General features: G+C 66.1%; 78 protein-coding genes, 2 tRNA genes, 1 rRNA gene and 1 pseudogene (1 of these 82 running past the window's edge). 49 read left to right on the top strand and 33 right to left on the bottom strand.

The features are described from left to right. Positions 1-3 precede the first annotated feature (3 nt). From rrf to CFB50_RS12385, 4 genes are all read left to right on the top strand, one after another. Positions 4-116, top strand: a 5S ribosomal RNA gene (gene rrf / locus CFB50_RS12400). A 255-nt stretch (positions 117-371) separates the two neighbouring features. Beyond that, entirely contained in the window at positions 372-776 is a 405-nt protein-coding gene (gene cueR, locus CFB50_RS12395) for a Cu(I)-responsive transcriptional regulator (RefSeq protein ID WP_069248450.1), read from the top strand. Positions 777-991: 215 nt separating this feature from the next. Further along, the gene (locus tag CFB50_RS12390; protein ID WP_006478295.1) at positions 992-1,138 is read left to right on the top strand and encodes a DUF3563 family protein; all 147 of its coding nucleotides are present in this window, start codon (positions 992-994) and stop codon (positions 1,136-1,138) included. 115 nt (positions 1,139-1,253) lie between these two features. After that, positions 1,254-1,622 carry a hypothetical protein gene (locus tag CFB50_RS12385; RefSeq protein WP_174945519.1) on the top strand — a complete coding sequence of 123 codons (369 nt, stop codon included), beginning with the start codon at positions 1,254-1,256 and terminating at the stop codon, positions 1,620-1,622. A 15-nt stretch (positions 1,623-1,637) separates the two neighbouring features. Here the strand turns inward: CFB50_RS12385 and CFB50_RS12380 are convergent, their stop codons facing one another. Together CFB50_RS12380 and CFB50_RS12375 are read right to left on the bottom strand one after the other, a co-directional pair. Then, complete coding sequence (locus CFB50_RS12380; RefSeq protein WP_069248449.1) at positions 1,638-2,483, bottom strand: 23S rRNA (adenine(2030)-N(6))-methyltransferase RlmJ; 846 nt, start codon at positions 2,481-2,483, stop codon at positions 1,638-1,640. Between the two features lie 111 nt (positions 2,484-2,594). After that, entirely contained in the window at positions 2,595-3,566 is a 972-nt protein-coding gene (locus tag CFB50_RS12375; protein WP_089446017.1) for a potassium channel beta subunit family protein, read from the bottom strand. A gap of 164 nt (positions 3,567-3,730) precedes the next feature. On the opposite strand from CFB50_RS12375, the gene CFB50_RS12370 reads away from it, so the two are divergent. After that, positions 3,731-4,519: a 3-hydroxybutyrate dehydrogenase gene (locus tag CFB50_RS12370; RefSeq protein WP_089446016.1), complete on the top strand. Its 789-nt coding sequence runs from the start codon at positions 3,731-3,733 to the stop codon at positions 4,517-4,519. A 119-nt stretch (positions 4,520-4,638) separates the two neighbouring features. On the opposite strand, the gene CFB50_RS12365 is transcribed toward CFB50_RS12370, so the two are convergent. Beyond that, positions 4,639-5,838, bottom strand: coding sequence for an amino acid aminotransferase (locus CFB50_RS12365; protein WP_089446015.1), 1,200 nt, complete (start codon positions 5,836-5,838; stop codon positions 4,639-4,641). Positions 5,839-6,105: 267 nt separating this feature from the next. Between CFB50_RS12365 and uvrB the strand changes: the two genes are divergently transcribed. The 5 genes from uvrB (at position 6,106) to CFB50_RS12335 (ending at position 11,650) form a co-directional block, all read left to right on the top strand. Further along, on the top strand, positions 6,106-8,196 hold the full coding sequence (gene uvrB, locus CFB50_RS12355) for an excinuclease ABC subunit UvrB (RefSeq protein WP_089446014.1): 2,091 nt from the start codon (positions 6,106-6,108) through the stop codon (positions 8,194-8,196). A 219-nt stretch (positions 8,197-8,415) separates the two neighbouring features. Beyond that, positions 8,416-8,967 carry an iron transporter gene (locus CFB50_RS12350; RefSeq protein WP_021163417.1) on the top strand — a complete coding sequence of 184 codons (552 nt, stop codon included), beginning with the start codon at positions 8,416-8,418 and terminating at the stop codon, positions 8,965-8,967. A gap of 55 nt (positions 8,968-9,022) precedes the next feature. Beyond that, the gene (locus tag CFB50_RS12345; RefSeq protein WP_089446013.1) at positions 9,023-9,355 is read left to right on the top strand and encodes a cupredoxin domain-containing protein; all 333 of its coding nucleotides are present in this window, start codon (positions 9,023-9,025) and stop codon (positions 9,353-9,355) included. Positions 9,356-9,413: 58 nt separating this feature from the next. After that, positions 9,414-10,256 (top strand): FTR1 family iron permease, encoded by an 843-nt coding sequence (locus CFB50_RS12340; protein ID WP_069248444.1) that lies wholly within the window; start codon positions 9,414-9,416, stop codon positions 10,254-10,256. Next, positions 10,253-11,650, top strand: a complete 1,398-nt coding sequence (locus CFB50_RS12335) for a 4Fe-4S binding protein (RefSeq protein ID WP_089446012.1) — start codon at positions 10,253-10,255, stop codon at positions 11,648-11,650. Before CFB50_RS12340 ends, CFB50_RS12335 begins: the two co-directional genes overlap by 4 nt. 273 nt (positions 11,651-11,923) lie before the next feature. On the opposite strand, the gene hemP is transcribed toward CFB50_RS12335, so the two are convergent. The 3 genes from hemP to CFB50_RS12320 all read right to left on the bottom strand — a co-directional run bounded on the left by hemP (position 11,924) and on the right by CFB50_RS12320 (position 13,768). Next, complete coding sequence (gene hemP, locus CFB50_RS12330) at positions 11,924-12,175, bottom strand: hemin uptake protein HemP (protein WP_089446011.1); 252 nt, start codon at positions 12,173-12,175, stop codon at positions 11,924-11,926. A gap of 138 nt (positions 12,176-12,313) precedes the next feature. Continuing rightward, complete coding sequence (locus tag CFB50_RS12325) at positions 12,314-12,796, bottom strand: SRPBCC family protein (protein ID WP_089446010.1); 483 nt, start codon at positions 12,794-12,796, stop codon at positions 12,314-12,316. 99 nt (positions 12,797-12,895) lie between these two features. Then, a complete protein-coding gene (locus CFB50_RS12320) occupies positions 12,896-13,768 on the bottom strand; it encodes a pirin family protein (RefSeq protein ID WP_089446009.1) in 873 nt (290 codons plus the stop codon). Between the two features lie 122 nt (positions 13,769-13,890). Here CFB50_RS12320 and CFB50_RS12315 point away from each other — a divergent pair, with 122 nt between their 5' ends. Next, positions 13,891-14,865 carry a LysR family transcriptional regulator gene (locus tag CFB50_RS12315; RefSeq protein ID WP_069248441.1) on the top strand — a complete coding sequence of 325 codons (975 nt, stop codon included), beginning with the start codon at positions 13,891-13,893 and terminating at the stop codon, positions 14,863-14,865. A 390-nt stretch (positions 14,866-15,255) separates the two neighbouring features. On the opposite strand, the gene CFB50_RS12310 is transcribed toward CFB50_RS12315, so the two are convergent. The 9 genes from CFB50_RS12310 to CFB50_RS12270 form a co-directional block, all read right to left on the bottom strand. Further along, complete coding sequence (locus CFB50_RS12310; protein ID WP_089446008.1) at positions 15,256-15,684, bottom strand: ExbD/TolR family protein; 429 nt, start codon at positions 15,682-15,684, stop codon at positions 15,256-15,258. 13 nt (positions 15,685-15,697) lie between these two features. Further along, positions 15,698-16,429 (bottom strand): MotA/TolQ/ExbB proton channel family protein, encoded by a 732-nt coding sequence (locus CFB50_RS12305; RefSeq protein ID WP_089446007.1) that lies wholly within the window; start codon positions 16,427-16,429, stop codon positions 15,698-15,700. 36 nt (positions 16,430-16,465) lie between these two features. Continuing rightward, positions 16,466-17,197 carry an energy transducer TonB gene (locus tag CFB50_RS12300; RefSeq protein WP_069248438.1) on the bottom strand — a complete coding sequence of 244 codons (732 nt, stop codon included), beginning with the start codon at positions 17,195-17,197 and terminating at the stop codon, positions 16,466-16,468. A 218-nt stretch (positions 17,198-17,415) separates the two neighbouring features. After that, positions 17,416-17,652 carry a (2Fe-2S)-binding protein gene (locus CFB50_RS12295; protein WP_039370093.1) on the bottom strand — a complete coding sequence of 79 codons (237 nt, stop codon included), beginning with the start codon at positions 17,650-17,652 and terminating at the stop codon, positions 17,416-17,418. A gap of 150 nt (positions 17,653-17,802) precedes the next feature. Beyond that, on the bottom strand, positions 17,803-18,663 hold the full coding sequence (gene murI, locus CFB50_RS12290) for a glutamate racemase (RefSeq protein ID WP_089446006.1): 861 nt from the start codon (positions 18,661-18,663) through the stop codon (positions 17,803-17,805). A gap of 38 nt (positions 18,664-18,701) precedes the next feature. Then, entirely contained in the window at positions 18,702-19,178 is a 477-nt protein-coding gene (gene bfr, locus CFB50_RS12285; protein ID WP_039370101.1) for a bacterioferritin, read from the bottom strand. 194 nt (positions 19,179-19,372) lie between these two features. After that, on the bottom strand, positions 19,373-20,896 hold the full coding sequence (locus CFB50_RS12280) for a fumarate hydratase (RefSeq protein WP_069248436.1): 1,524 nt from the start codon (positions 20,894-20,896) through the stop codon (positions 19,373-19,375). A 34-nt stretch (positions 20,897-20,930) separates the two neighbouring features. Then, positions 20,931-21,554: a TIGR00645 family protein gene (locus CFB50_RS12275; RefSeq protein WP_039370107.1), complete on the bottom strand. Its 624-nt coding sequence runs from the start codon at positions 21,552-21,554 to the stop codon at positions 20,931-20,933. Between the two features lie 112 nt (positions 21,555-21,666). Beyond that, positions 21,667-22,560, bottom strand: coding sequence for a DMT family transporter (locus CFB50_RS12270; RefSeq protein WP_011352649.1), 894 nt, complete (start codon positions 22,558-22,560; stop codon positions 21,667-21,669). A gap of 316 nt (positions 22,561-22,876) precedes the next feature. Between CFB50_RS12270 and acs the strand changes: the two genes are divergently transcribed. The 3 genes from acs (at position 22,877) to CFB50_RS12250 (ending at position 27,306) form a co-directional block, all read left to right on the top strand. Next, positions 22,877-24,859: an acetate--CoA ligase gene (acs, locus tag CFB50_RS12260; protein ID WP_089446005.1), complete on the top strand. Its 1,983-nt coding sequence runs from the start codon at positions 22,877-22,879 to the stop codon at positions 24,857-24,859. Between the two features lie 83 nt (positions 24,860-24,942). Beyond that, the gene (locus CFB50_RS12255) at positions 24,943-25,287 is read left to right on the top strand and encodes a DUF4212 domain-containing protein (protein ID WP_089446004.1); all 345 of its coding nucleotides are present in this window, start codon (positions 24,943-24,945) and stop codon (positions 25,285-25,287) included. Positions 25,288-25,290: 3 nt separating this feature from the next. Next, positions 25,291-27,306 (top strand): sodium:solute symporter family protein, encoded by a 2,016-nt coding sequence (locus tag CFB50_RS12250; RefSeq protein ID WP_089446003.1) that lies wholly within the window; start codon positions 25,291-25,293, stop codon positions 27,304-27,306. Positions 27,307-27,371: 65 nt separating this feature from the next. On the opposite strand, the gene CFB50_RS12245 is transcribed toward CFB50_RS12250, so the two are convergent. Next, positions 27,372-27,974 carry a hypothetical protein gene (locus tag CFB50_RS12245; protein ID WP_089446002.1) on the bottom strand — a complete coding sequence of 201 codons (603 nt, stop codon included), beginning with the start codon at positions 27,972-27,974 and terminating at the stop codon, positions 27,372-27,374. A gap of 384 nt (positions 27,975-28,358) precedes the next feature. Then, positions 28,359-28,449 (bottom strand) — tRNA-Ser (locus CFB50_RS12240). Positions 28,450-28,635: 186 nt separating this feature from the next. Between CFB50_RS12240 and CFB50_RS12235 the strand changes: the two genes are divergently transcribed. The 13 genes and pseudogenes from CFB50_RS12235 (at position 28,636) to CFB50_RS12175 (ending at position 44,038) form a co-directional block, all read left to right on the top strand. Continuing rightward, positions 28,636-29,265 (top strand): LysE family translocator, encoded by a 630-nt coding sequence (locus CFB50_RS12235; protein ID WP_069248425.1) that lies wholly within the window; start codon positions 28,636-28,638, stop codon positions 29,263-29,265. Between the two features lie 45 nt (positions 29,266-29,310). Next, entirely contained in the window at positions 29,311-29,724 is a 414-nt protein-coding gene (locus CFB50_RS12230; protein WP_089446001.1) for a hypothetical protein, read from the top strand. Between the two features lie 242 nt (positions 29,725-29,966). After that, entirely contained in the window at positions 29,967-32,744 is a 2,778-nt protein-coding gene (locus CFB50_RS12225; RefSeq protein ID WP_089446000.1) for a type VI secretion system Vgr family protein, read from the top strand. 23 nt (positions 32,745-32,767) lie between these two features. Continuing rightward, complete coding sequence (locus tag CFB50_RS12220) at positions 32,768-35,014, top strand: T6SS effector phospholipase Tle3 domain-containing protein (protein WP_089445999.1); 2,247 nt, start codon at positions 32,768-32,770, stop codon at positions 35,012-35,014. Further along, positions 35,011-36,489 carry a virulence factor gene (locus CFB50_RS12215; RefSeq protein WP_089445998.1) on the top strand — a complete coding sequence of 493 codons (1,479 nt, stop codon included), beginning with the start codon at positions 35,011-35,013 and terminating at the stop codon, positions 36,487-36,489. The genes CFB50_RS12220 and CFB50_RS12215 overlap by 4 nt, the downstream gene beginning before the upstream one ends. A 9-nt stretch (positions 36,490-36,498) precedes the next feature. Beyond that, complete coding sequence (locus CFB50_RS12210) at positions 36,499-36,762, top strand: PAAR domain-containing protein (RefSeq protein ID WP_089445997.1); 264 nt, start codon at positions 36,499-36,501, stop codon at positions 36,760-36,762. Between the two features lie 128 nt (positions 36,763-36,890). Then, a pseudogene (locus CFB50_RS12205) lies at positions 36,891-38,226 on the top strand (virulence factor). Positions 38,227-38,656: 430 nt separating this feature from the next. Beyond that, on the top strand, positions 38,657-39,760 hold the full coding sequence (locus tag CFB50_RS12200) for a toxic anion resistance protein (RefSeq protein ID WP_089445996.1): 1,104 nt from the start codon (positions 38,657-38,659) through the stop codon (positions 39,758-39,760). Between the two features lie 20 nt (positions 39,761-39,780). Then, a complete protein-coding gene (locus CFB50_RS12195; RefSeq protein WP_089445995.1) occupies positions 39,781-40,527 on the top strand; it encodes a VWA domain-containing protein in 747 nt (248 codons plus the stop codon). A 44-nt stretch (positions 40,528-40,571) separates the two neighbouring features. Next, positions 40,572-41,588 carry a DUF475 domain-containing protein gene (locus tag CFB50_RS12190; RefSeq protein WP_089445994.1) on the top strand — a complete coding sequence of 339 codons (1,017 nt, stop codon included), beginning with the start codon at positions 40,572-40,574 and terminating at the stop codon, positions 41,586-41,588. Between the two features lie 100 nt (positions 41,589-41,688). After that, positions 41,689-42,345 carry a TerD family protein gene (locus tag CFB50_RS12185; RefSeq protein WP_039369378.1) on the top strand — a complete coding sequence of 219 codons (657 nt, stop codon included), beginning with the start codon at positions 41,689-41,691 and terminating at the stop codon, positions 42,343-42,345. Between the two features lie 51 nt (positions 42,346-42,396). Then, complete coding sequence (locus CFB50_RS12180; RefSeq protein WP_089445993.1) at positions 42,397-43,275, top strand: hypothetical protein; 879 nt, start codon at positions 42,397-42,399, stop codon at positions 43,273-43,275. A 142-nt stretch (positions 43,276-43,417) separates the two neighbouring features. Further along, entirely contained in the window at positions 43,418-44,038 is a 621-nt protein-coding gene (locus CFB50_RS12175; protein ID WP_069248418.1) for an HAD family hydrolase, read from the top strand. Between the two features lie 9 nt (positions 44,039-44,047). Here the strand turns inward: CFB50_RS12175 and CFB50_RS12170 are convergent, their stop codons facing one another. After that, on the bottom strand, positions 44,048-45,157 hold the full coding sequence (locus tag CFB50_RS12170) for a fatty acid desaturase (RefSeq protein ID WP_089445992.1): 1,110 nt from the start codon (positions 45,155-45,157) through the stop codon (positions 44,048-44,050). A gap of 205 nt (positions 45,158-45,362) precedes the next feature. Between CFB50_RS12170 and CFB50_RS12165 the strand changes: the two genes are divergently transcribed. After that, positions 45,363-46,400 carry an AraC family transcriptional regulator gene (locus CFB50_RS12165; RefSeq protein ID WP_089445991.1) on the top strand — a complete coding sequence of 346 codons (1,038 nt, stop codon included), beginning with the start codon at positions 45,363-45,365 and terminating at the stop codon, positions 46,398-46,400. Positions 46,401-46,461: 61 nt separating this feature from the next. On the opposite strand, the gene CFB50_RS12160 is transcribed toward CFB50_RS12165, so the two are convergent. The 5 genes from CFB50_RS12160 to cysD form a co-directional block, all read right to left on the bottom strand. Continuing rightward, positions 46,462-47,511 (bottom strand): lactonase family protein, encoded by a 1,050-nt coding sequence (locus tag CFB50_RS12160; RefSeq protein ID WP_089445990.1) that lies wholly within the window; start codon positions 47,509-47,511, stop codon positions 46,462-46,464. Beyond that, a complete protein-coding gene (locus tag CFB50_RS12155) occupies positions 47,498-48,865 on the bottom strand; it encodes an MFS transporter (RefSeq protein WP_089445989.1) in 1,368 nt (455 codons plus the stop codon). Before CFB50_RS12155 ends, CFB50_RS12160 begins: the two co-directional genes overlap by 14 nt. 301 nt (positions 48,866-49,166) lie before the next feature. Continuing rightward, a complete protein-coding gene (locus tag CFB50_RS12145; protein WP_069248413.1) occupies positions 49,167-50,354 on the bottom strand; it encodes a helix-turn-helix transcriptional regulator in 1,188 nt (395 codons plus the stop codon). A 129-nt stretch (positions 50,355-50,483) separates the two neighbouring features. Continuing rightward, positions 50,484-52,388: a sulfate adenylyltransferase subunit CysN gene (gene cysN / locus CFB50_RS12140; RefSeq protein ID WP_089445987.1), complete on the bottom strand. Its 1,905-nt coding sequence runs from the start codon at positions 52,386-52,388 to the stop codon at positions 50,484-50,486. Further along, positions 52,388-53,284 (bottom strand): sulfate adenylyltransferase subunit CysD, encoded by an 897-nt coding sequence (cysD, locus tag CFB50_RS12135; protein ID WP_089445986.1) that lies wholly within the window; start codon positions 53,282-53,284, stop codon positions 52,388-52,390. Before cysD ends, cysN begins: the two co-directional genes overlap by 1 nt. A gap of 213 nt (positions 53,285-53,497) precedes the next feature. Between cysD and CFB50_RS12130 the strand changes: the two genes are divergently transcribed. From CFB50_RS12130 to CFB50_RS12115, 4 genes are read left to right on the top strand one after another with little or no spacing between them, the layout of a single operon-like run. After that, positions 53,498-54,607 (top strand): DUF1214 domain-containing protein, encoded by a 1,110-nt coding sequence (locus tag CFB50_RS12130; protein WP_089445985.1) that lies wholly within the window; start codon positions 53,498-53,500, stop codon positions 54,605-54,607. Next, a complete protein-coding gene (locus CFB50_RS12125) occupies positions 54,604-55,797 on the top strand; it encodes a sulfotransferase family protein (RefSeq protein WP_089445984.1) in 1,194 nt (397 codons plus the stop codon). Before CFB50_RS12130 ends, CFB50_RS12125 begins: the two co-directional genes overlap by 4 nt. Before the next feature lie 41 nt (positions 55,798-55,838). Beyond that, positions 55,839-56,630, top strand: coding sequence for an SDR family oxidoreductase (locus CFB50_RS12120; protein WP_089445983.1), 792 nt, complete (start codon positions 55,839-55,841; stop codon positions 56,628-56,630). 17 nt (positions 56,631-56,647) lie between these two features. Continuing rightward, the gene (locus CFB50_RS12115) at positions 56,648-57,628 is read left to right on the top strand and encodes an acetyltransferase (protein WP_089445982.1); all 981 of its coding nucleotides are present in this window, start codon (positions 56,648-56,650) and stop codon (positions 57,626-57,628) included. A gap of 70 nt (positions 57,629-57,698) precedes the next feature. On the opposite strand, the gene CFB50_RS12110 is transcribed toward CFB50_RS12115, so the two are convergent. Both CFB50_RS12110 and CFB50_RS12105 read right to left on the bottom strand, forming a co-directional pair. Next, positions 57,699-58,151 carry a nuclear transport factor 2 family protein gene (locus CFB50_RS12110; RefSeq protein ID WP_089445981.1) on the bottom strand — a complete coding sequence of 151 codons (453 nt, stop codon included), beginning with the start codon at positions 58,149-58,151 and terminating at the stop codon, positions 57,699-57,701. A 13-nt stretch (positions 58,152-58,164) separates the two neighbouring features. Continuing rightward, complete coding sequence (locus CFB50_RS12105) at positions 58,165-58,644, bottom strand: SRPBCC domain-containing protein (protein ID WP_069248406.1); 480 nt, start codon at positions 58,642-58,644, stop codon at positions 58,165-58,167. Between the two features lie 334 nt (positions 58,645-58,978). Between CFB50_RS12105 and CFB50_RS12095 the strand changes: the two genes are divergently transcribed. Continuing rightward, a complete protein-coding gene (locus CFB50_RS12095) occupies positions 58,979-60,457 on the top strand; it encodes a cryptochrome/photolyase family protein (RefSeq protein ID WP_089445980.1) in 1,479 nt (492 codons plus the stop codon). A gap of 22 nt (positions 60,458-60,479) precedes the next feature. Here CFB50_RS12095 and CFB50_RS39970 read toward each other — a convergent pair whose 3' ends face one another. From CFB50_RS39970 to CFB50_RS12085, 3 genes are all read right to left on the bottom strand, one after another. Then, positions 60,480-60,602: a hypothetical protein gene (locus CFB50_RS39970; protein WP_046546101.1), complete on the bottom strand. Its 123-nt coding sequence runs from the start codon at positions 60,600-60,602 to the stop codon at positions 60,480-60,482. Beyond that, positions 60,593-61,822, bottom strand: coding sequence for an MFS transporter (locus CFB50_RS12090; protein WP_089445979.1), 1,230 nt, complete (start codon positions 61,820-61,822; stop codon positions 60,593-60,595). The genes CFB50_RS39970 and CFB50_RS12090 overlap by 10 nt, the downstream gene beginning before the upstream one ends. A 188-nt stretch (positions 61,823-62,010) precedes the next feature. Further along, positions 62,011-62,952 (bottom strand): LysR substrate-binding domain-containing protein, encoded by a 942-nt coding sequence (locus CFB50_RS12085; RefSeq protein ID WP_089445978.1) that lies wholly within the window; start codon positions 62,950-62,952, stop codon positions 62,011-62,013. Between the two features lie 197 nt (positions 62,953-63,149). Between CFB50_RS12085 and CFB50_RS12080 the strand changes: the two genes are divergently transcribed. Both CFB50_RS12080 and CFB50_RS12075 read left to right on the top strand, forming a co-directional pair. Continuing rightward, a complete protein-coding gene (locus CFB50_RS12080) occupies positions 63,150-64,190 on the top strand; it encodes an alpha/beta hydrolase family protein (RefSeq protein ID WP_089445977.1) in 1,041 nt (346 codons plus the stop codon). A 157-nt stretch (positions 64,191-64,347) separates the two neighbouring features. Next, on the top strand, positions 64,348-65,103 hold the full coding sequence (locus CFB50_RS12075; protein ID WP_089445976.1) for a 4'-phosphopantetheinyl transferase family protein: 756 nt from the start codon (positions 64,348-64,350) through the stop codon (positions 65,101-65,103). 21 nt (positions 65,104-65,124) lie between these two features. Here CFB50_RS12075 and CFB50_RS12070 read toward each other — a convergent pair whose 3' ends face one another. Beyond that, positions 65,125-66,045 (bottom strand): glutamate/aspartate ABC transporter substrate-binding protein, encoded by a 921-nt coding sequence (locus tag CFB50_RS12070; RefSeq protein WP_089445975.1) that lies wholly within the window; start codon positions 66,043-66,045, stop codon positions 65,125-65,127. Between the two features lie 213 nt (positions 66,046-66,258). On the opposite strand from CFB50_RS12070, the gene hutH reads away from it, so the two are divergent. The 10 genes from hutH (at position 66,259) to CFB50_RS12015 (ending at position 78,688) form a co-directional block, all read left to right on the top strand. Continuing rightward, positions 66,259-67,782: a histidine ammonia-lyase gene (gene hutH / locus CFB50_RS12065; RefSeq protein ID WP_089445974.1), complete on the top strand. Its 1,524-nt coding sequence runs from the start codon at positions 66,259-66,261 to the stop codon at positions 67,780-67,782. A gap of 4 nt (positions 67,783-67,786) precedes the next feature. Beyond that, positions 67,787-68,482: a histidine utilization repressor gene (gene hutC, locus CFB50_RS12060; protein ID WP_089445973.1), complete on the top strand. Its 696-nt coding sequence runs from the start codon at positions 67,787-67,789 to the stop codon at positions 68,480-68,482. 39 nt (positions 68,483-68,521) lie between these two features. Beyond that, positions 68,522-70,210: a urocanate hydratase gene (gene hutU / locus CFB50_RS12055; protein WP_089425798.1), complete on the top strand. Its 1,689-nt coding sequence runs from the start codon at positions 68,522-68,524 to the stop codon at positions 70,208-70,210. Between the two features lie 2 nt (positions 70,211-70,212). Further along, positions 70,213-70,824, top strand: a complete 612-nt coding sequence (locus CFB50_RS12050; protein WP_089445972.1) for a HutD/Ves family protein — start codon at positions 70,213-70,215, stop codon at positions 70,822-70,824. Between the two features lie 4 nt (positions 70,825-70,828). Further along, positions 70,829-72,052, top strand: coding sequence for an imidazolonepropionase (gene hutI / locus CFB50_RS12045; protein WP_089445971.1), 1,224 nt, complete (start codon positions 70,829-70,831; stop codon positions 72,050-72,052). Between the two features lie 4 nt (positions 72,053-72,056). After that, on the top strand, positions 72,057-73,433 hold the full coding sequence (locus CFB50_RS12040; RefSeq protein WP_089445970.1) for a formimidoylglutamate deiminase: 1,377 nt from the start codon (positions 72,057-72,059) through the stop codon (positions 73,431-73,433). 59 nt (positions 73,434-73,492) lie between these two features. Next, a complete protein-coding gene (gene hutG, locus CFB50_RS12035) occupies positions 73,493-74,290 on the top strand; it encodes an N-formylglutamate deformylase (RefSeq protein ID WP_089445969.1) in 798 nt (265 codons plus the stop codon). Between the two features lie 758 nt (positions 74,291-75,048). Beyond that, on the top strand, positions 75,049-75,855 hold the full coding sequence (locus tag CFB50_RS12025) for a gamma-glutamyl-gamma-aminobutyrate hydrolase family protein (protein WP_089445967.1): 807 nt from the start codon (positions 75,049-75,051) through the stop codon (positions 75,853-75,855). 12 nt (positions 75,856-75,867) lie between these two features. Next, positions 75,868-77,205, top strand: coding sequence for a glutamine synthetase family protein (locus tag CFB50_RS12020; RefSeq protein ID WP_089445966.1), 1,338 nt, complete (start codon positions 75,868-75,870; stop codon positions 77,203-77,205). A gap of 37 nt (positions 77,206-77,242) precedes the next feature. After that, a complete protein-coding gene (locus CFB50_RS12015; protein WP_089445965.1) occupies positions 77,243-78,688 on the top strand; it encodes an aspartate aminotransferase family protein in 1,446 nt (481 codons plus the stop codon). Positions 78,689-78,776: 88 nt separating this feature from the next. Here CFB50_RS12015 and CFB50_RS12010 read toward each other — a convergent pair. Both CFB50_RS12010 and CFB50_RS12005 read right to left on the bottom strand, forming a co-directional pair. Further along, positions 78,777-78,851: transfer RNA gene (locus tag CFB50_RS12010), tRNA-Val, on the bottom strand. 94 nt (positions 78,852-78,945) lie between these two features. Then, on the bottom strand, positions 78,946-79,848 hold the full coding sequence (locus CFB50_RS12005; protein ID WP_089445964.1) for a LysR family transcriptional regulator: 903 nt from the start codon (positions 79,846-79,848) through the stop codon (positions 78,946-78,948). A 173-nt stretch (positions 79,849-80,021) separates the two neighbouring features. Between CFB50_RS12005 and CFB50_RS12000 the strand changes: the two genes are divergently transcribed. From CFB50_RS12000 to CFB50_RS11990, 3 genes are all read left to right on the top strand, one after another. Further along, positions 80,022-81,773 carry an acyl-CoA dehydrogenase family protein gene (locus CFB50_RS12000; RefSeq protein ID WP_089445963.1) on the top strand — a complete coding sequence of 584 codons (1,752 nt, stop codon included), beginning with the start codon at positions 80,022-80,024 and terminating at the stop codon, positions 81,771-81,773. Further along, positions 81,770-82,972: a CaiB/BaiF CoA transferase family protein gene (locus CFB50_RS11995; protein WP_089445962.1), complete on the top strand. Its 1,203-nt coding sequence runs from the start codon at positions 81,770-81,772 to the stop codon at positions 82,970-82,972. Before CFB50_RS12000 ends, CFB50_RS11995 begins: the two co-directional genes overlap by 4 nt. 141 nt (positions 82,973-83,113) lie before the next feature. Next, the gene (locus CFB50_RS11990; protein WP_089445961.1) at positions 83,114-84,529 is read left to right on the top strand and encodes an MFS transporter; all 1,416 of its coding nucleotides are present in this window, start codon (positions 83,114-83,116) and stop codon (positions 84,527-84,529) included. Between the two features lie 136 nt (positions 84,530-84,665). Here the strand turns inward: CFB50_RS11990 and CFB50_RS11985 are convergent, their stop codons facing one another. Together CFB50_RS11985 and argA are read right to left on the bottom strand one after the other, a co-directional pair. Next, a complete protein-coding gene (locus CFB50_RS11985; protein ID WP_006478357.1) occupies positions 84,666-84,941 on the bottom strand; it encodes an oxidative damage protection protein in 276 nt (91 codons plus the stop codon). Positions 84,942-84,992: 51 nt separating this feature from the next. Then, entirely contained in the window at positions 84,993-86,372 is a 1,380-nt protein-coding gene (gene argA, locus CFB50_RS11980; protein WP_069248380.1) for an amino-acid N-acetyltransferase, read from the bottom strand. Positions 86,373-86,395: 23 nt separating this feature from the next. On the opposite strand from argA, the gene hrpA reads away from it, so the two are divergent. Further along, positions 86,396-88,170, top strand: partial view of an ATP-dependent RNA helicase HrpA gene (hrpA, locus tag CFB50_RS11975; protein ID WP_089445960.1) — the beginning only. The gene runs 2,434 nt beyond the window's last position; 1,775 of the gene's 4,209 nt are visible here — the first part of the coding sequence; it begins with the start codon at positions 86,396-86,398; the stop codon falls past the right edge of the window.

The raw sequence follows: 88,170 nt of genomic DNA, 5'->3' as shown, positions 1-88,170 counted from the left end.
TTGCCTGATGACCATAGCGAGTCGGTCCCACCCCTTCCCATCCCGAACAGGACCGTGAAACGACTCTACGCCGATGATAGTGCGGATTCCCGTGTGAAAGTAGGTAATCGTCAGGCTCCCTAAGCCAGAAACCCCCGCCCGAAAGGCGGGGGTTTTTGCATTTCAGCGGCGGAAATGCATGGATGGTGGAGAGAAGAGCGCTCCATCCATCACATCCCGACGGCACACCCGCCAGATCAATCAGCCGCCATCCTGCAGTCAATCCTCACCCCGGGAGCGAAATCACACGATTTGATACGATCGACGTGCCGTCGGCGATTGCACACGTCGACGTTCATGTTCGAAACCAGGGCTTGATGGAGAGGGCGGGAATGAATATCGGCGACGCGTCGCGCGAATCCGGAGTCAGCGCAAAGATGATCCGGTACTACGAACAGGTCGGTCTGCTTGCGCCAAGCAAGCGTACTGATGCCGGCTACCGGATCTACGGCGCAGACGAGATCCATATCCTGCGCTTCATCCGTCAGGCGCGACGCCTTGGCTTTCTCGTCGAGGACATCCGCAAGCTGCTGATGCTCTGGCAAGACCGTTCCCGCGCGAGCGCCGAAGTGAAGTCGATTGCCCTCGAGCATGTGGCCGAACTCGACAAGCGCATCGCCGAGCTGAGCGACATGCGCGACACACTGGCCGATCTTGCTGCGCACTGTCATGGTGACGGGCGGCCAGAATGCCCGATATTGGCGCGTCTGTCCGACCCTGTCGATGAACCAAATTAGTGCGCCCGCTCGACGTCCAAATCAGGCCTCGACTCGATTTTCATAAAAATCAATGGGTTATGCGATGTTGGCGGCCAGCCATTCCGATTAGGAATGGTTTCCATGCAAGTATTTCACTAGCATCTTGGTGCGGCATCGCTATAATTCGGGATAACCCTATACGGGAAATCCCTGAACACCGATTCACCAGGGGTCCCCCTTCCTTGGAGAATGTCATGATCGCCTACATCGTCGAAAAGCTGAGCAACTGGTTCGAATCCGCAGAACGTGAACGCCGTGAGGCCTACCTTGCCACGTCGTCGGACATCGTCCAGCTCGAGAGCCGCATCCGCTCGCTGGAAACCAACGGCTACTCGCTGTAATCGGAGTCGCCGTCAGGTGCCACGTGGCACCGAACGATAAGCAAGCCCCGTATTTGTCGGGGCTTTGTCTTTTTGTGCGCCGGATCTGGCGCAATCGTCAGTGCAGCGCTATGGTATGCACCTGCTTTTCATCCTGAAGGACACGATCATGCGTTTGCGTCTCGATGTGCGTCGAAGTGCCCGCGCGCGTCTCGTTCTGGGGGCGGCGGTGCTTGTTCACGGACTCGCGGCTGTTGCCGCGACGCCGTCCAAGCCGCTGATTCTCGATACGCAACGCGGTATCCAGGACGGCAAGGGCGGGCTGGTGCTGCAAACGGCACCGTTGTCTTCCGAGCCGATCGTCGAGCCCGCAGGGATGCGGGCTCCGGCCGGGCAGGCGCCGAACACGTCGGTTCCGCTGTTCGTCGCGCCGTATATCAATGTCCCCGCATGGGGTGGGCAGCCGGCCAACCAGCCGAGGCTCGCGCCGAGACCTCAGCCGTAACGGCCAGTCGCCCGATCAGTTTCCGCGGTGCTCGATCTGGCAGCGGGCGCCGCTATCCTGTCCGAGCATCTCGACTAGGTAGGGCAGTGCCTCGTTCATGCTCTGGGCGAGCGTATACGGCGGATTCAGAATGAACATCCCGCTGCCGTAGAGACCCAACCCGTCAGTCGGCGGATTCGACACCGTCAGTGTCAGGTGCAGCCAGTTGTTCGGTTGCAGGCGCTTCAACTGCTCGGGAAAACGCTGCGATTCCGTCCGGGTCACCTGCGGGTACCAGACTGCATAGCATCCCGTCGCGAATCGCTTCAGACACTCCGTCACGCAAGCCACTGTGCGCGCGTAATCCTTCTTGTCCTCGTAGGACGGGTCGATCAGCACGAGTGCGCGTCGCGGCGGCGGCGGCAGCAGCGCCTTGATGCCTTCGAAGCCGTCGCCGGCGAAGATCATCGCGCGTCGCCCTGCATCGCGAAAATTGTGGCGCAGCACGTCGATTTCTGTCGTGTGCATTTCGAACAGGCGCATGCGGTCCTGCTCGCGCATCGATCGCCATGCGATGTAAGGGGAACCCGGGTAGAAGCGCAGTTCACCGTCGTCGTTCAGCGCGCGCACTTCATCCACATAGTCGCCCAGCGCCTCCGGCAGGTTCTTTTCGTTCCACAGCCGGCCGATGCCGGTGTCGAATTCCGACGTCTTCGCCGCGTAGCCGTCGCGCAGCGAGTACACGCCGGCACCTGCATGCGTGTCGATGTACCAGTAAGACTTGTCCTTCTTGTTCAGGTAGCGCAGCAGCTGGACGACGACGGCGTGCTTGAGCACATCCGCGTGGTTGCCTGCGTGAAAACCGTGACGATAACTGAGCATGGCGGGCTGCCTGAAACGAAAGGTGAATCGATGAAAGCGATCGATCGTGCGCGGCCGTCAGGCCAAGCGCCGATGCGGGCCGCTATTGTACGCGAGTGGTCGCGCATCGCCTTACTCGTACGCGTCGCCGACCACCTCCTCGATGCGTTGCTTCACATCCGGCGTCAGCTTCACGGCAACGTCGAGCGCGCGCATGTTGTCACTGATCTGCTCGATCCGCGACGCGCCGGTGATGACTGAACTCACACGCGGATTTGCGAGTACCCACGCGATCGCGAGCTGGGCCGTGCTGCAGCCGAGCTCGGCTGCAATTGCGCCGAGCCGTTCGACGATGTCGTTGGCGGCCGGATTGGTCAGGCGGTCGCGCATCCAGTCGTAACCCTGCAACTGTGCGCGGCTGCCGGGCGGCACGCCGTTACGGTACTTGCCGGTGAGCAGGCCCGATGCCAGCGGGCTCCAGGTCGTGAGGCCGAGACCGTAGTCTTCGTAGAGCCGCGCATATTCCTGTTCGACCCGCGTGCGGTGGAACAGGTTGTACTGCGGCTGCTCGACGACCGGCTTGTGCAGGTGATGCCGCTCGGCGATCTCGCACGCAGCACGGATCTCGTCGGCACTCCATTCCGATGTGCCCCAGTACAGGGCCTTGCCGCGCACGATCATGTCGCTCATCGCCCAGACGGTTTCCTCGATCGGCGTGTTCGGGTCGGGGCGATGGCAATAGACGAGGTCGACATAGTCGAGTTGCAGCCGGCGCAGCGAGCCGTCGATGGCGTTCAGCAGGTATTTCCGGTTCAGCGTGTGATATTGATTCGGCGCTTCGGCGAGCCCCCAGAAGAATTTCGTGGACACGATGTAGCTGATGCGCGGCCAGTCGAGCGCCTTGATCGCGTGGCCCATGATTTCCTCGGACTTGCCGCCGGCGTAGACCTCGGCGTTGTCGAAGAAATTGACGCCCGCGTCGCGCGCCGCAGCCAGGCATTCGCGCGCGACCCGCTGGTCGACCTGGTTGCCGTACGTCACCCACGAACCGAGCGAAAGCTCGCTGATCTGCAGGCCGGAGCGGCCTAGCCGTCGATAGTGCATGCGAATCTCCTGCGTGACAGAACCGACCTTAAGCTTAGACGTTTTGCGCGCGAACGGCGGGGCCGATCGTGCACAATGACGGCTGGCCCGCCAGCACGATCACGCGACGGTAGCGGATTCGGCGGGCGCGTGTTTTATCGATCCGACAACGGGAGGAGACGGACATGGCAGCACATCTGAACGGCAAGACCGCAGTCGTCACGGGCGCCGCGAGCGGCATCGGCAAAGAAATCGCACTCGAGCTCGCGAAAGCGGGCGCGGCCGTCGCGATCGCCGACCTGAACCAGGACGGCGCGAACGCGGTCGCCGACGAGATCGTCAAGGCGGGCGGCAAGGCGATCGGCGTCGCGATGGACGTGACGAACGAGGACGCCGTGAACAGCGGTATCGACAAGGTGGCCGAGACGTTCGGCTCGGTTGACATCCTCGTGTCGAACGCGGGCATCCAGATCGTCAACCCGATCGAGAACTACGCGTTCTCCGACTGGAAGAAGATGCAGGCGATCCACGTCGACGGCGCGTTCCTGACGACCAAGGCCGCCCTCAAGCACATGTACAAGGATGATCGCGGCGGTGTCGTGATCTACATGGGTTCGGTGCACTCGCACGAAGCGTCGCCGCTGAAGTCGGCGTACGTGACGGCCAAGCACGGCCTGCTCGGCCTGGCGCGCGTGCTGGCGAAGGAAGGCGCGAAGCACAACGTGCGTTCGCACGTCGTGTGTCCGGGCTTCGTGCGCACGCCGCTGGTCGACAAGCAGATTCCGGAGCAGGCGAAGGAGCTCGGGATCAGCGAAGAGGAAGTGGTGAAGAAGGTGATGCTCGGCAATACGGTCGACGGCGTGTTCACGACCGTTCAGGACGTCGCGCAGACGGTGCTGTTCCTGTCGGCCTTCCCGAGCGCCGCGCTCACGGGCCAGTCGGTCGTCGTCAGCCACGGCTGGTTCATGCAGTGATGCGGATGCGGGCGGGGTCGCTGCCCGCCGGTGAATGGCATAAAAAACGCGCTCCACGGAGCGCGTTTTTCATTTTGGCAGGGCGGGGCCGATGACGGCTGCCGCCTGCTCGAGCCGCATTACTTCAGGACGGCTGCGACCGCATTGGCGACCGCGTCGAGGTTGCGCGTGTTCAGTGCTGCGACGCAGATCCGGCCCGTGCCGACTGCGTAGATGCCGAACTCGTCGCGCAGGCGATCGACTTGCGCCGAGGTCAGGCCCGAATACGAGAACATCCCGCGCTGCTCGTTGATGAAGCTGAAGTCGCGATCGACACCGCTTGCCTTCAGGCGCTCGACGAGACCATTGCGCATTGCGCGAATGCGATCGCGCATTTCACCGAGTTCCTGCACCCACGAAGCGTGCAGTTCCGGCGAAGCGAGCACTGCTGCGACCACGGCGCCGCCATGGGTCGGCGGGTTCGAGTAGTTCGTGCGGATCACGCGCTTCAGTTGCGACAGCACGCGCGTCGCTTCTTCCTTGCTCGACGTGATGATCGACAGTGCGCCGACGCGCTCGCCGTACAGCGAGAACGACTTCGAGAACGACGACGACACGAATGCGTTCAGGTCAGCTGCGGCAAACAGGCGCACGGCAGCAGCATCGGCCTCGATGTTCTCGCCGAAACCCTGGTAGGCCATGTCGAGGAACGGCACGAGGTTGCGCGCCTTCACGACGTCGACGATCTGTTGCCATTGTGCTTCGGTCAGGTCCACGCCGGTCGGGTTGTGGCAGCATGCGTGCAGCACGACGACCGTACCCGCTGCGTAGCCGTTCAGTGCCGACAGCATGCCTTCGAAGTTCACGCCGTTGGTGGCAGCGTCGTAATACGGGTACGCAACGACTTCGAAACCGGCTGCTTCGAACAGCGCGCGGTGGTTTTCCCAGCTCGGATCGCTGATCGCGACCTTCACGTTCGGGTTCACGGTGCGCAGGAAATCGGCGCCGATCTTCAACGCACCCGTGCCGCCCAGTGCCTGGGCCGTGACCACGCGACCTGCTGCGATCAGCGGCGAGTCGTTGCCGAGCAGCAGCTTCTGCACGGCCGCATCGTAGGCGGCGATGCCGTCGATCGGCAGGTAGCCGCGGGGCAGGCCGGCCTCGACACGCGCCTTCTCTGCTTCACGAACCGCGCGCAGCAGCGGAATCTTGCCTTCTTCGTTCGTGTACACACCGACGCCGAGGTTGACCTTGGTCGGACGCGTATCGGCGTTGAAGGCTTCGTTCAGGCCCAGGATCGGGTCGCGGGGAGCAAGCTGGACAGCGGAGAAGAGCGACATGATGATTCGGCAGTAGTGAAAAGAGGGTCAGGCTTTCAACGGGCGGGGCGGGCGCGGTGGATGAACCGCGCGCTGGCAGGCACGACGCCGGAAAGCGCAGCAGCCTGACATTGTAGCGAATTCACGCAGGCGGGGGCGGCGTTTCGGCGGCGAAATTCGGCCGGGGAGCGCGATTTCGGGCGGCCGTCGCGCGTCAGGAGCCGACAGCAGTTCGCGAGGCCGCGAAGCGCTAGAATGCTTTCTTTGCCCTCGCTCCGGCCGCATTCCATGTCCGAACATAAAGCCGAAACCGGCGACGCGCTCGACGAATCGAAATTCGTGACCTTCGAAGGGTCGCCGTTCCAGCTGTATCAACCGTATCCGCCCGCAGGCGACCAGCCGACCGCGATCCAGACGCTCGTCGAAGGGGTCGAGGATGGTCTCTCGTTCCAGACGCTGCTCGGCGTGACGGGCTCGGGCAAGACCTTCACGATGGCGAACACGATCGCGCGACTCGGCCGCCCGGCGATCGTGTTCGCGCCGAACAAGACGCTCGCCGCGCAGCTCTACTCGGAATTTCGCGAGTTCTTCCCGCGCAACGCGGTCGAGTACTTCGTCTCGTACTACGACTATTACCAGCCTGAAGCGTACGTGCCGCAGCGCGACCTGTTCATCGAGAAGGATTCGTCGATCAACGAGCACATCGAGCAGATGCGGCTGTCGGCGACGAAGAGCCTGATGGAGCGCCGCGATGTCGTGATCGTCGCGACGGTGTCGGCAATCTACGGTATCGGCAATCCGTCCGAATACCACCAGATGATCCTGACGCTGCGCGCCGGCGACAAGCTCGGCCAGCGCGACGTGATCGCGCGGCTGATCGCGATGCAGTACACGCGCAACGAGCAGGATTTCCAGCGCGGCACGTTCCGCGTGCGCGGCGATACGATCGACATCTTCCCGGCCGAACACGCGGAGCTGGCCGTGCGCGTCGAACTGTTCGACGACGAGGTCGAGACGCTGCAGCTGTTCGACCCGCTGACGGGGCGCGTGCGGCAGAAGATCCCGCGCTTCACCGTGTATCCGTCGTCGCACTACGTGACGCCGCGCGACACCGTGATGCGCGCGGTCGAGACGATCAAGGACGAACTGCGCGAGCGGCTCGAGTTCTTTCACAGCGACGGCAAGCTCGTCGAGGCGCAGCGCCTCGAGCAGCGTACGCGCTTCGATCTCGAGATGCTGCAGGAACTCGGCTTCTGCAAGGGCATCGAGAACTATTCGCGGCATTTCTCGGGCGCGGCGCCCGGCGATCCGCCGCCGACCCTCGTCGACTACCTGCCGCCCGATGCGCTGATGCTGCTCGACGAATCGCACGTGCTGATCGGCCAGTTGAACGGCATGTACAACGGCGACCGCGCGCGCAAGGAAAACCTCGTCAACTACGGGTTCCGGCTGCCGTCGGCGCTGGACAACCGGCCGCTCAAATTCCCCGAGTTCGAACGCAAGATGCGCCAGGTCGTGTTCGTGTCGGCCACGCCGGCTGACTACGAGAAGCGCGTGACCGGGCAGATCGCGGAGCAGGTCGTGCGGCCGACCGGGCTCGTCGATCCGGAAATCGAAGTGCGGCCGGCGAGTTCGCAGGTCGACGACGTGCTGGCCGAGATCAACGCGCGCGTGAAGGCCGAGGAGCGCGTGCTGATCACCGTGCTGACGAAGCGCATGGCCGAGCAGCTCACCGAGTTTCTGGCCGATCACGGGGTCAAGGTGCGTTACCTGCACAGCGACATCGACACGGTCGAGCGCGTCGAGATCATCCGCGACCTGCGGCTCGGCACGTTCGACGTGCTGGTCGGGATCAACCTGCTGCGGGAAGGGCTCGACATTCCCGAGGTGTCGCTCGTCGCGATCCTCGACGCGGACAAGGAGGGCTTCCTGCGCGCGGAGCGCTCGCTGATCCAGACGATCGGCCGCGCGGCGCGGAACGTGAACGGCAAGGCGATCCTCTACGCGGACAACATGACCGAGTCGATGAAGCGCGCGATCGGCGAGACCGAACGGCGCCGTGCGAAGCAGATCGCGCACAACGAAAAGATGGGCATCACGCCGCGCGGTGTCGTGAAGCGCATCAAGGACATCATCGACGGCGTCTACAACGCGGACGAGGCACGCGCCGAGCTGAAGGAAGCGCAGCAGCGCGCGAAATTCGAGGACATGTCGGAAAAGCAACTCGCCAAGGAAATCAAGCGCCTCGAGAAGCAGATGGCCGACTACGCGAAGAACCTCGAGTTCGAGAAGGCCGCCGCGACCCGCGACCAACTTGCGCTGCTGCGCGAGCGCGTGTTCGGCGCGAACGTCGGCGATCACGTCAGCGGCGGCCGGTAAATCTTTCCAAGCGTCACCGAAACCCTGCGGTAACGAACCTGTAAGCCTTGTCGGATCAGGGGTTTACACGGCTCGTCGTTTGTTCAGAAACAGGTTCGGTGCTAAACTTCGTGATTATTGAGAATTGTTCGCATTAACGTTCTTCGTCGCGTTAGTGTTTTCAGTGGGCCGGCTGGTGTTCGGTCCGCATGGTTCCAGATCAAATAACAAGGAGTGTCCATGTTGGGTTCTTCGTTCATCCGCACGACGGTTGCGGTAGCGGCGGCGCTTGCCGCGATGTCGGCCTCGGCTGCCGAATATCCGATCGGCAAGCAGCAGATCCAGGGCGGCATGGAAATCGGCGCGGTGTACCTGCAGCCGATCACGATGGACCCGGAAGGGATGATGCGCAAGGCGTCGGATTCCGACATCCACCTCGAGGCCGACATCCATGCGGTCAAGAACAACCCGACGGGTTTCGCGGAAGGCGACTGGATGCCGTACCTGCAGGTCACGTACAAGCTGACGAAGCAGGGCGACACGAAGTGGAAGGCTGAAGGCGACCTGATGGGCATGGTCGCGAGCGACGGTCCGCACTACGGCGACAACGTGAAGCTGAACGGCCCGGGCAAGTACCACCTGACGATGGTCGTCAAGCCGCCGATGCAGACGGGCCACATGGCGTTCGGCCGTCACATCGACAAGGAAACGGGGGTGGGTGCATGGTTCAAGCCCATTACCCTCGAGTACGACTTCCCGTTCGCCGGTATCGGCAAGAAGGGCGGTTACTGATCGGTGGCATCACGAACGGCGCGCTTCGGCGCGCCGTCGGCGTAGAGAACCCAGAATGAAAATTCCCCAGAAAATCGTTGCCGCAGCCGCTGCGTTGTGGCTAGCCGGCGCAGCGTACGCTGCCGATCTGCCGACGTTCAAGCTCGAGATGACGGACGGCAAGCTGAACCCCGCCCGCATCGAAGTGCCGGCCGGCCAGCGTTTCAAGATCGAGATCAAGAACACCGGCAAGGGCGCCGCCGAATTCGAGAGCGTGCAACTGCGCAAGGAGAAGGTGCTCGCGCCGGGCGCCGATTCATTCGTGGTCGTCGCACCGTTGTCACCGGGTGAATACAGGTTTTTCGACGATTTCCACCAGCAGGCGCAGGGCGTGATCGTCGCGAAGTAATGCGTTTTATCTGCGCGCGGGCACACCAGCCCGGTGTACTGCGCGTCAGGAGGTATCGATGGGTCAGATCTTGTTCATCGTCTGGCGGGAGAGCGTCGAAGCGCTGCTCGTCGTCGGCATTCTCTATGCATGGCTGAAAAACGGCGACGATGACGCGCGCCGCGGCTTGCCTTTTCTCTGGACCGGCGTCGGTGTCGGCCTGCTGATGGCCGTCGGCCTCGGTGCCGCATTGGTCGGTTTCACCGAAGTGCTGTCCGGCGACGCGCAGGACTACTTCCAGACCGCCATGGTGCTGATCGCATGCGTGCTGATCGTGCAGATGGTGCTGTGGATGCGCCGGCACGGCCGCACGCTGAAGCGCGACATGGAGCAATCGCTGCAGCAGAGCACGCGCGATTCGAACTGGTGGGGCGTCGCGGTGCTGGTCGCGCTCGCGATCGCGCGCGAAGGCAGCGAGACGGTGATCTTCCTGTACGGTCTCGGTTTCGGCCAGTCGGGTCACGTCGACGGCAGCCAGATGCTCGCGGTGGTGATCGGCCTGGGCCTCGCGTTCTTCACGTTCTACCTGCTGCAGCTCGGCGGCAAGTACTTCTCGTGGCGGCATTTCTTCCGCGTCACGGAAGTGATGCTGCTGTTCCTCGGCGCAGGCCTGTTCCAGACCGGTGTCGACAAGCTGATCGACAAGGAAATCCTGCCGCTCGGCATTTCGCAGGTGTGGGACACGTCCGCGATCCTCGATGATTCGGGCACGTTCGGCTCGCTCGTCGCCACGCTGACCGGCTATCGTGCTCACCCGGCGCTGACCAACCTGGTCGCGTATGCGGTGTACTGGGCGGTGGTCTGGCTGCTGATGAAGCGCGCGAGCCGTCGTCCGTCGGTTGCGGCAGGTCGCGCGGCATGAGTGTTGTCGCCGCAGCCAAGCAGGGCTGGCTCGCGCAGGCCGGCCAATGGATGCAGCGCCACGGTGCGCTGATCCGCGGCATCCAGTGGGCCGTCGTCGCCGTCTATGCGTTCCTGATCATCGTGCCGGCGGTGTTGCCGCTGCCGGACGACTCCGCGCACCTGTGGAACAACCTCACGCTGATCGCGCAATTCACGTTCTGGGGCATCTGGTGGCCGTTCGTACTGCTGTCGATGGTGATGCTCGGCCGTGTCTGGTGCGGCGTGCTGTGTCCGGAAGGTGCGCTCACCGAATTCGCGAGCAAGTTCGGCCGCGGCGGCCCGATTCCGCGCTGGATGCGGTGGGGCGGCTGGCCGTTCGTCGCGTTCGGGCTCACGACGATCTACGGGCAGATGGTGAGCGTGTACCAGTACCCGCTCGCGGTGCTGTTCGTACTCGGCGGCTCGACCGTCGGCGCGATCGTGATCGGCGTGCTGTACGGCCGCGAGAAGCGTGTGTGGTGCAAGTACCTGTGCCCGGTCAACGGCGTATTCGGGCTGCTCGCGCGGCTCGCGCCGATGCGCTACAAGGTCGACGAGGATGCATGGCGCCGGTCGTACAAGAACGGCGAGCATGGCCATCGCGTGATTCCGATCAACTGCGCGCCGCTCGTGCCGTTGCGCAACATGAAGGGCGCGGCGGACTGCCACATGTGCGGCCGCTGCAGCGGGCACCGGGATGCGATCTCGCTGTCGTTGCGCTCGCCGTCCGACGAAGTCGTGAACCTCGGCGCGCAGCAGGCGAACCCGTGGGACACCGCGCTGATCCTGTACGGCCTGCTCGGCGTCGCGATCGGTGCGTTCCACTGGACCGTCAGCCCGTGGTTCGTGCAGATCAAGCAATGGCTCGCGGGCTGGCTGATCGACCATGACATCACGTGGCCGCTCGAGACCAATGCGCCGTGGTTCCTGCTCACGCACTATCCCGATCGCAACGACGTGTTCTCGTGGCTCGACGGCGGGCTGGTCATCAGCTACATCGTCGGCACGGGGCTCGTGTACGGCACTGCGCTACTGGTGCTGCTGGCCGGCGCCACGCTGATGCTCGGCCGCTTCGATCGCGTGCGGCTGCATCATCTTGCACAGGCGTTGATTCCGATTGCGGGCGCGGGCGTGTTCCTTGGCCTGTCGGCCACGACACTGTCGCTGCTGCGTGCCGAGCATGTGCCGCTCGGCTGGGCGACCGATGTGCGCATCGCGATCCTGGTCGGCGCCAACGCATGGAGTGCGTGGCTCGCGTGGAAAGTGACGGGGCGCTATGCGGGCTGGCCGCGCCGGCTTGCGGCATTCGCGTGGTTCGCTGCCGGGCTTGCCGTCATCGACAGCGCATGGTGGTTGATGTTCTGGGGTTTCTGAAGCGGATCGCGTGCCGCTTCGGCGGTCACGCAGCGACGCGGTAACGAACCTGGGCGGCATGCTTCACGCATGGGCCGCCCAAACAAAAAAGCGACACGTCGAAGGACGTGTCGCTTTTTTTCTTCCTTGTGCGAGAACCAAAAAAAGTGGCTTGGCTTGCTGCAACGGCTGCTTGAGTGTGTTTGCACGAAGGGGTCTAGATCTCGCGTGCAAGCCGTTACGCTGGCTACTGCCCAACACCTCTCAGGGAGGTGGTCCCCACAATACTCTGTCTTACTTCGTCAGGATCAGTTTGCCGAGCCGTGTGGCGCGCAACTGATAGGTCTCTCCGTTATGCGCGATGCTGACGTGGCTTTGGCCTTGCAGCAGCGCATCGCTGTTGACGACCCGCGTGCCTGCTTCGCGGTTGCCGGCAGGTTTCGCCGGCGTGGTGACCGCTGCCGTCTTCTGACGGCTGCTGCCTGCGGTGCCGGTCGTGCGGCGCAAGGTCAGCGTGGTCGGGGTCGGGCGCATGGTGTCGGTCATTCGGTTGATCGGTGACTGTCGATACGATGGAATGAATTCTAAATGATAACTATTCCCATTTACAAAAACTCTTTATCGATCGAAATGACAAATCTGATAGCTTGAGTCAAAGGGGCGGCCCGCGGGCCGCCACCGGGTTCAGTGCAGCGGATCGGGGTCCTTGCGGCCCTGCGCGTACTCGCGGATCAGGCGGACCGTGTCGATATCCGACGTGCGATACGCTTCCTTGACGATCCCGTGCGTTTGACGCGCGTCTTCGCTGTCGTCCGAGACGACCAGCGTCGTGCGGTATTCGAAACGCAGGAACAGCTCGTGATCGTCGCGCTCCTCGATCGTCATCGTCAGCGAGCCGCCGATCTCGCCGTCGGCGGCGAGGATCTCGTAGCGAACCTGATGGTTCGGCGTGAACGTGACGTGGTCGCGCACGGTCGCGTGACCGTAGTGCAGCTCACGTTCGAGCGTCGTGTCCGTCCGTTCGTGGACGACACAGCTGTCGAGACCGAGCACGAACAGTTGCGGCTGTTCGGCGCGCAGCACGAGACCTTCCCAGAGCTGGTCGCGGGTGAGGGTCGGCACGGCCGGATCGTCGGAATTGATCTGGATCAGATGTTCGAAGTTCAAGGGGACGGGTTCCTTCTGGTGGCGGGCGGCCACGTGGTTCAAGGAGTCATTGTGACGCAAAACGGGCGGTTTCGCGGCACCTGCGCGCCCGTCCTTGCGTCATGCTTCGATGCGACCCATGCGACCGGTCTGGTAGTCGACGACCGCCTGCCGGATCTCTTCCTCGGTGTTCATCACGAACGGGCCGTAGCGGACGATCGGCTCGTTGAGCGGCACGCCGCCGATCAGCAGCAGGTCGAGCGGCGTGTCGCCGGCGGCGAACGTGACCGTGTCGCCGTCATCGCAGTACACGACCATGTGTCGTGCATCGACCGCCTGCCTGGCGGGCCCGTAGAGGCCCGTTCCGTCGATCGGATAGGCGAACACGCGATAGCCGGCCGGGACGGCCTGCGTGACCGTTGCGCCCGGCTGCAACGTGAAATGCTGGTAGAGGATCGGTGTCCGTGTCTCGATCGCGGCGCGGACACCGAACGCTTCGCCGGCGATCACGCGCACACGTGCGCGGCCGTCAGGCGAGGTCGCGGTCGGGATGCGGTCGGCAGGGATCTCCTGGTAGCGCGGTGCGATCAGCTTGTCGCGGCGCGGCAGGTTGACCCACAGCTGGAAGCCGTGAGACCGGCCGCCCGTCTGCGCGAATTCAGGATCGGGCATCTCGCTGTGCACGACGCCGGCGCCCGCCGTCATCCATTGCACGTCGCCCGGGCCGAGCGTGCCGGCATGGCCGGACGAGTCGCGATGGCGGAAGCGCCCGTCGAGCGCGTACGTCACGGTCTCGAAGCCGCGATGCGGATGGTCGGGCGCGCCCTTGGCTTCGCCGGGCGCGTAGTCGACGGGACCCATTTCGTCGAGCAGCAGGAACGGATCGAAATCCATCAACAGCCGGGTCGGGAACGGTCGATGAACCACGAAGCCGCCGCCTTCGGTCGTGCGAAGCGCGGGGTAGGTGCGGTCAAGCGAGCGAGCGGTCGTCATGCGGATACCCTCGAAATGATCGGAATAGCGTTATTTTTGAAACATAGCGCTATTATATTGGGCGTTTTACCGTTCGATTCGCGACGGTGCGCAATGGATTGTTCTGAAAATGGAACGATGAGATGAATATCGATGCACACAACCTGAACGACCTCATGTACTTTTCGCAGGTCGTCGAACATGGCGGTTTCTCGGCCGCGGAGCGCGTGCTGGGCATCTCGAAATCGCGCCTGTCGCGGCGCCTGACCGAACTCGAGGCGGCGCTCGGCGTGCGCCTGCTGCAGCGCTCCACACGCAAGCTCGCGCTGACCGAGGCGGGGGAACTGTTCTACCAGCATTGCCAAGCGATGCTGGCCGAAGCGCAGGCGGCGATGAACGCGGTGCAGCAGTTGCGCTCATCACCGCGCGGCTCGGTGCGCGTCAGCGTGCCCGTGACGCTGTCGCAGACGATGCTGTCGCGCATCCTGCCCGAATTCCTGCGTCGCTATCCCGAGGTGAAGGTGCACGTCCGCGTGACGAATCGCGTGATCGACCTGTTCGAGGATTCGATCGACGTCGCGCTGCGCGTGCGCTCGGAGCCGCCGCAGAACGCGAACATCGTCGTGCGGCCGCTGTGGCGCACCGAGCAGATGCTGGTCGGCGCGCCGAGCCTGCTGAGCCAGAATGCGCCGCCGCTGGTACCGGATGACCTGAGCGGATTCGAGACGCTCGATACGCCGAGCGTCGACGGGCGGCACGTGTTCAACCTGATCGCACCGGACGGTACGCGTCACGTGCACGAGCACGACCCGCGGCTCGTGACGGCCGACCTGATGACGATCCGTGAAGCCGTGCTCGATGGCCTCGGCATCGCGGCTCTACCGGAGATGATGTACGGCAACGCGCTGCGTGCGGGGCAACTGTCGCCGGTGATGCCGGGCTGGACGCTGCCGGTGCCGCAACTGTATGCGGTGTTCGTGTCGCGGCAGGGGATGCCGCCCGCGGTGCGTGCGTTCGTCGACTACCTGGTCGAGAAGCTCGATCATGGCGCCTACCAGGATCCGGGGTGTCCGGAACGCGCGAAGAAGGAAGCGGCGGCCGATGTTTCGGCGACCTGAACACGACGCGCACGGCGACGCAAATTTGTTTTGTCATTGAAGCGTCGCCTGCAATCGCAAGTTTCAATCGCCGGAACCTTGAATGCGCGTGCGGGCGGGCCTATATTGAAATCCCATTTCGTGAAGGAAGTTCTGAGCGAAATCAGGTGGCCGCATATATTGTGAGCCAGATAGGGCAGAACGCGCAGTCCGTGCAGACCACGGCAGAGTCGCATTTGCGTTGCTCGAGGCGCAACCGATACCGCCAAAGAGCCCGCCGCCCGAAGGCGCCCGCGTGCGCATGAAAAAAGGCCTTCATCTGGCGATGAAGGCCTTTTACTTTGTGCGCGGCCGGCGAGGTGCGGCCGGCTAGGTGCGGCCGGCGATGCGCTACCGCAAGATGTGCGCGCGTTACTTCGCTTTCGCGCCCGGCTCCGTGACGAAGCCGAGCTTCGTCAGGCCGCCTGCCTGCGCATCCGACATCACTTCCGCGACGTGTTCGTACGCGACCTTGCGATCCGCACGAAGGTGCAACTCCGGCTGCGGCGTGCGCTTTGCCGCTTCCGCGATGCGTTCCTGCAATTGTTTGCGCGTGACCGTGTGATCGTCCCACAGGATCGTGCCGTCACCCTGGATCACGACGTCGACCGTCTGCGGCTTTTCGTCGACGGGCTGGCTGCTGGCGTGCGGCAGGTCGATCTTCACCGCATGCTGCATCGCCGGGATCGTCACGAGGAAAATGATCAGGAGTACGAGCATGACGTCGACGAGCGGCGTCATGTTGATCTCGCTCATCACTGCATCGTCGTCATCGTCGCTGAAACCGGTGTTCATTGCCATGGTTCACCCCGCCTCAGCTGGCGCGCGTCGCGAGACGCAGGCCGTCGCGCGTCGACGACGAGGCAAGGCTCGCGCCCGTCACGAAGTACGCATGCAGACCGTGCGCGAAGCGACGCAGCTTGCTGACGACACCCTTGTTCGCGCGGGTGAGTGCGTTGTAGCCGAGCACGGCCGGGATCGCCACGAACAGGCCGAAGGCGGTCATGATCAGCGATTCGCCGACCGGGCCCGCGACCTGGTCGATCGACGTCTGGCCGGATGCGCCGATCGCGAGCAGCGCGTGGTAGATCCCCCAGACCGTGCCGAACAGGCCGACGAACGGCGCGGTGCTGCCGATCGACGCGAGGATCGCGAGACCGCTCTGCATGCGCGAGATGCCTTCGTCCATCGTGTCCTTCAGGCAGCGCGTGACCCAGTCCGACACGTCCATGCGGTCGTGCAGGTGCGGTTGCGTCTGGTGGTGGTGATCGGCCGCTTCCTTGCCCGACAGCGCGAGCGCGAGGAACGGGTTGTCAGCCGGCGTCGATGCGGCGAGGCCGAGCTTCTTGACGCCGTCGTCGAAGTTGTCCGAATGCCAGAATGCCTGTTCGGCGTTCTTCGTCAGGCGGTTCAGGCGGATCACGTTCCAGCCCTTGATGATGATCACGATCCACGACAGGACCGACATCACGAGCAGCGTGATCGCGATGGCGCGCGTGACGAAATCACCTTGCGCCCAGACGTGCGCGATACCGTAGCTTTGCATTTTCTTGTTTCCTTTGAATCTACCGAATATGACGGGTTAGTCGTCAAGCGTGAAGTTGAAGGGCAGCGTATGGGCGGCGCGGATCGCCTGGCCGTTCTCGATGTACGGCGGGCAGGTGCTGGCGCGCGTCGCCTCGAGCGCGGCTTCGTCGAGGCGCGGGTAGCCGCTGCTCTTCTGCAGCTGGACGCTTTCGATCTTGCCCGTCACGCCGATGATGAAGTGAACATAGGCCGTGCCCGTTTCGCCGCGACGGCGCGACATCGACGGATAGGTCGGCTTGACGAAATTGCAGGTGAGCGCCGACACGTTCTTCGGCGCGCTGACCTGCATCGTCTCGCGCGCCGGGCCGGGTGCTGCAGCGGGCGCAGCAGGCGCCGGCGCGGCGGGAGCCGGCGTCGGATCGGCCACTGCCGGCGCGGGCGTCGGCGACGGTGCCTGCGAGACGGGCTGAGGTGTCGGGACCGCTTTCTGCACCGGCTTCGGCTCGACCTTCGGTTTCACGCGCGGCGTGGGCTTGGGCGGCGTAGGCTGCTGCGCGGCCGACTGGACCGCGACCGGCTGGGCGGGAGGCGCAGGCGCAATGAGCTGCGCGGTGATCGACTGAACCTCGATCTCCTTCGGCGGCGGCGGCGCGTTGCGATGGAGCCAGGCGGCCGTCAGCATGATCGCATGTGCGGCAAGCACACCGACCGCGACGACGATCACTCGGGGATTCATACGTGGTGCTGCCGGCACGGCGCCGGCAGGAGCGAGATGCGAAGCCTGCATGTTAGCTTGAAAGAACGATGTCGCACCCGGGGCGCGGCGGGTGAATCGGCATCACTTGCGGAAGATCAGCAGCGAGATGCAAACGGTGGTCACAAATCCGATCAGCAATTCCATGACAGGCTCCTTGGCAGGTAAGCCGCTGGCTCGCGCAGACGGTGGCTTGCTGACGGTCAAAACAAAAAATGCGGCCTGGGCCGCATGCGCACACTCGGCGCCGGTCAGGCGGCCTTGCGTTCGTAGAACGTGACCGGGATCGGGTGAGCATGATGCTCGACACCGCACCGGCTCGCGCAGACGCCTTGTTCGGCCATGAGGTCGCGTACGGACTCCTCGCACTTGCCGCAGCACGTGGCCACGCCAAGCTCGAACTGGAGTTCATCGAAAGAGTTCACGCCCTCTGCGAGGGACGCGCGAATCTTGCGATCGGAAACGGACTTGCACACGCAGACGATCATGATGAGTTGCGATAGCTAACGGTAATGCGAATTATTATCATTAAATTTGCGGACGTTGACAAGCCTGGGGCAGGCTTTTTTTAAGGTCATCGGACCCTTGAAACGTCGGGGTGGGGGAACGGCACGCGGAAGCGCGCGTGCCGGCCGGTGTCAGGCGGTCGCGCAGGCGCGCGCGTTCGGCGAGGAAATGGTGACGGATTCGACTGGCGCTGCGAGGCCGAGCAGCGTCGATGCGAGCACCTGCAGTTGACGGCCGTCGCTGGTCGAGCAGAAGCGGGGCGGTGCCGCGCGCGTGCCGGCCGGTGCGCGCAGGTTGCGTTGGTCGAGCACGCGCACGAGCTGGCGCGCGATCGCGTCGCTGGTGTCGACGATCGTCAGGCGGTCGCCCACAAGGTCACGAATCGTTTCCGTGAAGAACGGGTAATGCGTGCAGCCGAGTACCAGCGTATCGGCGCCGTCGTCGAGCATCGGTTGCAGGTAGCTGTCGAGCAACGTGCGCAACGCGGGCGAATTCGTATCACCGCGCTCGATGGCTTCGACGAGCCCGTGGCCGGGCTGGCAGATGAAGCGGCGGCCGGCGCCGTAGCGGTCGAGCAGCGCCTGGAAGCGCGGGCTGTTCAGCGTCGACTGCGTGGCGAGGACGCCCGCGACGCCGCTCGCGGACACGGCGGCGGCCGGCTTGATGCCCGGCTCGACGCCGACGAGCGGGATCGACAGGTGTTCGCGGGTTGCAGCGATCGCGCGTGCGGTCGCCGTGTTGCACGCGATGACGAGCGCTTTCGCCCCTTCGCGGGCCAGCCACTCGCCGATTGCCAGCGTGCGTTCCGTAATGAATGCCTCGTCGCGCGGACCATACGGCGCATGGTGCGAATCGGCGACGTAGATGAACGACTCGTCGGGCAGCTGCGCGCGCACGGCGCGCAGCACCGACAGGCCGCCCAGCCCTGAATCGAAGATGCCGATGGGGGCGACGGTCGTGGCCATCGCAGGAATAACGGAAGGTGTCGACATGAACGGGACGGGGCGGTAACGGGAAGCGTGGAGCGAGTTTACTCCGGCGTACCCATCATCGTTTGCTGGTAGTTCTGCAGGCCGACCTTGCCGATCAGGTCGATCTGCGTTTCCAGCCAGTCGATGTGCTCTTCGGTGTCGTCGAGGATCTTTTCGAAGATCTCGCGCGACACGTAGTCACGCACCGATTCGCAGTAGGCGATCGCTTCCTTGCAGGTGGACTGCGAGATCTGTTCGAGCTTCAGGTCGCACTTCAGGATCTCTTCGGTTTCCTCGCCGACGAGCAGCTTGTGCAGATCCTGCAGGTTCGGCAGGCCGTCGAGCATGAAGACGCGCTCGATCAGCCAGTCGGCGTGCTTCATTTCGCCGATCGACTCGTCGTACTCGTGCTTGCCGAGCTTCTCGAGGCCCCAGTGCTTGTACATGCGCGCATGCAGGAAGTACTGGTTGATCGCCGTGAGTTCATTCTTCAACTGGGCGTTCAGATATTCGATGACTTTCTTGTCGCCTTGCATGGCTTGTTCCTTGTTCAGTGGGGCTTCAGAAACCGAAAGATAATCGCTCGAACGAGAAAAGCCAAGCCTCGAAGCCTTGCCGGGCCTGCCTTTTGCATGTAATGAGAATCAGCCTCGAACAACCGGCCACACACAATAATGAGAATGAGAAGTAAAAAGGCCGGACACCCGTCCGGCCTTTCGTTCGATCGCGCTTAAGCGGCTGCGACCGGGATCTTGCCGATCTTCGCTTGCCACTCCTTCGGACCGGTCTGGTGCACCGACGTGCCCGACGAATCGACAGCAACTGTTACAGGCATGTCCTGCACGTCGAACTCGTAGATCGCTTCCATGCCGAGGTCTTCGAACGCGAGCACCTTCGCGCCGCGGATCGCCTTCGACACGAGGTAAGCCGCACCGCCGACGGCCATCAGGTAGGCCGCCTTGTGCTTCTTGATCGCGTCGATCGCGACCGGGCCGCGCTCGGCCTTGCCGACCATCGAGATCAGGCCGGTTTGCGCGAGCATCGTCTCGGTGAACTTGTCCATGCGCGTGGCCGTCGTCGGGCCTGCCGGGCCGACCACTTCGTCGCGGACCGGATCGACCGGGCCGACGTAGTAGATCACGCGGTTCGTGAAGTCGACCGGCAGCTTCTCGCCTTTCGCGAGCATGTCGGCGATGCGCTTGTGCGCGGCGTCGCGGCCGGTGAGCATCTTGCCCGACAGCAGCAGCGTCTGGCCCGGTGTCCAGCTCGCGACTTCTTCCGGCGTCAGCGTGTTCAGGTCGACGCGCTTGCTGGTTTCCGTGTTCGGTTCCCAGTTGACCTTCGGCCATGCGTCGAGCGACGGTGCTTCAAGCTTGGCCGGGCCCGAGCCGTCGAGCACGAAGTGCGCGTGGCGCGTCGCCGCGCAGTTCGGGATCAGCGCGACCGGCTTCGATGCCGCGTGCGTCGGTGCAGCCATGATCTTCACGTCGAGCACCGTTGCCAGGCCGCCGAGGCCCTGGGCACCAATGCCGAGCGCGTTGACCTTCTCGTGCAGTTCGACGCGCAGTTCCTCGACCCAGTCCTTCGGGCCGCGTGCGATGATTTCCTGGATGTCGATCGGCTCCATCAGCGATTCCTTCGCCATCAGCATCGCCTTTTCGGCAGTGCCGCCGATGCCGATCCCCAGCATGCCGGGCGGGCACCAGCCCGCACCCATCGTCGGGACCGTCTTCAGCACCCAGTCGACGATCGAGTCGGACGGGTTCAGCATCACGAACTTCGACTTGTTCTCCGAGCCGCCGCCCTTCGCCGCGACCTGCACGTCGACCTTGTCGCCCGGCACGATCTCGTAGTGGATCACGGCCGGCGTGTTGTCCTTCGTGTTCTTGCGGGCGCCTTCCGGCGGATTGACGATCGACGCGCGCAGCACGTTGTCCGGGTGCGTGTAACCGCGACGCACGCCTTCGTTGATCATGTCGGTGAGGCCCATCGTTGCGCCGTCCCAGCGCACATCCATGCCGACTTTCACGAAGATCGTGACGATACCGGTGTCCTGGCAGATCGGGCGCTTGCCTTCCGCGCACATGCGGCTGTTCGTGAGGATCTGCGCGATCGCATCCTTCGCGGCCGGGCTTTCTTCCAGTTCGTACGCGCGGCCGAGGGCCTGGATGTAGTCGAGCGGATGGTAGTAGCTGATGTACTGCAGCGAATCCGCGATGCTCTGGATCAGGTCTTCCTGTTTGATGACGGTCATGGCTGAGACTCTGTGGGGACTGTGGGGAATGCGTTTATGCGTTGACGGCTGCGTCGGCCGGCTTGCGGGGCTCGTTCGCCGCGGGCGCGTGCGCGCCGTGGGCGTGCGGCTCGTGGAAATGGGCCGGGTGCGTGTGCGTCGTCAGGCGGTCGACCCACGCCATCACGAGCGCCGACACCAGGAACGACACGTGGATGATCACCTGCCACATGATCGCGTGCATCGTGTGCTGGTCGGGGTTGATGAACGTCTTCAGCAGGTGGATCGACGAAATGCTGATCAGCGCCATCGACAGCTTGACCTTCAGCACGCCCGCGTTCACGTGGTCGAGCCACTCGGGCTCGTCGGGGTGGCCCTCGATGCCGAGGCGCGACACGAACGTCTCGTAACCGCCGACGATCACCATGATCAGCAGGTTCGAGATCATCACCACGTCGATCAGGCCGAGCACCGCGAGCATCACGCTGATTTCGTCGAGGCTCGTCGCATGCGACAGCAGGTGCCAGACTTCCTTCAGGAACAGGAACACATAGACGGCTTGCGCAACGATCAGGCCGAGGTAGAGCGGAACCTGGAGCCAGCGGCTCATGAAAATCAGCGCGGGAAGCGGGCGAAGCGGGCGACGCGCGGGGCGGCCGGGCGAATGCGGGGCAGACATGGTGGACAGTCGGGCGCGGTGCGCAGGTATCGGGGGTAATCTTAAAAGGCGCGCTATTGTAACGCGTCGGCCGGCGCGACTGCAGTGACGCGCCGGCAGTGCCGGGGACGGATCAGGAGGCGGCAGCCGGCACGCGTTTCACGCGCAGGCTGGCGAGCACGATGCCGGTGACGACGCACGCGAGCGCGATGCCGTGCGCGAGCGTCGGACGCTCGCCGAGGAACGCGATGCCATACGCGGCGGCCGCGACCGGCAGCACCGCGCTGAACACGCCGGCGAGGCTGCCCGGGACGTGCCGGATGCCTTTCATCCACAGCCAGAACGAGAAGATGCTGGCCGACAGGCCATACCAGACGACGAGCGCCCAGGTGCCGGCCGGCACGCTCGCGTAATCGAAATGCCACATGGCCGTCGCGCCGAGCGGCAGCATCAGGCACAGGCCGAACAGGTGCGTGTACGCGCAGATGTCGATCGGCGCGAGCGTCTGCGTGAGGCGGCGCGACAGGATCACGTAGATCGATTCGCAGCACACCGCGCCGAGGATCAGCAGGTTGCCGGTCAGCGACGACGCGCCGTGCCCGGCCGCGCTGCCGTTCGCGAGGTTGATCGTCACGACGCCGGCGATCGCGAGTGCAATCGACACGAGCGCACGGCCGTTCGGTTTTTCTCGCAGGATCAGCCACGCGAACAACGCGACGATCGCCGGGATCGTGCTGGTGATCACGCCGGCGGCGACCGCGCTCGTCCGCTGTACGCCGTTCAGCATCAGCAGCGTAAACATGAAGGTGCCGAAGAACGCCTGCAGGAACAGGTTCAGCCATTCGCCGCGCTTGACCGTGCGCATTTTCACCGGGCTGAACAGCGGCCACAGCACGGCGATCGCGATCACGAAGCGCAGCGTGGCGAGGATGGCGACGGGAACGAAGACGACGATCGATTTACCGATACCGACATTGCTGCCGACGAACAGCATCGACAGCACGAGAAAGAAAGCGTAGCGATTCAAGCTGGAATCCGGAAGGCGAGTTCAGTTAGGATTGTAGGGTCGCGCTCGTTACAGCGTAAAGCTACAAGCGGCGCCGCCCGACGGGCGAAACTGCCGTGCCGCGTAAGTGACGGGTAAGTTGGAGCGCTTATTGTGGAAACTGTCGGGCCGCCCGGTCGCCATCGTGCGACGTGGTGCGGCGCAGCATCGTGCAGCAGCCTTCGGGCCGTGCGCGGGTGGTGGGTAGGAGACAGCGGCGCGCTTGCGCCGGCCAAGACGCGCGGTGCGCACGATCGCGCCGCCATGCAGAGGATTCATGTTCACCAAGGGGTAGTCGATGTCTGCGATTGAATCGGTTCTTCACGAAACCCGTCAGTTCGCGCCGCCCGCGGCGCTCGAACAGGCGGCGACCATTTCCGGCATGCCGGCCTATCGTGCGCTCGCCGCCGAAGCCGAGAACGATTACGAAGGATTCTGGGCGCGTCTCGCGCGCGAGGGTCTTGCGTGGCACAAGCCGTTCACGAAAGTGCTAGACGAGTCCAACGCGCCGTTCTACAAGTGGTTCGAGGACGGCGAGCTGAACGCGTCGTACAACTGCCTCGACCGTCACGTCGAAGCCGGCAACGGCGAGCGCGTCGCGGTGATCTTCGAAGCCGACGACGGCACCGTCACGCGCGTCACCTATGCGGATCTCCTCGCGCGCGTATCGCGGTTCGCGAATGCACTGAAGAAGCGCGGGATCGGCAAGGGCGACCGCGTCGTCATCTATATCCCGATGTCGATCGAAGGCATCGTCGCGATGCAGGCCTGCGCGCGCATCGGCGCGACGCACTCGGTCGTGTTCGGCGGCTTCTCCGCGAAGTCGTTGAACGAGCGGCTCGTCGACGTCGGCGCGACGGCGCTCGTCACCGCCGACGAGCAGGCGCGCGGCGGCAAGACGCTGCCGCTGAAGAGCATCGCGGACGAAGCGATCGCGCTGGGCGGCTGCGAGGCCGTGAAGAGCGTGATCGTCTATCGCCGCACCGGCGGCAAGATCGACTGGCACGCCGAGCGCGACCTGTGGATGCACGAACTGACGGCCGGCGAATCCGACCAGTGCGAGCCGGAATGGGTCGGCGCCGAGCATCCGCTGTTCATCCTGTATACGTCGGGCTCGACCGGCAAGCCGAAGGGCGTGCAGCACAGCACGGGCGGCTACCTGCTGTGGGCCGCGCAGACGATGAAGTGGACCTTCGACTGGAAGCCCACCGACGTGTTCTGGTGCACGGCCGACATCGGCTGGGTCACGGGCCACACGTACATCACGTACGGCCCGCTCGCATGCGGCGGCACGCAGGTCGTGTTCGAAGGCGTGCCGACCTACCCGGACGCCGGGCGTTTCTGGAAGATGATCGGCGACCACAAGGTCACCGTGTTCTACACCGCGCCGACCGCGATCCGCTCGCTGATCAAGGCGGCCGAGGCCGACGACAAGGTGCATCCGAAGAGCTACGACCTGTCGAGCCTGCGCATCATCGGGACCGTCGGCGAGCCGATCAATCCGGAAGCATGGATGTGGTATCACAAGCACGTCGGCCAGGAGCGCTGCCCGATCGTCGACACGTGGTGGCAGACCGAGACGGGCGGCCACATGATCACGCCGCTGCCGGGCGCGACGCCGACCGTGCCCGGTTCGTGCACGCTGCCGCTGCCGGGCATCATGGCCGCGGTGGTCGACGAAACCGGCCAGGACGTGCCGAACGGACAGGGCGGCATCCTCGTCGTCAAGCGCCCGTGGCCCGCGATGATCCGCACGATCTGGGGCGACCCGGAGCGTTTCAAGAAGAGCTACTACCCCGAGGAACTCGGCGGGCGCCTGTATCTGGCGGGCGACGGCACCGTGCGCGACAAGGACACCGGCTACTTCACGATCATGGGCCGGATCGACGACGTGCTGAACGTGTCGGGCCACCGGCTCGGCACGATGGAAATCGAATCGGCGCTGGTCTCGCACGAACTCGTGGCCGAGGCGGCCGTGGTCGGCCGTCCGGACGATACGACGGGCGAGGCGGTGGTCGCGTTCGTGGTGCTGAAGCGTTCGCGTCCGGAAGGCGAGGAAGCCGCGGCGCTGGCGAAGACGCTGCGTGACTGGGTCGGCAAGCAGATCGGGCCGATCGCGAAGCCGAAGGACATCCGCTTCGGCGACAACCTGCCGAAGACGCGCTCGGGCAAGATCATGCGGCGCCTGCTGCGTTCGCTCGCAAAGGGCGAGGCGATCACGCAGGACACGTCCACGCTCGAGAACCCGGCCATCCTCGAACAGCTCGCCGAAGTGCGCTGATCGTACCGGTTGCGCATCACGCGCACGAGCCCCTGCGCGGCAATCCCGATTGCCCGCGCAGGGGCTTTTTGTTACATAACGGCATGACCGTTCCGACCCGTCCCGCGCCTGCCGCGCCTCCCCCCGTTCCCGAGCCGCTCGCGCGTGCCCACGCACGCTACTGGCGCTTCAACGTCGCGCTGATCGCGGTGCTGATGGTCATCGGTTTTTCGGTATCGTTCATCGTGCCGTTCTTCGGGCCCGCGCTCGCAGGGGTCCGTTTCGCCGGGTTCAGCCTGCCGTTCTACGTCGGCGCGCAGGGCGCGATTCTCGTGTATCTCGTGCTGATCGTCGTCTACATCGGGCTGATGCAACGCGCGGACCGCACGCTGCGCCGTGCGTACGACGATCATGCGGCACGCGCCGGCCACGCGAACGGTGGACGCTGATCCATGCTGACGCGCCGACTGATCCGCGCCTACGCGCTCTACACGCTCGGGTTTCTCGGGTTCGTGTTGCTGATGTGGCGGATCGAGCGGGCCACCGGCCCCGGCGTCTGGATCGGCTACGTGTTCCTGTTCGTGCCGATCGCCGTGTATGCGGTGATCGGGCTGCTGTCGCGCACGTCCGATCTCGTCGAATACTACGTGGCCGGGCGGCGCGTGCCGTCTGCCTTCAACGGGATGGCGACGGCGGCCGACTGGCTGTCGGCCGCATCGTTCATCGGCCTGGCCGGATCGCTCTACGCGACCGGCTACGATGCGCTCGCCTACGTGATGGGGTGGACGGGCGGGTTCTGCCTCGTCGCGTTCCTGCTCGCGCCTTATGTGCGCAAGCTCGCGCGCTACACGATTCCCGATTTCCTCGGTACGCGCTTTTCGAGCACGGCCGTGCGTGCGCTGGCGGCCGGTGCGGCGATCCTGTGTTCGTTCGTATACCTGGTCGCGCAGATCCAGGGGATCGGCCTGATCGCGACGCGCTTCATCGGCGTCGATTTCGCGATCGGGATCTTCTGCGGGCTCGCGGGCATTCTCGTGTGCTCGTTTCTCGGCGGGATGCGCGCGGTCACGTGGACGCAGGTCGCGCAGTACATCATCCTGATCAGCGCGATCCTGATTCCGGTGTCGCTGATCGCGATGAAGAACGGGCTCGGCCCCGTGCCGCAGTTCAATTACGGCAAGCTGATGGAGCGGGTCGCGGCGCGCGAGGCGCAGGTGCGCGATGCGTTCGACGAGCAGCAGGTGCGCGACGCGTATCGCCGGCAGGCCGCGGATATCCAGACGCGGCTCGACCGGCTGCCGGCATCCTATGCGGACGCCCGCCGGCATCTCGCCGACCAGCTGGCCGACCTGCGGCGCCACAACGGGCCGCTGCGCGAGATCAGCCAGCGCGAGCGCGAGCTGGCCGACTTCCCGCGCGATCCGGCGGCGGCGCGTGTCGCGTGGACGCAGGCGCGCGACGATCTGCTGGCGCGTGCCGAGCCGCCCGTGCCGATGCACGAGCCGTTTCCTGCCGCGAGCGAAGACGAACGCAAGCCGCGCGAGCGGAATTTCCTCGCGCTGCTGCTGTGCCTGTCGCTCGGCACCGCGAGCCTGCCGCACATCCTGACGCGCTACAACACGACCACGTCGGTTGCGTCGGCACGGCGCTCGGTCGGGTGGACCTTGTTTTTCATCGCGCTGTTCTACCTGAGCGTGCCGGTGCTCGCGGTGCTGATCAAGTACGAGATCCTCGCGAACCTCGTCGGGCGGCCGTTCGCCGAATTGCCGGCGTGGGTCACGCAATGGCATCACTTCGAACCCGACCTGATCAGCGTCGTGGAGGTGATTCGCGACGGCATCGTGCACTGGTCGGAAATCCAGATGCAGCCGGACATGGTCGTGCTGGCCGCGCCGGAAATCGCCGGGCTGCCGTATGTCGTGTCGGGGCTGATCGCGGCCGGTGCGCTTGCCGCGGCGCTGTCGACCGCGGACGGGCTGCTGCTGACGATCGCGAACGCGCTGTCACACGACGTCTATTACTGCATGGTCGCGCCCGATGCATCGAGCCAGCGGCGCGTGACGATCTCGAAGGTGCTGCTGCTCGGGGTCGCGCTGTTCGCGTCGTATGTCGCGTCGCTCAATACCGGGAAGATCCTGTTTCTCGTCGGCGCCGCGTTTTCGCTGGCGGCATCGAGCTTCTTTCCGGTGCTCGTGCTCGGCGTGTTCTGGAAGCGCACGACGACGCGTGGCGCGATCGCGGGGATGGTGACGGGATTGGCGGTGTGCGTGTACTACATCGTGTCGACCTATCCGTACTTCACGCAGTTGACGGGGTTCGCGGGCCGCACGTGGTTCGGGATCGAGCCGATCAGTTCGGGGGTGTTCGGGGTGCCGGCGGGGTTCGCGGTGGCGATCGTGGTGAGTCTGTTTGACCGAAAGCCGGACGAATATACGCGGGCGCTGGTGGATTACATCCGGCACCCGTGACGCGAGTGTCGATCGGCATTGCTCAAGTGCCGGGCCCCGTCCGTGTTGGCGCCGTGACGGGTGGGTCAGAGCGCTGAAATGCCGAGCTCGGCTCCCTTGGTCGTCCGCACCCGGCTGAAATCACAGCTTCCATCCGTCACGCCTTTGGCGTTCGGTATGGCGACGCAGACATAGGCACGGATGCCGTGCGGCAAGGCCACGTGGCGGAACTCGCCAACCTTGATCGTCGCGACCCGATCGACGGCAAATTGATCGTAGATCGGCGTTACGCCGGACGGGATCGACATGGTGACTTCCGACGTGGCGTTCCCGGCTTGCGATGTCAGCGTCTGGCTGCTGCCGATCTCTCCGTTGACCGAGAAGCGGATCGCTGCCTGTCCTTCCGACACGCGCTGGACCGTGACCGCGAGCGTCGGCTTGGCGATTCCCGCCGCGCATTTGGCGGCAGCGCATTCGCGAACGGACAGAAGCGTGCGGAATGGAGATGCGGGCTGACCAATGACCGACAGGTCGGTCGACGATCCGCCGTCGCGCAGCGATTTCTCGACCGGTGGCGGAGCGGTCACCGCGATGGTGGTGCTGATCGACGCGGGCGAAAATGCCGTCGCGCATGCCGACAGCATCGTCGCAGCAACAGCCGGCATGGCGAACCGTGGACTCAATCGCATGGATCTGACTCGCGGTGATGAAACCCTGGATATCGTCAGGAGAATACGCTTCTTTAGCGTGGGGTGTTGGGGGATTCGCTGTGTGCTGCACGCTCGGATCAAGCAGGGAAGCGGGCCGGCTGCGCAGGGGCGGGGCCGCCACCTGGTGATCAGTTTGACCGAATTTGTCGATCGGCAGATTGACTGCGCTCAACTTCCACGACCAGAGGTCGTCACGTTTGAAGATAAACGTCACCTCGTCGTCCGTTCCTTTTCGAGAGGTTGCCGCGACGGTCGACCCGTTCTTGTAGCCGACCGAATCCCTTCGAATCCCCCGCGCCAGACGACCTGTCGGCTTGCTTCTCTCCGGAAACGAAAATGCCCGCTGGCGCGGGCATTGAATTCTGGCGGAGAGAGGGGGATTCGAACCCCCGATAGGCGATTAACCTATACACGCTTTCCAGGCGTGCGACTTAAACCACTCATCCATCTCTCCGGAAGACCGAGAGTATAGCAAACTCTGGGGGCAGTTCGCCACTCCGTCCGACGATCCATGCAAATCGGACGGGGCGCGAGGTCGGCGGCCCGCCAGACAACCGTCGAGCGGGCGGTCGCGCCATCATGCGATCATGCTCCGTCCGCCTCCATTTTCCAGCCCTTCGTTCAACAGGAACGCCCCGCCATGTCGCTGTCCGCCTTGCTCGCTTTTGCCCTGATCCTGTCCGTCGGCGTCGCGACGCCCGGCCCGACGGTGTTGCTCGCAATGAGCAACGGCTCGCGATACGGGTTGCGTCACGCGATGGTCGGCATGCTGGGGGCCGTCACGGCCGATGTCGTGCTCGTTGCGCTGGTCGGGTGCGGTCTCGGGATGCTGCTCGACGCGTCGGAAACGGCATTCGTCACGCTGAAGCTGGCCGGCGCGGCGTGGCTCGCCTATGTCGGCGTACGGATGCTGCTGTCATCCGGCGGTTCCGCCGCTGCGCAGGCGCTCGATCACGCGACGCCCGATCGCCGGACCGCATTCCTGAAGAGCTTTTTCGTCGCGATGAGCAACCCGAAGTACTACCTGTTCATGTCCGCGCTGCTGCCGCAGTTCGTCGACCGGTCGCATGCGATCGCGCCGCAGTACGCGATCCTCGCGGCGACGATCGTTGCGATCGACGTTATCGGGATGACCGGCTATGCACTGCTCGGCGTGCATTCGGTGCGCGTGTGGAAGGCCGCGGGGGAGAAGTGGCTGAACCGCGTCAGCGGGTCGCTGCTGTTGATGCTCGCGGGCTACGTCGCGCTGTATCGCAAGGCCGCGAACTGACGCGGCGATGCTTCGGGAACAAGACCTCCACCAACTGGCCAGGCGATGAAGCCGATCGAGCGCTTCACGCTCGAAACGCACGACGGTCCGTATGAAGCGTGGCCGTCGCGCACCCATGTGCTCGTGAACGGCGAACGTTGCGGCCTCACCGTTTCCGGCTATGTGCTGCTTCGCCAGTTCGAGACGCCGGCCGCCTATCTGCTCGTCACCGACTACGACTGCCTGTTCGAGGAGGCCGTCACGTTCACGCTCGTGTCGAAGGATCCGTTGAAGGAACTCGCGCGGCGCACGGTCGGCGCGATGTACGCGTCGTGCCATCTGGACGACATGACGTGGGCCGACGACCGGCATTTCAGCGCGACATTCGTCAACATCGAAGGACGGTGGGATTTCACGATTCGTGACCGATCGGTGCCGTTCGTGTTGCCGCGGTTAGGCATGCGGCAAGTGCCTGCCTGAGCGACGCCATGACGACGATCGGGCGTCGCCGGACGAGGCGCGATCAATTCGAAAGATTGTGAAATTTTAAATCTGGTTAGAAGCATTACACAAAGCGCACCAAAACCTTTCAAAATTTCGTCACTCGCCTGACAAATTTGATATGCTCGCGAAAAAACAGGCGGGCGGCACTCCCAGGACGGACCAGCGGGCGTGATTTCCCGGTGAACAACGAAGTAAAACAAGATCCTGAGAGTCACGCTGTGAATACAGCCGAATTGCTACGCACATTTGCGTCCGGGGTGGTCGATCAGAACAATCGACCGGTTCGCATGAACTGGGGGCCTGCCCAGAAGACGCTCGAGCAGGTGCTCGCGCTCCAGTATGCCGATATCCGGGAAGGGTTGATGACGGGCATCGAGGGGCATCTGACCTGCGTGTCCGCGCGGGCCGATCTCCCGATCCGCAGCTTCATCGGGCTACCGGTTTCCGTCGAGATGACGACCGATCGCGGGCATCTCCATACCATCAACGGCATCGTCACCGACGTCCGCACCGGACAGTCGGACGGTTCGCTCACCTGCTACCAGTTGACGATTCGCGACGTGCTGTCGGTGATGGAGCGGCGAACCAATTCGCGACTGTTCCGCACCAAGAACCTGCCCGACATCCTCGGCGTGCTGCTCCAGGAGTGGCGCCAGCGCAGCTCGGCGCTGGCGGGCGCATTCGAATTCGACCTGTCCGGCCTGCAAGGCGAACGCTACCCGGCGCGTGAACTCACGCGGCAGGTCAACGAGTCGGACGCGCACTTCATCCGGCGGCTGCTGCGGCGCGATGGTGCGACCGTCTTCGTCAAGGCCGGCAAGGCCGGCGAGCGGGCGAACGGCAACGCGAACGACACGCCGGTTCATACACTGGTCTTTGCCGACGATTCGATGAAGTTGCCCGAGACGATTGCCGGTACCGTTCGCTATCACCGCGATGCGGCCACCGAAGAGCGCGACTCGATCACGCTGTGGGCGACGAGCCGCAGCCTGATCCCCGGCAAGATCGTCCGGCCGACATGGGATTACAAGACCGGCCGGATGTCGCAAACCGAACAGGCGACGATCGTCGACCAGGGCGACGGCGGCAACGATCTCGGGCGTTTGCTGGCCGACAGCGTCATCGATATTCCGCACGCGGGAAATTCGTCGTCCGATCTCGACCGGATCGGCAAGGACCGCATGCTTGCGCACGAACTGCGCGCAGAATCCGTCGACGGCGTGAGCAATGTGCGCGATCTGGCCGTCGGCCACTGGTTTGCGCTTGCCGAGCATCCGCAGCTCGATACATTGCCGGCCGAGCAGCGGCAGTTCGTCGTCACGTCGCTTCATCATCGTGTACGCAACAACCTGCCGAAGGAACTGAACGAGCGCGCACAGTCGCTGTTCGCGGCAAGCCGCGTGCTGTTCAACGCGGTGCCGACCGACGTGAGCAGCACGCCGGGCGATGAAAACGACAGGCGCTACGAGAACACGTTCTCGTGCGTACGACGCGGCGTGCCGCTGACCCCGGCCTACGATCCCCATGTCGACCTGCCGGCCGTGCATCCGATGACGGCCGTCGTCGTCGGACCCGACGGGGAAGAGGTGTTCTGCGATGAAATGGGCCGTATCCGGGTGCAGATCCAGGGGCTGAACGCGGACGATCACGCGCATGCGCAGGGCGCCGGCACGAGCGGCACGCCGACCGACAGCGCGCCGGTGCGTGTCGCCTGCGCGCTCGCCGGGCCGAGCTTCGGCGCGAATACCTTGCCGCGCGTCGGCATGGAGGTGCTGATCGGCCATATCGGCGGCGATCCGGATCGGCTCGTCGTGATGGGCGTGCTGGCCAACGGGCCCAACATGCCGGCGACCTTCAGCCACACTGGCGCGCTGCCGGGCAACCGTTATCTGTCCGGCACGAAGACGAAGGAAATCAAGGGGCAGCGGTACAACCAGATCCGCTTCGACGATACGCCGGGGCAGATCAGCAGCCAGCTGGCGAGCGAGCATGCGCATAGCCAGCTGAACCTCGGCTATCTGACGCAGCCGCGCGACAACGGCCAGGGGACGGCGCGCGGCGAGGGCGCCGAGTTGCGCAGCGATGCGCACGTGGCGATTCGCAGCGGCAAGGCGATGCTGATCTCGGCCTGGGAACGGCTGCGCGCGAGCGACGGCCACCTGGCGCGGGACGAGTATCTGCAACTGATGCAGGAATGCGTCGAGCTGTTCAAGAGTCTCGGCGACTATGCGGGCCAGCATCAGGGCGTGGCGCCCGATACGCAGCCGCACGACGCGCTGATGACCACGGTGAAAGGCTGGCCGAACGGGGAAGTCGCCGGTGGCGGCGAGTCGTCAGGCGCGTCGATGGCGGCGATCGGCATCACTGCACCGGCCGGGATCAGCATCGCGACGCCGAAGACCGTCACGACCCATGCGGGCGGCAACGTCGACATCGTCGCGCAGAATCACCTGCAGTACACGAGCGGACAGCGGATCAACCTGCAGGCCGGCCATGGCGTGGCGATGTTCGCGCACAGCGAAGGGATCTCGGCGATTGCCAACCAGGGGAAGGTGGCGCTGCAGAGCCAGAACGACGATACGCAGATCGATTCCGCGAAAAACATCCAGATGACGGCGGGGGGCGGAAAGCTCGCGGGCATGGCCAGCGAGCAGGTCGTGTTCGTGACGTCGGGCGGCGCGTATCTGAAGCTGCAGGGCGGAGATATCGAGCTCGGGTGTCCGGGGAGTTTCACCGTCAAGTCCGCGTCGCATACGTGGGCCGGGCCGGCGAGCATGAGCACCGATTTTCCGAAGTTCGACCAAGGTTCGCTGGGGCGGGTGCCGAAGCTGGTTCGGGCGACCGACGGGCAGCCGGTCGAAGGGATGGAAGCCGAGGTGCGCAAGGCATCGGGCGAGTTGATCAAGGGGAAGACCGACGCGCAAGGCAAGCTGGCGCCGGTCAGCAGCGATCAGTTCGAACAATTGGCGGTGCGCTTCTTCAAGTCGAGAACCTGAGCTGAGTCTTCAAGAAAAACAACATGTTCAACTACAACTTTTCGCAGAACCCGGACGACCCGTCGAAGATGGCGGTGGGTGGTGGAGCGGGGACGACGCTGTTCAATCGGAACGACCTCCAATGCGTGATGCAGATGCCGCTGCCGGGCGTCGTCATTTTCGTTCACGGGGTGAATTCGGAGGGCGAGTGGTTCACTGCGGCCGAAAAAGGGCTTTGCGATGGATTGAACCGGCGCATGGGGCGGTATGACGATCAGTTGTTCCAGTGCGGGCCGTCGGCCGGGCAGATGAAGCCAGTCAGTTATATCGACAGCCTGACGCCTGACGGATTTTTGAATCCGGAAATGTCCTCGCGGACGTACATCAAGCCCGACCCCTCCTTTTCGCCTGTCATTCACTTTCGGTGGGGCTACTCCGCGAATTTGAAGGAGCTGAAAGAGTATGGCGACAAGATCATGCTCAACGAGAAGAACTACTGGGGTGGCGGGCCGTTCGCGGGCGGCTGTTCGAGTTTGCCGGATTTGTGGAACGATGGGTTGCACGACCGACTTTTTCTGTGGCTGACCGTCCAGCACATGAATTCGATCGGCAATCGCAAGATCTATTCGACGCCGCCGCGTACCTACGGCGTGCTGGGTGCACTGCGACTTGCGCGCCTGGTCGAATCGATCCGCAAGCGGCAGGCCGACGTGCCGATCACGATCGTGTGCCACAGCCAGGGAAACATGATCGGGCTCGCCGCTGCGTTCCTTGGCGACCGGTTGCCCGAGGTGACGGATCAGTGGGGCAAGAAAGGACGCTGCGTCGCAGACACTTACGTTCTTGCCAATCCCCCGTACAGCCTCGTGGAGAGCAACTTCACCGATACCTGGGCACAGCGCGGGGTACGCGACAAGAACGGGCATGTGGGGCGCGAGACCTATGTCGCACGCAAGGAAACGCTGAGGGAGTACTTCGATATCCTGCGCGCTCGTGCTGATCTGGAGATGCCAGCGGAGGATCTCGATCGCGCGATGGAAAACGCAAGACCGTCGAAGTGTGGGGGGAAGCCGTATAGCGCAGCCAAGGACCGGGAGGCGCATGGGTTGTACGGGACAAACACCTACGGAAGAGTGACGCTGTACTGCTGCCCGCATGATCAGGTCATCTCAGCCCTGACCGTTCAAGGGATCGGCTGGCGCGGCATGAGTATCGAAGAGATCAGTGCGACGAACGCGTGGGGTGTTTTCTCGCAACGCGTGTTCGCGTCGAATTTCGAAGTCGGCGGTGACAACAAGCTATACCGGTATTGGGAGGATGACTGGCGTAGCAGCAAGAACAAAACGGAGGGTTTTTGGTATCCGCCATCACCGCCCGCGCGGTACGGGTTTGCGCGAGGCATGCATTCAAATGAATGGTGGATCGCGAAGTTTTTCACGCTTGTAACGAGCCCGGCTCTCTACCTGTTCAACTTGTCGGACATGGAGGTCAACGCCTTACCGCCGGAAAAATGGGAAATCCCGATTACCGCACCGATGCTCGACAAGGAAACGCGCTTCTTTCCAAAGGCGTTGCGCTATGGCAAGCCATCGGGCGCGTGCGATGCGGACGGGAAACGGCTCGAAGAAGGAGCCTTCAACGAGGGCTATGATCCGCCGTCGGCCGGGCTCGATGCCAACAAGGAGAACAAACGGGATGACGATCCATACGACAACTTCGACAAAAAGTCAGAAAAATTCGCGACGCCCGCGGGCGACGCGCTGAAAGCGAAGGGCGACGCAGCATCCGAGGCTGCGCAGCGATACGAGGATCATTCCATTCTCCGGATGGAGGCGCGGAGATCAGGGAATCGCCGCTGGGTCGACAAGGACGGAAAGGTGATCGGAGAGGACGATCCGGACGCAGCGAGCGCTGACTATACCGAATGGCGGAACAAGGAGATCTTCGAGATTCTGAACGGCGGGGACAAGAATAACCCCACCAATCATTCGACCATCATGACCAACAAGGACCATGCTGAAAATGCATTGGCCTATGATGTGGCGATTGGGGTTTGTTATTTGACGGAGAATGACTTCTACAAGCTTCGTATCGAGGCGGACTGGAGGTTTGTCGAGGATCTGGGTGACAGTAATCCGAGCCAAAAATTCTATGAATATTTTTCTTACGGCAAATATCAGAAATTATTCCTTCAAGATTGGGTGAAGGTCGATAAGGATGCGATGATGCCGTCGAAAATACATGACGAACGCGATGGAGGGTTGTTCCTCAAAATCGGGGGCATCTTATGAGGGCTATGATTGCGACATGGCCTCGTCGTGCAGGGATCGCTGGCGTTGCGATGGTCGTGTCCTCAATCGTTTCACTGGTGCTTTTGATTTCAATCGGTGATTCGACAGGCGGGTTAACAAATTGGGGGGAGTTGATGAAGCGATTGGTGCTGCTGCCGGGGCTTCTGGCGATTGTGGTGTTGGCGTTGACAACAGTTCTTGCAGTGCCCAAAGCGGTAGCTGCGCCGGCTGCCAACAAGGCGGCAGGCACGGGGGCGGAGTCTTCAAGACCCTTTGTGGCGCAAGTGGTCGGTCTCGAGTGGATGAATCCACTGCATCGAAGAGACTATCCGACAGAGTGGCAACTGTTGTGGACGCTCGGGTTGGTCAAGCCGAACAGCAACGACGATATGGTTCGGACGAACCCCCAAAAATATTCGTCGTTGCAAGCAATTTCCATTGTGGCGGACGGGCAGCGGGGCAGTGAGTCGTTTACGGGGTTTTATAAGAAGTATATTCGTAAGCTGCTTGTGTTGTTTCGTACGCGTTACGTGACAAGCTCGGATTATTTTTATACGGTTAAATCTGATAATAAAAATGAATGGCGCGAGTTGGCTGGTATTCGCGTCGAGCTTGCCATTCCGAGTGCTCGTCTGGATCCGGCGCTTGCTGGAACGTTTTTGCGCGATGAAATGGTCAATGCTTACGAGATCGGGAATCCATCCGCAAAAGATCTTTGGAGCCGCGATACGCCACCCGATATACACGTGACATCGGGGCACGGCAATGCCGGCTTCACGTCATTGAATGCTGCGCTGGATTATCTGGCTACACACCCTGACAAAAGCGTCTGGGTGATGAACTGGGACGCACCCAGTTTCCCGCCGAGTGACGGACAGATCAACGAGAACATGGTGGTGCTGTTCCTTGCGGGCCCTGACCTGAAGACCGAGCGTGAGCCGCTTGCCTGGATCGGCAAGGCTGCACGAGGCAACGTCAAGGATTTCGAGGCGAAGCAAGGCGCGAGCCGTGCGGTACAGGCATGGAAGTCGACGATCGATACGGCGGCGAGCAATGCGGGCGTGTCAGTCTCGTCATTGAATTACATCGTGCACGACGCAGGCAAGGGTAGTGATGCTGCATCGACACGGATTGCCTCGCTATCGCAAACGCTGACGGAAGTGCTGCCGGAATACGATTTCCGTACGCAGACCTTCAACACATCGGCGCTGCTCGGCGACATGGGCGCCGGCGCCGCGCTGACGGACGTGGCGCTCGCCATCGGCCGGGCGAATCATCTCGGCGGAAACGTGCTCGTAGCCGGAACGACCGACACCGAGCATCCGACCGCGGTGGTGGTGGTCGCACCGTCGAAGCTGACGCCGATCGACGCAGGCAAGAACTGGTTCCGTGCACGCGGTGAAAATAACGCGTATTTGCCGTGGTGGGGCCGCCGTCACGATGCGCGTCAGGCATCGCAGGGCTATTCGGAATAAGGAGCGCGCATGCGCGGAATCATTCGGGTCGGCGACGCGACGAGCCACGGCGGCCAGGTCGTGACCGGCAGCGCGGTCAGTGAAGTGATGGGGCGGCCGGTCGCCCGGCTCGGCGACACGTGCGTCTGCCCGATCTCGGGGCATCAGGCCTGCGTTATCGCCGAAGGCGATCCGCAGGTGATCGTCGACGGAAAACCCGCGGCGTTCGATGGTCACAAGACTTCGTGTGGCGCGACGCTGATTTCGAGTCTGGCGTCGTCCGGGCGGGAATGAGTCGTTGGGACGGTTGTCACGACTTACTCGCCATTGGGAATGAAGACGGGGGTTCCGGTTCCGGCCGGGCTCCGGTGCCTGCTGGTCGACAGCCAACGCATTGCTGACCAGCTTGATTAGGAATATTCATGTCCCGTCTCACTCTTGTCAGACACGTCGGATCCGTTGTGATCGCGGCGGCGACAATCCTGTTGGTCTTGCCGGTGCGTGCGGAGATGAACGCCGCATCGATGCAAGCCGTCGAGGGTGCGTCCTCAGCGCCCTTCGTTGCCCAGGTCGTCGGACTTGCATGGCTCAATCCGCTGCAACGACGTGACTATCCGACCGAGTGGCAATTGCTGTGGACGCTCGGACTGGTCAAGCCGAACAGCGACGACGATATGGTGCGGACCAAGCCCGCGAAATACACGACCTTGCAACCGATATCCATCGTCGCGGATGGTAGCCGGGGCCGTGAGTCGTTTTCCGGGTTCTATGAAAAGTATGTCAACGAACTCCTGGTACTTTTTCGCATTCGCTATTTCGTGAACAGCGACTACTTCTATACCGTCAGCTCGCGCTGGCGGTGGAATTGGAGAGAACTGGCTGGCATACACGTCGAGCTGGCCATTCCCGGCGATCGACTGAACCCCAAGCGGGCAGCGTCATATTTGCGCGGCGAGATTGCAAGCATGTTCGAAATCGGCAACCCGTCCGCAAAAGATCTATGGAGCCACGATACGCCACCTGATGTCCACGTGACGTCAGGTCAAGGCAACGCCGGCTTCACGTCGCTGAACGCCGCACTGGATTATCTAGCCGCTCACCCCGACAAAAGCGTCTGGGTGATGAACTGGGACGCGCCGAGCTTTCCACCGCAGGACGAACAGATCAACGAGAACATGGTGCTGCTGTTCCTTGCCGGCCCGAATCTGAAGACCGAGCGCGAACCACTGGCGTGGATCGAAGGCTGCACGAAGCAATGTCGGCGATTTCGAGACGAAGCAAGGCATGAGCCGTGTGGTGCAGGCATGGGCATCGACGATCGACGCGGCGGCGAGCAACGCAGGCGTCACAGCCTCGTCACTGAATTACGTCATTCACGACGCAGGCAAGGGCAGCGATGCCGCGTCGACAAGGGCCGCCGTGCTGTCGCGATCACTGACCGAGGTGCGGCCGGGATATGACCTCCACGCACAGACCTTCAATACGTCGGCACTGCTCGGTGACATGGGTGCCGGCGCGGCGTTGACCGATGTCGCACTGGCGATCGGCCGCGCGAATCACCTCGGCGGAAACGTGCTCGTGGCGGGAACGACCGACACCGAGCATCCGACGGCGGTGGTAGTCGTCGCACCGTCGAAGCTGACACCGATCGACACCGGCAAGAACTGGTTCCGCGCACGCGGTGAAAACAACGCGTACTTGCCGTGGTGGGGCCGTCGTCATGATGCACGTCCGGCATCGCAGGGCTATTCGGAGTAGAACCCGCCACAGAACGATTGTCACAATGCATCGCGTGTCTGCATGACGGGATTCGCCGGATTTATCGCCGCCCGATGCATCGCGACAATGGTTCTCGCCGCGTTAAGCAATCTGTAACAATCAGTGGAATAGAAAGAGGTCGTTTCTTTCAAAATACTTTCTATTACTCGCTGCCTACGTTTCCCGGGAAATCCGGATTCACGCTCCATCAAGGCATTTGTCCTCACGTCACCCGGAGCCGTATCGAGACCTCCATCGCATACATTACAAAGCGTATGGATATTGAAAGATTTGCATCTCTTGACGCACCGCGTCGTCGCCCTTATTGTCCGTCTGCCGCCCGTGAGAGAGCACGGCGGCAATCGCGGATGCGCGCCTCACGCGCATGACAACACGCAGCAGAAAGCAGAAAAGGAAACGTGGTAGCCACATGAAGCCGCTCTTCGACGACAAGAACTCCGATGCGGTCAGCGATCGTCCTTCCACCCCGTCTTCGTCACCCGTTGCAGCGCCCGCCACCGTGCCTGCCGCCGCCGTTGCCATGCCGGCTGCACGCCCGGCGGAGAACGTCCGCCTGATCACCGTCGACGAGATCGACCAGCTCGGCGCGACGCAGGGCACGCGGATCGCGGCCTTCTCGCAGCAGATTCTCGCGAGCGTCCGCGCGTCGGATGCCGACCAGTTCGGGGACAAGCTCAACGAACTGATCGCGACCGCTAAGGGGCTCGACCCGCGCGGCGCCGACAAGGGCGGGCTGCTCACGCAGGTCACGCGGCTGTTCCGCTCGACCAAGGAGAAGCTGCTGTCGCAATACGAGTCGGTGAGCAAGCGGATGGACACGCTCGTCGTCGAGCTCGAGAACCATGCACAGCGCCAGAAGGCCGGCATCGACGAGCTCGAGCGGATGTACAACGACAACTACGCGCTGCATCAGGAGCTCGCGCAGTCGAAGGCGCACGGCGAAACGGCGCTCGCGACGCTGCGGGCGCATCTCGCGGCCGGCCAGCAACCGGTGGACGACGCGTTCGCCGCACAACGCCTGCTCGACGTGAAGCGCAAGGTCGACGCGCTCGAAAGCAAGCTCGACGACCTCGACCGCGCAATGCTGATGTCGAAACAGCTCGCGCCGCAGATCCGGATGGAGCAGGACCAGAAGCGCACGCTGACGTCGAAGTTCATGACGATCAAGACCGTGCTGATCCCCGCGTGGACCAACGCGTTTGCGCTCTACCTCGAGCAGCTCAGCACGAAGCGCGCGGCGGCGCTCGCCAATGCGACGTACGACGCGGCCGACGAGGCGATCCGCGCGCAGGCCGACCTGAACCGCCAGAACGCGCAGGAAGTCGCGAAGCTGAGCCAGCGCCCGGTGATCTCGACCGACACGTTCGAATACGCACAGCAGCAGTTGTTCGGCGCATTCGACGACATCACGCAGATCATCGCCGACGGCAAGCGCCAGCGTGAGCAGGACGCACCGCGCCTGCGCCAGCTCGAACAGGACCTGATCACCCGATTCGCTCCGAAGCACAACTGAAAGAACCGAGAGAACACCGCATGATTACGCTTGAGAAACGCGCGGCGAAGGTCGCGATCGTCCTCGAAAAACGCCAGATCCTGAAGCCGCCCGTCGTGCGCGTCGGCGCGGCGCTCGACATCTCCGGCTCCGCGAAGCCGCTGTACCAGTCGGGCGTGATCCAGGACACGCACGACCGGATTCTCGGCATCGCATTGAAGTTCGACGACAACGGCGAAGTCGACACGTGGACCTTCACCGAAGGCTACGACCGCCTGCCGACCGCGACGCCGGACAACTACGGCTCGTACATTTCCGATCATGTGCTCAACGCGCGGATCGACAAGTGGGGCGGCACGCAGTACGCGCCGGTGATGAACGACATCGTCGACTTCTTCTTCCGTGCGCCGGAGCCGTCGCCGAAGCGCGAAGAGAAGCGCGGCTTCCTGAGCCGGCTGTTCGGCGGTGCGGACGAGACGCCCGCGCCGGCCGCCACCGCGCCGGTGAACGGCCACCTGCCCGCATGGGTGCTGTTCGTCACCGACGGCCAGAACCCGAAGAACGACCGCAAGCGCGTGCGCCAGCTGCTCGCCGAGTCGCAGCACTACCCGCTGTACTGGTCGCTCGTCGGCGTCGGCGATCCGAGTGAATTCGGCTTCCTCGCGGAAGTCGCGGACGAGATGCCGAACGTCGGCTTCCTGCATCTCGAATCGCTCGACGTCAGCGACGAACAGATCTACGAACAACTGATCACGCAGGAATTCTGCAACTGGGTGCGCGCGAAGTAAGCGCAGCCCGCCCGCCTTTTATCCCGAACTCGAATACCCCCATCATGTTGAAAGACTTCAAGATCCCGTTGTCGCTCACGGTGCTCGCGCTGATCGCGGCCTATCTCCTCGGCGGCGTGAAGGACATGCTGATCGTCGCGGTCCTGTCGGTGCTCGAAATCTCGTTGTCGCTCGACAACGCGGTCGTCAACGCATCGGTGCTCAAGAACTGGTCGGAGAAGTGGCGCAACCGCTTCATGGTGTTCGGCCTGCCGGTCGCCGTGTTCGGCATGCGGCTCGTGTTCCCGCTGCTGATCGTCGCGGTGATCGGCCACATCGGCATGTGGGACGCGCTGAAGCTCGCGATCGAGTCGCCGGCGCAGTACGCGTCGATCCTCACGTCCGCGCATCATCAGGTCTCCGCATTCGGCGGCGCGTTCCTGCTGATGGTGTTCTTCAAGTTCATGCTCGACACCGAGAAGGACGAGCACTGGATCGGCTTCCTGGAAGGCCCGATGAGCCACCTCGGCCGCATCACGGCGCTGGAAGTGGCGCTGACGCTCGCCATCATCATCGTCGCGTCCCTCTACGTGCCGGCGGCCGAGCAGGTGGCCTTCCTGCTCGCGGGGGCGTTCGGCGTGATCAGCTTCGTGATCGCGCACGGCATCGGCGACCTGATCGGCGGCGAGGAGACGGGCACGCGCGTGGTGCGCGAAGGCGTCGCGGGGTTCATGTATCTCGAAGTGCTCGATTCGTCGTTCAGCTTCGACGGCGTGATCGGTGCATTCGCGCTGTCGAACAACATCTTCCTGATCGCGCTGGGCCTCGGCGTCGGCGCGGCCTATATCCGGGAGATGACGCTCGTGCTGCTGAAGAAGGGCACGCTCGCGCAATACCGCTATCTCGAACACGGCGCGTTCTGGGCAATCGGTGCGCTCGCAACGATCATGTTCCTCGGCGTTAAGTTCGAGGTGCCCGAGGTCATCACGGGCCTGGTCGGTGCGGCGATGATCGCGGCGGCCGTGTGGTCGTCGATCGTCGTGCAACGCAAGGAAGACCGGACTGCCGTGGCGGGCGAGTGACCCCGCGTCACGCGCGGGTCGAACATCATCAACGAGGGGCCGCACAGGGCGGCCCGGCATTGCCGCCGGCACAACGGCGGTTCCAGTAGAAGAGGTTCAGATGATCAATTTGTCGAAAGGCGGTCGCGTCAACCTGTCGAAGGAAGCGCCCGGCACGCAGAAGTTCCGCATCGGTCTCGGTTGGGATGCGAACGCGACGGACACGGGTACGGACTTCGATCTCGACGTGTCGGTGTTCCTGTGCAAGTACGATGCGCAGAGCAATCCGAAGCTGATCTCGGATCAGCACTTCGTGTTCTACAACAGCGAAGTACGCACGATGGAGCGCAAGGACACCTTCATCCAGCCGGGCGACGATTTCCCGAAGCGCGGGATGCCGGCGTCGAAGTGCCTGGGTGTCGTGCATAGCGGCGACAACCGCACGGGCAGCGGCGACGGCGACGACGAGGTGATCTTCATCGACATGACGAAGCTCGCGGCCGACGTCGAGGAAATCTCGGTGGTCGTGACGATCGACCAGGCCGAAGCGCGTCGCCAGAATTTCGGCCAGGTGCGCAACAGCTACATCCAGATCGCCGACGAAGTGTCGGGCGCGGTGATCGCGAAGTACGCACTCGAGGAAGACTTCTCGATGGAGACGTCGGTGCAGGTCGGCAGCTTCTATCGCCGCGACGGCCACTTCATGTTCAAGGCGGTCGGCGCCGGCTACAACCGTGGCCTGGGCGACTTCGTGCGCGCGTACGGCGGCGCGGTCTGACTGGCGGCAGCCCGGCCGGCGGGATACCGCCGCGCCGGGCAGGAAGCAGCGATGACGAATCCGTCCGACGAGCCGAAGCGGCTCGAGTTCGATACGACGCCCGAGCGCACGCCCGGGCGTCTTGCGTTCGACGCGCCGCCCGCGGCCGCGGCGCCGGTTGCGCGCGGTCCCGAGCGGCCCGCGCCGCAGGCGCTCGACTTCGGGCCCGAGCCTGCGCCCGCATCCGGCAAGGTCGTGCGCACGGCGCCGGCCGAGGCGGTCGGCCGCGCGGTGTTCGGCGAATCGAACCATCCGCAGCTCGAAGCGTGCTTCCGCGCCGCGCAGGCCAGCTTCCCGAATCTCTATCCCGACTACGCACCGCGCATCGAGCGGCACATCCGGCAACTGGTGCCGCTCAAGCTCGCGACGATCGCGACGATCGGCGACGGCGCGCTGGAGACGGCGGGCAACCTCGTCGAAGCCGTTGCGGCCACGACGCGCGAATTCAACGAACTCGGCGCGGCCGACATGATGGCAGGCATGCTCGCGCAGGCGACACGCAAGGCCGGCATGTTCGAACGCTGGTTCGGCGCGGCGACGGGCCATGTCGACTACCGTGCGGCGATCGGGGCGCTCAAGCAGTCGCTCCGCTTCTTCCCGCGTCGTACCGAAGAACTCGCCGCGAAGGTTCGCCACGCGGAAGAAAACCTCGTGGTCGTGCTTGCGGCGCTGAGTGCGGTGTCGGACGTCGTGCGCGCGCCGGACGATGCAGGTGTCGAGCGCACGCTGTTCGACCGCCGCAACATCGTCGGGCAGGCCGTGCAGCAGATCCGCATGCAACCCGCGCAATTGCGCGGGCTCGACGAGCGCGTGACCGATCTGTTGTCGCGCGCCGATCACCTGATGAACGTCGTGCTGCCGGCGGCATTGGCGGCGCGGCCGCAGCGCTGAGCACACGGCACGCACCGCATGAACACGCGCGCCGAGGCGCGCGTGTTCGCTGCACAGGCCACGCCGCATCACGCCATTTCACGTGCACCGGCGCGAGTCTGCTATCTTCCCGGGCATCTCATCGCTTTCCCGCCGATTCTCCATGACTGACCGCATCGTTGCCGCATTCGATTTCGACGGCACCATCACGACGACCGACAGCTTTCGCCATTTCGTCCGCTATGCGGTCGGCACGCCGCGCTTCGCGTGGGCCGGATTGCGCGCGCTGCCGTGGATCATTGCGATGAAGGCCGGGCTGCTGTCGCGGGGCGACGCGAAAGCGAAATTCGCATCGTTCGCGTTCGGGCCGGTGCGCGAGGATGCGCTCGATGCGCAGGCGCGCACGTTCGTCGACACTTATCTGCCGAGCCTCGTGCGCCCGGAAATGCTCGAACGCATTCGCGAGCATCGGGCACGCGGGCACGAAGTCGTGCTGGTGAGCGCGTCGCCGTCGCTGTATCTGGAGAAGTGGGCGAAGACGGCCGGCTTCGATGCGGTGCTCGCGACGCGGCTGGCGTTCGAGCGCGGCGCCTTCGCCGGTCGGCTCGACGGCGAGAACTGCTGGGGGCCGCAGAAGGTCGTGCGGCTGCGCGGGTGGTGGGGCAACCGGCCGCCGAAACAGTTGTTCGCGTACGGCGACAGCCGCGGCGACAAGGAAATGGCCGAGCTTGCGAACTGGTCGTGGATCCGCGGGCAAGGGCCGATGCCGCCGATCGGCGGTTGAGGTGGTGCGTTACGCGTCGGCCGGAGCCTGGCGCGTACCGCGCGCCGGACGATAGCCGCCCCAGCGATTCGCCCGCGCGAACGTGCCGACGTCGTTGAAGCGTACGCCGACTTCACGCAGCGCCGCATGCGCGGGGCGCACGGTCAGCTGGCGGATGTAGAACGGGTCGCGCACCACGAAGTGATGGATCGCATGCGTGCTGCCGAAGTTGAAGCAGAACAGCTGGAACGGCAGCATCCACCACGGGTTGAGCACCTGCGTCTGCTGGATCACGTTGCGCGAGTCGATGTCGCCGAAGTAATGCATGTTCGAGCTGACGAAGTTGATGCAGAAGCTGCGCACGAAGTTCGGCCCGAGCCACACCACGGCCAGGAAATCGACGACGCTCATCACGCGCTCGACCACGGCCGGCACCGTCACCGGGTAGCCGAACGCATGCAGCGCGAACACGCCGACGTGATAGACGATGAACGCGTGCCACAGCACGTAATACACGTGACCGACCGGCATGTACGACGACACCTGCTCGACGCGTAACTGCAGGCGCTCGGACGGATCCTGCACCGGCTGCGCGGCCACGTACTGCTTCACCTTGCGGCGCATCGCGGTGGGCCGCAGCACGACGGCGAGCATGCCGTCCGCGATCATCAGCAGCCGTTTCACGCCCCAGCGCTCGCCGTTCGTGATGCCGAATTCCTCGAGATCCGATTCGCCGCCCGACACCTTGTGGTGATGCAGGTGCATGCGCCGCCGCGTCCACGGATTGATCGTGCCGGGCCGCGTGAGCCAGCACAGCGCCATCATCAGGTGATAGGCCCACGGCGTCTTCTTGAAGTACATCAGGTGGATCAGGTCGTGCTCGAGCTCGTGGATCAGCGACGTGACGAACGCGGCGAGCGGCAGCGCGACGTACCATGCGATCGATCCGCGCGCATAGAGCCACGCGATCGCGAGCATCGCGCTCACCGAGACGGCCATCACGGTCGCGCCGACGAGGTTCTGGTTGTCGAGCAGCGGAAAGCGCGCGCGGATCGCGTCGCTCGCGGCGTTGACCTCGCGGCGGACGTACGCGACCTTGTCCGCGTCGTTGCGAAAGGCGGTTCGTGCGGGTTGGCTCATCGACCGGGATTCCTGCGGAAAGGGTGGGGCGCAATGCCGATGTGACAAGCATAGGCGCGCACCGGGCCGCGCGCGAGGGCCGCGGGTGCCAATGGCGGTGTCATTTCGGGCCACGATGGCCTGCCGGCGCGGCTAGAGTCACGCCCCGGTGTCATTGCGGGCCAGCGACGCTACAATCCGCCGAAACCGCTCCGGAGTCCGCCGCATGGTCCTGTCCGTCCCGGATGCCGCGCGCCAGCTGAACAAGGCGACGGTGTCGTCCGCGTATGCGCTGTTCATGCTGATGCTGGCCGAGGAGCGCGGCATCGACGGCGGCCGCGTGCTGGCCGGTTCGGGCGTCGAGCGCGACCGGCTCGCGCAGCCCGATGCGCGCATCACGCCGCTGCAGCAGGCGGCGATCGTGTTCAACCTGCTCGACGCGACGGACGATTCGTCGATCGCGATCGAGATCGGCCTGCGCAGCAGCCTGACGAAAGCGGGACTGATCGGCTTCGGGCTGATGAGCTGCGCGACGCTCGGCGAGGCGATCTCGCTCGGCATCCGCTACCTGCCGACGCGCGTGCCGTTCTTTTCGGTGCGGCTTGCGCAGCTCGACGGGATCGTCGACATCGACGTGTTCGAAGCGTTTCCGCTCGGCCGGCTGCGGCAGTTTGCGGTCGAGAACTTCCTGGTCGAGACGGCGATCCTGTTCAACTCGCTGCTGTATCCGGTGCCGGGGCGCACGCTGCAGTCGCGTGCCGAACTCCATTTCGAGTGGCCGGAGCCGCCGTGGTTCGAGCGTTATCGCGCGCGGCTGCCGCGCTGCCATTTCGACGCGAGCGCGAACCGCATCCGCTGCGACGCCGCGTTGCTCGACGAACCGATCGGCACCGCGAACGCACACACCGCGCAGATGATCGTGCAGCAGTGCGAGGCCGAACTCGCGCGGCTCGGCTATGCGGAAAGCATCGTCGAGCGCGTGCGTAACCTGCTGATCTGCGGCGAAGGCGGCTATCCGTCGGTCGACGACGTCGCGCGCGAGCTGCATGTGTCGGCGCGCACGCTCAAGCGCAAGCTCGCCGAGTACGGCGCGACCTATTCGACGCTGCTCGACGAAATCCGGTTGCGCGACGCACTGCGGTTGCTTGAAGGCACGCGGCTGCCGGTCGACGAGATCGCCGCGCGCGTCGGCTATACGGATCGCGCCAATTTCACGCGGGCGTTCAAACGCTGGACAGGCGTCGCACCGAGCGAGCGGCGCTGAACGCGGTTACGCAGTGGCCTGCGTGGCGGGCCTGCCGCGTCATGCGCCGCGTGTCACGGCTTCAGACGATCGCGACCCAGTTCGCCCCGCGTCCGCCCGGCACGCGCGCGTGCGGCGACAGTGCGCCGTCGTCCGGCGCGATCGCATACACCGACACGAATTCAGACTGTTCGCCGCAGGCGACGAGCCAGCGTCCCGACGGGTCGATTGCGAACCCGCGCGGCTGTGTTTCGGTGGCGGTCGCGTGCGCGGGTTCGAACGTGCCGTCCTCGGTGCGGCGATAGCAGAGTAGGCGGCTCGACGTGCGTTCGCTGACGTAGGCGAAACGCTCGTCGGGCGTCAGGTGCAGGTCGGCGGCCCAGACGGACGGTTCGGCGGGCGCGGGCGGCCGCGCATGGCCTTGCGCGAGTTCGGCGACGGCCGGATGGCGCGCGCTCACATGCGCATCGCCGAGCCGGCCGGTTTCAGGATCGCGCGCGAACGTCGCGAGCGTGGCCTGGAATTCGCTGACGCAGACGAGCGTGCGGCCGTCATCCGCGAATTGCAGGTGACGTGGGCCGAACCCGGCCGGCACGCGCGTTTCGCCGTGTTCGTGCGCACGCAGGCCGGCTGCGTCCTCGACGAGCGCGAAGCTGAACACGCGATCCGAGCCGAGCGAACTGACGTACGCGAAACGGTTGTCCGGCGACACGATCACCGCGTGCGCGTTCGCGATGCCGCCCGTGACCTGCAGCGGCGTGCCGTCGCCGTCGCGCACGCGCGCGGCGTCGTAGAGGCTCAGCGAATTCCCGCCGTACGATGCGCCGAGCAGCCAGCGGCCGCTGCGGTCGAGCGACAGGTACGCATGGCTCGCGTCGATCGCGGTGGTGCCGATGCGCACGAGCGCGCCGGTGGCCGGCACGACGCGGAACGCGACGATCGTCGGTTGTTCGCCGCGCGTCGCGACGTAGAGCCGCGCACGGTCGGCCGGTACGGCGATCGGCATCGCGACGTCGGCGGCCGGGTACCGGGTGAGCGGCGCAAGCGCGCCGTCGGCCGCGAGCGAGAAGGTGGCGAGGTCGCCGTCGGCGGCATTCGAGACGACGACGGTCAGGCGGTCAGTGTTCGGCATGGCGGAGCATCGCAGCGTTCGTGAAGGATTCGTCGGCCGGCAGGCCGCGCGGCGGGTCGCTGCGCCGGTGGGTGCGCGCGAACAGCGCGGCGACCGCGGCGACGAGCGAAGCGACCGCGAGCGCATACAGCCCGCCCGTGATCGAACCCGTATGTTGCTTCAGATAGCCGAAGGCCGTCGGTGCGACGAAGCCGCCGAGGTTGCCGACCGAGTTGATCAGCGCGATCACGGCCGCGGCCACGCGCGTGTCGAGATAGCCCTGCGGGATCGGCCAGAACAGCGACGATGCGGCCTTGAAGCCGAGCGCGGCGAAGCAGATCGACGCGAACGACCACACCGGATCGTGCGACGTCGACGCGAACAGCCCGCACGCGGCGAGCACGAGCGCGACCGCGAGCCAGCGCTGCGGATGCTTCCACTTCGACGACAGCACCGCGAAGCCGTACATCGCGCCGATCGCGATCATCCACGGAATCGTGTTGTACAGGCCGACCTGGAAATCGGTGAGCCCGCCCATCTTGCGGATGATCGTCGGCAGCCAGAATGTGGCCGCGTAGATCGTCAGCTGGATCGAGAAATACAGGAAGCAGAACAGCATGATCTGCGGATCGCGCAGCAGCGCGGTGGCGCGCACCGGCACGTTCGAGCGGACGTCGCGCGTCGCGCGTTCCTCGTCGAGCGCGTTCTGCAGCGCCGTGCGTTCTTCGGCCGTGAGCCACATCGCGTCGTGGATGTGCGATTTCAGCAGCAGCCAGCTCGCGCCGCACAGTGCGACCGAGAACAGCCCTTCGATCAGGAACATCCATTGCCAGCCTTCGAGGCCGAAACCGCGGATCGACAGCAGCGCACCGGTGACGGGCCCGGACAGCACCGACGCGAACGCGGAACCGCCGAGGAAGATCGCCATTGCCTTGCCGCGCTCCTGCGGCGGCAGCCATTGCGACAGGTACAGCACGACGCCGGGGAAGAAGCCGGCCTCGGCCGCGCCGAGGAGAAAGCGCAGCGCATAGAACGACGTGTCGTTCCACACGAACGCCATCGCGGCCGCGACGAGGCCCCACGTGGCCATGATCCGGGCCAGCCAGATGCGTGCGCCGTAGCGCTGCATCAGCAGGTTCGACGGCACCTCGAACAGCGCGTAGCCGACGAAGAACAGCCCGGCGCCGAGGCCGTACGCGGCCGCGCCGATGCCGATCGACGCCTCGAGGTGGCGATCGACGAAGCCGACGTTCACACGGTCGATGTAGTTCGCGATGAACATGATCAGCACGAGCGGCAGCACGTGCCACTTCACTTTCGAGACGGCGGACGCGAGCGGGTCGTGTCCGGGCAGGGCGGGCGAGGGCGGGTTCAAGCGTGTCTCCGGTCGGGCGGAGGCGGACGGGGCGGTGGCCCGCGTCGGCATCCGGGTGGCGGTTTATGTAGTATGTCGTCGTATGACATGGTACGCCTGAGCGCCGATGAAGACGTCGCGGGTTTACCCGGTAATTACCCGGATATTGGGGAATTTCATGAGGCGCGTCGGTGACTTATTCATGTCTGATGACGTATGACATGAGATGGGCAGGTGCCCATTGCCGCGTATTCGGTCGGGGCCCGCACTGCGTGCGGGGGCATCGGCCGGGCAGCCCGTCCGGCGGCTGCCTTCGCCTCTGCTACGCCATCGACACGACGCTGTTGAGCAGCGTCTTCACGAGCACGGCCTGCCGCGTCGCGCCCGTTTTTGCGAAGATGCCGCGCAGGTGCGCACGCGCGGTGTTCTTCGTGATGCCGGTCGCGGCAGCCGCCTCGTCGAGCGTCAGCCCGTCGACGAGCAGCAGCGCGATTTCGGTTTCCATCGGCGTGAGGCGGAACAACCGGTGCAGCATGTCGCGCGACGTCTGCGGCGACGACGCCGGATCGCGGACGAACACGGCGACGGCCGGCCGGTGCTGCCGGTCCTCGGCGCCGCGGTAGGGCGCGAGCGGGCGCAGCAGCACGCTCAGCGGCATCGCGCCGCCGGGGCGCGACAGCGTGGTGGCTTCGATGCGCGCAAGCGCGCCCGCACGGAAATGCTCGAGCGCGGCCTGCAGCGCCTTCTGCAGCCGGCGCTCGTCGAGCGGGCACGATGCGTGGAGTCGCTCCTGGCGCACGCACAGCCCGTCCTGCTGCTCGATCAGCCGCTCGGCGATGCGGTTGCGCTTGATCACGCGGCCGTCCTCGTCGACGATCGCGGTGCCGACGTCGAGCCGGTCGACGGTGCCCGCATACAGCGCGCGTTCGGCATCGAGCACGTCGAACGCCGCGTGCAGCTCGACTGCCCGCTGCAGGTGCGGCAGCAGTGTCGCCACCTGCGCGCGCTCGGCCGCGTCGAAATCGCGGCCGCCGTGCGCGCGGCTCACGAAGAACGCGCATTCGACGCCACGTTCGCCGCGCAGGTTCGCGCCGAGGATGTAGCGCAGGTCGAGCGGCTGCAGGTACTGCCGGTAGAAATCGTGCGCGCGCCACGCGGTTTCGCCGAACAGCCGGTCGGCCGTGAAGACCTGGCCGGGCGGCTGATCGAGAAACGGGCACAGCGCGTAGAACTGCTCGCTGTACGACGGCTCGCCGGGCAGCAGCGGGCCGTGTGCCGACGCGTTGATGATGAGCCCGTGCCGTGCGCCGCCGGGGTTGCGCAGCACCAGCGTCGTGAAGCTCGCGTCGAGCCGCGCGCGGACCGCTTCGAGGAAGCCGGCCCACGGGGTCGGCTCCGACGGGCCCTGATAGACGAGCCCGAGCCACGCGCTGAGTTCGCGCGCCGTCCACGCCGCGTCGTCGAAACCGTCGTGCGCAACCGGATCGCCGGGCGCCAGCGCGATGGGCATGCTCGTGTTCTCCTGGTCGGGATGAAGGATTCCCGGACCAGCATACCGGCCGCCCGGCGGCCCGCGTCATCCGAACGGAGTAGGTGACGCGGGCAGGCCGGCAACCGCCGGGCTGCCTGCCTGCGGCGCTTACGCCGCGCGCTCGCGCAGCAGATATGCAACGATGCGGTCCGCCGCTTCTTCCGGCGACTCGGCGACCGTGTCGACGCGCAGTTCGGGCTGCGCGGGCGGTTCGTACGGCGAATCGATGCCCGTGAAGTGCTTCAGCTCGCCGCGCCGCGCCTTCTTGTACAGGCCCTTCGGATCGCGCTCCTCGGCCACCGCCAGTGGCGTGTCGACGAACACCTCGACGAACTCGTCGGGGCCGACCATCGCACGCGCCATGTCGCGCTCCGCGCGGAACGGCGAGATGAACGACACGAGCGTGACGAGCCCCGCGTCGAGCATCAGCCGCGCGACTTCGGCGACGCGCCGGATGTTCTCCACGCGATCGGCCTCGGTGAAGCCGAGATCGCGATTGAGCCCGTGACGCACGTTGTCGCCGTCGAGCAGGTACGTATGCTTGCCGAGCGCGTGCAGCCGTTTCTCGACGAGATTCGCGATCGTCGACTTGCCGGCGCCCGACAGGCCCGTCAGCCACACGATCCGCGGCGTCTGCGCCTTTTGCGCGGCACGCGCGGCGCGGTCGACGTCGACGGCCTGCCAGTGCACGTTGTGCGCGCGGCGCAACGCGAAGTGCAGCATCCCGGCGCCGACCGTGTCGTTGGTGACGCGGTCGATCACGATGAAGCCCCCGGTGTGACGGTTGCGGTCGTACGGATCGAACGCGACGGGCCGGTCGAAGCTCAGGTTGCACACGCCGATCTCGTTGAGCGCGAGCGTGCGCGCCGCGAGATGCTCGCGCGTGTTCACGTCGATCTTGTACTTCGGTGTCGCGCAGGTCGCGCCGACCGTCTGCGTGCCGAGCTTCACGAGATACGGGCGGCCGGGCAGCAGCGGCGCGTCGTGCATCCACACGAGCGTCGCCTCGAACTGGTCGGCCACCTCGGGCGGCGCATCGGCGCGCGCGATCATGTCGCCGCGGCTGATGTCGATCTCGTCGGTGAGCGTGAGGGTCACCGCGTCGCCGGCGCGCGCGATGTCGCTTTCGCCGCCTTGCGTGATCACCGACGCGACGCGGCTCTCCTTGCCGGACGGCAGTACGCGCACGCGCTCGCCGACGCGGATCTCGCCCGATGCGATGCTGCCCGCGTAACCGCGGAAGTTCAGGTGCGGGCGGTTGACCCACTGCACCGGCAGCCGGAACGGCTCGTCGCTGGTCACGCGTGCGGCGAGCGGCAGCGTGTCGAGATGCTGCATCAGCGCCGGGCCCGCGTACCACGGCATCCGCGCGCTCGGCGCGATCACGTTGTCGCCGCGCAGCGCCGACATCGGGATGCTGACGATCTCCGTCAGCCCGAGCTCGGCCGCGAATGCGCGATAGTCGGCGTCGATGCGCTCGAACACGGCGCGGTCGTAGTCGACGAGATCCATCTTGTTGATCGCGAGCACCACGCGCTTGATGCCGATCAGCGCGACGAGATGACTGTGGCGGCGCGTCTGCGTGAGCACGCCCTTGCGCGCATCGATCAGGATCACGGCGAGATCGGCGGTCGACGCACCGGTGATCATGTTGCGCGTGTACTGCTCGTGGCCGGGCGTATCGGCGACGATGAACTTGCGTCGCGCGGTCGCGAAGAAGCGGTACGCGACGTCGATCGTGATCCCTTGCTCGCGCTCGGCCGACAGGCCGTCGACGAGCAGTGCGAAATCGAGTTCGCCGCCCTGCGTGCCGACCTTCTTCGAATCGGCTTCGAGCTGCGTGAGTTGGTCGTCGAACAGCATGTTCGATTCGTAGAGCAGGCGGCCGATCAGCGTGCTCTTGCCGTCGTCGACGCTGCCGCACGTGATGAAGCGCAGCAGGTCCTGGGTGTGTGCGCGTGCATCGGGTGCGTGGTCCGTGAGCGCCTCGGTCGCGGTGAGAACGTGTGCCATCAGAAATATCCCTCCTGTTTCTTCTTTTCCATCGAACCGGCCGAATCGCTGTCGATCAGTCGTCCTTGCCGTTCGGACGTGCGCGTCTCGCGCATCTCCTGCAGGATGTCGTCGAGCGAGGTCGCGTCGCTGTCGATCGCGCCCGTCAGCGGATAGCAGCCGAGCGTGCGAAAACGCACCTTGCGCATCTGCGGCACTTCGCCTTCGCGCAGCGGCAGGCGTTCGTCGTCGACCATGATCAGCGCGCCGTCGCGCTCGACCACCGGTCGTTCCTTCGCGAAGTAGAGCGGCACGATCGGGATGTCGTGAAGCCGGATGTACTGCCAGATGTCGAGCTCGGTCCAGTTCGAGATCGGGAACACGCGCAGGCTTTCGCCCTTGCGCTTGCGCGCGTTGTACAGCGACCAGAGTTCGGGGCGCTGGCGCTTCGGGTCCCAGCGATGCTGCTCGGAGCGCAGCGACACGATGCGTTCCTTCGCGCGCGATTTCTCCTCGTCGCGGCGGGCGCCGCCGAACGCGGCGTCGAAGCCGTAGTGATCGAGCGCCTGCTTGAGCCCCTGCGTCTTCCATACGTCGGTGTGCACGGCGGAGCCGTGCGTGAACGGATCGATGCCGTTCGCGACGCCTTCAGGGTTGATGTGCACGCGCAGGTCGAGGCCGAGGCGCGCGGCCGTCTCGTCGCGAAACGCGATCATCTCGCGGAATTTCCAGGTCGTATCGACGTGCAGCAGCGGAAAGGGCGGCTTCGCCGGGTAGAACGCCTTCATCGCGAGATGCAGCATGACCGAGCTGTCCTTGCCGATCGAATACAGCATTACCGGGTTCTCGCTCTCCGCGACCACCTCGCGCATGATGTGGATGCTTTCGGCCTCCAGCCGCTCCAAGTGGGTCAACATCGTTCGTCTCCTTGTTTCATGCCGGTGCCGCGCGACATGTGCGGCGTTGCGTGCATGACACCGACGGTATCGGGCGAGCGGCATGCCGATCTTCGTCCGGGTGGACTAAGCCGCGGGATGGGGGGGAGCGGATCTTTCCTTAGTCCACCCGGACGAAGTGGCGCGCGATGGCGACGCTTAAGGTGAGCGCTCGACCATCGGCGGAGAGAACACATGACGGACGACACACGTGCCACGCAATTGCTTTCGGGTCAGACCTGGGCCGATTTCTGCGACACCGTGAAACGCAGCGGACAACAGATCCTGCGCGCCGAGGCGCCGGACGATCCGCTGACGCGCGCGGAAGGATTCCGCTACCTGAGCCGGCTGATGCGAATCGCGCTCGAGATGCACGTCGAGTTCGCGGACGGCGCATGGCCCGGGTTTTTCTCGCCGTCGCACGAGACCGCGAAGATCGGCGCTGACAATCCCGACAACCTGTACCAGTACGCGCGTCTCGACGGCCGCTGCGAATATCGCGTGACGGGGCGGCGCGGCACGGTGGCCTACCTGAGCTTCGGCACGCAGAAGGGCGGCTACGAGACCGACGGCAAGATGCTGCAGACGGGCTTTCTCGACGCGAAGCAGCTCGAGATCGCGCCGGACGGCAGCTTCGAGATCGTGCTGAGCGAAACGCCGCGCGCGGGCAACTGGGTACGCATGGAGCCGGGCACCAACGCATTGCTGGTGCGCCAGACCTTCCTCGACCGGCGCGCGGAAACGCCGGCACAACTGAAGATCGAGCGCATCGGCGCCGACGATCGCCCGGCGCCGCTCGACCCGAGCGTGCTGCAGGGCGGCCTCACGCGCGCCGCGCAGTTCGTCGAGCAGACGTCGAAGCTGTTCGCGGACTGGGCCGCGAGCTACCGGTCGCACGTGAACGCGCTGCCGCCTGCCGACCAGGCGCTGTGCCAGTCGGTCGGCGGCGATCCGAACATCTACTACTACCACTCGTGCTGGTCGCTGGCCGATGACGAAGCACTCGTGATCGACGTCGATACGGTGCCCGATTGCGATTTCTGGAACGTGCAGCTCAACAACTACTGGATGGAATCGCTCGATTACCGGCACTTCGATATCTGCGTGAACAAGCACAGCGCGCGGCGGAATGCGGACGGTGGCGTGACGGTGGTCGTCGCGGCCGCGCGACCGGGTGACGCGAACTGGCTCGATACGGCCGGACATCGCACCGGCACGATCTGCTGGCGCTGGGTCGGCGCCGCGCAGCCGGTGCATCCGCGCACGCGGGTGGTGAAGCTCGCGACGCTGAAGGAGGTCGCATGAACGCGCCGCTGGATCGAACCCGCACGCTGCTCGCGTCCGACGGATTGATCGCCGAAGCCGTGTCGCGCACGGGTGGACTGACCGCATTCGGCGACGGGCCGTACCGCGAAGCGCTCGACGTGATGTGCGCGTCGCTGATCGACGAAGCGAAGCTGTCCGCACGCGGCGCGGAAATGATGCGCGAGAAGCTCGTCGGCCAGCTCGCGAACCGGCTCGTCATCGAGGATTACTTCCGGCGTCATCCCGAGATCGCGGAGATCGAAATCGACGATCCGCTCGTGATCGTCGGCCTGCCGCGCACGGGTACGACGCTGCTGCAGCGCCTGCTGGCGGTCGACCCGCGCTTCCATACTGCCGCGTGGTGGGAAACCCGCTACCCGGCACCGCTCGCGGGCGAGACGCTCGCCGAACCGACGCTGCGCATCGCGCGTGCGCAGGCCGAGGTCGCGACGATGATCGACTGCATTCCGCAGATCCTGACGATCCATCCGCTCGATGCGATGCTCGCCGACGAGGAGTTCATGCTAATGGAGCATGCGTTCGTGTGCGCGATGGATTCGTATGCGAACGTACCGCGCTACACGGCGTGGCTCGCGCGGCAGGATCTCACGCCGGTCTATACGTACCTGAAGCGGATGCTGCAGTTCCTGCAATGGCAGAAGGGGCAGCGCGGCGTCGCGCCGGCCGCGCGCTGGCTGCTGAAGACGCCGCAGCACCTGCATGCGCTCGACGTGCTGTGCCGGGTGTTTCCGCGTGCGCAGGTCGTGCTCACGCACCGAGATCCGGCGCAGACGATTCCGTCGATGGCGAGCATGGCGCACACGTTGTGGCAGATGTATGCGGACGATCCCGATCCGCTTGCCGTCGGCGCGCAGTGGAACGCGGGGATGGCGCGCGCGATCGGCGCGGCGATGGCCGCGCGCGACGCGTTGCCGGCCGACCGCTTCCTCGACGTGCGCTTCGAGGACACGGTGTCGAATCCGCTCGGCGTTGCCGAGGCCGTGTACGCGTTTGCCGGGATGGCGCTCGATGTGCGGCAGCGCACGGCGATGACGGACTGGATGGCGCGCAACGGCCGCGACAAGCGCGCCGCACACGACTATTCGATCACGCGCTTCGGCTTCACCGATGCGCAGCTCGCGCGCGACTTCGCCGCGTATCGCGCGCGGCACCTGCGGGCGGCCGGCTGACGGCCGGGCTCGCGAGACCCACGACAACCAGGAGACAACCCATGTTGCTGAAGGACAAGATCGTCGTGATTTCCGGGATCGGGCCGGGGCTCGGTGTGAAGCTCGCCGTCGAGGCCGCACGCGAGGGCGCGCGCGGCGTGGTCGTCGCGGCGCGCACGATGGATAAGCTCGACGACGCAGAAACGCGGATCCGTGCGCTCGGCGTCGACTGCGACGTGCTGAAGGTGAAGACCGACATCACCGACCGCGCGCAATGCCGGCAGCTCGCGACGCAGGCCGTCGAGCGCTTCGGCCGGATCGACGCGCTCGTGAACAGCGCATTCGTGCACGGCACGTTTCCGGAACCGGTGGAGGAGGCCGATCTCGACGGCTGGCGCGCGGTGTTCGACACCAACGTGTTCGGCACGATGGCGCTCACGCAGGAAGTCGTGCCGCACATGAAGCGGCACAAGCGCGGCGCGATCGTGATGATCAACACGCAGGCGACCCGCAAGCCGTTTGCAGGGGAAGGCGGCTACGCTGTATCGAAGGGGGCGCTCGCGGTTGCGGCAAAATACCTGGCGCGCGAACTCGGCGTGCACGGCATTCGCGCGAACAGCATCCACATGGGGTGGATGTGGGGCGTGCCGACCCAGACGTATTTCCGGCAGGCGGCCACCGAGTACGGGATGACGGAAGAGCAGATCATCGCGCCGATCGCATCGAACATCGCGCTCGCGAAGCTGCCGACCGACGACGACTGCGCGCGGGCCGCGCTGTTCCTCGCGTCGGACTATGCGAATGCGGTGACGGGCGCGACGCTCGACGCGAATGGCGGCGATTTCATGCCCTGACGATGGAGCACAGGATCATGCAGGACAACCACGACACACAACACTTCTTTGCATTCAACGGCGACGCGGACGGGCTGTGCGCGCTTCAGCAACTGCGGCTTGCGGAGGGCGTGCACGGCACGCTCGTGACCGGCGTGAAACGCGACATCAAGCTGCTCGAGCGGATCGACGCACGGGCGGGCGACATCGTCACCGTGCTCGACGTGTCGCATGACCAGAATCGCGATGCGTGCGCGCGGCTGCTGCGCGACGGCGTGACGGTCCGCTATTTCGACCATCACTTCGCGGGCGAACTGCCCGACGATCCGCGCTTCGACGCGCATATCGACACGGCGGCCGACGTGTGCACGAGCGCGATCGTGAACCGTTATCTCGGCGGCCGGCACGTGCGCTGGGCGATCGTCGCGGCGTTCGGCGACGAATTGCCGGCGCTCGGGAGCGCGCTTGCGAGCGAGCATGGGATCGACGACGCGGAGCGCGACACGCTGGCCGAACTCGGGCTCTACCTGAACTACAACGCGTATGGCGAGTGTGTCGGCGATCTGCATTTCGACCCGGCCGCGCTCGCCGACGCGATGCTGCCGTGCGTCGATCCGCTCGATTTCGTGCGCGAGACAACCGTGTTCGCCGCGCTGCGCGACGGCTACCGCGACGACATGGCGCGCGCGTGCGCACTCGCGCCGCTGCGCGAGGTGCCCGGTGCGACGCTGGTCCGGATGCCTGATCATCCGTGGGCGCGGCGCGCGACGGGCATGCTCGCGAACGAACGGATGCGCAACGCACCGCATGCGGCGCTCGCGGTGCTGTCGCCGCGCGCGGACGGCGGGCTCGTCGTCAGCGTGCGCGTGCCCGATGGCCGACCGCTCGGCGCCGACGAGTTCTGTCGCGGCTTTCCGACCGGCGGCGGGCGCAAGCGCGCGGGCGGCATCAACCATCTGCCGGAAACCGAGTTCGACGCATTCGCCGAGCGATTCGAAGCCGCGTTCCGGCTCGATTGACGCAGCGGGCTGCGACGATGCGTGCGCCGTGCGCCGTGCATCTTCGCACGACGCGCGCATCGTGAGTGGATCAACCGGTCGCGCCCGCAAGCACGGCCGGCACGTTGTGACCGTAGCAGCGTTCCTCGATGCGCTCGGCGATGCGCCAACCTTGCGCGGTGCGCACGAACCGGTCGACGTACCAGAGCCCGAGAAACATCACCTGCGTGCCGCCGTCCGGCAGCGCGACTTCCATCGGATTGAAGCAGATCGTGCGGCTGCGCGCGGTATCGCCGTCGAGCAGGATCGACAGGTTGCCGACCATGTGCTGGTACTGCGGAAACTGCGGCAGCACGGTGCGCAGCCACACCTTCACCTCCGGATAGCGGCCGGCGATGCCGCCCATCGCGCGATAGTCGATTGCGGCATCCGGTGTGAACACCGCGTCGAGCGCGTCAAAGTCGCGCGTGTCGATCGCACTCGAATACGCGACGATCAGCTCGCGGATGTCGTGATGGTCGGACAGCGTTTGCAGATCGGGCATCGGCGGCTCCCGGTTACGCGCCGTTGCGCCGGCGTGCCGCGTGGAGCGCTTCGGCGCGCTGCTTCACGTCGCGCGCGCACTGGTCGAAACCCTGTTTTACCCACCCGCCGTGGTGCTGCATGATCGTGTCCGCGTTGACGCCGAGGAACTGGTCGGTCGTGAAGTAGCGGCAGCGCTCCGCGCCGATCGCGTCGATGTACTGGTCGCGACGCGCGGCGTCCTTGTTGTCGTCGGTCGGGCGCTGCTCCCACGACAGCAGCCGTTCGGGTTCGTACGCGACGAGGATCTCGTTGACGGGAATCACGGTCTCCGTGCCCGGGATGCGCACCTGCATGTGCACGACATCGCCGAGCCTGCCGGTCGTTTCGAAGCCGACGCAGAACGTGTTCCATTCGCCGTAGCGCGGGAAATCGGTCAGCACTTCCCAGACGACGGAGGCCGGTGCGTCGATGTCGACGGTGATCGAGGTGACGAGATTCGAGGGTTTGGTCATGACGGCGTATCGGATGAAGCCGCACGTACCCGGGTGGCGGGAAGCGTCGCGGCGGTCGGAAGGAGCCGCGCCGGCATCGGTCGGCGCGCGTGACGGGTGCGGATCGGGACGTGCGGGGGCCTTTGCGGCCCGCACGTGCCGCGCAGCACACCCGACATCGAGCGTAGGCCGGCACACGTGGCGAAGAATCGTCGGAATGGACTAAGGCGTTTTACCGGGGCGGCAGGGTGGTGCGATCGCCGTGACGGTTGGCGGCATGGGCGCCGAACGTCGACACCACGCAGCGCAGCCGCGACAATACGTGTCTCTTTCCGCTTTCGTCATCGAGGTGCCCGTGCCCGCCAAGTCGTCCGTTGCTCCCGCGATCGTCTGGTTCCGCGACGATCTGCGCGTGACCGACCAGCCCGCGCTGATGCGCGCGGTGGAATCGGGCCGGCCGCTCGTGTGCGTATTCGTCGACGACACGGGCGACGGCGCCGGGCGAGCGCTCGGCGGCGCGGCGCGCTGGTGGTTGCACGGGTCGCTGGCCGGGCTCGATGCGGCGCTCGCGCGTCATGGCGGGCGCCTGCTGCTGTTGCGCGGCGACGCGTCGCGCGAGATCGACCGCATCGTGCACGACACGGGTGCGGAAGCCGTGTACTGGAACCGCCGCTATGCGCAACCGCAGCGCGACGCGGACGCGGCGCTGAAGGCGTCGCTCAAGGCGCGCGGTGTCACGGTCGAGAGCAGCAACGGCAGCCTGCTGAACGAGCCGTGGGAGGTGCTGACGGGCGGCGGCACCCCGTATCAGGTGTTCACCGCGTACTGGCGCGCGGCGCGACGGGATCGCACGGTCGCCGCGCCGCTACCTGAGCCCGAGCGGATCGCGTTTCATCCGTGGCCGAAGGCCGTGCGTGACCGCGCGCTGGCGCTCGACGCGCTTGCATTGCGGCCGCATTCGCCGGATTGGGCCGGCGGCCTGCGCGATGCGTGGCCCATGCCCGACGAAGCCGGCGCGCACGCGCAGCTCGACGCGTTCCTGACGACATCGCTCGCTGGCTATGCAGATGCACGCGATCTTCCCGACCGTCCCGCGACGAGCCGGCTGTCGCCGTTCCTGCGCTTCGGCAACCTGTCGCCCCGACAGGTGTGGCACGCCGTGCAGGGCGCCGCGAGCGCAGGCGGCGCGGCGGTGGCCGCGGACGCTGACAAATTCCTGAGCGAACTCGGCTGGCGCGAGTTCAGCTACGCGCTGCTGTATCACTTTCCGGCGCTCGCGACCGCCAACTTCCGCGCGCAGTTCGATGCGATGCCGTGGCGTGACGATCCCGCCGCGCTGCACGCATGGCAGCGTGGGTTGACCGGCTATCCGCTCGTCGACGCAGGCCTGCGCGAACTGTGGACGACCGGCTGGATGCACAACCGCGTGCGGATGGTCGTCGCGTCGTTCCTGATCAAGCATCTGCTGATCGACTGGCGTGCGGGCGAAGCGTGGTTCTGGGACACGCTGGTCGACGCCGATCCCGCGAGCAACGCGGCGAGCTGGCAGTGGGTGGCCGGGTGCGGCGCCGACGCCGCGCCGTATTTCCGCATCTTCAATCCGGTCGCGCAGGGGCAGAAGTTCGATCCGGACGGCGCGTACGTGCGGCGCTGGGTGCCCGAGCTTGCCGGTCTCGACAACGCATCGATCCACGCGCCGTGGGACGCGTCGCCGCTGGAACGCGATGCGGCCGGCGTGCGGCTCGGCGTCGATTATCCGGCGCCGCTCGTCGAGCATGCGGCCGCGCGTGCCCGCGCGCTCGATGCGCTGGCGGCATTGCCGAAGCGCCGTTGACCGTACGCTCCGGGTTGCCGCATCAATTGCAGAACGCGACGTGTTCGAGCAGCGCGTACGCGACGTCCGAGCTGAAATAGGCCGCGCCGCACCACGCGACGAATGCGAGCGTGCCGGCAGCCAGCGCCGCGCGGATCATGCCCATGCCGCGTTGCCCGATGCCGGGCGTGCGACGCGCGCATCGTTGATCGGCAGGTGCAGCAACGCCGCGAGTACGCCGAGCGCGATCGAGCCGATCCACAGCGGCATGTACGAATGCGTCGCGTCGTACACCACCGCGCCGAGCCAGACGCCGAAGAAGCTGCCGAGCTGGTGCCCGAAGAACACGAAGCCGAACAGCGTTGCGATGTAGCGCACGCCGAACACCTGCGAGATTACGCCGTTCGTCAGCGGCACGGTGCCGAGCCACGTGAATCCCATCACGGCCGCGAACACGTAGACGCTCGCGGGCGACAGAGGGGCTGCGACGAACACGGCCATCGTGAGCGCACGCACGAGGTACAGCACCGACAGCACGTACTTGCGCCGCAGCAGCCCGCCGAGATGGCCGCACGCATAGGTGCCGGCCACGTTGGTCAGCGCGATCAGCGCGAGCGCGATGCTCGCGTGGCGTGCCGGCAGCCCGTGGTCGAGCAGGTACGCGGGAAGATGCGTCGCGATGAACGCGAGCTGGAAGCCGCATGCGAAGAAGCCCGCGTTCAGCAGCCAGAAGCCGCGATGTGCGAACGCCTCGAGTACGGCTTCGCCGATCGACTGGTCGGGGCCGGCGGCGCCGGCAGCCTGCGCGGGTCGGTCGCGTAGCAGCATGGCGAGCGGTGCAAGCAGCGCCGCGACGAGCGCCAGTGCGATGAACGCGTGCCGCCAGCCGATGCCGCCGATCAGCGTCTGCGCGACGGGCACCATGCAGAACTGGCCGAGCCCGCCGATCGCGCCCGCGACGCCGAGCGCCCAGCCGCGCCGGTCGGGCGGAAACAGGCGGCTCAGCGCGCCATAGATCGATGCGAACGCCGAGCCCGACAGCGCGATGCCGATCACGAGCCCGGCGCCGACCGTGAACATGCCGGTCGTCGCCGCATGCGCCATCGTGACGAGCCCGGCCGCATACAGGAGCATCCCGGCGACGATCACGCGCAGCGAGCCGAAGCGATCGGCGACCATCCCGGTGAACGGCTGCGCGACACCCCAGATCAGGTTCTGCAGCGCGAGGGCGAGCCCGAACGCTTCGCGCGACCAGCCGTGGTCGAGCGACACCGGCGCGAGGAACAGGCCCTGCACGTGGCGGATGCCGAGCGCGGCGCCCATGATCAGGCCGCCGGCCAGGACGGGCAGCCAGCGGCGGCGGACTTCCTGCTCGATCGGTGTCATGCGTGTCTCCGGATGAAGGCGCGCGGCAACACGGCCGCGCTCGATCCGATTAGACGATCGGGGCCGCCGTCGCTCAAGCGATCATTCGGTCAGGTTGGCATGCGTGGCAGGAATGCGATGAGGCGCACGCGGGGGAGGAGCGGGCGTGCCCGGCAGCGGTCAGGTCAGTACGCGGGGGCCGCGCCGGCTTACGCCGACGCCGTGCCGTGCGCACGCATCGCGGTATCGCATTCGGCCGCTTCGGCGAGCATCCAGTCGCGCACGTCGGCGACTTCGCGGCGCGGGGCCGGATCGTGCTGGAACAGCCAGTAGCCGTACGCATCCGACAGCGCCTGCGTGTGCGGCCCGAGCACCGCGAGCCGCCCGTCCGCCAGCATCGGCGCGACGAGCGCGAGCCGGCCGAGCGCAACGCCCTGGCCCGCGATCGCCGCCTGGATCACCTGGTCGTACTGGTTGAAGCGCAGCACGCCTTTCGGGCGCGCGTCGCCGAGCCCGGCCGCGTGCAGGTGCGTGCGCCACTGCAATTGCGGCTGCGGCGGCCCGTCGAATTCGAGCAGCACGTGGTCGGCGATCGCGGCCGCGTTCGTGACGGGCCGCGCCGCAAGCGCCGGATGGGCGACCGGCACGACGATCTCGTCGAACAGGCGCAGCGCGCCGGCCGGCGCGCGGTCGCGCGGACAATAGCGGATGCCGAGGTCGATGCCTTCGGCGCGCAAATCGAGTACCTTGTCGTTCGCGGCGACGCGCAGGTCGATCTCCGGCAGGCGCGCCTGCAGCCGCCCGAGCCGCGGCAGCAGCCATAGCGCGGTGACGCCGATGCTCGCGGTGATCGTGACGGGCTGGCGCTCGCGCGTGGCCGCGAGCGACGCGACGGTGTCCTGCAGCCCGTGCAGTGCCGCATCCGCGACGCGAAACAGCCGCTCGCCTTCCGGCGTGAACGCGATTTTCCGGTAGCCGCGCTGCAGCAATGCGACGCCGAGGTGCGCTTCGAGCGCGTGTACCTGGCGGCTGACCGCCGATTGCGTGACGCACAGGTCCTGCGCGGCGAGCGTGATGCTCATGCGGCGGCCGACGGCGACGAAACCGCGGACAAGGTCGAGCGACGGGAGACGGACGAGCGGCGTTGACATGCGCGTGACTCATGCGAACGGAGCAGCAAGATTGGTTGAGAACGCGGGGCGCGTCAAGTTCAATGGAGGCTGGCGCGGGCGGTGAAGGGGGAGCAGGCGCATGTGCGTTGACGTCCTGGCCGGCTGCGAAGCATGGGCGGGAGCAGGCGCCGAGGCGCTGACCCGGACGGACCGCGAAGCATGGGACCGGAGACACGATGACGATTTCGAACGAAGGCAGCGAAATGACGCAGGGCACCCGCGCGGCGGACGCATTGCCCCCCGAGCCGGTGACGCTGCGCGCGGCCGACGGCTATGCATTGCGCGGCCATGTATGGCGCCATCGCGGCGGCGGTGTCGTGCGGCCCGTGACGGTCGTCAATTGCGCGACGTCGGTGCGTTGCGACTACTACTTCCGTTTCGCGGCCTGGCTGTTCGCACAGGGGCGCGACGTGCTCGTCTACGACTATCGCGGCATCGGCGGGTCGCGCCCGGCGCAGCTCGCTAAGCTGCGCGCGAACTGGCTCGACTGGGGGCGGCTCGATTGCGAGGCCGCGCTGCACTACGCACGCGACGCGTTTCCGGGCCAGCCGATCGACGTCGTCGCGCACAGCATCGGCGGGTTCGCGCTTGGGCTCGCCGCATCGAACGTCCACGTGCGGCATGCGGTGACGGTCGGCGCGCAGTACGCGTACTGGCGCGATTACCTGCCGGCCGAACGGCGGCGCATGTGGTGGAAGTGGCACGTCGCGATGCCGGTGCTCGCGGCCGTGTTCGGCTACGTGCCCGCGAAGCGGCTCGGCTGGATGGAGGACACGCCGCGCGGCGTCGCGCTGTCGTGGGTGCGCTCGCAGGCGCGCTTCGAGGAGGGCTATACGAGCGGCCCGCTCGCCGAACCCGCCGCGAGCCGCGCCGCGTTGCCTGCCCGCTTCGCGGGGCTGTCGGCGCCGATGCTCGCGATTGGCCTCGACGACGACGGGTTCGGCACGGTCGAGGCGATCGAGCGGCTGGTCGGCTACTACACGGGCAGCGACGTCACGCATCTGCGGATCGCGCCCGCCGACATCGGTGTCGACGCGATCGGCCATTTCGCGTTTTTCCACAGCCGCTTCACCGAAACACTGTGGCCGCTCGCGCTCTACTGGCTGCAATACGGCGCGCTGCCGGCCGATGCGCCTGGCAACGTGCATGCGATTCACCCGGCATCGCGCGGGCGTGGGCCCGGCAGCGGCGTGCCGGGCGTTGCCGCGAACGGGTGACCGGGCGGCCATGCCACGCCGGTGCCTGCCGCGAGAACGACAAGCATCAGCGCGGCGTGCAGTGCCGGCAGAATTGACGCCGGCGGGCCGCAACGGTTCGCCATACCGCCTGATCGATTAACATCGGACGTTTCCTTCCACAGGCCGCCGCACATCGATGCTCGTCCCGCCCGATTCCGTTTCTCCGTCTGAAAGCTCCCGCGCCTGGCGCATGCAGCGGCTCGACGTGCCGCCCGCCGCGGCCCGCGCCGGCGTGCGGATCGCGCGTGTCGATTTCGACTGGCGCGTGCCGCTTGCGTCGCCTGCGTATGCGGCACTGAGCGACGGCGAGCGCGCGCGGGCCGCACGCTTCATGCGGCACGAGGATGCGGTGCGCAGCGCCGCGACGCGTGCCGCGCTGCGCGACGTGCTCGGCGCGGCCCTCGGCATCGCGCCGCGGGCGGTGGCGATCGTCGTCGACGCATCGGGGCGACCGTCGCTGGATGGCGCGCATCGCGCGTCGCTCGACTTCAACGTGTCGCATGCCGGCGACCATGCGCTGCTTGCGTGGGCCCCCGCGGGCCGCGTGGGCGTCGATATCGAGTGCTGCAACCGCGCGACCGACTGGCGTGCGCTGACGCGCGAAGTCTGCGCGCCTGCCGAGTCCGCCTATCTCGACAGCCTGCCGCTTGCCGCGCGCGCCGGCGCATTCATGCGCGTCTGGAGTGCGAAGGAGGCGCTGCTCAAGGCGCTCGGCACGGGCATCGTCGGCGGGCTGAGCGCGTTCGCGGTCGTACCGCCGCGCGATGTCGCGACCCCCGCGACGACGATCGTCGAGCCGGCCGCGCCCGCCGCTGGCGTCGCGGCGTTCGATGCGGCGTGGCTCGACGCGGCGGCCGGCTATGCGGCGTGCGTCGCGTGGACGCGTGCGTGAGCCGCGGTCAGCGCGCGGCGCTCATTCGAGCGGCGCGTCGTTCGGCGCCGCATAGCGCGCCTTGATCACGTCGCTCATCGGGAAGTCGAACGACAGCCCCTTCGGCGGCACCGGCTTCATGAACCACTTGTCGTACAGCGCGTTGATCTCGCCGCTTTTCATCAACTGCACGAGCACGCCGTCGACGAGCGCCTTGAACTGCGGATCGTCCTTGCGCAGCATGAACCCGTAGGCTTCCGACGATTGCGGGGTGCCGACGAGCTGCCAGTCGGCCGGTTTCGCGGCGAGCTGGCGCACGCCCGCGAGCAGCACGTCGTCCATCATGTACGCGGCCGCGCGGCCCGATTCGAGCGTGAGGCGTCCTTCGCCGTAGTCCTTCGCGCTGATGATCTGCATGTTCATCTTCTTTTCCTCGTTCATCTTGCGCAGCAGGCGTTCGGACGTCGTGCCCTGGTTCGTCACGACCGTCTTGCCGGCGAGATCCGGGAAGTCGCGGATGCCCGACGTCGTGCGCGTGAGCAGGCGTGTCGTCGCGACGAAGAAGGTGGTCGAGAACGCGACCTGCGCATGGCGCGCGGCGAGGTTGGTCGTCACGCCGCATTCGAGATCGACGGTGCCGTTCTGCACGAGCGGAATGCGGTTCTGCGACGTGACCGGAATGAAGCGCACCTGCAGGCCGGGCTTGCCGGTGCGCGCCTTCACGGCGGCGATCACTCGGTCGCACAGGTCCTGCGAGAAGCCGATGACCTTGCCGTTCGCGTCGGCGTAGGAGAACGGCACCGACGTTTCGCGGTGGCCGATCGAGATCAGGTTGCTCTGCCGGATCTTCTCGAGCGTGCCCGAGAGCGGCTCCGCGGCGAGCGACGCGCCGCAGGCGAGTGCGCACGCGGCGAACAGAAGGGGGCGGCCGAACCGGGCGGCGAGTCGTGACGGGAAGGGCATGGCGGTCTCCGTGGCGAATGGTGATCCGTATGTTGCCAAAGACAAAATAATTGCAACAATTGTTAATAACAGGATCACACGGGCCGATGCGGCGGGCCGCACCGGGCATCAGGGAAACTCCCGAGTCGAAATCGGTGAAAAACGGGTTGTCTAGACAAGTTGGCGTGGCTACACTTCAATCCATTCCGAACTTGTCTAGACAGGATTGCTCACATGATTACGTTGACCCCCGGCCATCTGACCCTCCCGCAACTGCGCCAGATCGCACGCGAATCCGTGCAGCTCGCGCTCGACCCGGCCAGCTTCGCGAAGATCGACGCCGGCGCGAAGGCCGTCGCCGACATCGCCGCGAAGGGCGAGCCGGCCTACGGTATCAACACGGGCTTCGGCCGCCTGGCCAGCACGCATATCCCGCACGACCAGCTCGAACTGCTGCAGAAGAACCTCGTGCTGTCGCACGCAGTCGGCGTGGGCGAGCCGATGGCACGCTCGTCGGTGCGCCTGCTGATGGCGCTGAAGCTGTCGAGCCTCGGCCGCGGCCACTCGGGCATCCGTCGCGAAGTGATGGACGCGCTAATCAAGCTGTTCAACGCGGACGTACTGCCGCTGATCCCGGTGAAGGGCTCGGTCGGCGCATCGGGCGACCTCGCGCCGCTCGCGCACATGTCGGCCGTGCTGCTGGGCGTCGGCGAAGTGTTCATCCGCGGCGAGCGCGCAAGCGCACTCGACGGTCTGCGCGTCGCGGGCCTCGCGCCGCTGACGCTGCAGGCGAAGGAAGGCCTGGCGCTGCTGAACGGCACGCAGGCATCGACCGCGCTGGCGCTCGACAACATGTTCGCGATCGAAGACCTGTACCGCACCGCGCTCGTCGCCGGCGCGCTGTCGGTCGACGCGGCTGCCGGTTCGGTGAAGCCGTTCGACGCACGCATTCATGAACTGCGCGGCCATCAAGGCCAGATCGACGCGGCAGCGTCGTACCGCGAACTGCTCGAAGGCTCGCCGATCAACCAGTCGCACCGCGACTGCGACAAGGTGCAGGACCCGTACAGCCTGCGCTGCCAGCCGCAGGTGATGGGCGCGTGCCTGGACCAGATGCGCCATGCGGCCGACGTGCTGCTGGTCGAAGCGAACGCCGTGTCGGACAACCCGCTGATCTTCCCGGATACCGGCGAAGTGCTGTCGGGCGGCAACTTCCACGCCGAACCCGTCGCGTTCGCGGCCGACAACCTCGCGCTCGCCGCAGCGGAAATCGGCGCGCTGGCCGAACGCCGCATCGCGCTGCTGATCGACGCGACGCTGTCGGGCCTGCCCCCGTTCCTCGTGAGGGACGGCGGCGTGAACTCGGGCTTCATGATTGCGCACGTGACGGCGGCCGCACTCGCGTCGGAAAACAAGACGCTCGCGCACCCGGCATCGGTCGACTCGCTGCCGACCTCGGCGAACCAGGAAGACCACGTGTCGATGGCGACGTTCGCCGCGCGCAAGCTCGCCGACATCGCGGACAACACGAAGCACATCCTTGCGATCGAACTGCTGGCTGCCGCACAAGGTGTCGACCTGCGCGCGCCGTACCACACGAGCCCGAAGCTCGCGCCGGTGATGGAAACGATCCGCGGCAAGGTCGCGCACTACGAGCTCGACCACTACTTCGCACCGGACATCGTCGTGATCGCCAAGCTGGTCGGCGAGCGCGCGTTCGCGAAGGTCGCGCCGTTCTCGTTCGCGTCGGAACAGTAAGCCCATGAGCGCGCCGGTCTACCAGGAGATCAAGGATTTCATCCTGGCCCGCATCCACGCAGGCGAGTGGGAGGAGGGCGATCAGGTGCCGTCCGAGAACGAGCTGGCGCGCGAATTCAAGGTGGCGCGCATGACCGTCAACCGCGCGCTGCGCGAGTTGACGGCCGAGCAGGTGCTCACGCGCATGAAGGGTGCGGGCACCTACGTCGCGCGGCCGAAGTACGAGTCGACGCTGGTGGCGATCCGCAGCATCTCGGAGGAAGTCGGTGCACGCGGGCATGCGTATCACGCCAGCGTGCTCGGCCTCGACACGATCCGCGCCGACGACGCGCTCGCCGACGAGATGCAGGTCGCCGTGCGCACGAAGCTGTTTCATTCGCAGGTGCTGCACTTCGAGAACGACGAGCCCGTCCAGCTCGAAGAACGATGGGTGAATCCGGCGGTCGCGCCGGATTACGCCGAGCAGGATTTCACGAACACGACGCCGAACCTGTACCTGACGCGCGCGGCTCCGCTGCAGCGCGTCGAGTACCGGATCGAAGCGGCGGCCCCGGCGCCCGAGCGGCGCGAGCAGCTGCGGATGGACGACGTCGAGCCGTGTCTGGTTTTACATCGACGCACCTGGTCGCAGGGCGTCGTCGCCTCGGTGGCGAATCTGTGGCATCCCGGCAGCCGTTATCGCTTCACCGGGCATTTCTGATTCCTATTTGATATTCATTTTCCTTCGGGAGCAGTCGTCATGAACCATCCGAAACACATCGATCCCCGTCTCGATCCGACGCGCACGATCCGCGCGCCGCGCGGCAGCGAGAAAGTCTGCAAGACCTGGCTGGCCGAAGCGGCCTACCGGATGATCCAGAACAACCTCGACCCGGAAGTCGCCGAGCATCCGCATGCGCTCGTCGTGTACGGCGGCATCGGCCGTGCGGCACGCAACTGGGAATGCTACGACCAGATCCTCGCGTCGCTGAAGGATCTCGAAGAGAACGAGACGCTGCTGATCCAGTCGGGCAAGCCGGTCGGTGTGTTCCGCACGCACAAGGATGCGCCGCGCGTGCTGCTCGCGAACTCGAACCTCGTGCCGCACTGGGCGAACTGGGATCACTTCCACGAGCTCGATCGCAAGGGCCTGATGATGTACGGCCAGATGACGGCCGGCAGCTGGATCTACATCGGCAGCCAGGGCATCGTTCAGGGTACCTATGAAACGTTCTTCTCGGTCGCGAACCAGCACTTCAACGGCGATCCGTCGGGCCGCTGGATCCTGACGGGCGGCCTGGGCGGCATGGGCGGCGCGCAGCCGCTGGCCGCGACGATGGCCGGCTTCTCGATGATCGCGGTCGAATGCGACGAGACCCGCATCGACTTCCGCCTGAAGACGCGCTACGTCGACAAGAAGGCGACGACGCTCGACGAAGCGCTCGGCATGATCGAGGAAGCGAAGCGCACCGGCAAGCCGGTGTCGATCGGCCTGCTCGGCAACGCGGCCGACGTGTTCGCGGAACTCGTCACGCGCGGCATCACGCCGGACTGCGTGACCGACCAGACGAGCGCGCACGACCCGATCAACGGCTACCTGCCGCAAGGCTGGACCGTCGCGCAATGGCGCGAAGCGCAGAAGGTCGATCCGCAGAGCATCGTGAAGGTCGCGAAGCAGTCGATGGCCGTCCAGGTGCGCGCGATGCTGGCGCTGCAGGAACGCGGCGCGGCGACGCTCGACTACGGCAACAACATCCGCCAGATGGCGCTGGAAATGGGTGTCGAGAACGCATTCGACTTCCCGGGCTTCGTGCCGGCCTACATCCGCCCGCTGTTCTGCGAAGGCAAGGGCCCGTTCCGCTGGGTCGCGCTGTCGGGCGATCCGGAAGACATCTACAAGACCGACCAGAAGGTGAAGGAGCTGATCCCCGACGATCCGCACCTGCACAACTGGCTCGACATGGCGCGTGAACGCATTGCGTTCCAGGGCCTGCCGGCACGGATCTGCTGGGTCGGCGTGAAGGATCGCTATCGCCTCGGCCAGGCGTTCAACGAGATGGTCAAGAACGGCGAATTGAAGGCCCCGATCGTGATCGGCCGCGACCACCTCGACACCGGCTCGGTCGCCAGCCCGAACCGCGAGACGGAATCGATGAAGGACGGTTCGGACGCCGTGAGCGACTGGCCGCTCCTGAACGCACTGCTGAACACCGCAGGCGGCGCATCGTGGGTGTCGCTGCACCATGGCGGCGGCGTCGGCATGGGCTTCTCACAGCACTCGGGCGTCGTGATCGTCGCCGACGGTACCGCCGAAGCGCATGAGCGCCTCGGCCGCGTGCTGCTGAACGACCCGGCGACGGGCGTGATGCGCCATGCGGATGCCGGCTACGAACTCGCGCAGCAGACGGCCCGCGAAGCCGGCCTGAAGCTGCCGATGCTCGGCCGCTGAGCATGACGGCGCTCCACCAGGCGCCGGCGATTGCGACGATGATCCGCGCAGCGGATCTCGTCGCGTCGCCATGGAAGAACGGCGGCGGCGTGACGCGCGAAATCGGCGCATTTCCGCCGGGCGCCGCGCTCGACGCGTTCGCGTGGCGCGTGAGCGTCGCCGACGTCGGCACTGCCGGGCCGTTCTCGCGTTTCGACGGGATCGACCGCACGCTCGTGCTGCTGTCCGGCGCGGGCATGACGCTCGCCGAGGCAGGCGGCGCACGCCACGTGCTCGACGCACCGCTGGCCCGCGCGGATTTTGCGGGTGAAGCGGCGATCGACGCGACGCTGCACGACGGCGCGACGCGCGACTTCAACCTGATGACGCGCCGTTCGGCCGCGCGCGGTGCGCTCGATGTGTGGCGCGCGGGCGCGCACCGCATCGAGCATGCCGATACCGTGCTGCTGTATTGCGCGGCCGGCGAAGCCGCCGTCGAAATCGACGGCACGCGTTACACCCTGGAAGAAATGGACACGCTGCGGCTCGACGGGCCGCGGCGTGCGTTTGACGTCGTCGTGAGCGGGAGCGGCGCGTTGCTCGCCGTGTCGCTCGCCATCGGCGAACGAGACTGAACGCATGAAACCGACTGTCTGGCATCACCTGAGGCTGTGTCCGCACGGCCATCCTGACGAGACGATCGACGACGCGGCGATCGCCGTCGACGAAACCGGCACGATCGTCTGGCTCGGCGCGATGTCCGCGCTGCCGCACGGTTACGCCCACTGGCAGCGCGAGGATCTGCATGGCGCGTGGGTGACGCCGGGCCTCGTCGACTGCCACACGCACCTCGTGTACGGCGGCACGCGTGCCGACGAATTCGCGCAGCGCCTCGCGGGCGTGAGCTACGAGGAAATCGCGCGGCAGGGCGGCGGGATCGTATCGACGGTGCGCGCGACGCGTGCGGCCGACGAGACGACGCTGTTCGTGCAGGCCGCGGCACGCCTGCAGCCGCTGCTCGCCGAAGGCGTGACCGCGATCGAGATCAAGTCGGGCTACGGGCTCGACCTCGCGAGCGAACGCAAGATGCTGCGCGTTGCGCGGCAGCTCGGTGAGCGCTTTCCGGTCACCGTCTACACGACCTTCCTCGGCGCGCACGCGCTGCCGCCCGAATATGCGGGCCGTGCGGATGCGTACATCGATGAAGTGTGCGACCGGATGCTGCCGGCGCTGGCCGACGAAGGGCTCATCGACGCGGTCGACGTATTCTGCGAACGCATCGGCTTTTCGCTCGCGCAGACCGAACGCGTGTTCGAGGCCGCGACGCGGCGCGGGCTGCCCGTGAAGCTGCATGCGGAGCAACTGTCGAACGCGGGCGGCACGGCGCTTGCCGCGCGCTACCGCGCACTGTCCGCCGATCACCTCGAATTTCTCGACGAAGCGGGCATCGAGGCGATGAAGGCAGCCGGTACGGTTGCCGTGCTGCTGCCCGGCGCGTACTACTTCATCCGCGAGACGCAACTGCCGCCGATCGAGCTGCTGCGCAAGCACGGCGTGCCGATCGCGCTCGCGACCGATCACAACCCCGGCACGTCGCCGCTCGAATCGCTGCTGCTGACGTTGAACATGGGCTGCACGCTGTTCCGCATGACGGTGCCCGAAGTGCTGCAGGGCGTCACGCGCCATGCGGCTGCGGCGCTCGGCCGCGCGGATCGCCACGGCGCGCTCGAGGTCGGTCGTCAGGCCGACTTCGCCGCGTGGTCGGTCGGCTCGCTGGCGGAGCTCGCCTACTGGATCGGCCGGCCGCTGTGCGAGCAGGTCGTACGCGGCGGCACGACCGTGTTTCGCCGGATGAATGGATAGCCTCATGACCGACACCCTGTTGTTCGCAGACCATGCGTACCTGCCCGATGGCTGGCGCCGTAACGTACTGCTGCGGTGGGACGCGGCCGGCACGCTGACCGGCGTGACGCCCGACACCGACGCACCGGCTGGCGTCGCGCGTGCGGCCGGGCCGGTGCTGCCCGGCATGCCGAACCTGCATTCGCACGCGTTCCAGCGCGCGATGGCGGGGCTCACCGAATATCGCGCGAATCCGTCCGACAGCTTCTGGAGCTGGCGCGACCTGATGTACCGCTTCGCGCTGAAGATCACGCCCGACGCGCTCGCCGCGATCGCGCGCTGGCTGTATGTCGAGATGCTCAAGTGCGGCTACACGTCGGTGTGCGAATTCCACTACGTGCACCACACGCAGGACGGCTCGCGCTATCCGCAGATCGCGGAACTCGGCACGCGCGTGATCGACGCCGCGCGCGCCGCCGGTATCGGCATCACGATGCTGCCGGTGTCGTACCAGTTCGCCGGTTTCGGCGACAAGCCGCCGCGTGACGACCAGCGCCGCTTCATCAATACGCCCGACGGCCTGCTCGAACTGCTCGACGCGATGCGCCGCGTGGCGCCGGAGCACGGCGGGCTGCGCTACGGCGTCGCACCGCACTCGCTGCGGGCGGTATCCGAGCACGGCTTGCGCGTGCTGCTCGACGGGCTGCCCGACGATGCACCCGTGCATATCCATATCGCCGAGCAGACGGCCGAAGTCGACGACTGCGTGCGTGCGTACGGCGCGCGCCCCGTGCAATGGCTGCTCGATCGCTTCGACGTCGATGCGCGCTGGTGTCTCGTGCACGCGACGCACGTCGACGCGGCTGAAACGGCGGCGCTCGCGAAGCGTCGCGCGGTTGCCGGCCTGTGCCTGACGACCGAAGCGAACCTCGGCGACGGCGTGTTCCCGGCCGTCGACTATCTCGCGCAAGGCGGCGTGATCGGCATCGGCTCGGACAGCCACGCGTCGGTCGACTGGCGCTCGGAGTTGCGCCTGCTCGAATACGGGCAACGGCTCGTGCACCGCGCGCGCAACGTGCTGGCGAGCGACACGCAGGCGCATGTCGCCGATCGCCTGTTCGACGCATCGCTCGCGGGCGGCGCGCAGGCCAGCGGTCGGCGCGTCGGTGCGCTGCAGGAAGGGTGCCGCGCGGACTGGCTCGTGCTCGATCCCGACCATCCGGCGATCGCCGAACACGACAACACGTCGTGGTTGTCGGGTATCGTGTTCGCGGAGCACGGCGACACGCCGGTGCTCGACGTCTACACGGGCGGCGAGCGCGTCGTGAGCGGCCGCCGTCATCGCGACGAAGCCGTCGCGTATGCCGACTACCGCGCCGCACTGGCGCAACTGCTGCGCTGATGCGCGCAACCGGCGCACGCCGCAGGCGTGCGCCGGCAGACCTCCAACGGTGATGCGACATGACTGAACAACCGGCTGTATTCACGCTGAAGCAGGGCACGCTGCCGCTGCTGATCTCGATTCCGCACGCGGGCACGCACATCCCCGACGACATCGCCGCGACGATGACGGCCGACGCGCGTTTCGTCGACGATTGCGACTGGCATCTCGAACGGCTGTATGGATTCGCGGCCGACCTCGGCGCATCGATCCTCGTACCGTCGCATGCGCGTTACGTCGTCGACCTGAACCGGCCGCCCGACAACGAGAACCTGTACCCGGGGCAGGACACGACGGGGCTCGTGCCGGTCGATACGTTCGACAAGGCGCCGCTGTATCCGGCGAACGCGCTGCCCGACAACGACGAGATCATGCGTCGCCGCGATCGCTACTGGCTGCCGTATCACGAGGCGCTGCAAGGCGAGGTCGCACGCCTGAAGCGCGAGCACGGCCGCGTGCTCGTATGGGAAGCGCATTCGATCCGCTCGCACGTGCCGCGCTTCTTCGACGGCCGCCTGCCTGACTTCAACTTCGGCACGTCGAGCGGCGCGAGTGCCGCGCCGGGCCTGGCCGAGGCGCTGGCCGCGCGCGTGCTCGAACATGGCGGCTATACGGCGGTCGCGAACGGGCGCTTCAAGGGCGGCTACATCACGCGTCACTACGGCGTGCCCGCTACCGGCGTCGAGGCCGTGCAACTCGAGCTCTCGCAGATCACCTACATGGAAGAGACGCGTCCTTACGCGTATGACGAAGCGCGTGCGGCGCGGATTGTGCCGCTATTGCAGACGCTCGTCGAAACCGCGCTCGCGCATCGTTGAACGCGGGCCGCACGGATGCGGCAGCGCGGCGGAGCAGGCGCGTCACGGCCCGCCGGCACGCAGCATGCCGCGCCGATGCAATGCACAACACGGCGTCGATCCACGGGATCGATGCCGTTTTTTTCGTTTGGCTTTCGTCTGATCGATGTCGTCATCGGCCCCTGAAAATTTGACGCAATTTTTAGGTGATATAAGCTGAATGTCAGGAAGTCGTCACGCGCGCACGTGCGGCGGGGCCATCGATCGTGGCCGCACCGCGCCGGAATGCGCTGCGAGACACCTTGCCGACGTGTCGCCGCGCGGCATTGCCGCATGCGCTTGATCGCGACACGTGTCCTGCATTCATCAGTCAGTCGAGTACGATCGTGAAAGCCGCCAGCCCTTCGATACGCCGGACGCGAAGTCCGTCGGCGGGCGCGCCGCCTCAGGCCAGGCCGTTCCGGCATGCTGATCGCGGTACGCGTGCCGCCTTTTTACGCGCGCCTCGCTTCTTCGCCATTTCCCATCGCGGCCTGCGCCGCTTCAATCTCGTGTCCGCGCACGTGTTCAGCGCGGTGCAGTGCGACGGCAGCGCATCGTTGTTGCCCTAGCGTCGTTTTCCGCTTCCGTTCCGGGTCGCACCGCCTGTTGCCGCATCGTCCGCGCGGCAGGATCGCGCATGGTCATGCGCCGCGTCGTGGCGCATGCGTGCGGCGCCGGCATGAACCTTCAACGTCCCGCGTGCAGACGCATCGCGCGCGATTACCGGAGAGCCGCCTATGCGTGCGCGCCCGATCGTAGCCGTCACCGCCGACCGCATCCTGCGCGGTGCGCATCCGAACCACTCGGCGGGGGAGAAGTACCTGGCCGCGCTCGTCGACGGCGCTGGCGCGCTTGCGTTCGTGCTGCCCGCGCTCGGCGCGCGCCAGCCGGCCGACGCGATCGTCGCGGCGATCGACGGCTTGCTGTTGACCGGCAGCTATTCGAACGTCGAGCCGCATCATTACGGCGGCGACGCGAGCGCACCCGACACGCTGCATGACCCCGCGCGCGACGCGACCGCCCTGCCGCTAATCCGCGCGGCGATCGACGCGGGCGTGCCCGTGCTGGCGATCTGTCGCGGCATGCAGGAGCTGAACGTCGCCTACGGCGGCACGCTGCATCAGCGGCTGCACGCGACGACCGGCTTCGACGATCACCGCGAGCGGCCCACCGATCCGCTCGAACGGCAGTACGGCCCCGCGCACGTCGTGCAGTTCGCGCCGGGCGGCCTGCTGCAGCGGGTCGCGCGCGGCGCGCAGGAAGCGACGGTCAATTCGCTGCACGACCAGGGCATCGCGCAACTCGGCGCGGGGCTCGTCGTCGAAGCCAGTGCGCCCGACGGGCTGGTCGAGGCCGTCAGCGTGCGTGGCGCGCGCGCGTTCGCGCTTGGCGTGCAGTGGCATCCCGAATGGCGCTACGCGGAACAGCCGCTGTCGCGCGACATCTTCGCGGCATTCGGCGCGGCATGTCGCGCGCGCATGACGCATCGCATTCATGCAGCCGGCGGCGCGATGCCGTCGCCGGCCGCATCCGACGTCGACTGATAGAGGCCGATCATGCAACCCGAACTGAGCGAATTCCTGCGACAGCACCGCATCACCGAGGTCGAGGCGATCATTCCCGACATGGCCGGCATTGCGCGCGGCAAGATTATTCCGCGCAACAAGTTCGAATCCGGCGAATCGATGCGCCTGCCGCAGGCCGTGATGGTGCAGACCGTCACCGGCGACTATCCGGAGGACGGCACGCTGACCGGCGTGACCGATCCCGACATGGTGTGCGTGCCCGATCCGTCGACGATCTGCCTGATCCCGTGGGCCGTCGACCCGACCGCACAGGTGATCCACGACTGCGTGCACTTCGACGGCTCGCCGGTCGAGATCTCGCCGCGCTATGTGCTGCGCCGCGTGCTCGACCTGTACAAGGCGAAAGGCTGGCAGCCGGTTGTTGCACCCGAGCTCGAGTTCTATCTCGTCGACATGAACGCCGATCCCGACTTGCCGCTGCGTCCGCCCGTCGGCCGCACCGGGCGTGCGGAGACCGGCCGGCAGTCGTATTCGATCGAGGCCGTGAACGAGTTCGATTCGCTGTTCGAGGATATCTACGAATACTGCGAGATGCAGGGGCTCGATATCGAGACGCTGATCCACGAGGTCGGCGCCGCGCAGATGGAGATCAACTTCGTGCATGGCGATGCGCTGTCGCTCGCCGACCAGGTGTTCCTGTTCAAGCGCACCGTGCGCGAGGCGGCGCTGCGCCACAACATGTATGCAACCTTCATGGCGAAGCCGATGCAGGACGAGCCGGGCTCGGCGATGCACATCCACCAGAGCCTGGCCGACGCGCACACGGGGCGCAATTTGTTCTCCAGCGAGGACGGTGCGGTGTCGCCGATGTTCCACAGCTATCTCGCGGGGCTGCAGAAGTACACGCCGGCACTGATGCCGATCTTCGCGCCGTACATCAACTCGTATCGCCGCCTGTCGCGCTTCATGGCCGCGCCGATCAACGTGCAGTGGGGCTACGACAACCGCACGGTCGGCTTCCGCATCCCGCACTCGGGCCCGTCGGCGCGCCGCATCGAGAACCGCATCCCGGGCGTCGACTGCAATCCGTACCTCGCGCTCGCCGCGACGCTCGCGGCCGGTTATCTCGGCATGACGCAGCGCCTGGAGCCGACCGAGCCGCTCGTCAGCGACGGCTACGACCTGCCGTACCAGCTGCCGCGCAACCTCGAGGAAGGGCTGACGCTGATGGCCGCCTGCGAGCCGCTCGGCGAGATCCTCGGCCACAAGTTCCTGAAGGCGTATTTCGCGCTGAAGGACACCGAATATGAAGCGTTCTTCCGCGTGATCAGCTCGTGGGAACGCCGCCATCTGCTGCTGCACGTCTGAGCGTGCACCCGACCGAATACGGAATCACGGAGGAAACATGACGTACCGCAACGAATCTGCCTGGATCCAGCCGGCCGCACCGAGCGCCACGGCCGCCGCACCGCATGCGACGCAGGCGCGCACGACCGCCGAATACCGCGCGCTCGACGCCGCGCACCACATCCACCCGTTCTCCGACATGGGCGCGCTGAACCGCGCGGGCAGCCGCGTGATCGTGAAGGCCGACGGCGTCTACCTGTGGGACTCGGACGGCAACAAGGTGATCGACGGGATGGCCGGCCTCTGGTGCGTGAACGTCGGCTACGGCCGCAAGGAACTCGCCGACGCCGCGTATCGCCAGATCCAGGAACTGCCGTTCTACAACACGTTCTTCAAGACCACCCACCCGCCGGTGATCGAACTTTCCGCGATGCTCGCGGAAGTCACGCCGAAGGGCTTCAACCACTTCTTCTATTGCAACAGCGGCTCGGAAGGCAACGACACCGTGCTGCGCCTCGTGCACCAGTACTGGCGCGTGCAGGGCCAGCCGCAGAAGAAATACGTGATCTCGCGCAAGAACGGCTATCACGGCTCGACGATCGCCGGCGGCACGCTCGGCGGGATGGGCTACATGCACGAGCAGATGCCGTCGAAGGTCGAGAACATCGTGCACATCGACCAGCCGTATTTCTTCGGTGAAGCGGCAGCCGGCGAAACGCCGGAAGCGTTCGGTCTCGCCCGCGCACAGCAGCTCGAAGCGAAGATCCTCGAACTCGGCGCGGAGAACGTCGCGGCGTTCATCGGCGAGCCGTTCCAGGGTGCGGGCGGCGTGATCTTCCCGCCGTCGACGTACTGGCCGGAAATCCAGCGGATCTGCCGCAAGTACGACATCCTGCTGGTGGCCGACGAAGTGATCGGCGGCTTCGGCCGCACCGGCGAATGGTTCGCACACCAACACTTCGGTTTCGAACCCGATCTCATCACGATGGCGAAGGGCCTCACGTCGGGCTACGTGCCGATGGGTGCGGTCGGCATTCACGAACGCGTGGCGCGACCGATCATCGACAATGGCGAATTCAACCACGGCCTCACGTACTCGGGCCACCCGGTTGCGGCGGCCGTCGCGGTCGCGAACCTGAAGCTGCTGCGCGACGAAGGGATCGTCGAGCGCGTGAAGAACGATATCGGGCCGTATTTCCAGCGCCGGCTGCGCGATGCGCTGGGCGACCATCCGATCGTCGGGGAGATTGCGGGAGCGGGGCTGGTTGCGGGCGTTCAGCTTGCGCGCGACCGGGAGCGGCGCGAGCGGTTCGGTGCGAACGTCGATATCGGCACGATCTGCCGCGACTTCTGCTTCAACGGCAACCTGATCATGCGTGCGACCGGCGACCGCATGCTGCTGTCGCCGCCACTCGTGATTCGCGAGGCGGAGGTCGACGAGATCGTCGACAAGGCGAAGCGCGCGTTCGATGCGACGGCGGAGCGGGTGGGGCGCGCGGAGTAAGCCGGTGTTCCGCGGCAAGCGCCGCAGAACACACTCGCCACCAAAACGAAAAGGCCCTGCGTCGTGAGACGCAGGGCCTTGAATTCTTTGGTGGGCGGTACTGGGATCGAACCAGTGACCCCTGCCGTGTGAAGGCAGTGCTCTACCGCTGAGCTAACCGCCCAAAGAAGCTGAAATTATGTCAGGGCTTTGAGGGTCTGTAAAGCACTTTCTGCAAATATTTTTCAGATACCCGCACATACCTGCCGGCCGTGCGCTCAGCCCGCGCGCGCGGGCAGCGCGTCGATCGACGCGCGCACGTAATCCGCGAAGCGCAGCGCAACCGGCTCGGTGGTGCCGCTACGTTTCAGCGCGAGCGTGCGCGATTCGAGCGATGCATCCTTCAGCGCCCGGAACGCGAGCCGCTCGCTCTTCACCTGCTGCAGCACGCGCGGCACGAGCGCGATACCCATCCCGAACTCGATCATCGACAGGATCGTCTGCCACAGCCGTGCCTCGTGGCGGATCAACGGGCTGAAGCCGGCATTCACGCACTGCGCGATGATCAGGTCGTGATAGTGCGGCGCCGCTTCGCGCGGGAACAGGATGAACGGTTCCGCGGCCAGTGCGGCGAGCGCGACCTGCTTGCGCTGCGCGAGCGGATGCGCGGCCGGCAGGCAGCACACGAACGGTTCCGCATAGACGGGCGTCGATTCGACCTCGGGCGGGAAATGGCCCCAGTGCGCGTAGCCGAGATCGATCTGGCCGCGCTGGATCGCCTGCACCTGCGCCTGCGTGTTCATTTCGCTCAGCACGACTTCGACGCCGGGGTAGTCGGCCTCGAAGCGTCGCACGGCGTCCGGCAGCCCGCGATACAGCATCGAATGGACGAAGCCGATCCGCAGCCGGCCCGCAAGCCCCGACGCGGAGCGCACCGTCAGGCGTTCGGCCTCGGCTGCCTGCAGCAGCAGCCGGCGCGCTTCGCCGAGCAGCACCTCGCCCGCGTTGGTCAGCGCGACGGTCTTGTTGGTGCGCGAGAACAACTGCACGCCGAGCGCGTCCTCGAACTTGCGGATGTCGAAGCTCAGCGCCGGCTGCGAGATGAACAGGCGTTTCGCCGCGCGCCCGAAATGCAGTTCCTCGGCGACCGCCACGAAGTAGCGCAACTGCCTCAGTTCCATGGTGTCTCCTCGCGGCGTCGGCATCGATAAGCGATATCTATCGTACCGGATAAATCCTGTATTGGACGCTTATCGATCGCGCGCCTACGCTCTGCGGAAGGCTTTGCACGGGACTGGCCGGGCGCCGCGGCGCCGCCGTCAGCCAACGTGCAGGTAACCCAGGAGACGCACGCATGAACGACACCGCTCGCACGCCGGAGCCCGGCGCATCCAACATCCCCGACAGCCGGGGCATCAATTTCTTCACCGTCGATCCCGATCTCGGCGCGTTGCTGAAGCTGCATCTTGGCGAAGGCCGCTATGCCGCGCTCGAGCCGCAACTGCGCACGCTCGGCGCACGCGTGTCGGGCGAGCTCGACGAATGGGCGTCGCGCGCGGACAAGCACTCGCCCGTGCTCGAGCACCGCAACCGGCGCGGCGAGGCCGTGCAGCGGATCGACAAGGATCCCGCGTATGTCGCGCTCGAACGCGTCGCGTATGCCGAGCTCGGGCTCGCGTCGCTGAGCCACGGGTCCGACTCGGTCCCGCCGCTCGTCAAGTACGCGCTGACGTTCCTGTTCGTGCAGGCGGAATTCGGGCTGTGCTGCCCGGTCAGCATGACCGATTCGCTGACGCGCACGCTGCGCCGTTTCGGCGATCCGGCGCTCGTCGCGCGTTACCTGCCGATGCTTGCGTCACGCGACTTCGACACGCTGTACCAGGGCGCGATGTTCATGACCGAGCAGGCGGCGGGTTCCGACGTCGGTCGGATCGCGACGCGGGCGACGCGCGAGACGGACGCGCACGGCGAGACCCTCTGGCGCCTGACCGGCGACAAGTGGTTCTGCTCGAACGCGGATGCCGATCTCGCGATGGTGCTCGCGCGGCCCGACGGCGCGCCGGACGGCATCAAGGGCCTCGCGCTGTTCCTGCTGCCGAAGACGCTGCCGGACGGCACGCGCAACCGCTACCGGATCGTGCGCCTGAAGGACAAGCTCGGCAGCCGTTCGATGGCGAGCGGCGAGATCGTGCTCGAAGGCGCGCAGGCGTATCTGATCGGCGAGATCGGCCGCGGCTTTCACCAGATGGCCGACATGATCAACATGTCGCGGCTGTCGAACGGCGTGCGCGCGGCGGGGCTGATGCGGCGCGCGCTGAACGAGGCGCTGCACGTCGCCGCGCACCGCGAGGCCTTCGGCCGCAAGCTGATCGAGATGCCGCTGATGCAGCGCCAGTTGCTGAAGATGCTGTTGCCGGCCGAGGCCGCGCGCGCGATGTTCATGCAGATCGCGCTGCTGCTGCCGCAGGCCGATGCGGGCGACGAGCAGGCCGCACGCTGCGTGCGGATCCTGACGCCGCTGATCAAGTTCCGCGCGTGCCGTGATGCGCGCCGTGTGACGGGCGATGCGATGGAAGTGCGCGGCGGTACCGGCTACATCGAGGAATGGAGCGACGCGCGCGTCGTGCGCGATGCGCATCTCGGCTCGATCTGGGAGGGCACGAGCAACATCGTCGCGCTCGACGTCGCGCGGGCCGCGCAGCGTGAGCACGCGCTCGATGCGCTGCGTGCGTTCCTCGGCGACCGCCTCGGCGCGGCGCCGCTGCCCGATGCGAGCCGCGCGGCGCTGCGGCGCATCTTCGCGCGCGCCTGCGACGCGCTCGCGCGGGTCGTGGCCGAAGGCGACGATGCACGCGTGCGGCAGGCCGCGTCCGCGCTGTACTACGCAAGCGCGGCGGTGCTGATGGCGTGCGAGGGCGCGCGGCTTGCGCCGGATTTCCGGCGGCTTGCGCTCGCGCACCTGGTCGTGCGCCACAAGCTGCTGCCGGTCGATCCGCTCGCGCCGGCATCGCGCGACGACGAATCGGCCGCATGCGCCGCGCTGCTGCGCGGCGCGCCGATCCCGCTCGATACCGCGCTCGACCTGCTGCCGGAGGTCGAACGATGAGCACGACACGTGGCGCGCTGGACGGCCTGAAGGTCGTCGACCTGAGCCGGGTGCTCGGCGGCCCGTACTGCACGCAGGCGCTCGCCGACCACGGGGCGACGGTGGTCAAGATCGAGCCGCCGGACGGCGACGAGACGCGCGGCTGGGGGCCGCCGTTCCTCGGCGATACCGCGTGGTATTTCATGGGCGTGAACCGCAACAAGGAAGGGCTCGCGCTCGACCTGTCGCGCGACGACGGGCGCGCGATCCTGTGGCGCCTGCTCGAAGACGCCGACGTGCTCGTCGAGAACTTCAAGCCCGGCACGCTCGCGCGCTGGGGGATGGATTACGCGCGCGACCTGCAGCCGCGCTTCCCGCGCCTGATCCACTGCGCGGTGACGGGCTTCGGCGAAGGCGGCCCGCTCGGCGGGCTGCCCGGCTACGACGCGGTGATCCAGGCGATGGCGGGGCTGATGAGCGTCAACGGCGAGCGCGACGGCGACGCAACGCGCATCGGTCTGCCGATCGTCGACATGGTCACGGGCCTCAATGCGCTGGCCGGCATCCTGCTGGCGCTCGCGGAGCGAGAGAAGAGCGGGCAGGGGCAGTCGATCGACATCGCGCTGTACGACTGCGGCGTGTCGCTGCTGCATCCGCACCTGCCGAACTTCTTCGGCTCGGGGCGCGTGCCGGCGCGCAGCGGCAACGCGCACCCGAACATCGCGCCGTACGACAGCTACGGCACGGCGACCGTGCCGATCTTCCTCGCGGTCGGCAACGACCGGCAGTTCGCGCGGCTCGTCGCGCATCTCGGCGTGCCGGCGCTCGCGGGCGATCCGCGCTTCGTCGACAACCGCAGCCGCTGCGCGCACCGGCCCGAGCTGAAGGCCGAACTGGAAGCACGGCTCGCCGCGCACGCCTGCGAGCCGCTCGCGCGCGACCTGATGGCGGCCGGCGTGCCGTGCGGGCCGGTACGAACGGTCGCCGACGTCGCGCACGATCCGCATGCGCTGCACCGGAACCTGTTCGTCGAGATCGGTGCGTATCGCGGCACGGCGTCGCCGGTGAAGCTGTCGCGCACGCCGGCCACCTATCGTTCGCCGCCGCCCGCACTCGGCGGCGACACGCGTGCGGTGCTCGATCGCCTCGGCGTCGATCCCGCGCTCCAGCAGCAACTGCTCGACGCCGGCGTGCTGAAGATCGCACCCGACCAGACGTGACCGACCAATGCGCGCGCCGGTGAGCATGGCCGGCCGACGAAACGGAACGTCAAGCAACGCCGCCGGCCGGCGGCGCGATGCCGGCCACCCGGGAAAGGCGCGCGACAGTCGCGCCCCCGACACACAAACATGGAGACATCGATGAGCCGCCAGCAATCCCCGACCGCCGCACCGCAGCCGCGACCCGGCCGCGCCGCCTTCGCGGCGTTCGTCGGCACCACGATCGAGTGGTACGACTTCTACATCTACGGCACGGCCGCGGCGCTCGTGTTCGGCAAGGTGTTCTTTTCGAGCACGATGGATCCCGGCGTCGCGACGCTGCTTGCGTTCGTCACGTTCTGGGCCGGCTTCGCCGCGCGGCCGCTCGGCGGCATCGTGTTCGGGCATCTCGGCGACCGCGTCGGCCGCAAGACCGCGCTCGTGATCACGCTGGTGATGATGGGGCTGGCCACGACCGGCATCGGCCTGTTGCCCGGCTATGCGCAGATCGGCGTCTGGGCGCCGGCCGGCCTCGTCGTGCTGCGCGTGCTGCAGGGCATCGCGGTCGGCGGCGAGTGGGGCGGCGCGGTGCTGATCGCGAGCGAGAACGCGCCGAAGCATCGCAGCATCCTGTATGCGGCGTTCGCACAGCAGGGCTCGCCCACCGGCAACCTGCTCGCGACTGCCGCGTTCTTCGCGCTGAGCGCGCTGCCGACACCGTCGTTCCTGATGTGGGGCTGGCGCATTCCGTTCCTGCTGTCGGCCGTGCTCGTGATCATCGGCATGGTGATCCGGCTGAAGCTCGAGGAGTCGGCCGACATGCAGCGCGTGCTCGCACGCAAGCGCACCGTGAAGCTGCCGTTGCGCGACGTCGTGCGCGATCACTGGGTGGTCGTGCTGCTCGCGGCCGGCACGCTGCCGGTGATCAACGTCACGTACTTCCGCAGCACGTTCGCGCTGTCGTGGGCGACGAAGGCGCTCGGCTACGCGCAGGGCACGTTCCTCGGCATCCTGTCGATCTCGCTCGTCGTGCAGTTCCTGATGCAGCCGGTCGGCGCGTGGTTCGTGTCGAAGGTCGACATGCGTCGCGCGATGTGCTGGATCCTGATTCCGGAAATCGTGCTGATGCCCGTGATGTTCCATGCGCTCGCGACGCGGTCGTACTGGGTGGCCGTCGCAGGCATGTGCATCTCGACGATTCCGTCGGCGATGTTCTATGGCGCGGTCGGCGGCGTGCTCGCGCGCGTGTTTCCGGCCAACATCCGCTACACGGGCCTGTCGCTCGCGTACCAGTTGAGCGCGCTCGTCGTCGGCGGCGGCACGCCGGTGCTCGCGCAGGCGATCCTCAATTCGACCGGCAGCATCGTCGGCGTCGCGATCGCATCGGGGCTCTATGCGTTCGTGTCGCTCATGTGCATGCTGGCGCTGCTGAATCGCACCGGGTATCGCGCGGACGAACTGTCGACGGCCGAACGCAGCGACGCGGCCGAATGGGGCACCGAAGGCGGCAATGCGGAAGCCGCGGCCGACGGGAATGCGCAGCCGGGCGAGGGCGGCACGCTGAAGCCGGCTGGCTGAGCCGCGCGTAACGCCGTAACGACGGAACGCACCGAACGCGCGCGCCCCAAAAGAAAACGGCACCGTGCGAAACACGGTGCCGCTTTCTCCGGAGCGCGTGGCCGGCAACTTGCGCCGGCCGCGCGCCAACGCATCCTCAGCCTTCCGTCGGCGGCACGTAGCCGGACGCCTGGTCCGCGCCGTCGCCGAAGAAGTACTTCTCCGTCTGCTTCATCAGGTACTGGCGCGCGCGCGGGTCGGCCATGTTCAGGCGGTTTTCGTTGATCAGCATCGTCTGCTGCTTGAGCCAGCCTTGCCACGCTTCCTTCGAGACGCTCTCGTAAATGCGCTTGCCGAGTTCGCCCGGCAGCGGCGGGAAATCGAGGCCTTCGGCTTCCTTGCCGAGCTTCGCGCATTGAATCATTCGAGCCATCGTGTACTTCTCCTGTAATCGGTCTGGGGGGAAGGGCAGTCGTGCCTGCGCTCAGAGCTGTTTCATCAGCACGAGCGACTTGCGCTGCCAGTTATAGAGTTTGCGGCGGTCTTCCGGCAGGTCGTCGACGCTGACCTTGACGAAGCCGCGCTTGAGGAACCAGTGCTCGGTGCGCGTCGTGAGCACGAAGATGTGCGTGAGGCCGCGCGCGCGGGCGCGCTGCTCGATGCGCTTGAGCAGGCGTTCGCCGTCGCCCGAGCCCTGCGCTTCCGGCGCGACCGTCAGGCACGCCATCTCGCCGATCTTCTCCTGCTGGTACGGGTACAGCGCCGCGCAGCCGAACAGCACGCCATCGTGCTCGATCACCGAGAAATGGTCGATGTCGCGTTCGATCTGGTGGCGGCCGCGCCGCACCAGCGTGCCGTCCGACTCGAGCGGCTCGATCAGCGACAGGATGCCGCCGACGTCGTCCGGCGTCGCTTCGCGCAGGCTTTCGAGGTTCTCGTACGAGATCATCGTGCCGACGCCGTCGTGCAGGAACAGTTCGAGCAGCATGCTGCCGTCGAGGGATTGCGGGATCAGGTGCGCCCGGGTCACGCCGCCGCGGCACGCGCGGATCGAATGCTTCAGGAAGAACGCGTCGTCGCCCTGGACGTTGCCGGAATCGAGCAGCTCGGCCGCCGCGTCGAGCGACATTTCACGCACCAGCTCGCCTTCGTCGTCGACGATGCCGGGCGCTTCGGTCAGGAAGATGATCTTGTCGGCGCGCAGCGCGATCGCGGCGGCCGAGGCGACATCTTCCATCGACAGGTTGAACGCTTCGCCGGTCGGCGAAAAGCCGAGCGGCGACAGCAGCACGAGCTTGCGGCTCGCGAGCGAATGACGGATCGATTCGGCGTCGATCTTGCGCACGATGCCCGTATGCGCGAAATCGACCCCGTCGAGAATCCCCACCGGCCGCGCGGTCACGAAGTTGCCCGACACGACGCTGATGTGCGCGTGCGCCATCGGCGAGTTCGGCAGACCCTGGCTGATCGCGGCCTCGATGTCGAGACGCACTTCACCGGCCGCTTCCTTCGCGGATTCGAGCGCGCGCGCATCGGTGATGCGCAGGCCGTGCGAAAACTCGGATTCGACACCGTGCAGGCTCAACTGCTCCTCGACCTGCGGGCGCGAGCCGTGCACCAGCACGATCTGGATACCCATCGCCTGCAGCAGTGCGATGTCGGACACGAGCGCATTCAGCAGCCCCTGCTGCACCACCTCGCCGCCAAACCCCACGACGAACGTGCTGTTGCGGAACTTGTGGATATAGGGCGCGACGGAGCGCATCCAGTCGACGAACTGCGCGTGACTGGCGGTCGAGTCGTCGGCAGCCGGCGGCGTCGTGGCGCCGGTCTGGGCGGGAGGGAGGTCGGTTTGGGAATTCATGGGCGGGATTATAATGCGCCCCCATGTCGAATGTACCTAAAAGTCCCGCGCCGACGCGGGCCAAAGCGCCGTCGGCGAAGCACCCGGATGGTGCGGCCGATGCACGCCAGCAGCAGGGCCAGCCGCCGCGCCGGCAGCAGGAACAGCAGGCGGGCAAGCCTGCACACGCGCCGCGCGGGCCGCGCGGCGACGAACCGCGCGGCGACGCGCGCCAGCCGGCCGCGAAGGATGCGTCCGCTGCGACGGGCGAGCGCGCGCCGCGCCGCGAGCGTCCGCCGCGCGCCGTCGTCGCGCCGAACCCGGTCCCGCCGATCACGTACCCCGAAAGCCTGCCCGTGTCGGGCAAGCGCGACGAAATCGCGCGCGCGATCGCCGGTCATCAGGTTGTCATCGTCTGCGGTGAAACCGGCTCGGGCAAGACCACGCAGTTGCCGAAGATCTGTCTCGATCTCGGCCGCGGCCTCGGCGCCGGCGGCACGGGCCTGATCGGCCATACGCAGCCGCGCCGTCTCGCCGCGTCGTCCACCGGGCGCCGGATCGCCGAGGAACTCGGCACGCCGTTCGGCGAAGTGGTCGGCTACAAGGTGCGCTTTACCGATAATCTCGCGCCGGGCGCGTCCGTGAAGCTGATGACGGACGGGATCCTGCTCGCCGAGACGCAGACCGACCCGTTGCTGAAGGCGTACGACACGCTGATCATCGACGAGGCGCACGAGCGCAGCCTGAACATCGACTTCCTGCTCGGCTACCTGAAGGAAATCCTGCCGAGGCGGCCGGACCTGAAGCTGATCGTCACGTCCGCGACGATCGACGCCGATCGCTTCGCGCGCCATTTCGGCACCGACGAGCGCCCGGCACCCGTGATCGAGGTGAGCGGGCGGCTGTATCCGGTCGAGATGCGCTACCGGCCGGTGGCCGAGGATCGCCCGGCCGTGAAGCACGCCGAAGGCACGGCCGGCCGCGACCGCGTGAAGACCGCGCGCGAAGCCGAGCGCGACCTGATGGACGCGATCGTCGACGCGGTCGACGAGCTGTGCCGCGAAGGCCCCGGCGACGTGCTGGTGTTCCTGCCCGGCGAGCGCGAGATCCGCGAAGCGGCCGAGGCGCTGCGCAAGCACCATCCGCCGCACACCGAGATCCTGCCGCTGTTCGCGCGGCTCTCGGCGGCCGACCAGGATAAGGTGTTCAAGGCGTCGAACGCGCGCCGGATCGTGCTCGCGACCAACGTGGCCGAAACCTCGCTGACGGTGCCGGGCATCCGCTACGTCGTCGACACCGGCCTCGCGCGCGTGAAGCGCTATTCGTACCGGAACAAGGTCGAGCAGCTGCAGGTCGAGTCGATCTCGCAGGCGGCCGCGAACCAGCGCGCGGGCCGTTGCGGCCGTGTGGCCGACGGTGTCTGCATCCGCTTGTACGAGGAAAGCGATTACCAGGCGCGCGCGCGCTTCACCGATCCGGAAATCCTGCGCTCGTCGCTCGCGTCGGTGATCCTGCGGATGAAGTCGCTGCACCTGACGGCGATCGAATCGTTCCCGTTTCTCGAACCGCCGCCCGGCCGCGCGATCGCGGACGGCTACCAGCTGCTCAACGAGCTCGGCGCGGTCGACGACGACAACGCGCTGACGCCGCTCGGCCGCGAACTTGCACGGCTGCCGCTCGACCCGCGCGTCGGCCGGATGATTCTCGCCGCGCGCGACCAGCAGTCGCTGCGCGAAGTCCTGATCATCGCGAGCGCGCTGTCCGTGCAGGACCCGCGCGACCGCCCGATCGAAGCGCAGGAGCAGGCCGACCAGGCGCA

The sequence above is a fragment of the Burkholderia sp. AU33423 genome, from assembly GCF_002223135.1.
In the GTDB taxonomy this organism is placed as follows: domain Bacteria; phylum Pseudomonadota; class Gammaproteobacteria; order Burkholderiales; family Burkholderiaceae; genus Burkholderia; species Burkholderia lata_D.
The sequence above is the reverse complement of the archived record's forward strand: the minus strand, read 5'-3'. Positions and strand labels throughout refer to the sequence as shown.

What these genes read in the sequence shown, in the direction of transcription:
- cueR (WP_069248450.1), top strand. Translation starts at nt 372, where the DNA reads ATGAATATCGGCGACGCGTCGCGCGAATCCGGAGTCAGCGCAAAGATG.
- CFB50_RS12390 (WP_006478295.1), top strand. Translation starts at nt 992, where the DNA reads ATGATCGCCTACATCGTCGAAAAGCTGAGCAACTGGTTCGAATCCGCA.
- CFB50_RS12385 (WP_174945519.1), top strand. Translation starts at nt 1,254, where the DNA reads ATGCACCTGCTTTTCATCCTGAAGGACACGATCATGCGTTTGCGTCTC.
- CFB50_RS12380 (WP_069248449.1), bottom strand. Translation starts at nt 2,483, where the DNA reads ATGCTCAGTTATCGTCACGGTTTTCACGCAGGCAACCACGCGGATGTG.
- CFB50_RS12375 (WP_089446017.1), bottom strand. Translation starts at nt 3,566, where the DNA reads ATGCACTATCGACGGCTAGGCCGCTCCGGCCTGCAGATCAGCGAGCTT.
- CFB50_RS12370 (WP_089446016.1), top strand. Translation starts at nt 3,731, where the DNA reads ATGGCAGCACATCTGAACGGCAAGACCGCAGTCGTCACGGGCGCCGCG.
- CFB50_RS12365 (WP_089446015.1), bottom strand. Translation starts at nt 5,838, where the DNA reads ATGTCGCTCTTCTCCGCTGTCCAGCTTGCTCCCCGCGACCCGATCCTG.
- uvrB (WP_089446014.1), top strand. Translation starts at nt 6,106, where the DNA reads ATGTCCGAACATAAAGCCGAAACCGGCGACGCGCTCGACGAATCGAAA.
- CFB50_RS12350 (WP_021163417.1), top strand. Translation starts at nt 8,416, where the DNA reads ATGTTGGGTTCTTCGTTCATCCGCACGACGGTTGCGGTAGCGGCGGCG.
- CFB50_RS12345 (WP_089446013.1), top strand. Translation starts at nt 9,023, where the DNA reads ATGAAAATTCCCCAGAAAATCGTTGCCGCAGCCGCTGCGTTGTGGCTA.
- CFB50_RS12340 (WP_069248444.1), top strand. Translation starts at nt 9,414, where the DNA reads ATGGGTCAGATCTTGTTCATCGTCTGGCGGGAGAGCGTCGAAGCGCTG.
- CFB50_RS12335 (WP_089446012.1), top strand. Translation starts at nt 10,253, where the DNA reads ATGAGTGTTGTCGCCGCAGCCAAGCAGGGCTGGCTCGCGCAGGCCGGC.
- hemP (WP_089446011.1), bottom strand. Translation starts at nt 12,175, where the DNA reads ATGACCGACACCATGCGCCCGACCCCGACCACGCTGACCTTGCGCCGC.
- CFB50_RS12320 (WP_089446009.1), bottom strand. Translation starts at nt 13,768, where the DNA reads ATGACGACCGCTCGCTCGCTTGACCGCACCTACCCCGCGCTTCGCACG.
- CFB50_RS12315 (WP_069248441.1), top strand. Translation starts at nt 13,891, where the DNA reads ATGAATATCGATGCACACAACCTGAACGACCTCATGTACTTTTCGCAG.
- CFB50_RS12310 (WP_089446008.1), bottom strand. Translation starts at nt 15,684, where the DNA reads ATGGCAATGAACACCGGTTTCAGCGACGATGACGACGATGCAGTGATG.
- CFB50_RS12305 (WP_089446007.1), bottom strand. Translation starts at nt 16,429, where the DNA reads ATGCAAAGCTACGGTATCGCGCACGTCTGGGCGCAAGGTGATTTCGTC.
- CFB50_RS12300 (WP_069248438.1), bottom strand. Translation starts at nt 17,197, where the DNA reads ATGCAGGCTTCGCATCTCGCTCCTGCCGGCGCCGTGCCGGCAGCACCA.
- CFB50_RS12295 (WP_039370093.1), bottom strand. Translation starts at nt 17,652, where the DNA reads ATGATCGTCTGCGTGTGCAAGTCCGTTTCCGATCGCAAGATTCGCGCG.
- murI (WP_089446006.1), bottom strand. Translation starts at nt 18,663, where the DNA reads ATGTCGACACCTTCCGTTATTCCTGCGATGGCCACGACCGTCGCCCCC.
- bfr (WP_039370101.1), bottom strand. Translation starts at nt 19,178, where the DNA reads ATGCAAGGCGACAAGAAAGTCATCGAATATCTGAACGCCCAGTTGAAG.
- CFB50_RS12280 (WP_069248436.1), bottom strand. Translation starts at nt 20,896, where the DNA reads ATGACCGTCATCAAACAGGAAGACCTGATCCAGAGCATCGCGGATTCG.
- CFB50_RS12275 (WP_039370107.1), bottom strand. Translation starts at nt 21,554, where the DNA reads ATGTCTGCCCCGCATTCGCCCGGCCGCCCCGCGCGTCGCCCGCTTCGC.
- acs (WP_089446005.1), top strand. Translation starts at nt 22,877, where the DNA reads ATGTCTGCGATTGAATCGGTTCTTCACGAAACCCGTCAGTTCGCGCCG.
- CFB50_RS12255 (WP_089446004.1), top strand. Translation starts at nt 24,943, where the DNA reads ATGACCGTTCCGACCCGTCCCGCGCCTGCCGCGCCTCCCCCCGTTCCC.
- CFB50_RS12250 (WP_089446003.1), top strand. Translation starts at nt 25,291, where the DNA reads ATGCTGACGCGCCGACTGATCCGCGCCTACGCGCTCTACACGCTCGGG.
- CFB50_RS12245 (WP_089446002.1), bottom strand. Translation starts at nt 27,974, where the DNA reads ATGCGATTGAGTCCACGGTTCGCCATGCCGGCTGTTGCTGCGACGATG.
- CFB50_RS12235 (WP_069248425.1), top strand. Translation starts at nt 28,636, where the DNA reads ATGTCGCTGTCCGCCTTGCTCGCTTTTGCCCTGATCCTGTCCGTCGGC.
- CFB50_RS12230 (WP_089446001.1), top strand. Translation starts at nt 29,311, where the DNA reads ATGAAGCCGATCGAGCGCTTCACGCTCGAAACGCACGACGGTCCGTAT.
- CFB50_RS12220 (WP_089445999.1), top strand. Translation starts at nt 32,768, where the DNA reads ATGTTCAACTACAACTTTTCGCAGAACCCGGACGACCCGTCGAAGATG.
- CFB50_RS12215 (WP_089445998.1), top strand. Translation starts at nt 35,011, where the DNA reads ATGAGGGCTATGATTGCGACATGGCCTCGTCGTGCAGGGATCGCTGGC.
- CFB50_RS12210 (WP_089445997.1), top strand. Translation starts at nt 36,499, where the DNA reads ATGCGCGGAATCATTCGGGTCGGCGACGCGACGAGCCACGGCGGCCAG.
- CFB50_RS12200 (WP_089445996.1), top strand. Translation starts at nt 38,657, where the DNA reads ATGAAGCCGCTCTTCGACGACAAGAACTCCGATGCGGTCAGCGATCGT.
- CFB50_RS12195 (WP_089445995.1), top strand. Translation starts at nt 39,781, where the DNA reads ATGATTACGCTTGAGAAACGCGCGGCGAAGGTCGCGATCGTCCTCGAA.
- CFB50_RS12190 (WP_089445994.1), top strand. Translation starts at nt 40,572, where the DNA reads ATGTTGAAAGACTTCAAGATCCCGTTGTCGCTCACGGTGCTCGCGCTG.
- CFB50_RS12185 (WP_039369378.1), top strand. Translation starts at nt 41,689, where the DNA reads ATGATCAATTTGTCGAAAGGCGGTCGCGTCAACCTGTCGAAGGAAGCG.
- CFB50_RS12180 (WP_089445993.1), top strand. Translation starts at nt 42,397, where the DNA reads ATGACGAATCCGTCCGACGAGCCGAAGCGGCTCGAGTTCGATACGACG.
- CFB50_RS12175 (WP_069248418.1), top strand. Translation starts at nt 43,418, where the DNA reads ATGACTGACCGCATCGTTGCCGCATTCGATTTCGACGGCACCATCACG.
- CFB50_RS12170 (WP_089445992.1), bottom strand. Translation starts at nt 45,157, where the DNA reads ATGAGCCAACCCGCACGAACCGCCTTTCGCAACGACGCGGACAAGGTC.
- CFB50_RS12165 (WP_089445991.1), top strand. Translation starts at nt 45,363, where the DNA reads ATGGTCCTGTCCGTCCCGGATGCCGCGCGCCAGCTGAACAAGGCGACG.
- CFB50_RS12160 (WP_089445990.1), bottom strand. Translation starts at nt 47,511, where the DNA reads ATGCCGAACACTGACCGCCTGACCGTCGTCGTCTCGAATGCCGCCGAC.
- CFB50_RS12145 (WP_069248413.1), bottom strand. Translation starts at nt 50,354, where the DNA reads ATGCCCATCGCGCTGGCGCCCGGCGATCCGGTTGCGCACGACGGTTTC.
- cysN (WP_089445987.1), bottom strand. Translation starts at nt 52,388, where the DNA reads ATGGCACACGTTCTCACCGCGACCGAGGCGCTCACGGACCACGCACCC.
- cysD (WP_089445986.1), bottom strand. Translation starts at nt 53,284, where the DNA reads ATGTTGACCCACTTGGAGCGGCTGGAGGCCGAAAGCATCCACATCATG.
- CFB50_RS12130 (WP_089445985.1), top strand. Translation starts at nt 53,498, where the DNA reads ATGACGGACGACACACGTGCCACGCAATTGCTTTCGGGTCAGACCTGG.
- CFB50_RS12125 (WP_089445984.1), top strand. Translation starts at nt 54,604, where the DNA reads ATGAACGCGCCGCTGGATCGAACCCGCACGCTGCTCGCGTCCGACGGA.
- CFB50_RS12120 (WP_089445983.1), top strand. Translation starts at nt 55,839, where the DNA reads ATGTTGCTGAAGGACAAGATCGTCGTGATTTCCGGGATCGGGCCGGGG.
- CFB50_RS12115 (WP_089445982.1), top strand. Translation starts at nt 56,648, where the DNA reads ATGCAGGACAACCACGACACACAACACTTCTTTGCATTCAACGGCGAC.
- CFB50_RS12110 (WP_089445981.1), bottom strand. Translation starts at nt 58,151, where the DNA reads ATGCCCGATCTGCAAACGCTGTCCGACCATCACGACATCCGCGAGCTG.
- CFB50_RS12105 (WP_069248406.1), bottom strand. Translation starts at nt 58,644, where the DNA reads ATGACCAAACCCTCGAATCTCGTCACCTCGATCACCGTCGACATCGAC.
- CFB50_RS39970 (WP_046546101.1), bottom strand. Translation starts at nt 60,602, where the DNA reads ATGGGCATGATCCGCGCGGCGCTGGCTGCCGGCACGCTCGCATTCGTC.
- CFB50_RS12090 (WP_089445979.1), bottom strand. Translation starts at nt 61,822, where the DNA reads ATGACACCGATCGAGCAGGAAGTCCGCCGCCGCTGGCTGCCCGTCCTG.
- CFB50_RS12085 (WP_089445978.1), bottom strand. Translation starts at nt 62,952, where the DNA reads ATGTCAACGCCGCTCGTCCGTCTCCCGTCGCTCGACCTTGTCCGCGGT.
- CFB50_RS12080 (WP_089445977.1), top strand. Translation starts at nt 63,150, where the DNA reads ATGACGATTTCGAACGAAGGCAGCGAAATGACGCAGGGCACCCGCGCG.
- CFB50_RS12075 (WP_089445976.1), top strand. Translation starts at nt 64,348, where the DNA reads ATGCTCGTCCCGCCCGATTCCGTTTCTCCGTCTGAAAGCTCCCGCGCC.
- CFB50_RS12070 (WP_089445975.1), bottom strand. Translation starts at nt 66,045, where the DNA reads ATGCCCTTCCCGTCACGACTCGCCGCCCGGTTCGGCCGCCCCCTTCTG.
- hutH (WP_089445974.1), top strand. Translation starts at nt 66,259, where the DNA reads ATGATTACGTTGACCCCCGGCCATCTGACCCTCCCGCAACTGCGCCAG.
- hutC (WP_089445973.1), top strand. Translation starts at nt 67,787, where the DNA reads ATGAGCGCGCCGGTCTACCAGGAGATCAAGGATTTCATCCTGGCCCGC.
- hutU (WP_089425798.1), top strand. Translation starts at nt 68,522, where the DNA reads ATGAACCATCCGAAACACATCGATCCCCGTCTCGATCCGACGCGCACG.
- CFB50_RS12050 (WP_089445972.1), top strand. Translation starts at nt 70,213, where the DNA reads ATGACGGCGCTCCACCAGGCGCCGGCGATTGCGACGATGATCCGCGCA.
- hutI (WP_089445971.1), top strand. Translation starts at nt 70,829, where the DNA reads ATGAAACCGACTGTCTGGCATCACCTGAGGCTGTGTCCGCACGGCCAT.
- CFB50_RS12040 (WP_089445970.1), top strand. Translation starts at nt 72,057, where the DNA reads ATGACCGACACCCTGTTGTTCGCAGACCATGCGTACCTGCCCGATGGC.
- hutG (WP_089445969.1), top strand. Translation starts at nt 73,493, where the DNA reads ATGACTGAACAACCGGCTGTATTCACGCTGAAGCAGGGCACGCTGCCG.
- CFB50_RS12025 (WP_089445967.1), top strand. Translation starts at nt 75,049, where the DNA reads ATGCGTGCGCGCCCGATCGTAGCCGTCACCGCCGACCGCATCCTGCGC.
- CFB50_RS12020 (WP_089445966.1), top strand. Translation starts at nt 75,868, where the DNA reads ATGCAACCCGAACTGAGCGAATTCCTGCGACAGCACCGCATCACCGAG.
- CFB50_RS12015 (WP_089445965.1), top strand. Translation starts at nt 77,243, where the DNA reads ATGACGTACCGCAACGAATCTGCCTGGATCCAGCCGGCCGCACCGAGC.
- CFB50_RS12005 (WP_089445964.1), bottom strand. Translation starts at nt 79,848, where the DNA reads ATGGAACTGAGGCAGTTGCGCTACTTCGTGGCGGTCGCCGAGGAACTG.
- CFB50_RS12000 (WP_089445963.1), top strand. Translation starts at nt 80,022, where the DNA reads ATGAACGACACCGCTCGCACGCCGGAGCCCGGCGCATCCAACATCCCC.
- CFB50_RS11995 (WP_089445962.1), top strand. Translation starts at nt 81,770, where the DNA reads ATGAGCACGACACGTGGCGCGCTGGACGGCCTGAAGGTCGTCGACCTG.
- CFB50_RS11990 (WP_089445961.1), top strand. Translation starts at nt 83,114, where the DNA reads ATGAGCCGCCAGCAATCCCCGACCGCCGCACCGCAGCCGCGACCCGGC.
- CFB50_RS11985 (WP_006478357.1), bottom strand. Translation starts at nt 84,941, where the DNA reads ATGGCTCGAATGATTCAATGCGCGAAGCTCGGCAAGGAAGCCGAAGGC.
- argA (WP_069248380.1), bottom strand. Translation starts at nt 86,372, where the DNA reads ATGAATTCCCAAACCGACCTCCCTCCCGCCCAGACCGGCGCCACGACG.